This window comes from Erwinia sp. L03-1 (genome assembly GCF_058686115.1).
Genome location: NZ_CM178762.1, coordinates 1,783,421 through 1,897,079, shown reverse-complemented (window position 1 = coordinate 1,897,079; position 113,659 = coordinate 1,783,421). Strand labels below are relative to the sequence as shown.

At 51.8% G+C, this 113,659-nt stretch carries 119 protein-coding genes, 1 tRNA gene and 7 pseudogenes (1 of these 127 only partly in view); 84 read left to right on the top strand and 43 right to left on the bottom strand.

All coding sequences use genetic code 11. The annotated features are described in order from the left end of the window. Positions 1–23: 23 nt before the first annotated feature. The 9 genes from tcyN to AC4PCC_RS08770 form a co-directional block, all read right to left on the bottom strand. Positions 24–776, bottom strand: a complete 753-nt coding sequence (gene tcyN / locus AC4PCC_RS08810; RefSeq protein WP_492127117.1) for an L-cystine ABC transporter ATP-binding protein TcyN — start codon at positions 774–776, stop codon at positions 24–26. Next, the gene (gene tcyL, locus AC4PCC_RS08805; protein ID WP_067700965.1) at positions 773–1,441 is read right to left on the bottom strand and encodes a cystine ABC transporter permease; all 669 of its coding nucleotides are present in this window, start codon (positions 1,439–1,441) and stop codon (positions 773–775) included. Before tcyL ends, tcyN begins: the two co-directional genes overlap by 4 nt. Continuing rightward, the gene (gene tcyJ, locus AC4PCC_RS08800) at positions 1,441–2,244 is read right to left on the bottom strand and encodes a cystine ABC transporter substrate-binding protein (RefSeq protein ID WP_492127116.1); all 804 of its coding nucleotides are present in this window, start codon (positions 2,242–2,244) and stop codon (positions 1,441–1,443) included. Before tcyJ ends, tcyL begins: the two co-directional genes overlap by 1 nt. Positions 2,245–2,392: 148 nt before the next feature. Then, positions 2,393–3,379 (bottom strand): D-cysteine desulfhydrase, encoded by a 987-nt coding sequence (locus tag AC4PCC_RS08795; protein ID WP_492127115.1) that lies wholly within the window; start codon positions 3,377–3,379, stop codon positions 2,393–2,395. Between the two features lie 90 nt (positions 3,380–3,469). Then, entirely contained in the window at positions 3,470–3,973 is a 504-nt protein-coding gene (fliZ, locus tag AC4PCC_RS08790) for a flagella biosynthesis regulatory protein FliZ (RefSeq protein ID WP_416250342.1), read from the bottom strand. A gap of 42 nt (positions 3,974–4,015) precedes the next feature. Continuing rightward, entirely contained in the window at positions 4,016–4,738 is a 723-nt protein-coding gene (locus tag AC4PCC_RS08785; RefSeq protein ID WP_492127114.1) for an RNA polymerase sigma factor FliA, read from the bottom strand. Positions 4,739–4,882: 144 nt separating this feature from the next. After that, positions 4,883–5,851: an HNH endonuclease signature motif containing protein gene (locus AC4PCC_RS08780; protein WP_345827903.1), complete on the bottom strand. Its 969-nt coding sequence runs from the start codon at positions 5,849–5,851 to the stop codon at positions 4,883–4,885. Between the two features lie 168 nt (positions 5,852–6,019). Further along, positions 6,020–9,547 carry a glycosyltransferase gene (locus AC4PCC_RS08775; protein WP_492127113.1) on the bottom strand — a complete coding sequence of 1,176 codons (3,528 nt, stop codon included), beginning with the start codon at positions 9,545–9,547 and terminating at the stop codon, positions 6,020–6,022. Positions 9,548–9,754: 207 nt separating this feature from the next. Beyond that, on the bottom strand, positions 9,755–11,041 hold the full coding sequence (locus AC4PCC_RS08770) for a FliC/FljB family flagellin (RefSeq protein ID WP_492127112.1): 1,287 nt from the start codon (positions 11,039–11,041) through the stop codon (positions 9,755–9,757). Between the two features lie 280 nt (positions 11,042–11,321). Between AC4PCC_RS08770 and fliD the strand changes: the two genes are divergently transcribed. From fliD to AC4PCC_RS08735, 7 genes are all read left to right on the top strand, one after another. Next, positions 11,322–12,728: a flagellar filament capping protein FliD gene (gene fliD / locus AC4PCC_RS08765; protein ID WP_492127111.1), complete on the top strand. Its 1,407-nt coding sequence runs from the start codon at positions 11,322–11,324 to the stop codon at positions 12,726–12,728. Between the two features lie 16 nt (positions 12,729–12,744). Next, positions 12,745–13,155 (top strand): flagellar export chaperone FliS, encoded by a 411-nt coding sequence (gene fliS / locus AC4PCC_RS08760; protein ID WP_345827909.1) that lies wholly within the window; start codon positions 12,745–12,747, stop codon positions 13,153–13,155. Further along, entirely contained in the window at positions 13,156–13,518 is a 363-nt protein-coding gene (gene fliT / locus AC4PCC_RS08755) for a flagella biosynthesis regulatory protein FliT (RefSeq protein WP_492127110.1), read from the top strand. A gap of 139 nt (positions 13,519–13,657) precedes the next feature. Further along, positions 13,658–15,139: an alpha-amylase gene (amyA, locus tag AC4PCC_RS08750; RefSeq protein ID WP_492127109.1), complete on the top strand. Its 1,482-nt coding sequence runs from the start codon at positions 13,658–13,660 to the stop codon at positions 15,137–15,139. 789 nt (positions 15,140–15,928) lie between these two features. Beyond that, positions 15,929–16,183 carry a hypothetical protein gene (locus AC4PCC_RS08745; protein ID WP_492127108.1) on the top strand — a complete coding sequence of 85 codons (255 nt, stop codon included), beginning with the start codon at positions 15,929–15,931 and terminating at the stop codon, positions 16,181–16,183. 248 nt (positions 16,184–16,431) lie between these two features. Beyond that, the gene (locus tag AC4PCC_RS08740) at positions 16,432–16,599 is read left to right on the top strand and encodes a hypothetical protein (RefSeq protein WP_492127107.1); all 168 of its coding nucleotides are present in this window, start codon (positions 16,432–16,434) and stop codon (positions 16,597–16,599) included. Positions 16,600–17,012: 413 nt separating this feature from the next. Further along, positions 17,013–17,291: a hypothetical protein gene (locus AC4PCC_RS08735; protein WP_492127106.1), complete on the top strand. Its 279-nt coding sequence runs from the start codon at positions 17,013–17,015 to the stop codon at positions 17,289–17,291. Here the strand turns inward: AC4PCC_RS08735 and yedD are convergent. Next, a complete protein-coding gene (gene yedD, locus AC4PCC_RS08730; protein WP_492127105.1) occupies positions 17,279–17,761 on the bottom strand; it encodes a lipoprotein YedD in 483 nt (160 codons plus the stop codon). The genes AC4PCC_RS08735 and yedD overlap by 13 nt on opposite strands. Positions 17,762–17,970: 209 nt before the next feature. Here yedD and AC4PCC_RS08725 point away from each other — a divergent pair, with 209 nt between their 5' ends. Together AC4PCC_RS08725 and AC4PCC_RS08720 are read left to right on the top strand one after the other, a co-directional pair. Further along, positions 17,971–18,294 carry a DUF6388 family protein gene (locus AC4PCC_RS08725; protein WP_492127476.1) on the top strand — a complete coding sequence of 108 codons (324 nt, stop codon included), beginning with the start codon at positions 17,971–17,973 and terminating at the stop codon, positions 18,292–18,294. A 615-nt stretch (positions 18,295–18,909) separates the two neighbouring features. Further along, positions 18,910–20,163: a GGDEF domain-containing protein gene (locus tag AC4PCC_RS08720; protein WP_492127104.1), complete on the top strand. Its 1,254-nt coding sequence runs from the start codon at positions 18,910–18,912 to the stop codon at positions 20,161–20,163. Positions 20,164–20,203: 40 nt separating this feature from the next. Here AC4PCC_RS08720 and AC4PCC_RS08715 read toward each other — a convergent pair whose 3' ends face one another. From AC4PCC_RS08715 to AC4PCC_RS08690, 6 genes are all read right to left on the bottom strand, one after another. Continuing rightward, on the bottom strand, positions 20,204–20,470 hold the full coding sequence (locus AC4PCC_RS08715) for a hypothetical protein (protein WP_067700889.1): 267 nt from the start codon (positions 20,468–20,470) through the stop codon (positions 20,204–20,206). A 137-nt stretch (positions 20,471–20,607) separates the two neighbouring features. Then, positions 20,608–22,356 (bottom strand): putative phage tail protein, encoded by a 1,749-nt coding sequence (locus AC4PCC_RS08710; protein WP_492127103.1) that lies wholly within the window; start codon positions 22,354–22,356, stop codon positions 20,608–20,610. A 279-nt stretch (positions 22,357–22,635) separates the two neighbouring features. Then, on the bottom strand, positions 22,636–22,932 hold the full coding sequence (locus AC4PCC_RS08705) for a hypothetical protein (protein ID WP_492127102.1): 297 nt from the start codon (positions 22,930–22,932) through the stop codon (positions 22,636–22,638). Beyond that, positions 22,929–23,276, bottom strand: a complete 348-nt coding sequence (locus AC4PCC_RS08700; protein WP_492127101.1) for a DUF7940 domain-containing protein — start codon at positions 23,274–23,276, stop codon at positions 22,929–22,931. The genes AC4PCC_RS08705 and AC4PCC_RS08700 overlap by 4 nt, the downstream gene beginning before the upstream one ends. Then, on the bottom strand, positions 23,273–23,740 hold the full coding sequence (locus AC4PCC_RS08695; protein WP_492127100.1) for a lysozyme: 468 nt from the start codon (positions 23,738–23,740) through the stop codon (positions 23,273–23,275). The genes AC4PCC_RS08700 and AC4PCC_RS08695 overlap by 4 nt, the downstream gene beginning before the upstream one ends. Positions 23,741–24,062: 322 nt before the next feature. Then, positions 24,063–24,434, bottom strand: coding sequence for an antiterminator Q family protein (locus tag AC4PCC_RS08690; RefSeq protein ID WP_492127099.1), 372 nt, complete (start codon positions 24,432–24,434; stop codon positions 24,063–24,065). A gap of 369 nt (positions 24,435–24,803) precedes the next feature. Here AC4PCC_RS08690 and AC4PCC_RS08685 point away from each other — a divergent pair, with 369 nt between their 5' ends. Both AC4PCC_RS08685 and AC4PCC_RS08680 read left to right on the top strand, forming a co-directional pair. Then, on the top strand, positions 24,804–25,361 hold the full coding sequence (locus tag AC4PCC_RS08685; protein ID WP_345827921.1) for a helix-turn-helix domain-containing protein: 558 nt from the start codon (positions 24,804–24,806) through the stop codon (positions 25,359–25,361). A 395-nt stretch (positions 25,362–25,756) separates the two neighbouring features. Then, positions 25,757–25,951, top strand: a complete 195-nt coding sequence (locus AC4PCC_RS08680) for a hypothetical protein (RefSeq protein ID WP_492127098.1) — start codon at positions 25,757–25,759, stop codon at positions 25,949–25,951. Between the two features lie 284 nt (positions 25,952–26,235). Here AC4PCC_RS08680 and ymcF read toward each other — a convergent pair whose 3' ends face one another. Continuing rightward, a complete protein-coding gene (gene ymcF, locus AC4PCC_RS08675) occupies positions 26,236–26,397 on the bottom strand; it encodes a cold shock small protein YmcF (protein WP_492127097.1) in 162 nt (53 codons plus the stop codon). A 300-nt stretch (positions 26,398–26,697) separates the two neighbouring features. On the opposite strand from ymcF, the gene AC4PCC_RS08670 reads away from it, so the two are divergent. Next, entirely contained in the window at positions 26,698–26,952 is a 255-nt protein-coding gene (locus tag AC4PCC_RS08670) for a biofilm/acid-resistance regulator YmgB/AriR (protein WP_492127096.1), read from the top strand. Positions 26,953–27,012: 60 nt separating this feature from the next. Here the strand turns inward: AC4PCC_RS08670 and AC4PCC_RS08665 are convergent, their stop codons facing one another. From AC4PCC_RS08665 to AC4PCC_RS08655, 3 genes are all read right to left on the bottom strand, one after another. Further along, positions 27,013–27,978 (bottom strand): chemotaxis protein, encoded by a 966-nt coding sequence (locus tag AC4PCC_RS08665; protein WP_492127095.1) that lies wholly within the window; start codon positions 27,976–27,978, stop codon positions 27,013–27,015. A gap of 229 nt (positions 27,979–28,207) precedes the next feature. Further along, positions 28,208–28,396 carry a hypothetical protein gene (locus tag AC4PCC_RS08660; RefSeq protein ID WP_369815684.1) on the bottom strand — a complete coding sequence of 63 codons (189 nt, stop codon included), beginning with the start codon at positions 28,394–28,396 and terminating at the stop codon, positions 28,208–28,210. Positions 28,397–28,452: 56 nt separating this feature from the next. Then, complete coding sequence (locus tag AC4PCC_RS08655) at positions 28,453–28,593, bottom strand: YnfU family zinc-binding protein (protein ID WP_492127475.1); 141 nt, start codon at positions 28,591–28,593, stop codon at positions 28,453–28,455. 209 nt (positions 28,594–28,802) lie between these two features. On the opposite strand from AC4PCC_RS08655, the gene AC4PCC_RS08650 reads away from it, so the two are divergent. Next, a complete protein-coding gene (locus tag AC4PCC_RS08650; protein ID WP_492127094.1) occupies positions 28,803–29,105 on the top strand; it encodes a hypothetical protein in 303 nt (100 codons plus the stop codon). Positions 29,106–29,129: 24 nt separating this feature from the next. Here AC4PCC_RS08650 and fliE read toward each other — a convergent pair whose 3' ends face one another. Further along, a complete protein-coding gene (fliE, locus tag AC4PCC_RS08645) occupies positions 29,130–29,441 on the bottom strand; it encodes a flagellar hook-basal body complex protein FliE (protein WP_067700860.1) in 312 nt (103 codons plus the stop codon). A gap of 239 nt (positions 29,442–29,680) precedes the next feature. Here fliE and fliF point away from each other — a divergent pair, with 239 nt between their 5' ends. From fliF to AC4PCC_RS08570, 15 genes are all read left to right on the top strand, one after another. Continuing rightward, entirely contained in the window at positions 29,681–31,402 is a 1,722-nt protein-coding gene (fliF, locus tag AC4PCC_RS08640) for a flagellar basal-body MS-ring/collar protein FliF (RefSeq protein WP_492127093.1), read from the top strand. Further along, positions 31,399–32,391: a flagellar motor switch protein FliG gene (gene fliG, locus AC4PCC_RS08635; RefSeq protein WP_492127092.1), complete on the top strand. Its 993-nt coding sequence runs from the start codon at positions 31,399–31,401 to the stop codon at positions 32,389–32,391. The genes fliF and fliG overlap by 4 nt, the downstream gene beginning before the upstream one ends. Then, positions 32,384–33,076 carry a flagellar assembly protein FliH gene (fliH, locus tag AC4PCC_RS08630; RefSeq protein ID WP_067700851.1) on the top strand — a complete coding sequence of 231 codons (693 nt, stop codon included), beginning with the start codon at positions 32,384–32,386 and terminating at the stop codon, positions 33,074–33,076. The genes fliG and fliH overlap by 8 nt, the downstream gene beginning before the upstream one ends. Further along, positions 33,076–34,437, top strand: a complete 1,362-nt coding sequence (gene fliI / locus AC4PCC_RS08625) for a flagellar protein export ATPase FliI (protein WP_067700848.1) — start codon at positions 33,076–33,078, stop codon at positions 34,435–34,437. The genes fliH and fliI overlap by 1 nt, the downstream gene beginning before the upstream one ends. Before the next feature lie 39 nt (positions 34,438–34,476). Beyond that, positions 34,477–34,923, top strand: coding sequence for a flagellar export protein FliJ (gene fliJ, locus AC4PCC_RS08620; protein ID WP_416250366.1), 447 nt, complete (start codon positions 34,477–34,479; stop codon positions 34,921–34,923). Further along, the gene (locus AC4PCC_RS08615) at positions 34,920–36,224 is read left to right on the top strand and encodes a flagellar hook-length control protein FliK (RefSeq protein ID WP_492127091.1); all 1,305 of its coding nucleotides are present in this window, start codon (positions 34,920–34,922) and stop codon (positions 36,222–36,224) included. The genes fliJ and AC4PCC_RS08615 overlap by 4 nt, the downstream gene beginning before the upstream one ends. A gap of 150 nt (positions 36,225–36,374) precedes the next feature. Continuing rightward, positions 36,375–36,854 (top strand): flagellar basal body-associated protein FliL, encoded by a 480-nt coding sequence (fliL, locus tag AC4PCC_RS08610; protein WP_492127090.1) that lies wholly within the window; start codon positions 36,375–36,377, stop codon positions 36,852–36,854. A gap of 4 nt (positions 36,855–36,858) precedes the next feature. Continuing rightward, positions 36,859–37,866: a flagellar motor switch protein FliM gene (gene fliM, locus AC4PCC_RS08605; RefSeq protein ID WP_416250369.1), complete on the top strand. Its 1,008-nt coding sequence runs from the start codon at positions 36,859–36,861 to the stop codon at positions 37,864–37,866. Continuing rightward, a complete protein-coding gene (gene fliN, locus AC4PCC_RS08600; RefSeq protein WP_492127089.1) occupies positions 37,859–38,266 on the top strand; it encodes a flagellar motor switch protein FliN in 408 nt (135 codons plus the stop codon). The genes fliM and fliN overlap by 8 nt, the downstream gene beginning before the upstream one ends. A 216-nt stretch (positions 38,267–38,482) precedes the next feature. Beyond that, positions 38,483–38,887: a flagellar biosynthetic protein FliO gene (gene fliO, locus AC4PCC_RS08595; RefSeq protein ID WP_492127474.1), complete on the top strand. Its 405-nt coding sequence runs from the start codon at positions 38,483–38,485 to the stop codon at positions 38,885–38,887. Next, positions 38,884–39,618, top strand: a complete 735-nt coding sequence (gene fliP / locus AC4PCC_RS08590) for a flagellar type III secretion system pore protein FliP (protein ID WP_345827932.1) — start codon at positions 38,884–38,886, stop codon at positions 39,616–39,618. The genes fliO and fliP overlap by 4 nt, the downstream gene beginning before the upstream one ends. Positions 39,619–39,701: 83 nt before the next feature. After that, entirely contained in the window at positions 39,702–39,971 is a 270-nt protein-coding gene (gene fliQ, locus AC4PCC_RS08585) for a flagellar biosynthesis protein FliQ (protein WP_492127088.1), read from the top strand. Then, positions 39,971–40,762, top strand: coding sequence for a flagellar biosynthetic protein FliR (fliR, locus tag AC4PCC_RS08580; protein ID WP_492127087.1), 792 nt, complete (start codon positions 39,971–39,973; stop codon positions 40,760–40,762). Before fliQ ends, fliR begins: the two co-directional genes overlap by 1 nt. Positions 40,763–41,409: 647 nt before the next feature. Further along, complete coding sequence (gene rcsA / locus AC4PCC_RS08575; protein WP_492127086.1) at positions 41,410–42,045, top strand: transcriptional regulator RcsA; 636 nt, start codon at positions 41,410–41,412, stop codon at positions 42,043–42,045. A 166-nt stretch (positions 42,046–42,211) separates the two neighbouring features. Beyond that, the gene (locus AC4PCC_RS08570) at positions 42,212–43,915 is read left to right on the top strand and encodes a methyl-accepting chemotaxis protein (RefSeq protein ID WP_492127085.1); all 1,704 of its coding nucleotides are present in this window, start codon (positions 42,212–42,214) and stop codon (positions 43,913–43,915) included. A gap of 210 nt (positions 43,916–44,125) precedes the next feature. Here AC4PCC_RS08570 and AC4PCC_RS08565 read toward each other — a convergent pair whose 3' ends face one another. The 3 genes from AC4PCC_RS08565 to AC4PCC_RS08555 form a co-directional block, all read right to left on the bottom strand. Further along, positions 44,126–45,328, bottom strand: coding sequence for a polysaccharide deacetylase family protein (locus AC4PCC_RS08565; RefSeq protein WP_492127084.1), 1,203 nt, complete (start codon positions 45,326–45,328; stop codon positions 44,126–44,128). Between the two features lie 362 nt (positions 45,329–45,690). Further along, positions 45,691–45,891 carry a protein DsrB gene (dsrB, locus tag AC4PCC_RS08560; protein WP_492127083.1) on the bottom strand — a complete coding sequence of 67 codons (201 nt, stop codon included), beginning with the start codon at positions 45,889–45,891 and terminating at the stop codon, positions 45,691–45,693. Between the two features lie 72 nt (positions 45,892–45,963). Then, positions 45,964–46,122, bottom strand: a complete 159-nt coding sequence (locus AC4PCC_RS08555; RefSeq protein ID WP_073980930.1) for a YqaE/Pmp3 family membrane protein — start codon at positions 46,120–46,122, stop codon at positions 45,964–45,966. Between the two features lie 702 nt (positions 46,123–46,824). On the opposite strand from AC4PCC_RS08555, the gene AC4PCC_RS08550 reads away from it, so the two are divergent. Both AC4PCC_RS08550 and AC4PCC_RS08545 read left to right on the top strand, forming a co-directional pair. After that, on the top strand, positions 46,825–47,631 hold the full coding sequence (locus AC4PCC_RS08550; protein ID WP_492127082.1) for a mannosyl-3-phosphoglycerate phosphatase-related protein: 807 nt from the start codon (positions 46,825–46,827) through the stop codon (positions 47,629–47,631). 34 nt (positions 47,632–47,665) lie between these two features. After that, positions 47,666–48,886 carry a glycosyltransferase family protein gene (locus AC4PCC_RS08545; RefSeq protein WP_492127081.1) on the top strand — a complete coding sequence of 407 codons (1,221 nt, stop codon included), beginning with the start codon at positions 47,666–47,668 and terminating at the stop codon, positions 48,884–48,886. A gap of 154 nt (positions 48,887–49,040) precedes the next feature. On the opposite strand, the gene AC4PCC_RS08540 is transcribed toward AC4PCC_RS08545, so the two are convergent. The 4 genes from AC4PCC_RS08540 to AC4PCC_RS08525 all read right to left on the bottom strand — a co-directional run bounded on the left by AC4PCC_RS08540 (position 49,041) and on the right by AC4PCC_RS08525 (position 51,486). Beyond that, complete coding sequence (locus tag AC4PCC_RS08540) at positions 49,041–49,172, bottom strand: hypothetical protein (protein WP_255362060.1); 132 nt, start codon at positions 49,170–49,172, stop codon at positions 49,041–49,043. A gap of 44 nt (positions 49,173–49,216) precedes the next feature. Beyond that, positions 49,217–50,119: a DUF808 family protein gene (locus tag AC4PCC_RS08535; RefSeq protein ID WP_492127080.1), complete on the bottom strand. Its 903-nt coding sequence runs from the start codon at positions 50,117–50,119 to the stop codon at positions 49,217–49,219. A gap of 11 nt (positions 50,120–50,130) precedes the next feature. Beyond that, positions 50,131–50,406, bottom strand: a complete 276-nt coding sequence (locus AC4PCC_RS08530) for a hypothetical protein (RefSeq protein WP_067700810.1) — start codon at positions 50,404–50,406, stop codon at positions 50,131–50,133. A gap of 489 nt (positions 50,407–50,895) precedes the next feature. After that, positions 50,896–51,486, bottom strand: a complete 591-nt coding sequence (locus AC4PCC_RS08525) for a helix-turn-helix domain-containing protein (protein WP_492127079.1) — start codon at positions 51,484–51,486, stop codon at positions 50,896–50,898. A gap of 127 nt (positions 51,487–51,613) precedes the next feature. Between AC4PCC_RS08525 and AC4PCC_RS08520 the strand changes: the two genes are divergently transcribed. The 39 genes and pseudogenes from AC4PCC_RS08520 to AC4PCC_RS08330 form a co-directional block, all read left to right on the top strand. Continuing rightward, the gene (locus AC4PCC_RS08520; RefSeq protein WP_492127078.1) at positions 51,614–51,880 is read left to right on the top strand and encodes a helix-turn-helix domain-containing protein; all 267 of its coding nucleotides are present in this window, start codon (positions 51,614–51,616) and stop codon (positions 51,878–51,880) included. Between the two features lie 9 nt (positions 51,881–51,889). Continuing rightward, positions 51,890–53,914, top strand: a complete 2,025-nt coding sequence (locus AC4PCC_RS08515) for a Mu transposase C-terminal domain-containing protein (RefSeq protein WP_492127077.1) — start codon at positions 51,890–51,892, stop codon at positions 53,912–53,914. A gap of 9 nt (positions 53,915–53,923) precedes the next feature. Continuing rightward, entirely contained in the window at positions 53,924–54,829 is a 906-nt protein-coding gene (locus AC4PCC_RS08510) for an AAA family ATPase (RefSeq protein WP_492127076.1), read from the top strand. A 10-nt stretch (positions 54,830–54,839) separates the two neighbouring features. Then, a complete protein-coding gene (locus AC4PCC_RS08505) occupies positions 54,840–55,097 on the top strand; it encodes a hypothetical protein (RefSeq protein ID WP_492127075.1) in 258 nt (85 codons plus the stop codon). Positions 55,098–55,109: 12 nt separating this feature from the next. Continuing rightward, positions 55,110–55,304 carry a hypothetical protein gene (locus tag AC4PCC_RS08500; protein WP_492127074.1) on the top strand — a complete coding sequence of 65 codons (195 nt, stop codon included), beginning with the start codon at positions 55,110–55,112 and terminating at the stop codon, positions 55,302–55,304. Next, the gene (locus AC4PCC_RS08495; RefSeq protein ID WP_492127073.1) at positions 55,294–55,938 is read left to right on the top strand and encodes a DUF3164 family protein; all 645 of its coding nucleotides are present in this window, start codon (positions 55,294–55,296) and stop codon (positions 55,936–55,938) included. Before AC4PCC_RS08500 ends, AC4PCC_RS08495 begins: the two co-directional genes overlap by 11 nt. Continuing rightward, positions 55,935–56,150: an ANR family transcriptional regulator gene (locus tag AC4PCC_RS08490; protein WP_492127072.1), complete on the top strand. Its 216-nt coding sequence runs from the start codon at positions 55,935–55,937 to the stop codon at positions 56,148–56,150. The genes AC4PCC_RS08495 and AC4PCC_RS08490 overlap by 4 nt, the downstream gene beginning before the upstream one ends. 427 nt (positions 56,151–56,577) lie before the next feature. Beyond that, complete coding sequence (locus AC4PCC_RS08485; RefSeq protein ID WP_492127071.1) at positions 56,578–56,841, top strand: hypothetical protein; 264 nt, start codon at positions 56,578–56,580, stop codon at positions 56,839–56,841. After that, positions 56,834–57,058, top strand: a complete 225-nt coding sequence (locus AC4PCC_RS08480; protein WP_492127070.1) for a hypothetical protein — start codon at positions 56,834–56,836, stop codon at positions 57,056–57,058. The genes AC4PCC_RS08485 and AC4PCC_RS08480 overlap by 8 nt, the downstream gene beginning before the upstream one ends. Further along, positions 57,039–57,488: a gp16 family protein gene (locus AC4PCC_RS08475; protein WP_492127069.1), complete on the top strand. Its 450-nt coding sequence runs from the start codon at positions 57,039–57,041 to the stop codon at positions 57,486–57,488. The genes AC4PCC_RS08480 and AC4PCC_RS08475 overlap by 20 nt, the downstream gene beginning before the upstream one ends. Then, the gene (locus tag AC4PCC_RS08470; RefSeq protein WP_492127068.1) at positions 57,466–57,903 is read left to right on the top strand and encodes a Mor transcription activator family protein; all 438 of its coding nucleotides are present in this window, start codon (positions 57,466–57,468) and stop codon (positions 57,901–57,903) included. The genes AC4PCC_RS08475 and AC4PCC_RS08470 overlap by 23 nt, the downstream gene beginning before the upstream one ends. 86 nt (positions 57,904–57,989) lie before the next feature. Continuing rightward, positions 57,990–58,505, top strand: coding sequence for an N-acetylmuramoyl-L-alanine amidase (locus AC4PCC_RS08465; RefSeq protein ID WP_492127067.1), 516 nt, complete (start codon positions 57,990–57,992; stop codon positions 58,503–58,505). Continuing rightward, the gene (locus tag AC4PCC_RS08460; protein WP_492127066.1) at positions 58,502–58,759 is read left to right on the top strand and encodes a DUF2644 domain-containing protein; all 258 of its coding nucleotides are present in this window, start codon (positions 58,502–58,504) and stop codon (positions 58,757–58,759) included. Before AC4PCC_RS08465 ends, AC4PCC_RS08460 begins: the two co-directional genes overlap by 4 nt. Continuing rightward, complete coding sequence (locus tag AC4PCC_RS08455) at positions 58,734–59,354, top strand: hypothetical protein (RefSeq protein WP_492127065.1); 621 nt, start codon at positions 58,734–58,736, stop codon at positions 59,352–59,354. Before AC4PCC_RS08460 ends, AC4PCC_RS08455 begins: the two co-directional genes overlap by 26 nt. Further along, complete coding sequence (locus AC4PCC_RS08450; RefSeq protein ID WP_492127064.1) at positions 59,351–59,590, top strand: hypothetical protein; 240 nt, start codon at positions 59,351–59,353, stop codon at positions 59,588–59,590. Before AC4PCC_RS08455 ends, AC4PCC_RS08450 begins: the two co-directional genes overlap by 4 nt. Next, positions 59,587–59,712, top strand: a complete 126-nt coding sequence (locus tag AC4PCC_RS08445) for a hypothetical protein (protein ID WP_492127063.1) — start codon at positions 59,587–59,589, stop codon at positions 59,710–59,712. Before AC4PCC_RS08450 ends, AC4PCC_RS08445 begins: the two co-directional genes overlap by 4 nt. Beyond that, positions 59,712–60,215 (top strand): DUF1804 family protein, encoded by a 504-nt coding sequence (locus AC4PCC_RS08440; RefSeq protein WP_492127062.1) that lies wholly within the window; start codon positions 59,712–59,714, stop codon positions 60,213–60,215. Before AC4PCC_RS08445 ends, AC4PCC_RS08440 begins: the two co-directional genes overlap by 1 nt. Then, the gene (locus AC4PCC_RS08435) at positions 60,205–60,408 is read left to right on the top strand and encodes a hypothetical protein (protein ID WP_492127061.1); all 204 of its coding nucleotides are present in this window, start codon (positions 60,205–60,207) and stop codon (positions 60,406–60,408) included. The genes AC4PCC_RS08440 and AC4PCC_RS08435 overlap by 11 nt, the downstream gene beginning before the upstream one ends. A gap of 79 nt (positions 60,409–60,487) precedes the next feature. Continuing rightward, positions 60,488–62,275: a hypothetical protein gene (locus tag AC4PCC_RS08430; RefSeq protein ID WP_492127060.1), complete on the top strand. Its 1,788-nt coding sequence runs from the start codon at positions 60,488–60,490 to the stop codon at positions 62,273–62,275. A gap of 1 nt (position 62,276) precedes the next feature. Next, complete coding sequence (locus tag AC4PCC_RS08425; protein WP_492127059.1) at positions 62,277–63,737, top strand: phage portal protein family protein; 1,461 nt, start codon at positions 62,277–62,279, stop codon at positions 63,735–63,737. After that, positions 63,738–64,970: a phage head morphogenesis protein gene (locus AC4PCC_RS08420; protein ID WP_492127058.1), complete on the top strand. Its 1,233-nt coding sequence runs from the start codon at positions 63,738–63,740 to the stop codon at positions 64,968–64,970. Positions 64,971–64,972: 2 nt separating this feature from the next. Next, entirely contained in the window at positions 64,973–65,557 is a 585-nt protein-coding gene (locus AC4PCC_RS08415; protein WP_492127473.1) for a phage virion morphogenesis protein, read from the top strand. A 305-nt stretch (positions 65,558–65,862) separates the two neighbouring features. After that, entirely contained in the window at positions 65,863–66,900 is a 1,038-nt protein-coding gene (locus AC4PCC_RS08410) for a phage protease (RefSeq protein ID WP_492127057.1), read from the top strand. Next, on the top strand, positions 66,901–67,809 hold the full coding sequence (locus tag AC4PCC_RS08405) for a Mu-like prophage major head subunit gpT family protein (RefSeq protein WP_492127056.1): 909 nt from the start codon (positions 66,901–66,903) through the stop codon (positions 67,807–67,809). 33 nt (positions 67,810–67,842) lie between these two features. Beyond that, positions 67,843–68,241: a hypothetical protein gene (locus AC4PCC_RS08400; protein ID WP_492127055.1), complete on the top strand. Its 399-nt coding sequence runs from the start codon at positions 67,843–67,845 to the stop codon at positions 68,239–68,241. 2 nt (positions 68,242–68,243) lie between these two features. Beyond that, positions 68,244–68,675, top strand: a complete 432-nt coding sequence (locus AC4PCC_RS08395; protein WP_492127054.1) for a gp436 family protein — start codon at positions 68,244–68,246, stop codon at positions 68,673–68,675. Then, on the top strand, positions 68,669–69,142 hold the full coding sequence (locus AC4PCC_RS08390) for a phage tail terminator protein (RefSeq protein ID WP_492127053.1): 474 nt from the start codon (positions 68,669–68,671) through the stop codon (positions 69,140–69,142). Before AC4PCC_RS08395 ends, AC4PCC_RS08390 begins: the two co-directional genes overlap by 7 nt. Next, complete coding sequence (locus tag AC4PCC_RS08385) at positions 69,142–69,321, top strand: DUF7210 family protein (RefSeq protein WP_492127052.1); 180 nt, start codon at positions 69,142–69,144, stop codon at positions 69,319–69,321. The genes AC4PCC_RS08390 and AC4PCC_RS08385 overlap by 1 nt, the downstream gene beginning before the upstream one ends. Then, positions 69,318–70,070 (top strand): phage tail tube protein, encoded by a 753-nt coding sequence (locus tag AC4PCC_RS08380; RefSeq protein WP_492127051.1) that lies wholly within the window; start codon positions 69,318–69,320, stop codon positions 70,068–70,070. Before AC4PCC_RS08385 ends, AC4PCC_RS08380 begins: the two co-directional genes overlap by 4 nt. Further along, the gene (locus tag AC4PCC_RS08375; RefSeq protein WP_492127050.1) at positions 70,067–70,486 is read left to right on the top strand and encodes a DUF6631 family protein; all 420 of its coding nucleotides are present in this window, start codon (positions 70,067–70,069) and stop codon (positions 70,484–70,486) included. The genes AC4PCC_RS08380 and AC4PCC_RS08375 overlap by 4 nt, the downstream gene beginning before the upstream one ends. A gap of 321 nt (positions 70,487–70,807) precedes the next feature. After that, on the top strand, positions 70,808–74,461 hold the full coding sequence (locus AC4PCC_RS08370) for a tape measure protein (RefSeq protein ID WP_492127049.1): 3,654 nt from the start codon (positions 70,808–70,810) through the stop codon (positions 74,459–74,461). After that, the gene (locus tag AC4PCC_RS08365; protein ID WP_492127048.1) at positions 74,462–75,415 is read left to right on the top strand and encodes a hypothetical protein; all 954 of its coding nucleotides are present in this window, start codon (positions 74,462–74,464) and stop codon (positions 75,413–75,415) included. 2 nt (positions 75,416–75,417) lie between these two features. Beyond that, the gene (locus AC4PCC_RS08360) at positions 75,418–76,371 is read left to right on the top strand and encodes a hypothetical protein (protein WP_492127047.1); all 954 of its coding nucleotides are present in this window, start codon (positions 75,418–75,420) and stop codon (positions 76,369–76,371) included. Positions 76,372–76,722: 351 nt separating this feature from the next. Continuing rightward, positions 76,723–78,030, top strand: coding sequence for a hypothetical protein (locus AC4PCC_RS08355; protein ID WP_492127046.1), 1,308 nt, complete (start codon positions 76,723–76,725; stop codon positions 78,028–78,030). Further along, positions 78,017–78,829 (top strand): phage/gene transfer agent baseplate hub protein, encoded by an 813-nt coding sequence (locus AC4PCC_RS08350; protein WP_492127045.1) that lies wholly within the window; start codon positions 78,017–78,019, stop codon positions 78,827–78,829. Before AC4PCC_RS08355 ends, AC4PCC_RS08350 begins: the two co-directional genes overlap by 14 nt. Positions 78,830–78,837: 8 nt before the next feature. Beyond that, entirely contained in the window at positions 78,838–79,071 is a 234-nt protein-coding gene (locus AC4PCC_RS08345) for a hypothetical protein (RefSeq protein ID WP_492127044.1), read from the top strand. Further along, complete coding sequence (locus tag AC4PCC_RS08340; RefSeq protein ID WP_492127043.1) at positions 79,052–79,273, top strand: hypothetical protein; 222 nt, start codon at positions 79,052–79,054, stop codon at positions 79,271–79,273. Before AC4PCC_RS08345 ends, AC4PCC_RS08340 begins: the two co-directional genes overlap by 20 nt. After that, positions 79,263–81,509 (top strand): hypothetical protein, encoded by a 2,247-nt coding sequence (locus AC4PCC_RS08335; protein ID WP_492127042.1) that lies wholly within the window; start codon positions 79,263–79,265, stop codon positions 81,507–81,509. The genes AC4PCC_RS08340 and AC4PCC_RS08335 overlap by 11 nt, the downstream gene beginning before the upstream one ends. A 452-nt stretch (positions 81,510–81,961) precedes the next feature. Beyond that, a pseudogene (locus tag AC4PCC_RS08330) lies at positions 81,962–82,333 on the top strand (EamA family transporter); the annotation flags it as partial. Positions 82,334–82,398: 65 nt separating this feature from the next. Here the strand turns inward: AC4PCC_RS08330 and AC4PCC_RS08325 are convergent. After that, on the bottom strand, positions 82,399–82,866 hold the full coding sequence (locus AC4PCC_RS08325; RefSeq protein WP_492127041.1) for a very short patch repair endonuclease: 468 nt from the start codon (positions 82,864–82,866) through the stop codon (positions 82,399–82,401). 39 nt (positions 82,867–82,905) lie between these two features. Then, positions 82,906–84,327 (bottom strand): DNA cytosine methyltransferase, encoded by a 1,422-nt coding sequence (locus AC4PCC_RS08320; RefSeq protein WP_492127040.1) that lies wholly within the window; start codon positions 84,325–84,327, stop codon positions 82,906–82,908. Between the two features lie 276 nt (positions 84,328–84,603). Here AC4PCC_RS08320 and AC4PCC_RS08315 point away from each other — a divergent pair, with 276 nt between their 5' ends. Beyond that, complete coding sequence (locus AC4PCC_RS08315; protein ID WP_492127039.1) at positions 84,604–85,260, top strand: epoxyqueuosine reductase QueH; 657 nt, start codon at positions 84,604–84,606, stop codon at positions 85,258–85,260. Positions 85,261–85,355: 95 nt separating this feature from the next. Here AC4PCC_RS08315 and AC4PCC_RS08310 read toward each other — a convergent pair whose 3' ends face one another. Beyond that, entirely contained in the window at positions 85,356–86,063 is a 708-nt protein-coding gene (locus AC4PCC_RS08310) for a phosphohydrolase (protein WP_492127038.1), read from the bottom strand. A gap of 600 nt (positions 86,064–86,663) precedes the next feature. Here AC4PCC_RS08310 and AC4PCC_RS08305 point away from each other — a divergent pair. The 5 genes and pseudogenes from AC4PCC_RS08305 to AC4PCC_RS08285 all read left to right on the top strand — a co-directional run bounded on the left by AC4PCC_RS08305 (position 86,664) and on the right by AC4PCC_RS08285 (position 89,875). After that, a complete protein-coding gene (locus AC4PCC_RS08305; RefSeq protein ID WP_492127037.1) occupies positions 86,664–87,329 on the top strand; it encodes a hypothetical protein in 666 nt (221 codons plus the stop codon). Positions 87,330–87,352: 23 nt separating this feature from the next. Continuing rightward, complete coding sequence (gene mtfA, locus AC4PCC_RS08300; RefSeq protein WP_492127036.1) at positions 87,353–88,141, top strand: DgsA anti-repressor MtfA; 789 nt, start codon at positions 87,353–87,355, stop codon at positions 88,139–88,141. Positions 88,142–88,242: 101 nt separating this feature from the next. Further along, a tRNA-Asn gene (locus tag AC4PCC_RS08295) sits at positions 88,243–88,318 on the top strand. A 179-nt stretch (positions 88,319–88,497) separates the two neighbouring features. Next, positions 88,498–88,929 (top strand): annotated as a pseudogene (locus tag AC4PCC_RS08290) (tyrosine-type recombinase/integrase); the annotation flags it as partial. Positions 88,930–88,972: 43 nt separating this feature from the next. Further along, positions 88,973–89,875 carry a hypothetical protein gene (locus tag AC4PCC_RS08285; protein WP_492127035.1) on the top strand — a complete coding sequence of 301 codons (903 nt, stop codon included), beginning with the start codon at positions 88,973–88,975 and terminating at the stop codon, positions 89,873–89,875. A gap of 85 nt (positions 89,876–89,960) precedes the next feature. On the opposite strand, the gene AC4PCC_RS08280 is transcribed toward AC4PCC_RS08285, so the two are convergent. Together AC4PCC_RS08280 and AC4PCC_RS08275 are read right to left on the bottom strand one after the other, a co-directional pair. Next, the gene (locus tag AC4PCC_RS08280) at positions 89,961–90,236 is read right to left on the bottom strand and encodes a hypothetical protein (protein WP_492127034.1); all 276 of its coding nucleotides are present in this window, start codon (positions 90,234–90,236) and stop codon (positions 89,961–89,963) included. Between the two features lie 10 nt (positions 90,237–90,246). Continuing rightward, complete coding sequence (locus tag AC4PCC_RS08275) at positions 90,247–90,777, bottom strand: membrane lipoprotein lipid attachment site-containing protein (protein WP_492127033.1); 531 nt, start codon at positions 90,775–90,777, stop codon at positions 90,247–90,249. A 483-nt stretch (positions 90,778–91,260) separates the two neighbouring features. On the opposite strand from AC4PCC_RS08275, the gene tssD reads away from it, so the two are divergent. From tssD to AC4PCC_RS08260, 3 genes are read left to right on the top strand one after another with little or no spacing between them, the layout of a single operon-like run. After that, a complete protein-coding gene (gene tssD / locus AC4PCC_RS08270; RefSeq protein ID WP_492127032.1) occupies positions 91,261–91,749 on the top strand; it encodes a type VI secretion system tube protein TssD in 489 nt (162 codons plus the stop codon). Then, positions 91,749–92,111: a tlde1 domain-containing protein gene (locus AC4PCC_RS08265; RefSeq protein ID WP_454889677.1), complete on the top strand. Its 363-nt coding sequence runs from the start codon at positions 91,749–91,751 to the stop codon at positions 92,109–92,111. Before tssD ends, AC4PCC_RS08265 begins: the two co-directional genes overlap by 1 nt. Further along, entirely contained in the window at positions 92,108–92,686 is a 579-nt protein-coding gene (locus AC4PCC_RS08260) for a hypothetical protein (protein ID WP_492127031.1), read from the top strand. Before AC4PCC_RS08265 ends, AC4PCC_RS08260 begins: the two co-directional genes overlap by 4 nt. A gap of 193 nt (positions 92,687–92,879) precedes the next feature. Here AC4PCC_RS08260 and AC4PCC_RS08255 read toward each other — a convergent pair. The 3 genes and pseudogenes from AC4PCC_RS08255 to AC4PCC_RS08245 all read right to left on the bottom strand — a co-directional run. Continuing rightward, positions 92,880–93,773: pseudogene (locus AC4PCC_RS08255) on the bottom strand (IS3 family transposase); the annotation flags it as partial. Positions 93,774–93,785: 12 nt separating this feature from the next. Then, positions 93,786–93,935: pseudogene (locus AC4PCC_RS08250) on the bottom strand (IS30-like element IS30H family transposase); the annotation flags it as partial. A gap of 55 nt (positions 93,936–93,990) precedes the next feature. Then, positions 93,991–94,914 carry an IS5 family transposase gene (locus AC4PCC_RS08245; protein WP_492127030.1) on the bottom strand — a complete coding sequence of 308 codons (924 nt, stop codon included), beginning with the start codon at positions 94,912–94,914 and terminating at the stop codon, positions 93,991–93,993. A gap of 61 nt (positions 94,915–94,975) precedes the next feature. Between AC4PCC_RS08245 and AC4PCC_RS08240 the strand changes: the two are divergent. Next, positions 94,976–96,634 (top strand): annotated as a pseudogene (locus AC4PCC_RS08240) (type IV secretory system conjugative DNA transfer family protein); the annotation flags it as partial. Positions 96,635–96,643: 9 nt separating this feature from the next. Beyond that, positions 96,644–97,389: pseudogene (mobC, locus tag AC4PCC_RS08235) on the top strand (MobC family replication-relaxation protein). A 200-nt stretch (positions 97,390–97,589) separates the two neighbouring features. Here mobC and AC4PCC_RS08230 read toward each other — a convergent pair. The 7 genes and pseudogenes from AC4PCC_RS08230 to AC4PCC_RS08200 all read right to left on the bottom strand — a co-directional run bounded on the left by AC4PCC_RS08230 (position 97,590) and on the right by AC4PCC_RS08200 (position 106,949). Then, positions 97,590–98,537: an ArdC family protein gene (locus AC4PCC_RS08230; protein ID WP_492127029.1), complete on the bottom strand. Its 948-nt coding sequence runs from the start codon at positions 98,535–98,537 to the stop codon at positions 97,590–97,592. Positions 98,538–99,097: 560 nt separating this feature from the next. Beyond that, a pseudogene (locus AC4PCC_RS08225) lies at positions 99,098–99,445 on the bottom strand (transposase); the annotation flags it as partial. Positions 99,446–99,584: 139 nt separating this feature from the next. After that, complete coding sequence (locus AC4PCC_RS08220) at positions 99,585–100,643, bottom strand: HNH endonuclease (RefSeq protein ID WP_492127028.1); 1,059 nt, start codon at positions 100,641–100,643, stop codon at positions 99,585–99,587. A gap of 5 nt (positions 100,644–100,648) precedes the next feature. Then, complete coding sequence (locus AC4PCC_RS08215) at positions 100,649–102,433, bottom strand: restriction system-associated AAA family ATPase (protein WP_492127027.1); 1,785 nt, start codon at positions 102,431–102,433, stop codon at positions 100,649–100,651. Next, entirely contained in the window at positions 102,430–104,001 is a 1,572-nt protein-coding gene (locus AC4PCC_RS08210; protein WP_492127026.1) for a restriction endonuclease subunit S, read from the bottom strand. The genes AC4PCC_RS08215 and AC4PCC_RS08210 overlap by 4 nt, the downstream gene beginning before the upstream one ends. Next, the gene (locus AC4PCC_RS08205) at positions 103,998–105,671 is read right to left on the bottom strand and encodes a type I restriction-modification system subunit M (protein ID WP_492127025.1); all 1,674 of its coding nucleotides are present in this window, start codon (positions 105,669–105,671) and stop codon (positions 103,998–104,000) included. The genes AC4PCC_RS08210 and AC4PCC_RS08205 overlap by 4 nt, the downstream gene beginning before the upstream one ends. Before the next feature lie 1,101 nt (positions 105,672–106,772). Next, on the bottom strand, positions 106,773–106,949 hold the full coding sequence (locus tag AC4PCC_RS08200; RefSeq protein WP_492127024.1) for a hypothetical protein: 177 nt from the start codon (positions 106,947–106,949) through the stop codon (positions 106,773–106,775). A gap of 563 nt (positions 106,950–107,512) precedes the next feature. On the opposite strand from AC4PCC_RS08200, the gene AC4PCC_RS08195 reads away from it, so the two are divergent. The 4 genes from AC4PCC_RS08195 to AC4PCC_RS08180 all read left to right on the top strand — a co-directional run. After that, a complete protein-coding gene (locus AC4PCC_RS08195) occupies positions 107,513–107,950 on the top strand; it encodes a DcrB-related protein (RefSeq protein WP_492127023.1) in 438 nt (145 codons plus the stop codon). A 17-nt stretch (positions 107,951–107,967) separates the two neighbouring features. Then, positions 107,968–112,221, top strand: coding sequence for an RHS repeat-associated core domain-containing protein (locus tag AC4PCC_RS08190; RefSeq protein WP_492127022.1), 4,254 nt, complete (start codon positions 107,968–107,970; stop codon positions 112,219–112,221). 24 nt (positions 112,222–112,245) lie between these two features. Continuing rightward, the gene (locus AC4PCC_RS08185) at positions 112,246–112,581 is read left to right on the top strand and encodes a DUF7716 domain-containing protein (protein WP_492127021.1); all 336 of its coding nucleotides are present in this window, start codon (positions 112,246–112,248) and stop codon (positions 112,579–112,581) included. A 955-nt stretch (positions 112,582–113,536) separates the two neighbouring features. After that, a protein-coding gene (locus AC4PCC_RS08180; protein WP_345827968.1) for an NAD-dependent epimerase/dehydratase family protein crosses the window boundary here: on the top strand, positions 113,537–113,659 show its 5' portion. The gene runs 630 nt beyond the window's last position; the window shows 123 of its 753 coding nt (coding positions 1–123); its start codon is at positions 113,537–113,539; its stop codon lies beyond the right edge, outside the window.

The window sequence follows — 113,659 nt, the reverse complement described above, 5'->3', positions numbered from 1 at the left end:
GCCTGATTCAGAATGCCGCCCCTTCAGGCATTAAGGAACTTTTCAAGGAACTGGCGGGTACGCGGCTGCTGCGGCGCAGTGAACAGATCGCGAGCCGGGCCCTGCTCGACAATTCGCCCCTGATCCATAAAGATTGCCCGGTCCGCCACGTCGCGGGCAAAGCTCATCTCGTGCGTGACGATAACCATCGTGCGCTTTTCCTGTGCCAGCGCACGAATGGTACTGAGCACCTCCCCTACCAGCTCAGGGTCGAGCGCGGAGGTCGGCTCATCGAACAGTATCACTTCCGGCTGCATCGCCAGCGCACGTGCAATCGCCACGCGCTGCTGCTGACCGCCAGACAGGCTACGCGGATAGCTCTTCTCTTTTCCCTGCAGCCCCACTTTCTCCAACAGCTGGCGGGCGCGTGCTATCGCCTGGGCTTTGGCCTCACGCTTAACGATGACCGGCCCTTCAATAATATTCTCCAGTACCGAACGGTGGGGAAACAGATTGAAGCTCTGGAAAACAAAGCCGACCTGCTGACGCAGGCTGCGGATCTGCTCTTTCTGGCGGTGCATTCCCAGGGACGAGTCGATCTGAATATTGCCGACCTTGATGGTGCCGCTATCCGGCTCCTCAAGCAGGTTAATGCTGCGCAGCAGCGTCGTTTTGCCCGATCCGCTCGGACCAATAATCGCAACGACTTCGCCCGATTTAACCTCAAGATCGATGCCGTGTAGCACGGTCTGACCATTAAACTGTTTAACCAGCTTGCTGACTTCAATGGCGCTCATTTTGACTCCCGATCCTGACGATTAACGTGGTCTTCCAGCTTACTCTGTAACAGCGAGAGCAGCGTTGCCATCACCCAGTAGATCAGCGAGGCCGCCAGGTACATCGTGAACACTTCCAGCGTGCGTGAGGTAATCAGCTGCGCCTGACGGAACAGCTCAGGAACCTGAATGGTCGCGGCCAGCGAGGTATCTTTGACCAGGCTGATAAAGCTGTTACCCAGCGGCGGCAGTGCAGTTCGGGCTGCCTGAGGGAGGATGACCCGGCGCATGGTCTGCCAGCGGGTCATGCCAATACTGGCGGCGGCTTCCCACTGCCCGCGCTCAATTGCAGCAATCGCCCCCCGCAGGGATTCTGACGCGTAGGCGGCGGTGTTCAGCGACAGGCCAATCATCGCCGAGGGAATGGGATCCAGCTCAATGCCAAACTGCGGCAGGCCGTAGTAGATCAGAAACAGCTGAGCGATAAGCGGCGTACCGCGAAAAATCGACACGTAAAAACGCGACAACCATGACAGCGGCCAGAAATGCGACAGGCGCATCATCGCCAGCACAAAACCCAGCACCAGCCCAAAGAACATGCCACCGATGCTGAGCTGAAGGGTGAATACCGCCCCCTTCAATAAAAAAGGTGCTGAATCCAGCACCAGTTGAATACTTTCCTGCATTATTTAGTTACGTCCACGCCAAACCATTTATCAGAGAGTTTACCCATCGTGCCGTCCTTCTGCATGTCCGCAATGGCTTTATTGATGGCGTCACGCAGATCGGTGTTGCCTTTGCGCAGTGCCACACCCGATTCCTGACGGGAGAAAGCCGGACCCGCTGCGGCCAGGGTGTTACCGGTTTTCTTCACCAGATCCAGCGCGGCAAGGCGATCAACCAGGATAGCGTCAATACGGCCGACCCGCAGATCCTGATATTTAGTCGGGTCATCATCATAGGTGCGAACATCCACGCCCTTCACGTTCTGACGCAACCACTGCTCATAGTTTGAACCCAGGCCCACGCCGACCTTTTTGCCGCTCAGATCTTCAGGACGTTTGATGCTGTCCGCGTTGGCTTTTTTGGTCAGCGCCTGAATACCAGAAATGGTATAGGGGGTGGAAAAGTCATACTTCTTCTCACGATCGGGTGAGAGCGTCACCTGATTGATTACCACGTCAATGCGTTTAGAGTCGAGCGCGGCAAGCATCCCATCCCATTTGGTCGGCTTCAGGCTGGCCTTCACGCCCAGATGCTGCGCCAGGGCAGTAGCAAAATCGACTTCGAAGCCCGCCAGCTTGCCATTTTCATCCTGGAAGCTGAACGGGGGATACGTCCCTTCCAGGCCCACCAGCAGGGATCCACGCTCCTTCACTTTGGCCAGCAGATTTTCCTGTGCCGCATAGCTGGCCGTAGAGAAGCCCGCCACCAGCGCCACAGACATTACACCCATCACCACCCGGCGACGCACCAGAGAAAAATTCATAGTCACTCCACGCTATTATTTGTTCAGGGAAGCCGCCCGGCTACCCGCTTTTTGTCAATCTCGCTGCCTGCAACCCGGGCTAACTGGCAAAATTTACCCAGCCCGGCGCGTTTATACCAGATGGCAGCGATAAATTACCCGATACAGCTTAGACCATATGGTGATAAGCAAATAACGCAGGCGCACCGCCGGTATGAATAAAGGCGATGGGGCCTTCACGCGTGAAGCGCTGCTGGCTGATACCATCAATCAGACCGGCCATCGCTTTACCGGTATAAACCGGGTCAAGGAAGATGCCCTCAAGCCGTGCCAGCAGCCTGATGGCCTCCAGCCCTTCTTCGTTTGGCATACCGTACTGCGGCGCGAAATAGTCATCCCACAGGGTAACAGGCGCTGAGGAGGTCAGCGCCAGCGAAGCGGAGAGCTGCTGACGGATGGCCTCAACTTTTGGCCGCTGCTCCGCTGCCCGGCGTGAGACGGTGACCCCAATCAGTTCGGTTTCCGGCAGCAGCAGCTCCAGCCCCACCGCCAGCCCCGCATGGGTACCTGCGCTACCGGAAGCCACCACCACTGCGGCAAAATCAACCACGCCTTCCGACTGGTGTGCCAGCTCCTGTGCGCATTCAACGTAGCCCAGCGCACCCAGCGCGTTTGAGCCGCCCACCGGCACCACATAGGGACGAAAGCCCTGTGCCTCCAGCCGGGTGGCCTGCTCCGCAAGCTGGGCATCCGGGTCATATAGCGCATCGACCATGATTACCTCGGTCGCCAGCAGCTCCAGCAGCAGACGGTTGCCGTTGCTCAGGTAATTCTCTGACGCGGTATTGATCGGGTTTTCCAGCAGCGCGACGCATTTCAGCCCCAGCTTAGCGGCAACGGCGGCCGTCTGTCGGACGTGGTTAGACTGGATGGCCCCGGCGGTCAGCAGAACATCTGCGCCCTGACGCAGCGCGTCAGCGGCCAGATACTCCAGCTTTCTCAGCTTATTTCCGCCCAGCGCGACAGGCGTGACGTCGTCACGTTTAATGAAGATATCGCGGCCCAGGTGGTCGGAGAGACGGGGAAGATACTCAAGCGGCGTGGGCGCACCCAGCAGCTCTAATTTGGGAAAGGAAGATAAAAGATGTAAGGACAACGCAGCCTCCGTGGAAAGCGCAAACGGTTATCCTTACAGTTTTACAGAAGAGAGCCAAAAGGTAACGTAAAAGAGGCGTTCAGCGCGGACCTAATTTCGCTGCCAGCCTAAAAATTGGTCATATTTGCGCAGGGCGATGCGGTAATTATTGTTCCCGGCGTCAGGAAGGTCATTTTCCAGGCATTCGTGCCAGCTGTTCCCGCTGAGTTTTTCAGCGGGGAAATTGCGCGCCGACAGCATATCGTCAAGGCGACGCAGGCGCACAACGTATTCACGGATCGTGCTATGACTCATCTCGGTCTGCTCAAACAGATATTGTTTAAACGCCATGATGTCGAAATAATTTGGATGCGTATTGCAAAAGATATCACTGCAAAAGCGGCACAGCGCCGTCAGTTCATTTTGCAGTTTCAGCCACACCTGATCGTCGATCAGCTGATCCATCCGGGCTATAGCCTCCTTGTTTATTATCTGACCGCGAAACACCAGCGCCATACGGTCCAGCACCTTGCCACAGTGCGAACAGTTACTCTGGCTGTGTTTGTAGTCTTTCAAATAACGGCTCAGCGGCCTCATTTTTGTACTGGATCTCATTTTGAGTCCCCGGTTGGTGTTGAGAGTGCAAAGCTGACTCCGTCAGCGCGCTCCCGCTAACCGGGCGCGCAGGCGTTTTATCGCCTGACTGTGCAGCTGACTGACCCGGGACTCCCCGACCTCAAGCACTGCGCCAATCTCTTTCAGATTCAGCTCTTCCTGGTAGTAAAGCGTCAGCACCATTTTTTCGCGGTCGGGCAACGCCTCGATCGCTTCAATGACGCGTTCGCGAAGGTTCCCTTCCAGCAGCTGGTGAAGCGGATTAGCCTCTTCATGGCCTTCCGTCACCAGCTCGGCGCTGTCACCGTGTTCTTCCCGAAATTCGTCGTAGGAAAACAGCTGGCTGTTATTGGTATCCAGCAGGATCTGCCGGTAATCCTCTAACGACACGTCCAGCTGTGCCGCAACTTCCTGCTCGGTTGCCGAGCGGCCAAGTGACTGTTCAACGCGATGCATGGCGCCCGCAACGTCACGTGCGTTACGTCGCACGCTGCGCGGTGCCCAGTCGCGGCTGCGCAGTTCGTCAAGCATGGCCCCACGGATGCGCTGTACGGCGTAGGTGGTGAAGGCCGTTCCCTGTAGCACGTCGTAGCGCTCCACGGCGTTAAGCAGCCCTATTCCTCCTGCCTGTAGCAGGTCATCCAGTTCAACGCTGGCAGGTAATCTGACCTGCAGACGCAGCGCTTCGTGACGTACCAGCGGTACGTAACGCTGCCACAGCGAGTTTTTGTCCATCACCCCATCGGCGGTATAGAGATCGTTCACTCTGACTACCCTGCGTTAGTTAAGTTATCGGCACGATTATCTGTTTCTGTAGGGAAGATTGATTGGTGGAATAGCGCTAATAAAGGCGGTTTATTTCAATTTTGTTTAAGAAAGCGGCGCGTTGCGCAACCGCCATTCAGGAAGTCAGGCAGGCAGACGAAGTTTGTCGCGCGTGGCCTCGGGTACCAGGTGCCACAGTGCGCACACTCTGCCGTCAATGTCATGGTAGGCGGTACTCAGGTCGGTTTCGCCCATGGCGGCGCGGCGTAGATGAACGATGCCGCTCGCGGCGTCTATGGTTAGCAGACGACTGGTAAAAAGCCGCTGGAGATCGCTGCGCAAATAGAGGCCATTATCGACGCCATTGTCCTGAAGCAGTCCGTCTTCGTTATCGCGCATGATGATATGGCACGGCTCGACCCAGGGGTAGCTGGCGCTGCTGAGCAGCCGCGTGCCGGTTATCACGCAGGCGCCGTAGCGTGCCTGTACGGCGGCGCTAAACTCGGCCTGGCTGGCGCGCTGCCATACTTTCATACGCACCTTTCTGCCTACCTGCGTACCGGCGATCACCCCTGCGGGTGGGCCGATCAGTACGCTGGTCAGTACCGCAATAAACTGAATGCGCCGGGAGACGCTAAAGCAGGGATGCGCCTGGGTGTCATACAGCTGCCAGTATTCATCCTCCCCCTCCTGGCGCATCATCGAGAGCTTGTATCCCCGGCTGCCAATCAGGTTCTGGGCGGCCGCCGAAGCGGGATCGACCATGGCATAGACGCGGCTTTCCCCCATCACCTTCCAGCAGTGGGCCTGTTTCGCCTGTTCGGTGCGTCGAAAATAGAAAAAGGGCAGCTGCTGTTTGAGGTAGTACTCCAGCCGTCGCAGGTAATTTTTGCGTTCGTTATCGTTAGAGATAAACAGCAAATCTTCCAGCGGGCTGTTGGTTTCATCATTGGCAAAGACGGCGCGGATGACTAAGTTGCGGTAGCTGGTTGACGGGCTGAGCAGCGCCCGCGCCGTCAGCTCCTTCTCGTCGGGAAACCTGATCGCATAGCGTCGGGCGATCTCCTCGAAGCTCAGCAGATCCCCGGGGATCAGATCGACGTTGAAGCGCATAGGTCACTCCAGAGAATAGGCTTCACCATGCCTTTTCAACATGTCTGAAGCGTAAAAGGGGATATCAATGCTCTGTTATCGGCAGCGGCGGGCGTTTCTGTAGGGTTCAGGTGCAGGGGGAGCAAACGGAAGAAAAAAGGGGCGACAGTGCCGCCCCCTCTGACGCTATCAGTTCCCCTGCCAGGCCTGGGACCAGAGCCTGACGTTGTCCCCGGTCAGCATCCAGTCACGCCGGACGAGGGTTTGCAGCTGCTCACCCATCCGCGCGCTGGCCTGTTCATCGTCCAGGTGCATCCGAATCGCATCCCGCCAGTCAATAAAGCGATTGCGTACGCGGGTGACCGGGAGGTCATGGCCACGGTAGCACTCGACGTCGCTGCAAATCACCGGAATGCCGCAGGCACCATATTCCAGCAGGCGAAGGTTACTTTTACAGCTGTTAAACAGGTTATCTTCCACCGGCGCCAGCGCCAGATCCAGATTTAGCGAGGCCAGCTTCGCCGGATAGAGGCTAAGGTCAACCCCATGATGGAACTCATAAATCCACGGGCGCAGCTTCGGTGGGCACATGCCGAAGAACACCCACTCCACCTCACCGGCAAACTCTTTCACCACGTCAACGATCATCTCCAGATCGCCGGTATGGCTCGCCCCACCGGCCCAGCCGATACGCGGCTTGCGCCCCTGATGACGCAGGCTTTGCAGCCCACCCCAGCGGTTAACCGGCAGGCGGTTTAACACCACCTGAATATCGCTGTGCATATCGCTCAGCGCCTCGGCAAGCGGCGGTGTGGAAACGATAAAGCGGTCAAAATAGGTGAGGCTTTTACGCAGCTGCGCGGCGATTTCCTGCTTAAAGTGGCTGCGCTGATAATGCTTCATCGGCACGTTAAGGATGTAGTCATCCAGCTCGAACACCTTGAAGACGTCGGTCAGCTTACGGGTACGCTCTATCCACTGGTGGAAAGCAGGCGCGTAGCGGCGCTGAATGATCAGGCTGTCCGGCTTGATCCTGCCCATTTCACTGATGCTCAGCAGGGTATAACTGGCTTTACCCTCGGCATAGCCTTCTCTCTGCATCGCTTCAAACGGCGTGGTGATGCGGTAATAGCCACAGCCGGACATATCGGCATTATGCGCCATAAAGACCGGCAGCTTTTCCCGCTGAACCGGATTCCAGCTGAGCGAACTGTCGCTGTTCACATCGAAATGGCGGCTTTTCAGCGACAGGTTAGCGTTAAAGGCCGGATCGTTGGCGATAATCGGCATCCAGCCGCTGAAGAGTTTGTCCTCTTCCTGCTGTTTCAGCTTGCCTGAAGTATGCACCGTTTCACCCGGGAACGGATTCTGACGGGCGGCAGGACGCAGGATGCGCGCATAAGGCGTCCAGACGGTCATATAGCCCTGGCTGCGCGCCCGCAGGCAGAAATCGACGTCATCATACAGCAGATGCGTATCGTCAAAGCCGCCGAGCGCGATAAAGACCTCTTTGCGCACCAGCATAAAGTCGCCGGACACCGCACTGTAGTTTTGGTCGAGATGCAGACGTCCCAGGTAGCTTGGATGGGTATCATCCTGACCGCGAAAGGCCTCGCCCGCCGCGCCATTGACGCCGAGAATATACCCGGCGTGGCGGATCTTGTTTTGCGAGGTCAGCTGTTTACCGCCCACCACCGCCACTTCCGGGCGCTGTCCATGGTTAAGCAGGTTATCCAGCCACTCGCCGTCGGTGACCGCCAGTTCGCTGTGCATCAACAGCAGATAGTCACCCTGTGCGCTTTGCGCCGCCAGATTCACCATCGCGGCGCGCTGATAGCGCTGGGCGTAGTTCACCACCCGTATCCGGTGTGGATCCACCTCGCCGATGCGCGTCAGCCACGCATCCCGCTCCGGACTGCTCTGGTTGTCTGCCACGATCAGCACTTCATAATTCAGATAGCGGGTTTTCTCCAGCAGCGTGGTGACGCAGCTAATCAGGGACGGCAGGTGCCAGTTGGCCAGAATAACGATGGATACCTTCGGCTGTGTGCCATGCTGGTAGCGCAGCCGATAGTTGTAGTAGCTGTCCAGCGCGATCTGCGCGTCAGGATAGCCGCGATTATGCAGATGGCGCTCAACGATCGCCGCATCTTCGGTTATCACGCGATTTTTTAGCCGTGCGGTCAGCAGCGGTTCGGCCAGATGCCCCACCACGTTCAGGCCCTGCGACTCAATCAGTTTGATAATCAGATCGAATTCTGCGGAGGCGGGATAGCTGAGGTCAAACCCTTCTGCCGCTACCAGCAGTTCGCGCCGGAACAGCCAGTGCTGCGCCATAATTTTCGGCGAACTGAGCAGCAGGTCGAGCGTGAAGTCCGGGCGAAAAGCCATGCCGGTTGGCAGATCGTCAATATAGAAAAACTCGTCGGCGTAGAGCGCCAGCACGCTGTCCGCCTCCGGCAGGCTGGTGGAGAGCGCAATCAGGCCTGACGGGTGAAACTCGCTGCCCGCGTCAATAAAGAGGAACCAGCCGCACTGATGTTCTTCTATCAGGGCATTAATGGTGGCCAGCCGGGTCTCTGCCGTCGCCGGGTAGCTAAGCACCCCGGCGATATTGTCATCCATAGCTCCCACCAGCATCGGCGTAAGCTGAAGAGTCGCGCTGTTCTGATGCGCCAGCGAGTTCAGCGTCTGCGGCAAATGCTGACGATTTTCGTCGGTAACGGTGATCACCACCGCCACGCGGACAGGTTCAGGATGTTCCCCCGCACGAGCGGTGAGAAGCGCCTGCTGAAAAGGCTTAAGCCTGCGCTCGCTCAGCCAGCCGCCTAACGCATTCAGATTAAGGTTTTGATATTGCAGGCCGCTGAGATTGATGCGAATAAAGGCCTCAGGCTGCGACATCGGTGCCACCCGCACCATATTGATCGCGCCGGTGTCGGCAACGTACCAGGGCTCAAAGCGCAGGGTGTCGAACACGATTTCGCGGTTTTTTTGCACGATAGGCCAGCCTTCATGCTGCTGCGGCTGCGAATAGATGTCAGAAACGCGAATGGAGCAGAGCGGGGCCGGGAAGTAGGCCAGCGTTCCTTTCACCAGCAGGCGGCAAAAAATCAGCAGTCCTTCGACGTGCTCGAGTTTCTCCTCCCCCACCTGAAACAGCGGCGTATCCTCCGGCATCATCGCCAGAATATCTTCACGGCGCACCAGGGCGGCAGTCAGCTCGCCAATCAGGCTAAAGTGCAGGGTCGTCTGATAACGTAAAAAATCCTGGCCATTAAGCAGGCTGTTCTCGCTGAGAAATGCCGCAGTGGCAATCAGATCGGGGAGTTCTTCATACTCCGGCCCAATGCGCCTGCGCTTAGAGGCCGCGACCTGGCAGTCGGGAAACTGCTCCATCGCCGACACCAGCGTACTAACGCAGTCGGTTGCCAGCAGTTCGGCATCGGTCAGAAATTTTAAATAGTCGCCCTTCGCCTCTTTGATCGCCGCCTCGTAAATGCCGGGGTGATTTTTATCGTAAATCAGGTGGCGGATCGGATGAGCCGGCTGGTCGAGCCAGGGCTGCAACAGCGCGGGGATGAATTTATCGCCGCTGCTGTCGGCAATCAAAATTTCGCAGTGCGGATAATCCTGATTAAGGGCGCTTTTGAGCGCCTCTTCAAACCAGGTAGGGATCTGGGCACTGAGTATAATACTGACTAAAGGCTGGGTCATGAGTGGCAATTCTCCCGAGGTCCCCGGCTGCCCGGACCACTCGGGGCGCAGGGGAAAATAATTTATCCCATCATAGTCAGCTGATGAGAAATCAATCGCTCAAGAAGGCGGGCAAAGTGGGGCTATTCCCGGATATCAGCCCCCTCTTTTTCAGGCAAAAAAAAGCCCCGCAGTTGCGGGGCCTTATCAGAGATTTTTATAGAGCGATTAGCCCTGCAGCAGAGACAGAACCTGCTGTGGAACCTGGTTAGCTTTTGCCAACACAGAGTTACCTGCCTGCTGAATGATCTGCGCTTTAGACATGTTAGAAACTTCTGTTGCGTAGTCAGCATCCTGAATACGAGACTGTGCTTCTGACAGGTTAGTGGTGGTGTTGTTCAGGTTAGTGATGGCAGAACCCAGACGGTTCTGTACCGCACCCAGGCTTGAACGGAATTTATCCACTGACGCGATGGCTTTGTCCAGCATTGCCAGAGGGTCGCTTGTCGCTGAACCAGAGTAAACCTTGGTGTTACCGGTTGAAGAGATATCGCCCACGTCGCTGGTGGTCGCGGTGGTAGCCGTGTCGCCGCCGTTAACGATGTCAGCCGAATCAACGCTATAGTCTTTGCCCTGCACGCTAACGAAACCAACCGCATTGCCGCTGGCGTCTGCGCCAACTTTAATTGACTTACCGGTCATCACGCCGCTGGTTACGCCGTTGGTGGTGTCGGTGTAGTTAACGGTGGTGGTGTTCAGTTTAACCGCGCCGCCTGAACCTACAGATACGGAGTAGTTGTCGCTACCGGAAGAAACCACGTAGTTGTTGGTCGCTTTACCCGATGCATCCAGCACGCTGTGCAGAGACAGGCCGCTTGCTGCAACGCCCAGGCCAGAAGCTACTGAGCTCAGGTCAACGGTAGAAACCGCACCAGAAGAAGCGTTGCCAACGGTAGTGATGTCGTCACTCAGGCTCAGAGCATTTTTGCTTACGGAGAAGCCTTTCAGGCCCAGAGTAGATGAGTCGATTTTCTGCAGGTCAATAGAGATGGTTTCGCCATCGTTTGAGCCAACCTGGATTTTCATGGTACCGTCTTTCGCCAGTACGTTCACGCCGTTGAATGAAGTCTGACCGGATACGCGGTCGATTTCGTCCAGACGTGATTTGATTTCGTCCTGGATTGAAGACAGGTCGGAATCGGAGTTGGTGCCGTTCTGAGACTGTACGGTCAGTTCACGAACGCGCTGTAAGTTGTTGTTTATTTCTGACAGTGCGCCTTCAGTGGTCTGCGCGGCAGAGATACCGTCGTTAGCATTACGTGATGCCTGAGTCAGGCCGTTAATGTTAGAGGTGAAACGGTTAGCAATTGCCTGGCCAGCGGCGTCATCTTTCGCGCTGTTGATACGCAGACCAGAAGACAGACGCTCAATAGAAGTAGACAGAGCAGACTGGTTCTTGTTGATGTTGTTCTGGGTGATCAGCGAGAGGCTGTTAGTATTGATTACTTGTGCCATGATAAAGTTTCCTGTTAAATCATTTCGGGTTAAGTTGGTTGGGCTGTTTGCCCCCCGGCTTCATCGCCGTCAAGGTTGTTATCGTCTGCCCTCCCCTAACCTTTAGAATTTTTTTTATCCCAGGCAGATTATTTTTCCAGACCTGTCTACTCTCCGAAATACCCTTCTCTATTAGCGCTATTCGCTTTATTAACCCGATGCAAATAGTCGTAAACTTTACCCATAGCTGGCCGATAACTACGCTATTCACTCTCCGTGTTGACGACATAAAGGAATTATTATGGCTACCATCTCTACACTGGGTATCGGTTCCGGCCTTGATTTGAGCACCATTCTGAGTAGTCTGCAAACCGCTGAAAAGGCCTCACTGACGCCGATTTCAACGCAGCAGTCATCCTATACGGCAAAGCTGAGCGCCTACGGTACGCTGAAGAGTTCACTGACCTCTTTTCAGACTGCGAATACCGCACTGAACAGCGCCGCCCTGTTTGCTTCCACCAAGGCGACCAGCACCTCCAGCGCATTTAGCGCCACCACCACGACAGGTGCGGTAGCCGGTAAATATACCGTTAGCGTATCTCAGCTGGCCACGGCGCAGACGCTGACCTCGGCGGTGCAGAGTAGCAACACCACCGCGCTGGGCACCTCGGACAGCACCATTACCATCCAGCAGGCGAACGGCAATAAAGCCGTTGCGGTCTCCGTTAGCGCAGCGAACTCTTCGCTGACCGGCATTCGCGATGCAATCAATAAAGCGGATGCAGGCGTTACCGCCAGCATTATTAAAGTGGGCGATGGCAGCTATCGCCTGTCGATGACCTCGAACGCAACCGGCACCGATAATGCTGCGACGATAAGCGTAAGCGGCGACAGTACGCTACAGGGGATCCTCAACTACGACGGTACCTCCAGCAGCAATATGACCCAGAGCGTTGCGGCGCAAAATGCCAAACTGACGGTAAACAACGTTGCGATTGAAAACAGCAGTAACACCATCAGCGATGCGCTGGAAGGGATTACCCTCAACCTGACCGACACCACCAGCGGTAATCAGACGCTGACGGTGACTCAGGATACCACCAGCGCCTCCAGCGCTATCAGCGACTGGGTTAACGCCTATAACAGCCTGCAGGATAGCTTTGCCAGCCTGACCAAATATACCGCCGTCACGACGCAGGCCACCTCTCAGGACAGCAGCAATGGCGCCCTGCTGGGCGACAGTACCCTGCGCACTATCCAGTCGCAGTTGAAAAGCATGCTGACTAACGCCGCCAGCTCATCAACCTATAAAACGCTGGCGCAGATTGGCGTGACGACCGACCCGACCAGCGGTGATCTGAAGCTGGACAGCACCGCCCTGACCGCCGCGCTCACGAAAGATCCGGATGGTGTAAAGCAGATGATCGTCGGCGATGGTAAAACCACCGGCATCACGACCACTATCGCGACCAATCTCACCAGCTGGTTATCAACCACCGGTATCTTGCAGACGGCAACGGATGGCGTGAGTAAGACGCTGAACAATCTGACCACCCAGTACAATGCTGAAAGCACCCGCATTGATGATACGATTGCGCGCTATAAAACACAGTTTACCGCGCTGGACGTAATGATGAGCAAGCTAAACAGCACCAGCTCATACCTGACTTCTCAGTTCACTACCAGCAGTTCTTCAAGCAGTTCTTAAGACGTAAGGAGTCGTAATGTATAGCGCAAGCGGTACCAAAGCCTATGCAAAAATTGGTGTGGAAAGCGCGGTAATGAGCGCCAGCTCTGACCAGCTGATCACCCTGCTGTTCGACGGGGCGCTGAGCGCCCTGGTTCGCGCACGGTTATTTTTGCAGGATGGCAACATTGTTAAAAAGGGAGAGTCCCTGTCCAAAGCCATTAACATCATTGATAACGGCTTAAAAGTGGGGCTGGATGAAAGCAGTACGGACGAGCTGACGCAGAATCTGATTGGTCTGTATCGTTATATGGTACACCGTCTGCTGCGGGCGAATCTTGATAATGATGTGAGTGTGATTGAAGAAGTTGAAGCGCTGCTGCGCAATATCGCCGATGCCTGGAAAGAAGTTTCAGGTTCACCTGCTCTGGTTCAGGACGCCGTCTAAATGAATATCGCCCCGCATATGTTCGGAATTTATCAGCAGTTGTTAATGATCAGCCAGTCTATGCTGCGTCTGGCCTCAGAAGGTCGGTGGGATGAGCTGATCGATACGGAAGTCAATTACGTCAGCACCGTTGAAAAACTGGCGGAAACAACCCGCGACGTGGCCATTCCGGCGCAAACGCTGGATCAGCTGCGTCCCGTATTGCGTCATATTCTGGACAACGAAGCCGAAGTGAAACGTATGCTTCAGCATCGGATGGGCGAACTCGCCGATCTGATTGGGCAAAACACCCGTCAGAAGTCGGTTAATTCAGCGTACGGAAAACTGTCTGGAGTCGTGCTTTTCCCGCATCAATCCACCTGAAATAATAATATTTGCCTATGACTTTTCCCCACACTCGCCAGCGGGTCAGCGTGCAGCAGAATATTACGCCGTGACCCGCGCTTTTTCCGCAGCCTGCTCCATACTTCAGACTCATCGCTGTTGAAACTGGAGCAAGGACATGCGCAATCCCACGCTGTTGCAATTCTTTCACTGGTATTACCCCACAGGCAGTAAGCTCTGGCCAGAGGCCGCCGACCGGGCGCCGTGGCTGGCTGAAATTGGCATTACCGACGTCTGGCTGCCGCCCGCATCAAAAGGCGAGTCCGGTGGCTTTTCGGTAGGCTATGACACCTACGATCTTTTCGACCTGGGTGAATTTGAGCAAAAGGGTTCCCGCGCCACGAAATATGGCGATAAAGATCAGCTTATTGCAGCGGTCACTGCGCTTCGTGACCATCAGGTTGGCGTGATTATGGACATCGTGCTGAACCATAAGATGGGCGCGGATGAAAAGGAGCAGGTGCAGGTTAACCGGGTGAATCCGGATAATCGGGATGAGATCGACAGTGAGGTTATCGGGGCTGAGGCGTGGACGCGTTTCACCTTCCCGCCGCGCGCGGGGCAGTATTCAAAGTTTGTCTGGGATTATAAGTGCTTTAGCGGCGTCGACCACATTGAGAACCCCGATGAGAACGGCGTGTTTAAAATCGTTAACGACTATACCGGTGAAGGCTGGAACAGCCAGGTTGATGATGAGCTGGGTAATTTTGATTATCTGATGGGGGCGAATATCGATTTCCGCAACCGGGCGGTGACCGAGGAGTTGAAATACTGGGCGCGCTGGATGATGGAGACGCTGCCGTGCAGCGGGTTTCGCCTCGACGCGGTAAAACATATTCCGGCCTGGTTTTACAGGGAGTGGATCGATCATATTCAGGAGGTGGCGGATCGGCCGATGTTTATCGTGGCCGAGTACTGGTCGCATGAGGTGGATAAGCTCCAGCACTATATACACCAGGTCGAAGGCAAGACCATGCTGTTTGATGCCCCGCTGCAGATGAAGTTTCACAACGCCTCACGCGAGGGTGCCGGTTTCGATCTCAGCCAGATTTTCAGCGATACGCTGGTCGCCCACGATCCGTGGCACGCGGTGACGATTGTCGCTAACCATGATACCCAGCCGCTTCAGTCACTGGAAGCGCCAGTCGAGCCCTGGTTCAAGCCTCTGGCCTATGCGCTGATTTTGCTGCGCGAAGAGGGTGTGCCTGCGGTTTTCTATCCCGATCTTTTTGGTGCGCAGTATGAAGATGAAGGGTCCGACGGTGAGATTTACAAGATTGAGATGCCGGTTATCCCTGAGCTGGAAGCGCTGATTCGTGCCCGTCAGCTTTACGCGCACGGTGTGCAGACCGAGTGGTTCGATCACCCTAACTGCGTGGCCTTTGCCCGCAGCGGCACGGAGGATCATCCCGGCTGCGTGGTGGTGATGTCCAACGGTGATGAGGGGGAGAAGACGCTGTCACTGGGTGAGGGCTTTGCGGGCACGCACTGGTACGATTTTCTGGGGCACCGCGAGGAGGGGGTCACCGCGGATGAGGGGGGAAGCGCAGTTTTCCGCTGTAATGCGGGTAGTCTGAGCGTCTGGGTGATTCAGGAGTAAGTTCCGAGTGGGGCCCGGTGCTGCACAGTCCTGGGGTGTCGCCTGGGGGTGGGGCCCGGCGCTACAAAAGCTGGAGGTGTCGCCTACGGGTGGGGCCCGGCGCTACGAAAGCTGGAGGTGTCGCCTACGGGTGGGGCCCGGCGCTACAAAAGCTGGAGGTGTCGCCTACGGGTGGGGCCCGGCGCTACAAAAGCTGGAGGTGTCGCCTGGAGGTGTCGCCTACGGGTGGGGCCCGGCGCTACAAAAGCTGGAGGTGTCGCCTACGGGTGGGGCCCGGTGCCTGGCGGTCCTCGCGCCGCGCGTGGCGCGGTCCCTTCGCTCCGCTCGTCGACCTTTCGGACCGGGCATGACGGGACATCCCTGTCCCGGCATGCCCTTGTGCCAGCATCCCTGCTGGCCCATCCGGGTCTTCCTTACTGCACTCAGCGCTGCGGAATGCCTGTCACCGGGCCCCACCCGTCTGCTCCTTTTGCATTGTGCTGACTGCGGGTAACAACGGTTCCGGGGTTTCAGGAAACTCTTTATCCGATTTTATTGCGGAAAAAAACCGCAAATAAGAAAACCTTTTCGCTAAAGAGTCGCTACCGTCGCCTGCTGGTCCATCCGGGTCTTCCTCCCTGCCCTCAGCGCTGCGGATTGCCTGTCACCGGGCCCCACCCGCCTGCTTATTGTATTGTGCTGACTGCGGGTAAAAGCAACTCAAAAGCCTGAGAGGTGGACAATCCCTGCGGTTGACGGGCAATCCGCAGCGCTGCGGCGAAGACGGAAGGCCAGGCGAGGGCAGCAGGGATGCTGCTCTCAGGGAGCGGCGGGCAGGGACGCCCGCTCGCGACCGGGCCGTCCGGCCTGGAGCCGGAGCCAAAGGCACCACGCGGAGCGTGGCGTGAGGACGCCCGGCAAACGCTGGGATTATCCACCGGGACAGCAGGCGTTGCAGCCAGCCAGCCAACCAGCCAACCAGCAGTGCCGGAAACCCTGACACCGGTAACCCCACACCCGATCCTTTTGCATTGTGCTGGCTGCGGCTATAAGCAGTTCCGGTGAGTACAGGAAATTTTTCGCCGGGTTTAATGCGAAATGAATTATGCAATTCAGGAAAGCAAGTGTCATTGAAAGGGGCCACAAATCCGCGTGCGAACAGGGCTTAACCTGAAGTCGTTCTGGTAATGACGGAACGACAAATGGGTTTTACCTGAAGCAACGCAGAAGCCTGAGAGGTGGACAATCCCTGCGGTTGACGGGCAATCCGCAGCGCTGCGGCGAAGACGGAAGGCCAGGCGAGGGCAGCAGGGATGCTGCTCTCAGGGAGCGGCGGGCAGGGACGCCCGCTCGCGACCGGGCCGTCCGGCCTGGAGTCGGAGCCAAAGGCACCACGCAACGCGTGGCGTGAGGACGCCCGGCAAACGCTGGGATTATCCACCGGGAGAGCAGGCGTTGCAGCTAACCAGCTAACCCGCTAACCCGCTAACCAGCCAACCAGCCAACCAGCCAGCCAACCAGCCAACCAGCCAACCAGCCAATCAGCCAATCAGCCAATCAGCAGAGTGCCGGAAATCCTGACATCCGTAACCCCACACCCGATCCTTTTGCATTGTGCTGGCTGCGGATATACGCAGTTCCGGTGAGTACAGGAAATTTTTCGCCGGGTTTAATGCGAAATGAATTATGCAATTCAGGAAAGCAAGTGTCATTGAAAGGGGCCACAAATCCGCGTGCGAACAGGGCTTAACCTGAAGTCGTTCTGGTAATGACGGAACGACAAATGGGTTTTACCTGAAGCAACGCAGAAGCCTGAGAGGTGGACAATCCCTGCGGTTGACGGGCAATCCGCAGCGCTGCGGCGAAAACGGAGGGCCAGGCGAGGGCAGCAGGGATGCTGCTCTCAGGGAGCGGCGGGCAGGGACGCCCGCTCGCGACCGGGCCGTCCGGCCTGGAGTCGGAGCCAAAGGCACCACGCGGAGCGTGGCGTGAGGACGCCCGGCAAACGCTGGGATTGTCCACCGGGAGAGCTGGCATTGCAGCTAACCCGCTAACCCGCAGAGTGCCGGAAACCCTGACACCGGCATCGCAGATATGGCAGCCCAAACAACTGATCGGCAAATGCCAGAATTGTCCGCCGGAATGCCCCTCGCCCGCCCGTCAGGACTTCTGATTTCTCAGCATAGGCTTATGGTGCGCCTTACCGCTGCTGGAAACAGTCGCTTTCGGCTTCGGTGTTGGGGCATCATTCACATGTGCCAGCGCATTCTGACACTCTGCCGTCGGCTGCTGCACTTTTTGCAGCACCAGCTTGTCATAGTGGAGCGTCATCCCTTCCCGCTCCAGCGGCATCACGCGGGCTTCATTATTCACGTTAACCCAACGATCATCGAGGCGAGTCACCTTGCCGGGTTTGGCAATGACCCGCTGCCACTGACGGCAGTCAAGCGTATCGCCCGCGGCGGTCACGATCAGGCTTGCCACCGCCTCTTTACTAACCAGACCTTTTTGCGGCCCCATCGTCTGCCAGTTCCCCACCAGATCGGCAGGCGGAGGCGTTTTAACCACATTATGGTAATTAGGTATCTGTGCGCAGCCTGACAGCGCGACGGCTGCTGCGGTCATTATAATCCAATTTTTCATTTTCAGTTCCTGACTCCTCGACCAGGCGCTACGTTATAATTTCTGATTAACCACCGCAAGCAGCTTCATACCGTTGCCCCCTTCAGCCATAGCAATATTCGCTTCAAACGCCCATTCACGCATGCAGCAGCAACATCTGCACCCACTGGCATTTCACCAAACCGCGCCCCGGTGTAAACTGACGTGCATTATTACGTGCAGGACAAATGATGAAAACAATTGAAGAGTATTACACCACTGCCAGAAGCCTGTTTCTTGAGGCCTACCCTGAAATAAAGCAGGGAATCGACAACCTCCAGGAAGAGGATGCGCAGGCGCTGGGCATGTCGCTGGAACAGTTACAGTCGATGCAAACCGACCGCGCCTGGGCCGCCTTTACCCGCGAGAAAAAACTTGATGGTATGCTCTTTGCCATCCAGCTGGCAGAGCCGGATAAAGACGTGGCGGCTGCCGCTATCGAAACCTATCTGCGCCAGCATGCGGAAGCGCTGGGGATGAGCTGGGAAGAATTTTGTATTAAGAACGAACTTTAAGCGCTCGGGGCCTGCTCCCGCGGCCCCTTCAACATCTTTATGTGCTATCCCTCCTAAACAGTGCCATCCTTTTTTTAAATTTAACCCGGAAAAATGCTTTTTTGCTGCGTAAGCACCTGCTAAGAATGCTCCCAAAGCAGATGTCACAGCAGATTATCGTTCGATAACGGCAACTGTTTGCGCTATATATGCTTACAGCCTGTGACCTGGAGATAATAAACTTTTTAGGATAATTAATAATCGCATGGGGACGTAATAAAACCTCCACCAGAATATTCATCCGTATAAGTATAATTAATGCGAAAGGTCCGGTGTTATTGCGTTAGAGAACCGGGTCGCGTATGTTAACCGGGCAGAGTTTTACCGTAAGAAATGCGGCGTTAAGCCTGTTGTGAGGTCTGCACAGGCTCTGTAACCCTGTCATAGTGCGACCTCCCGCAGTGCCAGGGCCTGTAAGAACTTTGAGCCAGAACAATGCCAATAATTAAATATAAACTCGATTCAGCCATATTCTTATTTTTTTTCTCCTTCTGTTTAGCCACGCTGGGTATAAATTGCCGCACCGTTCAGGCGCTTTCTCTATTCTGGCCGTGTAACGCCCTTCTTTTGGGTATAATGGTACGCTTTCCAAAGATTGAAACGTCACTCAGCTTACCTGCTATTTATAGCGGCATGGTACTGGCCGATCTGTTTTCCGGCACACCCTTAGCCATGTCGCTGACTTTAAATATCGCCAACCTCGCCTTTATCACCGTGGGTAAGGCGGTGCTGCTGGCGGATTTATTGCAGCATCCCCGACCACGACGGCTGCAGGCGTTGATGAGGGTATTTCCCGCTTCCATTCTCGGGGCGGGCGTCTGTGCGGCAGTGGGGTCGTTAGCCAGCCAGCACTATTTTCATGACGATCTGCTCAAAGGCTGGATTTCCTGGTTTTGTGAACAGGTATCAACCTCTATCCTGCTGCTGCCGCTGGCCATTACCCTGCCCCGCCGCGGAGAGCTTAGCGCTCTGTTATGTGAGATAAAGCAAAGTACTCTGTTGCCGCTGTTGTCCCTGGTTATCACTACCGTCACGGGGATTTATGTCGGCGGCGGCGGCAGCCTGATGTTCCCCCTGCCCGCGCTGATGTGGTGCGCCATTAGCTACCCGATCTTCTTTACCTGTGTGCTAACGGGGGTGACCGGTATTGCTGAAATCATCCTGGTGGCAGGCCATATACTGAATATTCAGGGTGCAGACGACTTTTTCCTTATCGACAGCCTGGCTTCGGCGCGACTTGGCGTCGCGGCGATGACCATTAGCCCACTGATTGTTGCTCTCAGCACCACCACGCAGAAAAAGCTGGTTGCGCGTATGACTAAACGTGCTGACTACGATTTCCTCACCGGCGCACTGACGCGCAGCGGGCTGTCGTCACGGCTGAATGCCCTGGCCGCAGGAAAAAATAAGCAGGGTCATTTTTATGGCGCGGCGTTCATTATGGACATTGATCGCTTCAAAAGTATTAACGATACCTGGGGCCATGCGGCAGGAGATCACGTGCTGGTTAAAACGGTTGAGTGTATCCGTCAGTCGCTACCGCCGACGGCTATTGTCAGCCGCATGGGCGGTGAGGAATTTTTGATACTGATTGAAGGCGTTTCACCACCGCGAGCCAGTATCCTGGCCGACCGACTGCGCCGCAGTATTGAGCAACATACCATTATTTACGACGGGCAAATCCTCAACATTACGGTGAGCATTGGTGTGAGTGCGCTGGACATTATCGACTCTGACAGCCTCGAGGCGTCAATCAGAACGGCCGATGAACAGCTCTATATTGCTAAAAGTAGCGGCCGCAATCGCGTGAGTCCGGAGTTTACCCTCTAAAATGATACAACCCGCCGTGGCGGGTTGTGATCGAACCCATTCAGGCTTCGTTATCGATGCGGTTAGCTTCGATTTCAATGTCCTGAATGGTGCTATCCAGCTCATCAAGTAACGTACCCTGCTTCGTCAGCAGTTCGTTCACTCTTGCAGCAAACTCCGGGTGCTTAAATTCGCCCTGATCAAAGGCCAGCCAGTGGGTTGACAGCGTTTCCGTATTGGTTTGTGCATAGTGGCGCATCTCTTTCAGCTGCGAGGTCACGTCACGTAAATGTTCGGTCGGTGATTTGCGTTCCTGATTATCGCTCATGCATTTATCCTTATCTGGTTAAAAAAGTGTTCATAAATTCTGACTCTTATGACAGTGAGAAGTTCATTAACACTTTTTTAACCAAACCTTGCGGCAAAAAAAGGCCGCCAGCGCGGGCGGCCTGAAGAGAAAAATACTCAGAAGTAGGCAATTTTGCGATCCGTGCCATTAATGTTAACCGTGACATAGCCTGCCGCCGTGGTGGTGGCTGGAGCCGTTGCGCTAAGGGTAGCCAGCGTGAGCACGCCCTTCTCATTAGCCCCGACGCCCGCCAGACCGTTATGCATGCTCATACGGGCATTCGGCGACGTAGTCCCGATGGTACTGGTGTCCGTGACCTGCGTTAAATCAGGCGCGAACAGGTTACACTCCCCTGATTCAAAACGGGTAGGCCCGGTTGAGGTCAGGTTAAATACCATGTCACCACTGGCGGCTTTCAGCTTCACCCAGATTTCGGCATAGGTCAGGCCGATTCGGTTAAGCTTCACGTCCAGTACCGCCGGCGAACCTTTATGCTGGATATCGGCATAAATCGCCGTTGAGCAGCGGGAGATACTCAGCCAGGTGTAGCCGGACGATACCGAGGTTACCGGACTGGTGGCCGTTGCAACCAGCACATCATTCGTCACCTTACTGATCATCTCGATAAGCCACTGCTGGTTATCCTTCGGCAGGTTAACTTTACCCAGCTTGTACCAGTTATCGGTGGCGGTGGTGTTAGTGACTTTAAAGCCGCTGTACCAGCCTGCCTTCATCGAACCGGTCATTATCGTGCCGAAGTGCTCGTCGCGACGCCAGCCGTATTCATAGCCTGACAGCCAGCGGGTGGAGTCGGTATTGGTCGTGATGTTACCGCCAGACTGGAGGTTAAGCTGCTTAAGCTGCAGACGGGTGTTGTTCATATTCAGCGCATTGTCACAGGACTCGATGCTCAGCGCATCCACAATCCAGTTACCGTCGCTGAGATTGCCGGGAAAGCGCGAATGCTCAATCCAGACGTTATGAAGCAAACCCTGGGTAACTCGCGGCATATACAACGTCGCATCGCCGTAGCCGGTCTGGAAATTGGCGTTGGTCAGTTCGATAGCCGTTGAGTGATCCCAGGCACCTGCCGCCGTATCTGACCAGGTCACATCAAATACCCTTCCGTAAGTGTTAAGGGTATAAATCTGGTCAAACTTGGTATCCAGCGTATCCAGCAGCTTGATCACCGTACCGCCGTTATTCTGCGCGCGAAAGCGTGAGATAATGACTGACTGACCGGCCACAATGGTATTTTGAAAGAACGGCTGCTGGTTACTGCACATTGCTGCCGTAATCGCCACTTTATTGGTGGTCGTATCCGCTGACGCCTGCCCATCCCAGGAGATCCCTTCAATCGCGACGCGCCTGGCCTGCACTTTGAAAACGGGCGACGTGGATTTATTGGAAATGATGGTCGTCCTGGGCAATCCGCCGTGTGGATTATCATCACCGGTCACATAGAAAAAGGCCATCGCCGTTGCAGAATAGTCGATGGGGTTGATCAGGAACTTGCCTGACGGGAACCGAACACCCAGGTCTTTCGCTACGCTGTTGTAATTTTGCGCCCAGTTCATCATCAACTTAAATGGGCCGCTGTCATCCGTTACGCCATCACCCTTCCCGCCGAAATGATAGATATTCATATCCTCCGGGTTGTTGATAATGCGTTTCCAGTAAAAGCCACTGCCGACGGCATAGGTACCTGAATCATCCGCCTGGGGACAGGTGCCGGTAAACCCGACAAAATCACCGCCGCCGCGATAGGATGAGTCTTTATCCGTATAGCGGCGTAACACGGCAAGATCGCCTGATTTTGCTGGCGCAGTCGTACGCAGTTCGGCAAATGAATTGACTTCGATCATAATAACCTCCGGGGCGATTGGCCATTGCGAATCGCCTTCATTGATATGTTTATTTAGAGAATGAACATGGGGATAATTAATTACGCCAGACGTTATATTTTGCTACTACTTCCCTGTCGCAGTCATTTATTTTACTTTTTGACTTTGCATAATTTCGCCCAGATATCATTATGCAAATTAATTTCTTTTACCGTCCGAATATCCATGACCTGCCAGTCATTTCCATAGGTCCGTAAGGGAGAAAAATAGGTACAAGAAGAGTCGATAATAACCTGTGGACTAGCTGTCACCGTTGCTGGACGACTCGTGCAGCTTGCGACGAGCATCATCATCAGCGAGAGCATTATTAGCTGCCTGTACATCTTTCACCTCCTCTATTGTTTTTGCCTGTTTATTGGCGACCACTGCCACGCGATCGGCTTCTACTTTTGCGGCGGCAACATCAGCCCGCCCTTTCTCCTGCACTTTGCCAATCTTTTTTCCACCAAACCAGCTGACAATAAGCGCAACGATAACCACGCCGGCCCCGGTCAAAAGATGGCTACCGCTGTTAAACAGCGCGAGGAAACTGCTCATGATTTATCTCCTGTCATTACATTTTTCATTACCAGCAGGGGCTTTTGACGAATAAATTGTGATACCACCGCCATTGCCACCATAAAAGAGGCAATAAAGCCCAGATAGTGCTGCGGAAGAATGGACTTCACGTCCTCCGGCAGGCCGTTCCAGGCGCTGATCGCCGAGTCTGGAAAGGATTGCACCCAGGCACCCGCAACCGATCCAATAGAGGCCAGCCAGACCGACCAGGTTTTAAAAAGCAGTTTGGCATGCAGCACAAATTCGACCTTGCCATGTTTCACCACCCAGTGAAGTAAGGCTACAACGATGATGACCGCCGCTAAAAATACGAGAAATTTCATATAACCCCCTGATATGCATCATAGGCTCCGCTGCGCATGACCTGTGCGAGCCGTTTCGCGCGGGCGGGCGTTTGCCTGGCCCACAGGCTGGCCAGCATGCCATCTGCTGCTGCATCAAAATTTCCATTCGAAATTAACACCAGCGTGTTTTTAAAGGCGCTCAATCCATCCACCCCCAGCTGGTAGGCCATGCAATAAAGCACATCTGCCCGGGCAGGATTACACTGCCGCAATGCAACAGTCAGTGAGGGCCTGGCATTCATGTCGCTTATTTTGTCATCCAGTAGTTTCTGCATCCAGATATCTCCCACGCTGTGAGGTACGCTAAACTGATAGTGCGCCAGTGGTGCATCCTTTGGCCCAATAACAATACCGCTTGCCACCGTTGGATAACCTTCCGTATCAATATAGGGCTTTTCCTTATAGCCTTCCTCATAAGCCAGAATTTGTACTATTTTACTCATCTTTCATCTCCCAAATTAAATAACCGCTGCTGCGGCATTGTTATATGGACAGCTTCCTGATAAAGGAAAATCGCATTAAAATAGCAGGGCTTTATTATAATAGCGGCGCGGAAAAGAGTTTAGCGCACTGGATAACACCCCCGAAAAAAACGCCCTGGTTAATAAGCTCTCCTGCCCTTGTTACCTTCGGGATGGAAAAGAATAAAAATTAAAAAATGCGTTATAACAGAATGAAGGCTTTCCTTTTCGCAGAACGGTATCCCTGAATCAAAATGCCTTTTTAATACCTTAGAATGTAAAATGCGTACGCATAAAAATTTCTTTAATTTATTTTTTCACACTCAAGAACGACATCCATGGCACTCAGTGCGCCTTCAACGAACCCTTCGGCTGTCTGGACATTTTTTCGGATGGTGCCATCAGCACAGTGACGTCTTCGGGCAATTGATCGGAGTGAAATACGGTAGAGATAGTGCGCAACCAGCAGCATATGTTCATCTGAATGGTTTATCATAAGGCGGCTGATACAGCTGTCGAGAATCATCCCATCCCGGTCGCCACAGCGTGGTCGACCCGATGGTACTGAGGTAATCAATCCCCGGAAGCCAGCGGCAACGTGAGGATAACTCACGCCGCTGCTTTCGGTGGCCGCCCAGCCTCCCCACATCTCGAGTAACCGTTTTATGTTTCGCATCGTTACCTCCTGCAAAATGGGTTTGGCACTGTTTGCAAACAATTATCCTGTACTCCGCGGCCGCAAATGCTAATTTAGATTGGACCTGATTTGCCTTTTCTGACGCGCAGGAGCGTGAGGGTTGAAAATTACCTTTTTAAGGTATGCCAGCGATTAGGCTGGGCGGCCTGATTGTTAAAGAGCAGCGTACTGGAGAGCCGGCTTCCGGCCTCCCCTTTTAAACCGTTTAAGTATCAACTGAGGTAAGTTATAGCATAGAGTATTAAAACACGCAATAGCAAAGCGTGTTTGACGAAAAATACGCATCGCTATAAATTCTGGTATATGAAACCGAATACACTTGCCTACCGGCTTAACATGGCTATGACCATGATGGGAATTACACAGGGTGCGTTAGCTAAAGCATCGGGCGTATCACAACCTACAATCTGGCGGCTGACCAAAGGCGAGGCTGAGGGCTCCCGCAAACTGGTCGATATTGCTCGCGCGCTGGATATTAACGTCGAATGGCTGGCGAGCGGCGAGGGGGAGATGCGCGGTGCCAATGGCCTGACCGCAATTGATAAAGTGAAAAGTGGCACTACCGTGGCGGTATGGGGACCCGAGGGAAAGACGTCAGAGGCCGTCTCCACTCCCAATGGTGCGAAGGCGAAGAAGACCTGGCGCGCCTATATTCTTGACCGAAATAGCGGCTGTGCAGAGGCAACCGCAGGCAGTATCGTCATCGTGGACACCGACGTACCACCTGAATCTGGAGACCTGGTCATGGCCCAGGTCAATTCACGCGTCTCCGTTTACCGTTATCTTGAAGGCCCCTCTAATGGTTTTTTAACCGTTGATGACCCCAGACTACCCGCTGTTGAGCTATCTGAAGGATCCGCACTGATTGGCGTCGCAATCTTTCTCATCCGTGATTTAAGGCGGTAAGTACTGATATCCTGCCCCTGCAGGATAGTTTCCTTATACCGGCCCCCGGCCACTCTATGCAGCACAGATATCATCAATTTAACCTCACAAATACCTGCCCACTGTGACTCATAAGCGACAGAGGGGCTTTGGCGTAATGATTCATTTGAATAGATTAGTAAAGCTTTTACTAATTTCGCTATAAAAAAGCAAAAAAAGCGCCATTAAAGTTTTAAATCTAATAAAATCATACGCTTAATGCAATAACTAAAATTATTAGTACGATAACTATTGATATTAATAATAACAATAGCTATTGTTTTTAGCAGGAATACTTTACTACCGCTAAACGGTTCTTCCGCAAAGCGCTTTGGAGTCTCCTGTGTCCTTATCACTACCTGTCTTCTGGGGGATTTATGACCATCATTATCTGGAAAACAACCCAAACCGCGGGAACATCTCTGAGCCGTTATAAATCCCGTCGCGCAGCCAAACTGGCCCTGCTGAGAGAGGAAGAGCGGCTGGCGAGAAAGGTTGCCTGTCTCCTTTCCGGTTGCAGCCAGCGCGTGCAGAGTGCAGTGCGGGAGTCGTCACGCGGTAAAATCCTGTAATATTAACTGGGTTTATATACAGTATTTATTTTATGGGATGCGATCAAGGGTTATTAGTAGAAAGAAGGGCAGGTCGCTGTGGCATGAGACAATTTAATCGCAGTACAGAGAGGCTTAAAGATGAACGCATTCAGAACCGGCATAAGTGACCTGCATCCGTTTCGGGCGCGTTAGGAAAAGACGGGAGAAGATGGGAGGTTCAGCGATCCGCTTAATCTCTGACATAAACAGAGGATCGCTGTAAAGCTACTGCACATTCAGGTCGGCGTCGTTACGCCTCAGGGCTAGCCTGCGTAAACCCGATAGCTGACGGACATTGAGGATTTGCAAAAAATACAGTTGGCGCCGTGGGGATTTTTTGGCGAAACGTTGTGGGTAGAAAAGCGGAACTGGCATCCCTGGCATGTGGGACACTTGAATTTTATATTTGGAATAAGAACCTTCATTATCTGTTTTAAGAGACGCTACTGTCGCACTATGGCGCTGAAAAGTCAGTAACTTCCTGCGTGATAGCACGAATTGATCAGCGTGGAATTGTACAAGTTTGGCTATTGCATATAAGTTTACTGCCGCGGGATCCCATCCAGCCCACCCATGCCGCATCGTATGGCGTCTGATGGACAGGAGAGGTTCCTTTGTTGCAGCGTTTATGTTGTACAACTTTAAAAGAAACCATCCGGCCCGTCAGTCACGTGCGTCCAAACGAGCCGCGTTAACTGGCATCTGCCATTTTTGGAGATTCACACTTGCAGCAAAATTCATCTACCGGGCCAGCGCTGGCGCATATTTTCCAGTCTGCTGGCGGTTTGTTAAGCAGTGAATCTGAGGTTATCGGCACGATTATTGCCGAACTTTCAGCCAGTCATGGCTTTGTCTCTAACAAAGCCATCATCCTTAAGCTGTTGGAAAAACTGGAGCAGGAAACCGATATCATCCAGCTCGATATCTATCGTCACGCGCTGGAATATATTGTCCAGCAAACGCCTGACGATTTAGTATGATCGACAGAAACCGGGTCAGCGCAGTGTGGCCCGGTTATCTGCCTCCTGGCGCAATCCGCTTCAGACAGCCGCTTCCTCCAGCACTTTGTGAATCACTGCCGAGAGCTGATTAATTTCAAACTTGGCCACGTAGCCATTTGCCCCCACCTTATGCACGTGGTCTTCGTTGGCGTTCCCCGAAAGCGATGAGTGGATCACGACCGGAATAGCCTTCAGATTCTGATCGGTTTTAATATTGCGCGTCAGGGTAAACCCATCCATTTCAGGCATTTCCAGATCGGTCAGCACCAGCCCGATTTTATCGCTAATCGGCAGCCCCTCTTCCGCCGCCTGGCGTGCCATGATCTTTATCTGATCCCAGGCTTCCTTGCCGGTGATATACATTAGCGCCGGGATCCCCATCGCTTTCAGCCCCTGTTCCAGCATCAGCCGGGCGACCTTCGAGTCTTCGGCCACAATCGCGACCGCACCGGGCTTCATTTTGAAATTGGTCAGGCTGATATCACCCTCTTTCACTTCCCGCACGGAAGGGATGATGTCATGAAGGATCTGCTCCACGTCCAGTACCAGCGCCATCGCTTTTTCATGCTGGGTGCCATCCAGCATCGCGATACTGGTGATATTCCGGCTGGCTACGCCCGATTCGGCGGTGTGAACCTGACTCCAGTTCAGTCGGACGATATCCTCAACGGACTCAACGGCAAAAGCCTGAGTACTCCGGGCATATTCGGTGACCAGCAGCAGATTAAGCCCGGTGGCGGGCGTACAGCCAGCCACCGCGGGCAGATCGATAACGGGAATAAGCTGCCCACGGATGTTTGCCATGCCCAGCAGCGGGGACTTCATGCCGGCAGCTTTGGTAATGGTCGGCATAGGTACGATTTCACGTAGCTTAAACACATTGATGCCATACAGTTCGGACTTGTTCTCCAGCGTGTCGGAACCCAGCCGGAACAGCAGCAGCTCGAACTTGTTGGATAATGCGAGATTGGCGCGCTCATCAATGTCTTTCTGAAAATTATCCACGTGAAACCCTCAATATTATTTTCATTGGCGTACGTCAGTGGCGAGTTCAATGTATTGCCGGTAAGGCACAGGGTGTCGTATGGTTACGCGTCCCGGCTATCCGCTGGGTTGAAATCACTCATAAGAGTTATCGGCAGGTACAGGAAAAAATAGAGGCCATTATTACGCATCGGACGAAGATTTACCGGGTCGCGACGGTTTAATGGCCTGAAAAGCGGAGAAAGAAGGTTTAGCTTTGCTTGTAAGGATCCTTTTTATGATCCTCACTGTCGTCCCGCGTACGAGGAACTTCGCCATGCTCGTTGGGGTTATCTTTGGCCGGGTGATCATCTTCCTCATAGGCATTACCTGCATTCGGCGCCACTTCCGGCAGACCTTTATGCACGTCCCCTTCATCTTTGCGATTTTTGTCAGACATCATGCTCTCCATCTGTTTGATAAAATGTAAGTGTAGTGGAGATTACGCACAGTGGCTTAGTGGTGGGCGATAAACAGCGATTTGCAGTGTGGGCAAAGAAGCGTCTGGTCTTTGGAGACTTTAGATAATGAATGTTTGGATTTTTTTCCACAGACAGGACAGGTGGTGTCCGAGTTGATTTTGCCTATTTGCGCCATTACGCGGTTAAAGTAAGACATGGTGATCGACCTTTTCGGTGAATGATGCTAATCATACCACAACCGGCTAAAATGTGCTCAAAAACCCTTCGCTTTATGGGCATTAACCAGTCGGCTCTGTGATCGCCATTGCAAAATCGTGATGTGGCCTAAGGCACGGTCTTTCGCTGGTTATACTCACTGAAACAATGTGATGGAAAAGGTGATTTATGCTGTGGTTAGAGTCCGGGCTTTACCTGAGAGTAAAAGAGATGGAAAACGGTCCGCGACCGTTGCCGCTACAGAGTGGTTTCTCAACTGATATGGCCTATCGGGCACTGGGTTGCTTTAACCCTTCCGAGACGTCAGACGCCTACTATATCCTTTCCAATGACCGCGATGAGATCTGGTTTATCTGTAATCGCCATCTGCGTACGGTTTGCCTGTCTGGCGAACTTAACCTGTTCCGTATGCCTCTTTCCAGCGCCGGAGTCAGCTCTCCCGACGCTGCAGTAAGGCCGGGATCGCACTAATTCTGTATGCGCAAAAGCAGCTCACTACACCTGCATATTCATGATGTCGGTGTAGGCGCTGACCAGTTTGTTACGCACCTGAATCCCCATCTGCATGGAAACCGACGATTTCTGTAGATCGACCATCACATCATTCAGATTGATCCCCGGCTTACCCATTTCGAAATCCTGCGCCTGGGTGCGCGCGTCATTCTGCGTATCGCTGATCTTGTTAAGGGCAGCCTTAAGCTCACCGGCGAAATCCGCATGGCTGGATGCGTCGGTACTCTTGCCACTGGCCTGAATTGCTGCGGTTTGCAGCTGCTGCATTACGCTTTCAATACCCTGAATTGCCATCTCGTGCCCCGGTAAATGTTCAACGGTGATTTTGCTGTGTGAAAACTTACCACAGTGTCAATAAGACAAAGCCCCTAAATAAGCGCATAAAACGCAGCTTATCCAGCCATCGAATTTCGCGTAAGAGAAAATAATGACAGCTATTAAAGGTAGAAAAATTTTTGCCAGCGCATCCGGGAGTCAGTTTTGTTACGACACTACACGATACAGTCCGTTCAACTGTCACGCAGGAACGAGTCATGAATGCCACTGTTACGCAGGATCAATCTGAGAAAAAGGGGCTGAGTGACCTTTTCGCTCGCCTGCGGGCTAATCCTCGTATCCCTCTGGCCATTGCGGCTGCGGCGGCTATCGCCATTGTTATCGCCATGGTGCTGTGGGCCAAACAGCCTGATTACCGCGTGCTGTTCAATAACCTGAGCGACGAAGATGGCGGCGCCATCATTACGCAACTGACTCAGATGAACGTCCCCTATCAGTTCGATGATAAGGGCGGCGCACTGATGGTTCCTGCCGATAAAGTTTATGAGCTGCGCCTGCGCCTGGCCGAACAGGGTCTGCCGAAGGGCGGTGCCGTCGGCTTTGAGCTGCTGGATAAAGAGAAATTCGGCATCAGCCAGTTCAGCGAGCAGGTGAACTATCAGCGTGCGCTGGAGGGTGAGCTTTCCCGCACCATCGAAACGCTGGGTCCGGTGAAAAATGTGCGCGTTCATTTGGCGATGCCAAAACCTTCTCTGTTTGTGCGAGAGCAGAAATCTCCTACTGCCTCCGTAACCCTGATGCTTCAGCCGGGCCGGGCGCTGGACCAGGGGCAGATTAACGCCATTACCCATATGGTCTCCAGCAGCGTTGCTGGCCTGCCGCCGGGTAACGTGACCGTGGTTGACCAGGCTGGTCATCTGCTGAGCCAGTCTGATAATGCCGGACGCGATCTGAACGATGCGCAGCTTAAGTATGCCACCGACGTGGAAAACCGCTTCCAGCAGCGTATCGAAGCGATCCTGAACCCGATTGTGGGCAACGGCAACGTCCACGCTCAGGTCACCGCGCAGATCGACTTCAATTCGCGTGAGCAGACCGACGAGCAGTTTAAGCCCAACAGCGATGCTAAAAATCAGGCGGTTCGCTCAAGGCAGTCAAGCGACAGCGAACAGATTGGCGGCCAGTATCCTGGCGGCGTACCGGGCGCACTCTCCAACCAGCCTGCACCGGCCAATACGGCCCCCATTACCACGCCGAATAACAGTGCGAACGGTCAAAATGCGGCCAATGCCGCTAATAACGGCGCGGCAAAACAGGGTACATCAGCCAGCACGGCCAGCAGCACGCCGTCAAATACCCGTCGTGACGACACCACCAACTACGAAGTCGACCGCACGATTCTTCACACCAAAATGAACGTGGGTGAAGTGCAGCGTCTTTCTGTTGCGGTGGTCGTGAACTACCGGGCCGATGCGGCAGGCAAGCCGATTGCACTGACCGACGCGCAGCTGAAACAGATAGAAAACCTGACGCGTGAAGCGATGGGCTATTCGGACAAGCGTGGTGACAGCCTGAACGTGGTGAACTCACCGTTTACCGAAAGCGCAGAAACCGGTGGCGACCTGCCGTTCTGGCAGCAGCAGTCCTTTATTGACCAGATGATGGAAGCCGGACGCTGGTTGCTGGTACTGATTGTCGCCTGGATCCTCTACCGCAAACTGGTTCGTCCACAGCTGCGCCGCCGGGCCGAGCAGGATAAAGCCGCAGCCGAAGCCGTGGCCTTTAAGAACCAGAAACGTGATGAAGGTGAAGACGAAGCCGTCTCCGTCAAGCTGTCTAAAGATGAAATGGATCAGGAACGTAAATCTCAGCACCGCGTGAGTGCTGAGGTCATGAGCCAGCGAATTCGCGAAATGTCAGAAAACGATCCTCGCGTAGTGGCTCTGGTCATTCGCCAGTGGATGAAGGACGAACTATGAGTCTCACCGGTACCGAAAAAAGCGCCATCATGATGATGACGATTGGCGAAGACCGCGCGGCAGAGGTGTTTAAACACCTCGATACCCGCGAGGTACAGCATCTGAGTATGGCGATTTCCAATATGCGCCAGGTTTCACACAAGCAGCTTACCGAAGTCCTGCGCGAGTTTGAGAGCGACGCGGAGCAGTTTGCCGCGCTGAGCCTGAACTCCAATGATTATCTGCGCTCGGTGCTGGTTAAGGCGCTGGGTGAAGAGCGTGCGTCAAGCCTGCTGGAAGATATCCTCGAAACGCGGGATACCACCAGCGGCATGGATACGCTCAACTTTATGGAGCCGCAGGCCGCAGCCGATCTGATCCGCGACGAACACCCGCAGATCATCGCCACTATTCTGGTGCATCTGAAGCGCGGACAGGCAGCCGATATCGTTGCTCAGTTTGACGAACGTCTGCGTCACGATGTCATGCTGCGTATTGCCACCTTTGGCGGCGTACAGCCTGCCGCGCTGGCCGAGCTTACCGAAGTGCTTAACGGCCTGCTGGATGGTCAGAACCTCAAGCGGGCGAAGATGGGCGGCGTAAGAACCGCAGCGGAAATCATCAACCTGATGAAAACTCAGCAGGAAGAAGCGGTTATCGAAGCGGTTCGCGAATTCGACGGCGAGCTGGCGCAAAAAATCATCGACGAGATGTTCCTGTTCGAAAATCTGGTGGAAGTGGACGACCGCAGCATCCAGCGCCTGTTGCAGGAGGTGGAATCCGAGTCTCTGCTGGTGGCACTGAAAGGCTCCGAACAGCCGCTGCGCGAGAAGTTCCTGCGCAATATGTCCCAGCGTGCAGCCGATATCCTGCGCGACGACCTGTCCAACCGCGGCCCAATGCGCATGTCGGCGGTGGAGAACGAGCAGAAAGCGATTCTGCTTATCGTTCGACGTCTGGCCGAAAGCGGCGAGATGGTGATTGGCGGCGGCGAGGAACAGTATGTCTGATAACGCGTCCCTCGCCTGGCAGCGCTGGCAGCCCAATGACCTGGCAGATCTGAACAAACCGGTGGTCGCCCCCCTGCCCGAACCGGCTCCGCAGACGGAAGACCCGCAGGACCAGCAGCAGTTTGCACTGGAGCAGCTGCAGACGCAGGTGCGCAGTGAGGCACAGGGCGTCGGCTATGCCGAAGGGCATCAGAAAGGCTTTAATGAAGGCCAGAAAACGGGCTATGACGCCGGTTTCCAGCAGGGTCTGGCGGAAGCCCAGCAGCAGCAGGCACCTCTTCAGGCGCGGATGCAGCAGCTGGTCTCCGAATTTCACCACACGCTCGAAGCGCTGGACAGCGTGATCGCAGCAAGGCTGATGCAGCTGGCGCTGGAAGCCGCACGACAGGTTATTGGTCAGGCACCGCACGTTGACGGTACCGCCCTGCTGCGTCAGATCCAGAGCATGATCCAGCAGGAGCCGCTGTTTAGCGGCAAGCCAACCCTGCGCGTGCATCCCGATGATTTGCAGCGCGTCGAGCAGACGCTCGGGGCCACGCTCAGCCTGCACGGCTGGCGGCTGATGGCCGATACCAGCATTCATCCCGGCGGCTGCAAGCTCAGCGCCGACGATGGCGATCTTGATGCCAGCATTGCTACCCGCTGGCATGAACTGTGCCGCCTTGCCGCGCCGGGAGAGCTCTGATGTCGACCCGTCTTTCACGCTGGCTGGGTGCCCTTGACGCTTTTGAAGAGCGTCTGACTAAACTCCCCGAAGTTCGTCGCTATGGGCGTCTGGTGCGCGCCACCGGTCTGGTGCTGGAAGCGACCGGCCTACAGCTACCGCTGGGCGCAACCTGCGTGATTGAACGCACCGACGGACAGCACGTCGCGGAAGTCGAGAGCGAAGTGGTTGGCTTTAACGGCCAGCGACTGTTTCTGATGCCGCTGGAAGAGGTTGAGGGTATTTTGCCTGGCGCACGGGTTTATGCCCGCGTGGCCGGAGATTCCCAGCACAGCGGCAAACAGCTGATGCTCGGCCCGGAGCTGTTAGGCCGCGTGCTGGACGGCAGTGGGCGACCGCTGGACGGCCTGCCCGCCCCGGAAACGGGCTACCGCGCCCCGCTGATCACGCCCCCTTTTAACCCGCTCCAGCGGACGCCGATAACCGAGGTGCTGGATACCGGCGTACGCGCGATTAACGCCCTGCTCACCGTCGGACGCGGCCAGCGTATGGGACTGTTTGCGGGTTCCGGCGTGGGTAAAAGCGTGCTGCTGGGCATGATGGCGCGCTATACCAAAGCGGATGTGATCGTAGTTGGTCTGATTGGCGAACGCGGTCGCGAAGTAAAAGACTTTATCGAGAATATTCTGGGTACCGAAGGTCGCGCCCGCTCGGTGGTGATCGCCGCACCGGCCGACGTTTCCCCCCTGCTGCGCATGCAGGGAGCCTCCTATGCCACCCGCATCGCTGAAGATTTCCGCGATCGCGGCAAGCATGTGCTGCTGATTATGGACTCCCTGACCCGTTACGCCATGGCCCAGCGTGAAATCGCCCTGGCTATCGGTGAGCCGCCTGCGACTAAAGGCTATCCGCCTTCGGTGTTTGCCAAGCTGCCCGCACTGGTTGAACGTGCCGGTAACGGCATCGACGGTGGCGGCTCCATCACCGCGTTTTATACCGTCCTGACCGAGGGTGACGATCAGCAGGATCCGATTGCCGATTCGGCGCGCGCCATTCTCGACGGACACATTGTCCTGTCGCGCCGTCTGGCCGAAGCGGGCCACTATCCGGCCATTGATATTGAAGCCTCGATCAGCCGCGTGATGGCTCACCTGATTGATGAGACGCACTATGCCCGCGTGCGCCAGTTTAAACAGCTGCTCTCCAGCTACCAGCGCAACCGCGATCTGGTCAGCGTGGGCGCCTATGCCGCTGGCAGCGATCCGACGCTGGATAAAGCCATCAAGCTCTATCCGGAACTTGAGCTGTTCCTGCAACAGGGCATGTTTGAACGCAGCACTTTTGACGACGCCTGCCTGCATCTGCAGGCCATTTTTGGCTAACGGGCATCCGCGCATCGGTCGGTGCCTGACGGGGGAAGTATGGCAAAACAAGCATCACCCATAGAGACGCTCTGCTCGCTGGCACAGAAGGAGTTGGAAAAAGCCGCCATCCAGCTGGGTGATATGCGTCGCGCGCAGAAGCAGGCCGACGAACAGCTGACGATGCTGATGGATTACCAGGATGAGTACCGTCGCTCGCTGAATAACACCCTGTCAGAAGGCATCACCAGCCTGCGCTGGCGCAACTATCACCAGTTTATTGAAACGCTTGAAAAGGCCATTGACCAGCATCGCCAGCAGCTCAATCACTGGAACAGCCGCGTGGAAAACGCCCTGCGTTTCTGGCGTGACAAACAGCAGCGGCTGCATGCCTATGAAACGCTGCATGCGCGCGCGCTGGCGACAGAATTATTACAAGAAAACCGTCTCGATCAGAAACGGATGGATGAATTTGCCCAGCGGGCATCATTGAGGAAAGGCGAATGATTACGTTGCCAGTTGTAACGTCCGGGACCAAAGTCAGCAGCGCCGCCACGGCCTCCGGCACGCAGGCGACCGATACCGACAGCGACTTCACGGCCGCCGGTAGTGATGTAAAAGAGAGTGGCCAGGCGAAAGGCACGCAGGGTTTCCTGGCCGTGCTGGGCAGCAAACTGCAATCGCTGGTTAAACAGAACGCTACTTCAGCTCAGACGACGGCTGCCACGGATGCCACCGACTCAACCACGCCGGCAAAGGCGAAGCTTAATGCCCTGCTGGCTGCACTGGATAAGCCCGAAACGCTGAACGCGCTGCTCCAGCCGCAAACCGCTAAAACCGGGGCCACCAGCACGGACACGGATAAAGAAGAGACGCAAAACCCGGCAACCGCACTTAATGCCAGCGATATGCAAACGCTACAGGCGCTGTTTGCCATGCTGCCGCCTGCCGTTAACCCCCCCGCCACAGCGGCAGCGGCAGCGGCAGCGGCAGCGGCCAAAGGTAGCGAGGCGCTGTCGGCTGATGCCAGCGGTAAAGGTACGCAGGCCACGCTCGGCTCCCTGCTGGCAGCCAGCGGCACGACTACCGGCGACGCCGATAAGGGCGTGGATAAATCAGGTAAAACCGTCGCTGCATCCACGGCGAGCGCAGCCACAGCCACCCAGAACAGTCCCGCCGATACCAGCCTCAATGCCGCTTTCCAGCAGGTTCTGAGCCACGCCGGTAAGGAAGGGGAAAAAGATAATTCAAGTTCTGCCAGCGGCACGACGATAAACAGTAATGCCATCGCCGCGCTCTCTTCCGCCGCCACCCCAACGACCACGTCGCTGGTGACGGCACCGTCCACGCCTGCGCTGAATGCGCAGCTGGGCAGCCAGGAGTGGCAGCAGGCTCTGGGGCAGCAAATCATTATGTTCAGCCGTAACGGGCAGCAAACCGCCGAGCTGCATCTGCATCCGCAGGATCTGGGCAGTATTCAAATAAGCCTGAAGCTGGATAACGACCAGGCACAGTTGAATATGGTGTCCGGACATAGCCAGGTTCGCGCGGCGCTGGAAGCGGCCATGCCGCAGTTGCGTACCGCGCTGGCAGAAAGCGGCATCAGCCTCGGGCAAAGCAATGTGAGCAGCGATGCGTTCCAGCAGAGCCAAAGTTCCGGCAGCCAGCAACAGCAGCAGAGAAATAATAGCGGCGGCAGCACCTTTAGCCTGTCGGGTGACGGCGATGGTGAGGTGACGCCGATTGCCGTTCCTGCCGCGCTACAGGCGCGTGCAGCCGGTTCCAGCGCGGTCGATATCTTCGCCTGATGGGAACAAACGCATAAGCTAGAGGCAAAACCCGCGTCTTATCACCCTATTGTTTAACGCAAGACGCGGGATAATCTGCTCATAACACCATGGGGCAGCGAACAGAGCGTTACCGCAACCCGACAATAATCACAGGAAGTTATAGCTCTTATGACTGATAAAAAAGCCAAAAGCGGAAAACGTAAGCTGCTGATACCGATCATTGTGGTCGCAGTGCTGCTTGCTTGCAGCGCGGCGGGCTATACGGTCTGGCGCATGATGAAGTCCCCCGCTGACGCGACTCAGGCCGCCAAACCCGAGCCGCCACCCGCGCCGGTCTTTTTTGCCATGGACACCTTTACGGTTAACCTGATTAACCCGGATAACGATCCCGATCGCGTACTGTACATCGGCTTTACCCTGCGCCTGCCCGATGAAGAGACGCGCCGTCGTATGAATGATTATCTGCCGGAAGTCCGCAGCCGTTTGCTGATGCTGCTTTCTAACCAGAGTGCCACCGCGCTAAGCAGTGAACAGGGCAAACAGGCACTGGTCTCGCAGATTAAAACCGTACTGGCGCCTCCGCTGGTACCCGGACAACCTCAGCAGGTGGTGAATGATGTCTTATTTACCGCCTTTATCCTGAGGTAGAGGTATGGCCGACAGCATTCTTTCACAGGCAGAAATTGACGCACTCCTCAACGGTGACAGCGATAGTGCGGCAGTCGAGAACGTCAGCAGCGTAGGCGAAGGTGATATTCGCCCCTACGATCCGAATACCCAGCGTCGCATGGTGCGTGAACGCCTCCAGGCACTGGAGATTATTAATGAGCGATTCGCACGTTCTTATCGTATGGCGCTGTTTAACCTGCTCAGGCGCAGTCCGGACATTACCGTTGGTGCGATAAAAATTCAGCCCTACCATGAGTTTGCGCGCAACCTGCCGGTACCAACGAACCTGAACCTGATCCACCTTAAGCCGCTGCGCGGCACGGCCCTGGTGGTCTTTTCGCCAAGCCTGGTGTTTATCGCCGTGGATAACCTGTTTGGCGGCGACGGTCGCTTTCCGACCAAGGTTGAAGGTCGTGAGTTTACCGCCACCGAACAGCGGGTTATCCGCCGCATGCTGAAGCTGGCGCTGGAAGGCTACAGCGACGCCTGGAAACCGATTTACCCGCTGGACGTCGAGTACGTGCGCTCAGAAATGCAGGTGAAGTTTACCAACATCACCACTTCACCTAACGACATCGTTATCACCACGCCATTCCAGGTAGAAATTGGCAATCTGGTGGGTGAGTTCACCATCTGTATTCCGTTCAGCATGCTTGAACCGCTGCGCGAGACGCTGGTCAATCCGCCGCTGGAAAACTCGCGGCAGGAAGATCACAACTGGCGGGAAACGCTGGTGAAGCAGGTGCAGCACTCTGAGCTGGAGCTGGTGGCCAGCTTTGCCGACGTTTCGATGCGCATTTCGCGCCTGCTGGCCCTGAAGCCCGGCGATGTCTTACCGATTGATAAACCGGACCGCATTATCGCCCATGTGGATGGCGTGCCGGTGCTGACCAGCCAGTACGGGACCCTTAACGGGCAGTACGCACTGCGCGTGGAACATCTGATTAACCCGATTTTGAATTCGATGAACGAGGAACAGCCCGATGAGTGACACGAATAAGCCGTCCGAAGAGGACATCTCTGCGGACGACCTGTGGGCTGACGCCATGAACGAGCAGGCCACCACCGCCGCTGCCACCACCGAAGGGGTATTTAAATCGCTGGAAGGCAATGACGTGGCCGGGTCCCTGCAGGATATCGAGCTGATTATGGATATCCCCGTCAAGCTGACCGTCGAACTGGGCCGCACCAAAATGACCATTAAAGAGCTGCTGCGCCTGACGCAGGGCTCCGTCGTGGCACTGGAGGGGCTGGCCGGTGAGCCGCTGGATATTCTGATCAACGGCTACCTGATTGCGCAGGGTGAAGTGGTGGTGGTAGCCGATAAGTATGGCGTTCGCATCACTGACATCATTACCCCTAACGAACGCATGCGTCGTCTGAGTCGCTAAATGAACCAGCCTACCCGCCAGGATTCGACACCGGCTGCCGATCAGCAATCTGACCAGGCGCTGCCTCCATCAGCCAGTCAACAGACTGGCCAGGAACAGCATCCGTCAGCCAGTCAACAGACTGGCCAGGAACAGCATCCGTCAGCCGATCAAAAACAGCTCCCATCAACGATCCAGCAGAACGGTCAGGTGGTCTCTCCGGCGGTGAGTCAGGAACTGCGGCCTACAGCCGGTCAGGTTCAGCATCAGCCGGTGGGCCAGCCTGCGTTATCAACCGGCTCAGTGCTGACGCAGGTTAGCAGCGTACTGGCGGGCATTATCCTGTTGATTCTGGCCTGTGCCTGGCTGGCTAAGCGTCTTGGTTTTGTACAAAAAGGGCAGGTTCGCGGGCTGAACGATCTGACCATCAGCGCAAGCTGCAAGATGGGTCAGCGCGAACGCGTGGTGATTGTTGATGTGGAAGATGCCCGTCTGGTGCTGGGCGTGACGGCGCAGCAGATCACCCATTTACATACTCTACCGCCGAAACCGCCGCAGGAACATCCGGCACCGTCGGCCGTGACGGCAGATTTTCGTCAGGTTTTACAGACGCTGATCAAACGCCCCGGAAAGCCACAATGAAACGTTCTTTTATCCTGCCCGCTCTGCTTTTGCTGCTGGCACCCGAGGTCCATGCCCAGCTGCCAGGTCTGATGAGCCATCCGCTGGCTAACGGTGGCCAGAGCTGGTCACTGCCGGTTCAGACGCTGGTCTTTATTACCTCACTGACCTTTCTGCCCGCTATTTTGCTGATGATGACCAGCTTTACGCGCATCATTATCGTTTTTGGCCTGCTGCGAAATGCCCTGGGCACGCCGTCAGCGCCGCCAAACCAGGTACTGCTCGGCCTCGCACTGTTTCTCACCTTCTTTATTATGGGACCGGTGTTCGACAAGATTTATCAGGATGCTTACCTGCCGTTCAGCCAGGATAAAATCAGCATGGAGGTAGCGATAGATAAAGGTGCGCAGCCCCTGAGAGAATTTATGCTGCGTCAGACGCGCGAAGCCGATCTGGCGCTTTTCGCCAGGCTGGCTAATACGCCACCGCTACAGGGGCCTGAATCCGTGCCGATGCGCATTCTGCTGCCTGCCTATGTTACCAGTGAGCTAAAGACCGCGTTTCAGATTGGCTTCACCGTCTTTATTCCCTTTTTGATTATCGACCTGGTGGTCGCCAGCGTACTGATGGCGCTGGGGATGATGATGGTTCCTCCGGCCACCATCTCGCTGCCGTTTAAACTGATGCTTTTCGTGCTGGTCGACGGCTGGCAGCTGCTGGTGAGTTCCCTGGCACAGAGTTTCTATACCTGATTCAACGCTGAACGCGCAGCCTCTGGTGCTGAGTAACGTCAGGCAGTTTATTCCGGTAAGTTTTCTTTTAATGTGGAGTCGCGATGACACCTGAATCGGTAATGGTTATTGGTCACGATGCGATGCAGGTTGCGCTGGCGCTGGCCGCCCCGCTGCTGCTGGCCGCGCTGGCCAGCGGGCTGATTATCAGCCTGCTACAGGCGGCGACGCAGATAAATGAGCAAACGCTGTCATTTATTCCCAAAATCCTGTCCGTGGTCGCCACCATGGTTGTCGCCGGTCCGTGGATGTTGAACCTGGTGCTGGACTATATGCGCACCCTGTTTACCAACCTGCCGAATATGATCGGCTAATGATAACTTTTGACAGCAGCCAGCTGATGATATGGATGGGCCAGTTGTTTTGGCCATTAGCCAGGGTAATGGCTCTCATCATGACGGCACCGCTGCTGAGTGAAAAATCGATCGGTAAAAAGGTCAAAATCGGTCTGGGCCTGATGATCACCTGGACCCTGATCCCCTCTTTACCCCCCACTACGGTGACCCTGTTTTCAGCGGGCGGGTTCTGGCTGCTGATCCAGCAAATCCTGATCGGCATCGCCATTGGCTTTACCATGCAGTTCGCCTTTGCTGCCGTCAGAACGGCGGGAGAAGTCATAGGGCTGCAAATGGGCCTGTCTTTCGCGACCTTTTTCGACCCGGCCAGCAGATTGAACATGCCGGTGCTGGCACGCTTTCTCGATCTTCTGGTTATGCTGCTGTTCTTAACCTTTAACGGTCATCTTTGGCTGATATCCATGCTGGCAGACAGTTTTCACACTCTGCCCATCGGCGGCGAGCCGGTTAACGGCAATGCTTTCCTGGCGCTGACCAAAGCGGCCAGTCTAATTTTCCTTAACGGTCTACGATTAGCGCTACCGCTGATAACTCTCCTCCTCACACTAAATTTGGCCCTGGGTTTGTTAAACCGTGTTTCACCACAGCTATCGGTTTTTGCTATTGGCTTCCCGGTCACCTTATCCTTGGGTCTGGTGTTCCTGAGCCTGATGATGCCCCTGCTGGCCCCGTTCTGCGAGCATCTGTTCAGTGAAGTGTTTGATTTACTCTCCAGCATATTAAGTGAAATACCACAAGCCCGACCTTAACTATCACTTCTATAACAGGGTTTCATAGTTAAGCCAGGAAGATGTGTTATTGCGCTTTTCAGACTTTCTTTATCAGAATTTACTTAAGGAAATTCTGATAAATCCCCCTCAACAATGAAAATTATTCTTATTAAAACGCATTTAGCGTATTTTAATTAACGAAACGGGTGGATCGGAACCTAAGCGACAGCAAAGGTTCGACAAACAACCGTCTGTTTTTACTGGAAATTTTATTTTATGCAGTTTTTCTTGTATCAAACTGCGTTTTACGGCATTGTCAACGCGCTTTTCAGCGGCACTCATTCGCAGGCTGAATGTTTTTTAGGATTAATCCTATCAGTATTTCTTGCGTTCTGCGCGATAGTGACCAGCGTCTCAGGAATCGGACGGAATGCTGTACAACAACAAATTATCCATCAGTTACTTTGAAAAACTGCGTTTTTCACCGTGCTGCCAGGATTTTTGTCGTCTGTTCCGAAGACTCAGGTAACAAAAAAGCCCGATCCGACGCCTCAACGCAGGCAGGGATACAGGCTGAATGAGTGATAATAACAAGATCGTAATTTGAATAATTTACTCTCGAAACTACACAAACGCGTAATTCATCGTTGATTTAAACGGATAACAATTTGGTGAGGGTTGCAATAATGCCAACAATTATAATGGATTCATGCAGCTATACACGGCTCGGGCTAACGGACTACATGTCAGCGAAAGGTGTAAAAAAGAAAAATATATCCACTGTAAGTGACATTGACCAGCTGCTGGATAAATGCGAACAGAGTCAGCCTGGCGTGGTATTTATTAATGAAGACTGTTTCATTCATGAGGCAGATGCCAGCCAGCGCATAAGAAATATTATTCTTCAGAATCCTGATACGTTATTTTTCATTTTCATGGCTATTTCGAATATTCATTTTGAAGAGTATCTTTACGTGCGTAAAAATCTGATTATCACTTCGAAATCAGTTAAGCCTGCAACGCTGGATACATTATTGCATTCTTATTTTCAAAAACGCGTCAACGTTTCACCTCGCTACTCATCCGCTTTCGAGGTTCACCCCTTGACGCTGAGTCAGACCGAGTCGAATATGCTTAAGATGTGGATGTCTGGCCACGATACGATTCAAATATCGGATAAAATGCAAATTAAGGCCAAAACCGTTTCCTCTCATAAGGGAAATATTAAACGTAAAATCAAAACGCACAATAAACAGGTTATTTACCACGTTGTCCGTCTGACGGATAATGTTACCAGCGGTATCTATGTCAATGTGAGATAATCCCGCCAGGAAACTGCCGACGAAAGTCGGCAGTTTCTTTTGTACTATCGCCTCATTTTGTTAACTGCGTCTCATTTTCTGCCTTAAGCCTTTTCATTCCGCTGCCGATGATTTGTAGACAGACCGAAGCTCCGCTTCGCTTACTACAAACTAAGAGCCAAAGGATATGAAACCAATTAACCTCAGTGTTGAATCAAACCGGGTCAGTTTCTGGCAGCACATTCGTCTCGTCCCCCTCTTTTCTGCCATTCTTGGCGGAATTTTGCTGTTATTTGCCCTCTGTATTGCCCTCGCCAGCTATTTTTTGATCCAGAGTAATCATTCGTTACAAGACGTGACCGAAGAGATTCAGGTTCGCATGGCCATCTCCAACAGCTCAAGCCACCTGCGCACCGCGCGTCTTAATATTATTCACGCTGCCGCTGCGGCGAGAATTGGCGAGATGGACACCTTTAATGCTTCTCTGGGTCAGAGTGAAAACCGCATCCGGCTGGCGTCGGAAAGTTTCAGGACCTATCTGCAACGACGGGTCAAGACGCCAGACGATCAGGCGTTGGACGCGGAGCTTACCCATCGCTTTGATACTTATCTTAATCAGGGCCTGCTGCCCATGGTGAAAAGTGCCAAAGACGGCAGCTTTGAAGGGGTTATCGCCCAGGAAACAGATAACACCCGTAAAATGGATGACGCCTATAACGAGATATTGCTGAAGGCAATAAAGATTCGCACGCAGCGGTCAGAGCATATTAACCAGATTGCTCAGGCGCAGACGCACCTGAGCTTTATTATGATGGCCTGTGCCTTTGGCGCGGCGCTGCTGCTAACGCTGGCAACCTTTGTATTCCTGCGTCGTATTGTTATTACACCACTTCGACAGGCCGTAGATCGTATTGAACGCATCTCCCATGGCGATTTGACCGTGCCATTGCAGCAGTGGGGAAACAGCGAAATTGGCACGCTCAGCAGCAATCTGCAAACCATGCAGCAGGCTTTGGTCAAAACGGTAGGCAGCGTCAGGGAAGGTGCCATCGCGATTTATCAGGGTTCAGGCGAAATATCTGCCGGAAATACCGACCTCTCTTCCCGGACCGAACAGCAGGCTGCGGCCCTTGAAGAGACGGCGGCCAGTATGGAGCAGTTAACGGCCACCGTTAAGCAGAACGCCGATAACGCCCACCATGCCAGCCAGCTGGCAGCGGAAGCCTCCAATCAGGCACGCGAAGGAGGAGATATCGTTTCCGGCGTAATAGGGACGATGAACAGTATTTCCGGCAGCTCGAAGAAGATCGCAGAGATCACCACCGTCATTAACAGCATCGCCTTTCAGACCAATATTCTGGCGCTCAATGCGGCCGTTGAAGCGGCCAGAGCCGGTGAGCAGGGTCGCGGCTTCGCCGTGGTGGCCAGTGAGGTCCGCAGCCTTGCCCAGCGCAGCGCGAGTGCGGCGAAGGAGATTGAAGCGTTAATTGCAGAGTCGGTCGGACTGATTGATAAAGGATCTACTCAGGTGGGCCAGGCGGGTGAGACGATGACCGGCATCGTCGGCGCGGTCCGCCGGGTAACGGATATCATGGCCGAGATAGCGGCAGCCTCCGACGAGCAAAGTCGGGGTATTCAGCAGGTGAGCCTGGCGGTCACGGAGATGGATAACGTGACGCAGCAGAACGCTTCCCTGGTAGAGGAAGCCTCTGCGGCGGCGGCGGCACTGGAGGAGCAGGCTGCGCGGCTGACGCAGGCCGTGGCGGCCTTCCATCTGAGCGACAGCGCGACGCACCAAAGCGTACCGCCCGTAATGAAAGCTGACCGGCCGTTGCTACCGACCCCTGCCCGTCCGGCGCTGGCAGAAGCGGGCAACTGGGAGAGATTTTAGCCTGTTGAAAAAGCGGCGGTAACTGATATCCGTGCCGCCGCCCACTTCCCGCTGAGAGTGACTGACTGTCGGGGGTTGGTAAGGTTTAAGATCTATACTGAAACACGATCGATGTGAAAATTGATGCCAGGCCACTGGCCGGGACGCTGCGATTTAACTGACTGACAACATCGGTATCCGGTTTCTGTCCGCGGCTATAACAGCGGCTCCCTATGAGACTAATTGAGATATCGTTAACACATTGACCGTACCTTTATCCTGTTCTTTCCTGACGAACTCGCAAAGTTCTTCAAACCACTCTTTCTTCCAAAACAAGGTGTCAGATAAGTCATCGTCAGTTTCAGTGAACCTGTGATTCATAAAAACAATAGTATTTGCCGTGTCAATCGCATCCCTTATATATGAAATAGCTTTTTCCGGGGAGATATCTGGCACCAGGTCGCGAATTCTCACCTCAAGATCCCCTCGCCCAGCATTATTTTCAGTTCCTAATCTAACGGTACGCGCCCAAATGTAACCATTATCCTTTAATACTTTCAGCGTCGTTGAATTATAAATTCCATAAGGATAGGCAACGCAGTCAGGGGTTCTTAAAAAACCATTATCAATAAGGTAATTCTTGCACATCTCAAACTGTTGTTTTTGTTGATCTTCACTTAATAAGATAAGGGGAGTTTTATGCGATGCCGTATGATTTATTAAATCAATCCCGTAATCATACATTTCCTTAAGTTGTTCTAACGTAACATTAACTTCCCCTCCCACATTTTCTGAAATAACAGCAATATTTCCCTTTAGTCCATTCCTCTTCAAAACATCATAATACATAGTATATTGCGTATCCCAGCCATCGTCCGCAGTAAAGATAACATTCCCATTTTTTGATGAGATAAGTAACAATGAGTCAAAACTGCATTCATAATCTTTCATCAAAATATTAAATTGCTTACCAACCGAAATCTTTACTTTATTTATCTTCCCTATTTTTTGTGGTTGTGTTTCGCTCAGTGGAACAAAGTTTGCCAGTGACAGGGAAAGTGTATTCCACTCTTCATTGATTTCCCGAGTGGAGAAGCTGGCAAAAAATGTATTGCTATCTGTATCGGTTAAATATAGCGTTATAGTGGACACTGCAATAGAGTTTTTTACAAAAACGCTCAGTTCAATGCCTGTCATAGGCTCGGAAGAGATTTCAATATTCTGACTTTCTATAGAGCTGTCTATGATACCACTCAGTTTCAATGAACTTTTATTATGCGTATTTACCTTATCTTTCTCTTTAGAGGTGTAAGCTGGATTGCTTAATAATTCCCATTTTGCAATATCATAGAAATCTCCCAGGGAAACTTCATCGCGACTATTATAAATATCCACACAACTCATAATAACATCCTCATATAAATTTCCTTGCATTAATATATCCGCAAAAATATTATAGTGGGAATAGTTGATATCTATGCATTATTTTTGGTTAGTTTAGGATGATTTTTGATTTGATATAAAATGAGTATGAGATTAAGTAGCCTTTGCAGAATATCCCCTGCGTGTAAACGCTGACAGTCAGTACCCTTTCTACCCAGGCAGGTAATGTCAAATAATATGACGGCAGATGTGATTTAGCTGCTGCAGCGTGACGGGTGCCTCGGCAGTACCGCACTGCGGTACTGCAACAGACATACTGTGCCTGACGTCAACAACGATAACGATTTTAAACAATGCGCGCCATCCGCATCAGATCTGCGTAAGCGGCAGGACGATTTGATAACGCTGAAGATTCAACCCTGACTGTCGGGGTGTGGTTCAACAAAAATCCCGTCCTGATGGCCAATTTCATTAAAGAACCAGATGCCCATGGGGTAATCATCCAGTGACACCAGGTACATGGTTCCCTCACTGAAATCCTCCACGGCCAGCACCCTGCCCGGCCGCCGTGGCCCGCCGTCAGTTTTCACCGTCACCCGATCGTTAACATTCATTCGTTTCTCCCGTGGTTAATACCCGAAGTTTACCTTAAAAAAACCGCCTTACACAGTGCAGGAATTCCGCGCTTAGCGCCGGGCAATAATCCATACCGCATGGACGATACCGGGGATGTAACCACAAAGCGTCAGCAGAATATTCAGCCAGAAAGCCCCGCCGAATCCGACCTGCATAAACACGCCCAGCGGAGGAAGAAGAATAGCCACTACGATACGTAAAAAATCCATTTTACCTCCAAAGCGTTGAATGAAATTTATAATGCACTGATAATTATAGACCTTTACGACAAAGCCGCAAACTACCCGGCGGGTGCCGTGACCGGGCAGGACCCGGAGATTTTCGTTTTCTTAACGTTTCGCAGGCAGACTTTTGACAGGGCGGGCGCTTACACTGTATTCACTGCACCAACCCCAAAGGCGCAGTCAACCTAAAAAGTAACAAGGATTTTTGCCCGCGCAGCGCGGGCTTTTTTTCGCCTGGCGAAACCTGCCTGTTCTGTAAAATGCCTTATGGAGACGCCCTTACAAATAAGCATTTTTTCATTCCCGGGTAACAGGCAAAAAAATCCCGGCCAGTGGCCGGGAATGAAAATTCATGATAATGAAATTCGGTACAGAGAAATTCTCTGACCTGAAAATGATAACGAATATCACAACTAAGATAAATCTGAATAACCTACCCGTAACTGTACAGTGAGTACTTTCCTGTAAAGCTTTTTCCTTTCTCTGCCTTGCCACACCCGAGGTGATAAACACTTTCTTAATGAAGGGGTATTCACTCCCTGAGTCAATTTTTTAAGAGTATTCCTAACACCCAGGCCTTTTCTCCTGCGCGCTGTGATAAAGCCACCCTACCCAATTGCCAGTCGGCGCTATACTGTAATGATAATGCAGCATTTTTACATCAGACTGCTTGAGGAGGTAATGGCTATGCCCAGACTTTCAGACCCGCTGATGATAGTGACCGATTTGGATGGCTCACTGCTCGATCACCACACCTACAGCTGGGAGCCCGCTCAGGCCTGGCTGGACCGTCTTATTGGGGCTGCGATCCCGGTGGTGATTTGCTCCAGTAAAACGGCGGCGGAAATTGCGCCGCTGCAGCGCGCGTTAGGCATTACCGGCATGCCGTTTATCAGTGAAAATGGCGCGATTGTCGACGGTGGCAGCATGGGGAGCGTGCCGCCAGTGGCCCGGCAGGGTTTGGAGTACACTGCGCTATGCGCCAGGCTGGACCAGATCCGAAGCCGGTATAATGCTAAATTCATTGGCTTCGCCGATGTCACGCAAAAGGAGGTTGCGGACTGGACGGGGCTCAGCCCGCATGATGCTCTGCTGGCGAAACAGCGCCAGGGCTCAGAGAGTATTATCTGGCGCGACACGCCGGAAAAATTCACCCTGTTTCAACACTGGCTTGCCGATGAAGGGCTTGAACTGGTACAGGGAGGCCGGTTCTGGCATGTCATGAGTCAGGGAAGCGGAAAAGGCGCCGCGCTGGCGTGGTTACTTGAGCATCTCTCTCCGCCTTCCTCGTCGCGCTACCTTACCGTCGGGCTGGGAGATGGCCCTAACGACGCGCCAATGCTTGAGAACACCGATTACGCCGTCATTATCAAAGGCTACAGTAAAACACCCATCAGACTGTTGCGACGCGATAGCGAGAATATCTTTCACAGTACGCACTTCGGGCCACAAGGCTGGAGCGAAGGGCTGACACATTTTATCACCCGGGATTAAGGTTGCCTGCTCGCACCGTTTTAAGGGGAATGCAATGAGTGATTTTTTCCAGAATGGGGTAATAACTAATTTTCATAATCTGACCGCCAGGCCCGTTGAAGATCTCGAAAAGGATTTAGTCCGTTTTTCTGAGAAAAGAAAAATGGCGCTCATTCTGCCCTCGCTGTTTTCCGAGCTGGAAGGGCCGGCGCTGGGTCATATTGTTGATGAGCTGGCAAAGGTTCCCTACCTTGAGGAGATCGTGATTGGCCTCGACCAGGCCGATCGGGAGCAGTTTCTCCACGCGCGTGAATTCTTCTCTCGCCTGCCCCAGCGTCACCGTATTCTGTGGAATGATGGCCCCCGCCTGAAAGCGCTGGATGCCGAGCTGGATAAAGAAGGGCTGTCGCCCGCCCAGCCTGGCAAAGGCCGTAATGTCTGGTTCTGCACGGGCTATACGCTGGCTTCCGATCGCTCATCCTGCGTGGCACTGCATGATTGTGACATTGTCACCTATGAGCGCGGTATGCTGGCCCGCCTGCTCTACCCGCTCGCTAACCCCGCTTTTCAGTATGAATTTTGCAAAGGCTTCTATGCCCGGGTTGCTGATAACAAGCTTAACGGGCGGGTTGGCCGCCTGCTGGTTGGCCCGCTTTTGCGATCGCTGCAAAAAGTGTATGGCCATTCTGAATACCTGGACTACCTCACCAGCTTCCGCTATCCGCTTTCGGGTGAGTTTGCCATGCGAACCCACGTGCTGAATGGCATTAAAATCCCCGGGGACTGGGGGCTGGAAATCGGCGTGCTGTCCGAAATTTATCGTAACTACACCACCCGGCAGAGCTGCCAGGTCGAAATTGCCGATAACTATGACCACAAACATCAACCTCTGTCCGAGGAGAACGGCACCGGCGGACTGCGCAGAATGAGTAACGATATCGTCCAGTCCCTGCTGCGTAAGATGGCGACGATGGGGGTGAATCTGACCAGCGATTCGTTCCGCGTTCTGAAAGCGACCTACTACCGCAACGCACTGGATATGATGGAAATTTACCATCATGATGCCACGATGAATGGCCTGAAGTTCGACCAGCATGCGGAAGAAGCGGCCGTAGAGATGTTCACCCAGTCGATTCTGGAAGCAGGGCAGTCGTTTATCGAGCGGCCCAATGAGAAGCCGTTTATCCCCAGCTGGAGCCGGGTACAGTCTGCTTTCCCCGATATTTTGCATCGTATCTATCAGGCCGTTGAAGAGGACAACGCAGGCAAGGTGTAGGGTGCTGCGGCAAGCGCAAATAGCAAATAGCAAATAGCAAATAGCAAATAGCAAATAGCAAATAGCGAATGGCGAATGGCGAATGGCGAATGGCGAATGGCGAATATAGGCTGCAATCAATCGCTTTTTTTTGTCCCCTCAGGCGCCAGAACAATCAGATTTTGCAGCCTTCGCAGTCCGCTTCATCACTCAACTCTTCAGGTACTTCCGCGGCCTTTTTGCGGGCATTGGCTTCAGCCTGTTCCAGCTGCGCATCAATATCAAATTCAAAAATATCGTCTTTCATGGGTTCTCCGTAAACGGTAGCGGCTCAGCTGCTCTTTATACTGATTAACGGCGTACTCTGGCAATCAGATTTACCACCAGCAGCACAATCGACCCCACCACCATCCCGACAAGCAGGCTGGCCAGATTGGTTAGCAGAGTAGCGGTTAACCCACTAAAGCCGCTGGTGTAGCCTTCAATAAGCTGCGCCAGTGCGTGAACGCCATGCACGATAATCCCGCCCCCCACCAGAAACATTGCCAGCGTACCGACCACGGTGAGGATCTTCATCATCCACGGGGCCATTGCCAGCAGTGCACCGCCAATACCCTGGGCCAGCGATGAGGGTTTCTCTTTCAGCCACAGCCCCAAGTCATCTATTTTGACAATGCCGGCCACGATACCGTAAACGCCGATAGTCACCAGTATCGCAATACCAGACAGGATCAGGACCTGATTTAAGAGTGGCGCTTCTGAGACAATACCCAGCGTAATGGCAACAATTTCTGCGGAGAGGATAAAGTCGGTGCGCACGGCCCCTTTGATCTTTTTCTTCTCGAACTCAGCCGCATTTTGCTGAGTGAGATTTTGCAGCCGTTTCTCGCGGGCCTCGGGCGAGTGCTCTGATTTGTCTTTACTCAGGCTGTGGATGACTTTCTCCATCCCCTCATAGCTGAGGTAGGCCCCGCCAAGCATCAGCAGAGGGGTTATCGCCCAGGGTGCCCAGGTGCTGATAATCAGCGCCAGCGGCACCAGTATCAGCTTATTCAGAAACGATCCTTTTGCCACGCCCCAGACCACGGGAATTTCACGGTTAGCCTTAACGCCGCTCACCTGCTGCGCGTTAAGCGAGAGGTCGTCGCCCAAAACGCCAGCCGTTTTCTTTGCTGCGACTTTTCCCATTACGGAAATATCGTCCAGCAGCGTGGAAATATCATCCAATAGCGTCAGTAAGCTACTTCCTGCCAAAATACCCTTCCTTATTCATGTCCATCATGTTGACAGCAGGGACATACCTGCATCTCTACCACCGCCATATCGGCGATGCCGTCACACTCCCACTCGACCCGTACCGGTTGCCCGTCGGCTTCCTGATGATGCAGATATTTGCTGACCGGGCTTTCCGTCATACCGGTGACGTCTTCCGTCGCCACCAGCCTGTCGCCGACAAAAATACGCGCCGTGGCCTGCGTCCCGACCATGCGCTCGCCGTCGATTTTGTACAGCCGACGCACCGTAAGTTTGATACTGCCCATCATCCACCGTGAGAGAATGTTAAAGAGTGCGATCTAAGCAATTATGAACGAGAGATGCAAATTGTCTTCTCCGAATTGTGGGGTGGTGATCATTTCTGGACTCTCCGATTAAGGTCAATCATAGCCCGCACGCCTTCGTACATAAGGAATGACTACATTTCGACATTCTGGACTCAGAATAAACATAATGGAAAAAAAAGCGTTTTTTGCGTGATTTTTTGGACTTTTATTATAGCTCTTTGAGGGGATTGTGAAGGTTTTTAACGCGATTAGTGCTACTGGCCAGATAGTTTAGTTCAAAATATTAGATCATCCAGCCAGGTAAATTAGTGGTTTTATACCGCTCGGTTTTGAATTTGAAAAAAAATTTAAATATCAATAACTTAAAGTGGTACTGTTACGAATGGTAGAATTCTGAAAAGAAAGCCCGATAGTTCACCCTTGGGCGATTTAAGTCAAATTACGACCGATACTAGTACGCAATAATATCTAGCCTGTCATTTTATTACCATCTGCTAGATTTCCCCCTTCTGTGGTTTTACCAGCCGCACTATCCCCCTCTTTAAGCTGCCTATAAATACGCATTACTCGCTCGCGCTCTTTGTTGGACATGTTCGAAAATTCACCAATAGAGTTCTCAGGTAATACCGCTTTCAGGATTCCGTTAACGCCATGTTCTACTATGACCGCAGCTAAAGAAGCTCGCTGTTCCTCGCTGAGTGCTCCAAATACTCCTTTTAAATCAGTAGATGACTTACGTACTAAAGAAGAATGGCTATCGTCTTTTAGTTCGATTCCGCTAACTAACCAAACTAAAGAAACGTTGCATGCCTCCGCTACTAAAGCCACGCTATCAATTCCTGGAAAAGTGTTACCTTTCAGATACTTACGTATTGTTGCTTCAGAAAGACCTGCGCGCCTCGCAAGTTCACTATTACTGATACCATTCATAGCATGGCGCAGGCGTTCCCCGAACTGGATTATTCCGCTCGATATAAAAATCCGATCTCGGTCAATAACATCATGCGCGGATTTTTCTTCACAACCCATTGATTTTGAATTATTTTTTTCGTTTTTCATACGTTTGCACCACCGCGAACAATAATCCGATAAAAAACTTGACTTCGTACTATTAGCCGAGTACTTTTTATTGAGTGCGATAATCTTTTGAGATTATCAGTTTCGATAAACCAGTGAGGATCACACAATGCAAATGCATACACAAGATATTGCGAGTTTGTTCGTGGCTAAGGGTCAGGACTGGACTAGCAAGGCGATCATTGCTGCCTTGGATAATAAAGGCGTAAGCCTGCGTGAAATCGAAAAAAAACTGGGACTTAGTGATAACTCAATCCGAAATGTTTTCTACAGAAAAACCCCTAATTATCAGTTAGCTATAGCTAATGAGATCGGCATCAAACCTGAGGTAATATGGCCGAGTCGTTATAGTGACAATGCTCAAAAAACGGCTTAAGGAATAATCATGATTATCTGGCTGACTGCTAAGGAATGCGCATCACTACCAGACATGCCGCGTATGTCAAAAAATGTTCGCAACAGATTGGACAAAATTGCTGGAAAAAGTGAGCAATTAAAACGCCGTCGCTCAGGGACTAAAGCATTTGAATACCACATTGATTGTTTGCCTGAGTCGGCGCGTAAGGCAGCATGGGAACGCTATTATCAGCAGGCGCTTAACGCGGCACTACCGACCGTAATTGAACGGACGAACAGGGTCAAGCCCCGCAATAACCTTGCGGTTTTCCGCAGTTGCCCGGCGGTTCTGGATCGGCAAGTTGGCGCCCTGACTGATGATCAAAAAGCGATTGCCGATGCACGCGCCCTACTGTCTCAGGAGGCAATTAAATTACAAGCCGCTGGTATGACACGACTCAGCGCAGTTGAGTTTTTAGCGCTTAATTCTAAAGCAGGAACGCTGCCAGAGCGAGTGCAAGCAGCAGCCGATACTGCTAACGCCCGCAAAGGCAGCACACGACGCGGTGTAGGCAAATCCAGCCTTCAAGGGTGGCTAAGCCTGTACCTGAGTGCAGAGCGCCCACATGAACGTCTCGCGCTACTTGCGCCGGGGAAAATCAGACGCGTGGAGCCTGAGCAGATCGCCTGGCTCCCAGTATTTCTCACTCATTACCGCGACTGGCGACGCCCGTCAGTTGAGCGCGCGTATGAGTCTTTTACGACTGAATGGTGCCAACAGTACGCCGGTGAGCCAGTGCGGCTGGCTGCGCTACCGTCAATTGATGCCGTGCGCCGGGCATTAAAAAAACTGCCGAAACTAGAGCTGATGCGCGGCCGTGCTACAGGTGCAGAATATAAATCCCTGCTGCCTTTTATTCGCCGCGACTGGGCTGCACTACCTGTTAATGGGGCCTGGATAGGTGACGGCCACGGGTTGAAAATGAAGTGTATCCATCCAGACACCGGAAAACCGTTCCAGGCTGAAATAACATTAATAATTGAAGGTAATACAAGGCTGGTTACCGGCTGGAGCCTTGGCCTGTCAGAGAGTCAAGTCGCCGTAGGGGACGCTCTGCGCCACGCTATATCGCAATATGGCGTCCCATTAATCTATTACTCAGATAATGGAGGCGGCGAGGCTAACAGGACGTTTGACGCCGATATAACGGGAATATTCCCCCGCCTGGGCATCGAACACCAGACAGGCATCCCCGGCAATCCTCAGGCTCGTGGGATTATCGAGCGTATTAACCGTGAGATACCAACGCACGTCGCCAAATCTTTCGACACCTATATGGGTAAATCCGGTGACCGGGAAACGATACGCATTAACTACAAAAAGACGGAATCGGCATTTAACGCACTTGAGAACGGCCGATCGCTAACGTCGGAACAGAAAAAATATTACGGCCGCGTACCATCGTGGGAGCAATTGTGTGCCGCTATAGCTATCGAAGTGGAACGCCACAATAACCGCCCGCACAGCAGCTTGCCGCTGAGAGATAACGGCCTGCACTGGTCACCGCTGGCGTACCGCCAGTACCTGATTGAACGCGACAGCATTGTGATTGATTTTCTGACTGGCGCGGAACTGCACGAAATGTTTCGCCCTGAGGTCATACGGCAGGCGACACGCGGCGAGGTGCGTTTATTCAATAACCGCTATTTTAGTACTGAATTAGCCGCATTTGACGGTAAAAAGGTCCGTGTATGTTTTGATATTCATGACCCGAACGCGGTGATCATCCGCGCTATTGACGGTAGCTTTATATGCGATGCCCTGTGGGACGGTAATAAAGTCGATGCGTTCCCTAAACCACATATCGAAAGACTTAAAGAGCAGCGCGCCGCACGCCGTCGTGAGCCGCTTAAACGTAAATTGCAGGAAATAGACGACGAGTTACAGCCAGCGATTGAAATCAGGCCCGAGTCTGAGTTTATATTTTTTGCACCTGACGACGCTGGGCGGAAAAAAGAATATGTCTATATATTTCCTGAAGACGTTGAAATCAAAAACGGCACTCGCCGGTAAGGATTAAACATGACTATTGAAAAATTAAAAAATTTTATGTCGGAGAATGGCTACACACAGAACCAGATAGCTACCAAAGCTGGCTTAAGTTCTTCTGTAATATCGCAATATTTAAATGGAATTTATAACGGGAATATCATCAATATTGACAACGCTATTAATAACCTTTTGTTGCGTGAAGCAGAACGCGCAAAAAATCGTGAGGTTATAGCCTCTTTTGTCAAAACAGCATTGTCTGGTAGGTGCCTTACGCTGCTGCGTAACATGCACCTGGATTCTGATATTGGCGTCATATATGGATCGGCGGGCGTAGGAAAATCAATTACCCTTAGACAATACTCAAAAACGTATAACGATGTAATTCTAATTGAAGCTGATCCCGGCTATACAACAAAAGTTCTGTTACAGGAGTTGTGCGAACGACTTGGCGTTGGACGGCGCGGAAATATCCATGAACTCAGTGATAACTGTATTAAATCCCTGGCGGGCACAGGGTGGTTGATTATCGTCGACGAAGCAGAGCTCCTGCCCTATAAAGCTCTTGAAACCCTGCGGCGCATTCACGATCTTGCAGGCGTGGGCGTTGTTCTGGCTGGCATGCCTAAATTGCTGATTAACCTGAAAGGGTCGCGCGGTGAGTTTGAACAGTTATACAGCCGTGTCGGCATGGCACTAGATTTAGACAAATTTAAAGTACAATCGGAGCGTGACGATTTTAGCGCCATTCTGGAGAGTCTGATTCCGGGCTTTAAGGCGCTGGATCCGGAACTGGTTAATGCATTCTATAAAGGATCCAAAGGCAATTACAGACGATTGTTTAAGCTGGCACGTGGCGTGGTACGCGCAAGCCAGATTAACAATCAGGGCATAACCGCCCCACTTGTCAAAGAGTATTCATTGATGCTGATAAACTAAGGGAGGAAGTATGAATATTACGGAAAAATTGCACTCCGCAGAAATGGCATCCACTGCACTTAGTGCAATGGATCTGCCAGTAATCGGTGTGACTATCAATGCTCATAAAGTTATTATACGTGTAAAATATTGCCGCCAGTGCGATCGCTTAATAAGGGATGGTCGGGCGCATTACCTATGTTGGGGAACTCGCAGCACAGGCAATTATAAACAGGGTTATTTTTATATTAATAGAATCCGCGTTGTATGGTCTGAATTAACACATTAACAGGAGGGTATTATGTCAGTAATGTTATTACTCAAGTTTGAACATCTTAAAAATGGGGAAATGAAAATAACATATAAAATCTCGACCAGCTCCGATGGATATTGTCAGCATGAAAGAGAGTTCGCAGAAGTAACGGCACTTGTTACTATTGAATGTGCGCAAGAACTTAATAGAAAATCTAGTAAGGAGAAGTTAAATGTCCATTAAAAACAAGCAGTTTACCGAAAAAAAAGCATCAGATGGATACTGGGTGGATGCTAAAGGCATCATGACGCCTGAAGACCTGATCAAACCGATTGATATGGCTCGCGACGCGCTGGTCGGTGAATTAATTGGCCGCGCCCTTAAAGTTAATAAAGTGCTGGCTGATTTTAAATTAACCGGATTTGCAGATATTGCCGCTTTTGTTGATTTGTCAGCCAATGAATACGGTGTAAATCTCGGCGGTAAAAAAGGCAACGTCGTTTTACACAGTTTTGACGGTCGCTATAAAATTCAGCGCGCAATGCAGGATAAAATTGCTTTTGACGAGCGCGTGCAGGCGGCTAAAGCATTGATCGACGCCTGTCTGGTAGACTGGACAGAAGGTGCGCGCCCTGAAATCCATGCTCTGATTAACCGCGCGTTCTCCACTGATAGGCAGGGTGAAATAAACACTGGCGAGGTGCTCAAGCTGCGCAAGCTGGACATTACAGACGAGCGCTGGCAAAGGGCGATGGATGCCATCGGCGAAGCCGTTCAGGTCGTAGGCAGCCGTAGTTATATCCGAGTTTATGAGCGTATTGCTGATTCAGACCAGTACAGAGTTATTCCTCTTGATATTTCTGGAGTCTGCTTATGAATAATCCCGCTTTGTCATGTCGTGGTAACAGCTTTATGCGGTTTGCAAACGAAGCAGCGGAGCGTGAGCGGGCCAGTGATTACGGCCACGCCGCGCGCCTGTGGATGCAGGCTACAAAGTTTCCTGCCAGCAAAGAAAACCAGGAATGGGCGGCCTGTCGGGCTGAAACCTGTAACCATTTGATAATACAGCCCCGTCCTGCAATAGACTGAAATCGTAATAGTAAATAATGGCGCGATTATCCTTAAGGGTTCCCCGCGCCTTAACTAAAAATATGGAATATAGAGATATTACAGGAAAACACATATGTTGATTTTTATGTATGCGGTTTAGTCAAGATTGATTTTTTCTATGGTTATTAGACCTTTAGTTAGGTAACGGGATTATCTCTGCTGTGGCGTAGATATGACGGAGGACTGCTATGTATTTGGTTATAACTAGTTGTAATTATATTGATAATGGAAAGCAGCGAATCTATACATTTAATAATTGCGCATCTGCGCAGGAGTTCACTTACTACCCCGCAAAACTGCGTTTAAAATTTTATGACGCCCACGGACGCGCGATCCTTCGTGGTCAGGCACTAACAGACATGCGCGCCGCAATTGAGCGTCATAACAGAAAATGGAAAATTAATTCATGACAAAAAAACTGTTACCTCTTAATATGTCAGCTAATAAATTCAATGAGTTTTATCCTGTAGACAGTAAGTTTTATTATTATTCAATAATTGCTCGACCGTCAGACGAGCTGCAACACTGGGCTGATATCGCGGAGTTAACAAGCGAGCGTGACAGCTGTCTTACGGTCGAAACGTTAACTCAATTATCAAGCCTGATCCGTGGCTGTATATCAGATAGGAAGATGGTAAGAATTATTAAAAAGGGGGCCTGTCATGGCTAATAAAAATCCCTATGCAGAACATTTAAGCCTGGCACGGCTCCAGTTAAAACGTCTTGATAATGCCGCAATCAAATTTTCAAATATGTCCAGCGAATGGGCGGACTTGGATAATGGGATACTGACAGAAATGGATCAATTAGTCGAACGAGTCCTGAATGTTAAAAAATTACTTAATGAGCTGATGGAGGATTGCAGGCGTGGTCGCGAGTGGAATTAAGTATAAATTAATTCGCGTGCTGCATATCGGAAAATCGTGCCTGAATTGGGACGATGAAACCTACCGGGCCGTTTTGGTCCGGTTAACCGGCAAAACCAGTAGCACAAAATGCACCGTTCATGAACTGAAACAAGTCTTGGGACATATGCATAACAGTGGTTTTCCGCGCCAGAATCCGAAGCACGGCCGCCGCCCGCGTGTCGCCCTCGGTCGGGCTGACCTACTGGGAAAAATCGAAGCTGTGCTGACGGTATACGAGCGACCGTGGCAGTATGCAGAGGCAATGGCGCGACATATGTTTAAAGGCCGTCAGGCTATCGAATGGCTGACCGATGACGAGCTGTTTAAGCTGATGCAAGCTCTCATTATTGACCAAAAACGGCGACAGAAACGGGAGAAAGCAGGCAATGAACCAGGCAAAAAACCTTGAATCCGTCAGCGAATTGTTGCCGCCCGTAGTGCTGGAGTTAGTCGAATTAATCGGCTATCGTGACACGCAGGCGCTGATCGAGCACGTTGGCGGCGTATCGTTTCCGGTCGGTAAAAACGTTAACACAGTGACCGGCGCACGGCGCGCCGAGGTGCTGGCCACTGCAATTCCTGCGGCTGCTGTTAACAAAATAACAAAGCGCTTTGGTGGCGAAACGCTCTATATTCCGCGCTGTTCTGCCGCGTTGCGCGAACTGCGCAACCGTCGTTTTATTGTGGAATACAACGCTATGCTGGCAACGGGTGAATCAGGGCGCTTTGCCCTGATGACGTTATGTCCTCGCTATGGCCTGAGCGACAGGCACGGCCAGCGCCTGCTGGCTCGCCAGGAGTCAGACCAACTCCCCCTTTTCTGATTTCCGGGGTGACGACCCCGGTCAGCTGCCCGCAAGCATTCCCCTCTGTCAAACTGTCAGCACTGTTTTTTTAATGAGTGCTGATTATGTCCAATATCAATTTGATCGTTATTCACTGTGCTGCCAGTAAAAACGGGCGATCGCTGAAAAGTTCACGCGAAACGGCCGCTCAGGTTATTGATCGATGGCACAAAGATTCCGGTTTTCACCGCACAGCCACAAATGTTGCTGAATGCAATAAACACCTGAAGTACATCGGCTACCACTACGTAATCGACACCACGGGCAAAATCGAAACGGGACGCCGCTTAGGCGAAACCGGCGCGCATGTTCGCGGTCATAACACAGGTTCAATCGGGATCTGCCTTATTGGCACTGATGCATTCACCGCCGCTCAGTGGGGGTCACTACGCGTGCTGGTTGGCGAGCTGCGCACCCGCTTTCCGCTAGCTCGCATCTGTGGTCACCGCGACCTGTCACCAGACAAAAACGGAGACGGCGTGATCACGTCTGACGAATGGATTAAGACCTGTCCGGGATTCACCGTTTCCGAATGGCTTGCACAGGGCGAACAGCCGCTGAAGGGGCATATCGTCGAATGAGAATTACGCGCCTGACGGAGCTGGTCACTAACCCTGCAACAGGTCGTCTTTCTACATCAGACACAATAGTTATCGGCGCGTTTGTTGCGACAACATTTATCCTGGTATGGCGCGGACTGGTAGGCCAGTTTGATGAGTGGCTCTGGATCGGTTACTTAGGCGCGTGGGTTACGCAGTCACAGGCATCTAAATGGCAGGCGCTCAATAATAAGGATCGGAAGATGGATCATGATAAAAATTATAACGCTGATTAAAAACAACCTGCCTATGCTGCTAATTGCGCTGTCGTTGTCTGCGCTGGTTGCGTCTGTCACCTGGCTGGCTGCATGGAATACCGGCTGGCGCAGTGGGTCAGGCTTGCTGGCAAACGTACAACGGGACAACCGGGATCTGGTGATGCAGGTCACGAGCTACGAGCGTGCCGCGCGGGCTGTCGCAGAGCAAAACGCACAGCTACTGGCTGAGGCACTGGAACGTCAAACGCAGGAATACAAACGCGCAGATGCAGTTACAGCTGAGCTGAGAATAGTACAACGCCAGCTGGAAACGGCACGCAAACAGCAAAAACAGAGGATTAATGATGCAGTTAAAAACGATTCTGCCACCTTTAGCGGCATTGGTCCTGACAGCCTGCGCACCTACCGTGCCAGCCTTGGCTACACCACGGACAATCAGCACATGTCCAAAAATTCCGTTGCAGCTGCTGGAAATCCCGCAGAAGCCACCCGCACCGCAGACGGGTTACCACCTGCGGACCTTCTGAGTCACGCGGCGGATTATGGCGCATGGTGTCAGACTATTAACAAACAACTGGAGGCTATACGGACATGGCAGCAGGGGGGGCAATGAATGAAACCGTAGCATTTACGCTGAATTCTGCTTTCAGTATTGTCCTGGCGATTGCAATGGCGCTTGTTTCATTCTGGACAAGGAACATTAACGAAGAACAAAAAAAATTTAGGGATGAACTGAAGGACATTCGCGACAGCTATCAGCGCCGCGACGACGCGCACCGGGAGTTTGAGCAAATTATGGTCCTTCTCCAGCGTATCGAGCAAAAGTTAGATAAAAAGGCCGACAAATGAAACGCATCAAACAGGAGTGCCGATTATCGGCGTGCCTTAAGGCCGCGAAAACCGCAAGAGTTAGCGGCGCGCTGGTCGCTGCCGCAGTATCACTGATTAAGTACCTGGCGGCGGCTGGCTGATGGCATACCCTAAGGAGATGCGCGACAAGGTCCGCCGCGCATATGTATTCGACGGACTGTCATTAGATTTAGCAGCGATTAAATGCGGCGTTGCCAGCCCGACGGCGCAGCGCTGGAAAGCTGCCGCTAAACAAATGGGCGACGATTGGGACAAAGTCCGGGCGGCACACACGCTGGCAGGCGGTGGGCTGGACGAACTAGGACGATGCATGATTACGTCTTTGCTAGTCCAATTTCAAACCACTATGGATGAACTGCAAAACAGCGACGCGCTGGACCCATCAGAGCGTGTGAAGTTGTTGGTGAGTATGACTGATGCACTTAATAAAGCGGTCGCCAGCAGTAAGCGCCTGTTACCTGAAACCAATCAATTAGCGATCGCACTGGAGGTAATCCAGTTGTTGACGCGGTTTATCACAGAACGATTCCCGCAGCATCTACAGGCTTTTGCCGATGTGCTGGATCCGTTCGGCTCAGAACTGGAGGCTAAATATGGTGGCTAAATTAATCCCTGTCAGCGACTCGCACAGCGTGGCCGCTAATGAATTTTCAGAGGTTAAAATCGACTTTAACAACAACGTGATCGCCGTATTGCGAGACGGTCAGAAAATCCACGTTACCTGGGGCTACGGTAAAACGCCCTGGCAACTCCGTGATGAACTTGTCACACAAATTAACGCCGCACTGGGGGGCTGATGCAGATCGAACGGTTTAGCAGTGCAACGCTGTATTGCGGTGATGCACTCGAAATCCTGCCGACGCTTGGGGGCATGTAATGGCACAATTCACCGGGCGCGAATTCATCAAGGAACTTGCAGAAATTAAGCGCAGGTTACGTGCTGATATCAAATCGAGCGCGACGGGCCTCGACACGTCACCCGAGGCAATACGGGAACGCCGCCGCCGAGTGCTGAGCGGCGATTTTCAATTCTTTGCTTACACATATTTCCCGCACCATATACGCGGCGAACCGTCGCAATTTCAGGCTCACTTCTGTACCCGCTATCCGCAGTTGCTGTCACGCCCGGACGGCTGCACTGAGTGGTGGATTGCGCCGCGAGGCGAAGCTAAATCATCGCTCCTTACAAAAATCGGGCCGTTATGGTGTAGCGTGCAGGCGCTCCATCAACGTGACGACGTCCGCGCAGAACTGGCGCTGAACGACGAGCGTCCGACGTTTATTGACTACATCATCATGCTAGGAGCGGAAACGAAACTACCCTCAAAATTACTAGAGGTGGTTAAAACAGAACTCACGGTAAATGATGCGCTGGCGCTGGACTTTCCAGAAGCATGCGGTCGATCCGGCCAGTGGAAAATCGGTGAATTCACAACACGGACCGGCGTTAAACTGGAGGCGTTCGGGGCTGAACAGGCGATCCGCGGGACGTTCCACGGTGCGAGCCGTCCAAAGCTACTCTTGGGCGATGATTTGATAACGGATGCAGAAGCCAAAAGCCCCACTGAGCGTAAAAATCGCTGGGAATGGTTGTCAAAAGCTATCGACTACCTCGGCCCGCCCGACGGGTCCGTAAAATATATGGGCGTCGGGACCGTGCTCAATAAAGATGACCCGATAAGCCGTGCTAAAAAAACTGTCGGCCACGTCGTTAACCACTACCGTGCTATCGTCACCTATCCTGAAAATATGAATTTATGGGAACAGTGCCAGACACTTATGCTAAACGACGACAAAGCCGCGCAGGAACAGGCAAAAGAGTTGGCGCTGGACCTGCCCGACGATAAATTACCGTCGTATAAATTTTATATGGCGAACCGGGCAGCGATGAACGATGGCGCGGTGACGAGCTGGCCGTCCGTGCGCCCGCTGTTCTGGCTGATGCGCCAGCGCGCGAAAAACGCCCGCGCGTTCTCAACAGAAATGCAGGGTGACCCGCGCGCTGACGAGGATAAAACGTTTACTAATGTGCGGTTTTGGGTACACCGCGACGACACTTGGTTAATGTTTGGCGCATGCGATCCATCAATGGGTCGGGGCCAGGCCTCTGACCCCAGTTCGATCATGATCGGTGGCTGGCACCAGTTTAAAAAACAGTTAAACGTAGTTGAGGCCCGCAGTAAACGCCGACTACCGTCAAAACTGGAAGCCGATTTAATCAGTGTGCAGCGTGAATATAACTGTATTGCGATTGGGTTCGAAAATAACAACGCATATGAACATAGCCGACAGACATATATAACATCAGGGCTGGCTCAGGGCGTGGCGCTGCCGCTAATCGGCGTAACTGCGTCAGTTCCGCTGGAAATTCGTGTTGATTCGCTGGAGCCGTACATCAATGACGCGTTTGAACCGCGCATTTTATTTCACCACAGCCAGATAGCGCTACTCGACCAACTGGATACTTGGCCGGAGGCGCAGACGGGCCACCACTATGACAACCTTTCGGCGTTACATATTCTGTGGATGATTGCTGTTTCCCGTGGGGGCACGTTTGAGTGGCAGCACGTCCCCGGCTGGGGCCAGGGAACCGGCACCGGCACTGCGGATAATTTTGAAGATGACGATTATAACGACGGCAGCAGATTCGGGCTGAGGTGGTGAAATGGAAAACAGCATAATTATTGATTTAAACGGCAACCCGATTTTAAAACCAGCACTATCAGAGCCGCAGACGTCACACGTCAGGGGCTTGGCTAATACATTCGCGGAACACCCGTCACACAGGCTGACGCCAGCACGATTGCAAGCGATTTTGATTGAGGCAGAACAAGGGAACCTCATCCGCCAGTCCGATTTGTTTACGGATATGGAGGAACGCGACGCGCATTTGTTCGCAGAAATGCAGAAACGCAAACGTAAATTGTTAACGATCGATTATGAAGTCACGCCACCGCCGAACGCAACGCCTGACGAGCGCAGCGATGCGGGCTGGCTGTCTGAGTTCGTCACGGAGCTGGACGCGTGGGAAGATCTGCTGATGGATATGCTCGACGCCATCGGGCAGGGATTCAGTAATGTCGAAATCAGGTGGGAAATGTACGGCCGTGACTGGCACCCGGCCGAATTTATGCACCGTCCCGCGTCATGGTTCCAGCTCGACAAAAACGACCAGAATAAATTGCTGTTACGCACAGACAACGGGCAAGGCGCAGAATTGCGTCCGCTGAGCTGGATTCAGCACCGGCACAAATCCCGATCTGGCTACGTCTCCCGCGCGGGTTTAATGCGCACATTATGCTGGCCGTACATTTACCGAAATTTCGGCGCGCAGTCACTGGCTGAAATGCTGGAAATTTATGGCGTTCCGATCCGTATTGGTAAATACCCCGCAGGCATAGGCAAATCTGAACGCGACGCGTTAATGCGTGCCGTTACAGAGCTGGGCCGCTACGCGGGCGGCATCATTCCTGACTCAATGAAAATTGAACTGACTCAGGCTGCCAGCGGCTCTCATGCGCCCCATATGGCGCTAGCGGAGTGGGCCGAAAAATCAATGAGTAAAGCCATATTGGGCGGTACGCTTACCAGTCAGGCAGACGGGAAAACGTCGACAAACGCGCTGGGGGTTATTCATAACGACGTGCGCCGTGATCTGCTGATCTCCGATGCAAAACAGATTGCGGCGACCGTGCGTGCGGATCTGTTCCTACCGATGCTGCGTCTGAACCGGCGACCGAACGCTGATCCGCGCCGCGTGCCGCGACTAAAATTTATCATTCCGGAAGAAAATGCCGACGGCACGGCACCGGCTGCCGGAGCCGGATCGGACGCACTGTCACAGCTGCTGGTTACAGCCCTGACTCGCACGCAACACGACACGGCGCAGCGCGGGCTGGAGGATGGAATAACAGCTGTGCTAAACGGCGGACAGCCAGCCGACGGTCTAGCTGCCATCCTTGAGCCATTGTTTACAGCCACCGGCTATTCGGACGGCCAGCAGGCATTGCTGGGTGCGTTAGCTGAGGCATTCCCGGCAGCGGATCCAACTCTTCTGGCCCGAAGCCTTGGTGACAGCGCCGCGCTGGCACGCATCATCGGCATTGCTGCCGCACAGGGGCTGTAAATGCCGGTTACTGAAAGCGAAATCAGCGCCCTGTTTACAATGACCCCGGATGCCGCGCTGCGCTGGCTGTATAATAAGGGGCTTCGTATTCGCACTGACGCTGAAAACATGGACGCAGTCGACCATGCGCACGCGTTCGGATTAGCAAACCTCGCCCGCCTGGACATAGCTCAGGATATCGTTAGCGGGCTGCGCGACGCCCTGAAGAACGGCCAGACCTTGCGCCAGTTCCAGGATGATTTAACACCGCTGCTAAAAAAGAAAGGTTGGTGGGGAACGGACGAGAAAATCGACCTGTCAACGGGCGAAATTACGCGTAAACAGATGGGGAATCCCAGCCGCCTGAGCACCATTTTTCGCACAGAAACTCAGGGGGCATACAACGCGGGCCGCTATGAGTCGATGTTAGCGAACGCGGAAAAACGCCCGTACTGGCGTTATGTCGCTGTAATGGACCTGCGTACCCGCCCGGCACACGCAAAATTACATAACCTAGTATTTCATTATCTCGATCCTATCTGGAAATTCATATTCCCGCCGAACGGCTTTAACTGCCGCTGCCGCGTGGAGGCACTGACAGAGGCAGAAGTTATCGCGCTGGGGCTGGTGGTGTCGAAAACTGACAGCGAAATAACGCAGCAGGTTATGATCGACCTTAACGATAACGGCCAGCCGCTATTCACAACCGTTAACGGCGTCAGGTTCACCGCCCCTGACGGTAAAGCCGTGTCGTTTTTACCGGATGTGGGATTTGATCGGAACAGTGCGCGCGAGACATGGCGCGCTAATCTCGATAAATACGATACTGAGTTGGCGCGGCCGTATGTCTCCGCAGGTCTGGCGGGTCCAGAACTGGGTGAAATGCTAAAATCGGCGCGTGCCGGTGAACAGAACGGCGAACAACTGGCAGCAGCAGTACTAACACCGGCCGATGCGGCCGCGCTTGGCATGAAATCACGCACGGCTTGGATTACTGAGCACCGGCTGGTGCAGCAACTGCGGGACGCCAGTTTGCCACCCGCAGCGGAACTGCATCAGGTACAGCGCGTGATTGAGTCTGCAAGCATCACGACGCGCGACGGCGACGTTATGCGGTTCTACGCCCCGCGCGACGGTGGCAAATGGTATGCTGTCACACTGGATGCACAGCAGCGAATAAGCCGCTTCGTTATTGTTGCAGACAGCGCGCTGGCAGATGAACTAATCGGCGACATACTGAGGGATCTAAGGTGAGTATGATAAAAATCACTGTCGACAGCGCGGAGCTGACAAATGAACTTAACCGCCTGATCAATACGCTTGACAAGCCCCGCCAACTGATGCTTGAAATTGCCGAAACGCTGCACGCACAGTCAATGAGCCTGTTTCATAATGAGGGGTGGCCGAATGGTAGCTGGCCTGATCTGCGCCCGTCGACCCGCCGCAATCGCGCACGAGAGGGCCACTGGCCCGGAAAAAAATTACAGGTCAGTGGCCGTCTGGCTGCATCAATTCAGACCGCTGCCAGGAATAATTACGCACAGCTGGGTACAAACACGGCCTATGCTGCTATACAACAGCTTGGCGGCACGATCCACCGTACCGGCAGCGTACAACTGAGGACGAAAGCTAACGGTGGACTGATGCGCCAGAATGGGCATGCTAATCTCGCTGTATTTGCGAAACGCAGCCATAAACGCAAAACAGCCCGCGCGGTGGATTATCTGGTTAACATTCCCGCCCGCCCATTCCTGCCCGTTACTGCTGAAGGTAAGTTAATTCCACCTGCGTTTGACGCCGTTATGACCGTTATTCAGTCTGCACTGAAAAAAAAACCCTGAGACCACATTAAAGCGTATTTCCCCCCTGTGGCGCGTAAACGTCCGTTGTAATCACCTGCGCGTAATCTGAGGCGATTTAAACGGGTTTTAAACGGGGTTAGAGAGGGGTACTCTGTTCACATTTGTAATGCTGCCTCTTTCGGGGTGACGACCTGTGTCACATGCCCGGTTTATTGCACTGCCGTTAACATGACGGCATGAAAACATCAAAATCCCAACAACGACACGCTATAGCGTCCTGCGCATTTGAAATCAGCGCATCGAACGACCGCATTCAGCTGTTTCCTGCTGGAAAATTTAGGGCAGTGGATGGCCGCCCGACGGACGTCGCTGCCTGGTTTATTGATGCTGCAATTGCACAGCAGATGATTAAAGCGCTGTCTACACGTAAAAACCCCGTCGTGATTGATTACGAACATCAGACCCTGCGTACCGGCGAGAACGGCATGCCAGCACCGGCGGCGGGCTGGATGCATTGTGAAAAGTTGGTCTGGGAATCCGGTGGCCTCCATGCTGACTGTGTTGAGTGGACAACCCGCGCCCGCGAGCTGATTAAAAATCGTGAATATCGCTACATCTCCCCCGTTTTTACATATGACCGCAGCACTGGCGCTATACAGCAGCTTATCCACGCGGCACTAACTAACGATCCTGGCCTTGACGGCATGAGCGAAGTCACGCTGGCGGCCGCATCGCGGCTTGCGGCACTCACAACAACGGAGACACAAACCGTGAATGACGAATTATTAAAACTGCTGCGCAAGCTGCTGGGGCTGCCTGATGATGCCGACGAGGCCGCAATCTCTGCTGCGCTCGAAAAAATGGCAGCTGACCTAACCACGTTTATTGACGACAGTAACGGCGTTGGACTTAAAAATATACTGGCGTCAGTCAAAGAGAAGGATACGAAAATCGCCGCACTGACCGTTGCGATTGAGGCAGCGAAGAAAAAGCCCGACCAGATACCGACAAATGGCGTACCTGATCCCGCTAAATTTGTATCGGTGGAAGTGGTTACGCAGTTGACAAAAGACATGGCCGCGTTGTCAGCCCGAATTAACGGGAGCGAACTGGACACTATTGTCGCAGAAGCCGTGCAAAGCGGGAAACTGTTACCTGCGTTAGAGCCGTGGGCGCGCGAGCTGGGCGGGAAAGATCTGGCCGCGCTCAAAAGCTACGTAGCGGCAGCAGCGCCCATTGCTGCCCTCACCTCGACGCAGACGGGCGGCAAAGCGCCGACGGGGGAAGATGCGCACGGACTTACACATGTAGAACTGGAAGCAGCTGCCCTTTCAGGTATCACGCCAAAGGATTTTGCAGCAACTAAAAAAGCTATGGAGTAAATGATGATTATTACCCCCGACAGTATCCGTGCACTATTTATCTCGTTCAACAAACAGTTTCAGGATGGCTTGAAACTGGCTGACAGCGTTTACAGGGAGGTGGCAAGCGTGGTCCCGTCGACGTCAGCAGCTAACGCGTATGCGTGGCTAGGTCAGTTCCCGCAAATGAAGCGATGGATCGGCTCACGTGCCCTGCGCAATATGGCGGCACACGGTTATTCACTTAGTAACATTCTTTATGAATCAACGGTGTCAGTGCCACGCGTCGATATTGAAGACGATAACATTGGGGTTTACAGCCCGCTGTTCCAGATGCAGGGCCAGGAAGCAGAGCAGTATCCAAACCGCGAGGTGTTTGGCCTGCTGGCGAAAGGTGACAGTACGCTGTGTTATGACGGTCAGAATTTTTTTGATACTGACCATCCGGTTTACGCAAATGTCGACGGAACCGGCACGGCAACGGCAATTAGCAACATTTTTACCGGTTCTGGCCCGGCATGGTATCTGATGGACACGACAAAGCCACTGAAACCACTGATATTCCAGCAGCGCCTTAAACCTCAGATTACTAATAAACAGAGTGATGCAACGTCTGACAGGGTCTTTATGGATGACATTTATATTTACGGTATCCGCGCCCGTTCTGCGGCTGGTTTTGGTTTCTGGCAACTCTGTGTGAAATCAACAAAACCTCTTACGGCAGAGACTTATACAGAAGCTTATCAAGCCATGCGAAATATGAAAGCGGACGGCGGCGACACACTCAACATACGTCCTGCGCTGCTGGTCGTGCCGTCAAACCTGCTGGGGGCTGCTAATACGGTCGTCGGCGCTAAAACGCTTTCTGGCGGCGCTGATAACCCAAATTACGGTTTATCGAAAGTTCTCGATTGCGCGTGGCTGAATTAATCCCGCATTAAACACATTTTGAGGCATTTAAAAATGGCTAAAGCTAATGAAAAAAATACGAATGCAGCGGCGCTGGCGGCTGAAACGTTCCAACAGTCGCAAGTCGCAGACGGCGAACAGCTGGTTACGTCAGTTGGTCCCGTTCCGTCAGTGGGAAACAGCAATAGCCTACCAGAAGTAACAGGGAATGAGCTGCTAATAGAGAACGCTATAGCCCGGCTGGACGCCATACCAGAATCTGAACGCGCCGCAGCCGTCAAACCCGTTGAGCGCTGGACCGTGCAGGCGGTGGCCGTGCCGAACAATCGACGCATGCGCGGTGGTCGCGTTTTCAATGAGTCGCCAGTCATAGTATATCGCGATGAATTCAGTGATGAGCAGTGGCGCGACATTATATGCGATAAGCACCTCAAAGCGATTAAGGTCGATTAGCTATGTACTGCACTCAGGACGATTTAATCAACGCGTTCGGCGAGCAGGAGATCCTACAGCTATCTGACCGCTCCCGCCCCCCGCTTAAGGAAATTGATCCTGATGTGGTGGCGAATGCGGTCAGCGATGCAGCGGCCGAAATTAACATGTATCTGGAGGGGCGCGGGCTGCTACCGCTGAAAACGATCCCTGATACGCTGCGGCGCATCAGCTGTGACGTGTCACGCTATTACCTGTATCAGAATCCGCGTGACGATGCGCCGGTGACGCTACGTTACCGACAGCGCGTGAAACAACTGGAGGGCATCGCCGCAGGCAGGCTATCGCTGGGGCTGGATGCTGCCGGGAGCGTATCGGTCCCGGACGAAACCATCCAGTTTACGACGGGCGAAAACATATTTCGCCCGACGGGTGAGGGAGGCGGGTTGTGGTGACAGTCACGGACGATTATCTGTTTTGCGAACGGTTGCTGATAGAGCAACTACGCGAAAAAATACCGGAATTGGTGACAGTTGGTAGCGCGGCGGGACTGGAACAGCTGGCAGCTGGCAGTATTCCCGTCCCCTCAGCCTGGGTGTTCTATCTCGGCGACCAGGTCAGCGGCACGATAGCATCGACGGGCGGCGTACAGGCACGGCAGCAATTTATTACCCAGTTATGGGCTGTAGTGGTTGCCGTGTATTTTGCCGACGGCCCCGGCCGTGGATCTGATATTGCCGCACAGGCAGGCCCGTTGATGTCAAAAGTGCTTGATGCGTTCCGGGGCTGGCAGCCAGCAGCAGATTTGCCCCGCATCCGGCGCAGCGCGCAGCAGCTACCAGTCCAGTATGAGGACGGACACGGATTTTACCCGCTGGTTTATCAGATTCATATACCGGCTTCGTTAGGAGGCTATCAGTAATGGCAGGCAAAACGCAGCAACTGAATAAAGTTACGTTGACAAAATCGCACACGCACGCAGGTATTAAATATAGCGCTGGTGACGTGATCGAGGTGGATAACGTGACAGCGGCATGGCTGGATGAAAACAGCATAACCAGTGGCACCACGACATCGGCGAAAAAAGAGGAATCGGAATGACACAGGAAACCTATTATTACGGACAGGGCAAAGTTCTGTTAGCTGAACGTGACCCAATCACTGGTAAACCGGGCATCTACCGCTGGATCGGTGATTGCGATTCGTTGTCCGTCTCGCTCGAAGTAGAATCTTTCGACCACAAGGAAAGTTACAGCGGTCAGCGGTCTTCAGTCCGACGCCTATATACTGGCAAAGGCGGGACAGTATCCAGTAATTGGTACTCACGCTGCCCTGAAAATCTCGCGTTAGTGCTCTTTGGTCAGGCCGAAAACGTCGCAGCGGGGACAGTTACCGGCGAAGGGCTGCCAGAGGGCATTATTGCTGGTGATCTTATCGCACTGGAGCACCAAAGCGTTACAAATCTGGTGATCGGGGATCTGGTCGAAAATAAGGACTACAGGCTCGCAGCTGACGTTGGATCGATTGAGTTTCTGACAACGCCGAAGGATGGCGAACTGATTGCTAAATACAGTCACGGCGCATCAGTTAATACGTCGATGTTTACGGAGAACGCAAAACAGCTGGCGCTGCGCTACGAAGGGATCAACCTCGCGGAGGGCGGCGCGCGAGTAATCGTTGAGCTGTACAAAATCCAGCTCGATCCTGTGTCAACAATGGAGCTGATCAATACAGATACATCGCTCAGTGGACTTGAAACCAGCGCAGCCATGCTGATGGACACGCTGCGCCCTGAGGATGTGATAATCGGGCGCTACGGGCGGATCATAAACGTGGGTGAGACAGCATGATGGAGCATGACGATCTCGATGTGATGATACCTGATCGGCCGCTGACCGTGGCCGGGGTTACGCTAACGGTGCATGAATACACGTTTATGGAGCAGCTGCAACACCGGGATGAATTGCGGCCCGTTATTGATGCCGTGGCCGGATTATTTGCAGGCCTGGATGACGCTGGAAGCGTTGAACTGGAGCGGCTTACTGATGCGCTGGCAGCAGTATATGACCCTGTTATCACCTGCGTGGCAATTTCATGTAAACGGCCCCGCGAGTGGGTGGCCGGACTTGCTGGGACTGACGTGGATAATCTCCTTTATACCTGGTGGGGAGTAAACGCGGTTTTTTTTACGAGGCAGGCCACACTGCCGCAAATGCAAAAACTGGCGCGCAGTTTGTCGGATGGTCAGACGTTTTTGCAACCCTGACGGCCCACGGCCACGCGTTTACTGAGCTAAAAAACTATACGGCACGCCAGCTGGTTCTGTTTTATGAAGCGGCACAGCGCCGGGAGATTAGTGGCAGGTTGGCGCATACGGTGGACAGTGCAAACGCGGCGGCCGGGGGTAAATCACTAGTGGCCTATACAGGAAAATTCAGGGACGCGTTAAAACGCCCGCACAAACAGAAACGCGTCAGCAACAATCAGCGCAGGTAGCAGCACAAACCTCGGCGGCTTTAACAGGACGTGCAGTCCAAACCACATTTTTATTTAACTCTCACCTTTTTATCGTAATCAGGCAGAAAAAATGGCCGGTAACAGCAACATAGAGCTGAAACTAAGCATTCTGGCAGATTTAAATTCAGCCAAACAGTCTCTGATTCAGCTGGAAAATAAACTCAAAGCCACCACTGCGGGAGGTAAGCAACTGGCAAACGCTGGTGATGCTGCCGCTGCCGGTCTCGACCATGTCGCCCGCAGTGCCAAAACTGCGAACACCGCGTTTTCACGCACCAGCTCTCATATAGAGTCAGTCAGCGTGCAACTGACACGGTTAAAGACGATAGCCGGAGCGGCTACCGGTCTGATCCTGGGTGCGGGGTTGTTTAATTCCTTTGGCACCGCTGCTGACGAATACACGAATTTAAACGCGCGTATAAAACTCGTATCTGATTCAGCTACACAGGCGAAAACCACATTCGCCAGTGTCAGCGCAATGGCAACGCAGTCCGGGCAGCGTATCGCTGCGACGGCAGAGCTGTACACGCGTCTGGCTCGTTCGCTGAAAGGGGCCGCATCGCAAACGGAATTATTGCGAGTGACTGATACCATCAGCAAGGCTGCGGTAGTGTCCGGAGCCACGGCGCAGGAGGCCAGCGCAGCAATTATTCAGCTGTCACAGGGGCTGGCATCAGGCACGTTGCGTGGTGAAGAGTTTAACTCAGTATCTGAGCAGATGCCCCGCATTATGGAGATGCTACAAAAATCACTGGGCAAAACGCGTGGCGAACTGCGTGCTATGGCTGCCGACGGCCAGTTGACTACGGAGGTGGTTTTCCGCGCGCTAAAGGACGGCGCAGGCGAAATTGATGCCGAGTTTACACAGATGCCGCTGACTATTGAACGCGCCGTGACTGAAATGGCGAATGCATGGTCCGGCTTTATCGGTGGCACAGACAGCGCACTGGGGGCGTCGCGCGCGCTGGCCGGGGTGATTTCCGGCCTCGCGGGCAATCTCGACACGTTGATGACGGTTATTACAGGCGTGGCTGTGCTGACGGCAGGCCGTAAAGTGGCTGCGCTCGTTGCAGCGATTCAGGCCGTGCGCGGGCTGAAAGCGGAGACGGTGCAGTTAGCCGCCGCTGAGCTGGCGCAGAGCCGCGCCGCCGTCGCGGCCGCACAGGCGGAAATATCCCGCGCCACCGCCGCCGGAGCTATGGCCCCAGGCCGACGCCTGGCCGCTGAAAACGCACTGACGGCGGCACTGGTGCGACAGACCGCCGCTGAAACCGCGCTGACGACGGCAACACGGGCGCGCGGGCTGGCTGCCGGGCTGGGGTCAGGTCTGCTAAGCCTCGCGGGCGGCCCTGTCGGGCTGGCAATCACAGGTGTAACGCTTGCCGTTACCGGCCTGACCGCTGCTTATGCGGCGTCACAGCAGCGCGAGCGCGAAATGGAGCAACAGCACCGGCAGACGGTCCAGACGCTTGATGACCAGCGGGCTAAAACACTCGCGCTGGTAGATGCGCAGGGCCAGCTACGCGACAGCGCTGGCACTTCCGACGTGCTGTCGCAGCAGCGCAGCAATGCTGACACCCTGAGTGCTGACAGTGCAACACTGGCAGCACTGGAGCAACGCGCAGACAGCTTGCGCGCAAAACTGACCGCGATTACCGTCTCGCCGGATCTGGGCGGGTTCGGGCTGATTAACAGCGGCCCGCTCGAAAAAGCGTTGAAGACGGTTGAAAAACAGATTGACGAGTTAAAACCCAAATTCGAAGCATTAACAGCCGCTCAAGACGCGTTAACGTCAACGCTGGACGGCCGACTGGTGCGTGCCCTGAATAACGTTGACAGCAGTGGGAAAACTCTAAACAAAACGATTGACGAGCTGGCGGCAGTCGGTCCATTACAATGGATAGATGAGGTTACGAGCCGCATTGCTACGAATGAAAAGGCAGTTACTGAGCTGACCGGCGAAGCTGGAAAACTTGAGAAAAAACTAAAAAAAGAGCTGACCGACGCCACTTATACGGCGGCTGAACAGCTGGAACAGCTGAGGGACAGGATTGTGGCCGCAGCCACGGCAGCAGGCCAGGCACCGGCTAATGTTGATAAGCTACGCGCAAGCCTGAACGACATTATTAGCCTGCAATTACAGGTAGATAAGGCAAAGAACGACAAAAAGCGGGCAATTGCCGCCGCCAGCGCTGCGAAAACCACGGCCAGTTATGTTAAAGGTCTCGAAAAACAGGCTGCTCTGACGGGTAAAACACAATCACAGGTCAGAGCCTACGAACTGGCAGAAAAGGGACTGACGGGCGCACTTAAGGACCGCGCAGCAGCCGCGATGGCGGTTATCACCGCTGCTGAGCGTCAGAAACAGCTCGATGCGAGGGCCACAAAAAACAGCAGTTTACAGGCGCAGTATTTACGCTCCACGGGTGACGATTCAGGCGGCGCGCTGGTCGAAATGCGTCAGCAAATGGTAGACATGCGGCGAGAGTTTGAGAAAACCGGCAACGCAGAGGGGATAACATGGATTGATAAATTAATTCCCGTGCAGGAAACCAAAATCCGCATTGACGCGCTTAAAAAGCAGATCAACGACTTGCTGACTTACCGCATCCAGCGCGAGACGAGTATTCAGGCACAGATCCATTCAGGTTTAAGCACTGAAATGCAGGGGCGGCGCGAGCTGGTCAGTCTCAATAAAGAGATAGCGGATAAGTTAAAAAGCTACCTGCCGCAGATGAAAGAGCTTGCGACAATTCCTGGCGAAGCGAGCGAGAACGCGCGCGCCCTGATTGCGCAGTTAGAATCTGAGTTAATGCGCCTTAAAAAGGCGGGCGACGGGCTGGGAGCGGCGTTCGGTTCTGGGCTGCAAAACGGCATTGAAAGCAGTTTAAACGCGCTGGCAGGGGGCACCAGCAACCTTGCTGACGCCATTTTAAACCTCGCACAGTCGGTGGTGTCGGCAATGTCGCAGTTTGCCTCACAAAAAATTGCAGAAATGACGATGTCCAGTCTGGCTAGCGCCTGGACGTCGGTCACGGGCGGGGCGGAAGATATGGCAAATGAAACCGCAGCGGCAACAACAGGCGCGACGACATATGCCGCTGCTATCACTGCGGCCAGCACAACCGGTGCGACCTCAATGGGGGCGTCCCTCTCTGCTGGGTCGGCGGGGATTACAACCGCGATGACCGCAGGGACCACCGCGATGACGGCCTCATTAGGGGCAGCATTTGCCGCAGGTGCAACCGCGCTGGCATCGGCTATCACAGCGGCCAGTGCGGGAAATTCGGCCACATCGGGCATAATGGCGGCCGTAACAGCTGCAACCGGCGGACATATTCGCGGACCGGGCACCGGCACCTCTGACAGCGTCCCCGCCCGCCTGTCTGATGGGGAGTTTGTTATACGGGCCGCAACCGTCAGGCGCTATGGTGTGGGCTTTATGCATGCACTCAATGCCGGACGCCTTAGTGCGTTCGCAAGCGGCGGGCTGGTATCTGCGCCTGCTGTCATTAACAACAGTGTAAACATCAGCGCCGCTGCCGTGCCCGCAAAAACGCAACAGGTCGCACCAGCGCAACAGTCCGTTATTCAGCAGACACTCGTACTGGATGCCGCCGACGCGTTTACCAAAGGGGCGCAAAGCAACGCAGGTCAGCGCGCGGTATTAACCGTTATCAGAGCAAACAGACAGACACTGAAACAGGAACTGGGGATAAATTAAATGGCATTTGAAACCGGCACGGCAACGAGCGAAACGGACCTGTTAGTGCGACTCGATGAATTTCTGACGGGTAATGCAGAGCTGGTTGCAGCAGGCGAAAATTGGACGCGGATTTACAGCGGCAGAACCGCTGCCACGTCAGCGAAACTGGCCCGTCAGGGATTCGTCTGGAGCGCGCCGGGCACAACAGGCGGGGATTCGATATTCGTCGGCGCGTCAACGCAGAACGTTATCAGTAGTGACACATACAACCTGTATTTTTGCGGTGGGACATTTTTTAACGCGGAGCTGGTCACTGACGTGGCCGTTTCTGATGGATTCACGGCGGTCAGCCCTGCTGTGGGATTATTTGCCGCACAGCGCGGGTTTTCATACTGGTTTTTTGCAAGCGGCAGACGGTTTATTGTTATTACGACGATTGACGGCGTTTACAGCTCGGCATACTGCGGTTTTATTCTGCCGATCGTGACCCCTGCCGAATATCCGTACCCGCTGCTAATTGCGGGCACGATCCCCGATGAGGTATTGCGCTATTCAACGGCTACGGAAAGCAGCTCAGCTATCAGCGACGCGCGCGACCGCAACTGCTGGCTGCTAACACCGGTGCAGACATGGGAGGATTTTTACGGGCAATCGGTAAAAAATACTGATGTCAACCGTACCACGCGCTATATGACACCAGCCGGTACGGTACGGCGCTCACCCAATTATAATATTCTGGCAAAGACCGGGCCGGGTGACGCCGTGGGCTATCCGCTGCATCGGGTATTTTTATGCACGACGAAAACCGGTGAAAATACATTATGGGGCGCACTCGACGGCGTTCACTGGCTGCCCGGCATCGGGTGCGCGCCGGAGGATGTTATCACCACGCCGGAAAACCAGACGTTTATTGTTTACCGCAACGCATATCGAACCGGTAATTCACATTTTTTTGCAGTCAGAAGGGATTGATTATGTATCAGACGGGGAGTGCTGAGAATTTAACAGAGCTGATGGGGAAATTTGGAGAATTTGCGCAATTGTGCGGCTGGGTTATTGATAATCATAATACCGCCACGCTGCCCGCACTGTTTTTGCATAATAACAGCGGCTACTGGTCGTTTGGTCTGGGTGCGAGTAAAACCACGTATTACGTACTGGGTAACACCGGATTTTCACCATCTCGTGCATATAATGAGCAACCCGGTAGCAGTATGATAAATCATATCAGTGCTCAGATCTATTACGGTGCCGGTGTCAGTGAAATTACCGGTACGTTTCTGACCTATGATTTTTTTGGTACAGCTGATTATATTCATGCCGTAATTCAGGTTGCTGACGGTAAATTTCGTCATTTTGGTATTGGCACGCTGAATAAGGAATTTGATTTTACTGGCGGGCAGTATGCATACGGGACAACGGTTAGTAATGACTCCACGTCCATGATCGGGAACTATTTCAGCCTGCCGTTTGCTGATTTTATTTCGACATACTGGTCGCGCGCCTCTTACACGTCAGCGGTCAGGGTTGATACGGCTGATGCGTCACCCGGCTGGCGGCTTTTTCGCGACGACCTCGCCGGGCTGTCAGCGGTCGGGCTGGGTGCGGGTTTCTCTGAAAGCAACAGCGCAAAACATCCTGATGCGTTACAGGTAGTATGTTCGTTTAGTCAGTTTGGTAATGTTATCTCGCCCGTTAATAACGCCATATTTATTAAAGACGACGCCGGAATATGGCGGCGTACCGGCACAGTTCCGGATTTTTTTGTCTGCCGCGCCCGCGGTATTTTGCCCCGCATCCGCATGAAAATTAATGACGCTGACTTTATGTTAATTCCTGTCGTGCAGTTTCAGGCAACAACCGATGCCGCTCCGGCTGGGCAGAATAACAGTTATGATTATTTTTACGCGTACAGGGTAAACGAATAAATGGCGGTCGGATATATTTTACCCGGCCCTCTGTCACTGCGCGTCGGCCGAGATTTTAATATCACAACCCGTCAGGGTGCGCCGGTTATATCACCTCTGTTGCCGCGTTACGGAACGCGGACGGACGGCAGTCCGAATAAAAACAATAAACAACATAATGGCTATTTAACTCTTTCGTATATTGATGATTTTTATAAGCGCATTATTGTTATTCCGGCTGAAATCAATCTGGGCACGTTTAGTACTGAGCAGGTGGTCAGCGTCACAGTTTGGAATGCATTTTTTAACCCGGTGATATGCCTGCGTGTCACAGTTACGGGTGATGACAATATCACACTGCGCGGCGCGGTCATGCCGCTGACGTTCCGGCAGCTGGGGACGGCGGTCTGGCAGATAACTATCCCGGCCGCCGGGGCCGCGTCGCTCGACTGCGTGATTATATGGGAATTCAGCGGCCTGAACCCGGTGACATTCCGCCTGACCGGGGAACGCAGCAACAGCTGGTCGCTGTCGCCGGAATGGGCGGACGGCATTACAGAGACGCTGGAGTGGAAAACGGACGTGCTGACGTCCCGGAGCGGCGCAGAACAGCGTATTGCGCGCCGCCTTGCCCCGCGCCGCACGTTTGAATTTACCGTGACAGCCAGTGGCACGGAGCGTCAGCGACTGGAGCAGCAGATATGGCAGAACGGCGGCAACGCGTGGCTGATACCGGTCTGGACCGATGCAACGCGGCTCGCTGAAGACGTCGCCGCCGGTGCTACGTCACTGATGCTGAACACCGCCGGGCGTGATTTTGACGCGTCCGGGCGGGTCACGGTCAGCGATGGCCGCAGCAGCGAGGGCGTACAGGTCGACAGCGTTCAGCCGCAACAGCTGGTACTCACCCGCCCGCTCGGGTCGGGCTGGCCCGCAGGCAGCCAGGTTACGCCGCAGCGGAACTCCGTCCTGACAGACCCGCCTGTTATTAGCCGCCTGTCAGACGGTGTGGTGCGGGCGCAGATGCGTTTTCGCGTGACCGACGGCCAGCCCGTCGTCGTCGGGCACGGGATGACGGAATATCGCGGGCACCCTGTATTAGGCGTTAACTCATGCTGGAGCGAGGATTTAACGGCGGAATATGTGCGTTTAATGCATGAAGTTGATAACGGCAGCGGTCGCCCGTCCGTCACTGACGTTGCTGGTCGCCCGTTCTGCGTGCAGTCGCATCGTTTTGTGCTGTACGGGCAGAGTGAGCAGGCCGCGCTGCGCCAGCTGCTGGGCTGGCTGAGGGGACGCCAGCGGCCGCTGTGGGTCGGCTCACAGTCCAGTGATTTTTACCCCGTCGCCGGTGCGGGTGGCGCGTCGGTTGACGTGCAGGGGAACGGATTCAGCGCTAACGGACCTGCGGCGGGCCGTCAGGACATACGTATTGAGCTGACCGGGGATCGCGTGTACTGCTGTCGTATTATCGCAGCAGCTGAGCTGAACGGCGACACGGAACGGCTGGCACTCGACAGCGAACTGCCGCCGTGTGAACGCGCGGAAATAATGAAAATCTCGTTCATGACGCTGTGTCGTCTGAACAGTGACGCCGTGGCGTGGGAGCATAAAACCGATGCCGACGGCGTGGCAATCGTTGACGTTAATTTTACGGAGGTACGCGATGAGCTGGAGTAATGAGGAATATTCAGCGGCGAACGGCCAGCCCGTTGCGTTATATGAGTTCATTCGTGGCGGCATACAGTATTTTCGCTACACGAATGCCGATCGCGATATTACGCACAACGGGGTATTGTGGCGCGCGGACGCAATCAGCGACAGCGGGTTGTCGCAGAATACCGGGGAAAATATTGAAATTACCGTGCCGCCGGAAAATGCCGTTATTAATTTGTACCGTGGCGTGCCGCCAACACAGCCCGTAGCCGCCAGAATATCGCGTTTTCATTACACTGACGACGCGCGGGAATTAAAAACGGTCTGGGTCGGAACGATAAAAGAAGTGCGGCGGCAGGACAGCGGCGCGGTGAAAATTATCAGCGCCAGCGTGGCGAGTTCGTTTTCACGTAACGGGCTGCGGCTGACGTGGGGACGTGGCTGCCCGCACGCGTTATATGACCATCTGTGCAAAGTCAATCCGGCCGCATTCGGCGTTGGGGTGACGATAAGCGCCCTCGACGGTGCTGAAATCACGGTAAACCTGCCAGCAGGCTTGCCGGAGGGTTATTTCAGCGGCGGTTATATTCAGTATATGACGGACGGCATTACTGAGTATCGCGGGGCACGTGTGCATACTGAAAATACAATCGGGTTGTTCGGAGGCACAGCAGGCCTGTCGGTCGGGATGGATATCACGATTTATCCGGGATGCGACCAGACAACTGACACCTGCAAAAATAAATTTGATAATGAATATAACCACGGAGGCGTCCCGCATTTGCCGGGTAAATCGCCGTTCCAGATAATTAAATTATTTTAGGAGGCTGTATGTGGTTTGCCGTTGCAAAGTTTGTCGCTGTTATTGTCGCCAGCTATTTACTAAATTCAGTTCTGGCGCGGCGAAATAAAATCAGCTCGCCGGAGGCGGCAACGGAGGACGATTTTAATATGCCTCAGCCCGACGAGGGTACGCCGCAGTGCGTGTTTTTTGGCGACTGCTGGACAGCTGACTGGTATGTAATGTGTTATGGGAATTATCGCTATGAAGCCATTAAAAAATAATCTGTTTATCACGATGGCACATATTCGCGCCGCTGGCGGCTGCGCACCCGCACTGCGTTCATGGTTCCGGCTGTACGGGCTGGACTTTAACGCGTTTTTACGCGACGGCGGTATTGCAGCACAGACCGTGCTGGATACCGGCGATGCGTTCGCCTTGCGCGTCGTGGCGCTAGCTGAAACGGAGGAACAACGTGGGCAGTAAGGGCAAAAAAACGACTGTCGGCTATAAATATTTTATGGATATTCATGCCGGGCTGGGGCGTGGTCCGGTGAATGAAATTGTCAATATTACTGCCGACGAAAAAATAATACTCGCAGCGGAGCCAGGTCAGATAACGACGAGTAAATCAATTTATATCAACAAGCCGGATTTATTTGGCGGCACGGATACCAGCGGTGAGGGTGGTATTGACGGCCTGTTGGAAATCGCGATGGGTTATGCAGACCAGGTCCCCAGTTCGCTCGTAAGAGGGCTGTTGTCGGGGATTGTGCCGGGCTTCCGGGGTATGGTCACGACGTTTTTCAGTGGGCTGATTAGCGCGTATTCAGCCAGCCCGAAACCGTGGGTTTACCGCGTCAGGCGCAGCACGCGGGGCTGGGACGGCGACGTGGTCTGGTATCCGGAAAAAGCGGTCATTACGCTACGTAACGACGATTCAGAAATAGATGACGCCTCACTAAACGCGGCTCAACTTGAGAACCTGCGGCAAATCCATTCTATGAACGGAGCGCATATTCTTGTCGAGTGCGCAACCAACCGCGACTGGGGGCGCGGGTTAGCGCTGTCAGAGCTGGAGCTGGACACATATAAAACAGCAGCAGATACGCTATTTAACGAGGCGTTCGGACTATGTTTCCGCTATAACCGCCAGGAAAATCTTAATGCGTTCGTTCAACAGGTGCTCGATCATATCGGCGCGGTTCAGTATGCAGATTTGGGGACCGGTAAATTAAATTTAAAGTTGATTCGAAAAGACTATAACCCGGATGATTTACCATTATTTGATTACGACAGCGGGATATTAAGCGTTCAGGATGACGACGCCAGCGCGGCTGATGTGGCAGCGAATGAAATCGTTGCAACGTGGCATGACCCGCTGACGAATAACGACAAAGAGGTCCGGGCGCAGAATCTCGGCTCAATACAAAGCGTAGGGCTGATTAGCGAGAGCGTAAGCTATAAAGCTATCCCGACATACGAGCTGGCCGCACGGGTCGCGGAGCGTGATTTAGAAGCGGTTACAGCAGGCCTTAGCCGTTTTGTTCTGAAATTTGACCGGCGCGGCGGTACGCTAATCCCTGCCGCCTGTTTTCGCCTGTCACTTGATGACCGGGGTATCAATAATATGGTTATGCGCGTGGGGAAAATCAGTGAGAATGACGATGGGTCCCTGACAATAACAGCTATTCAGGACGTTTTCGGACTGCCATCAACGAACTACAGCAGCGTAAAGCAGAAACCAGCCTGGACCCCGCCCGATTCTGCTGCACGTCCGGTTACGGCGCAATGCGCTGTTGAACTGCCTTATGCCACGTTGGTGACGCTGATCGGAACAGCTGAACTAGCAACGCTGACGGACGATACCGGGTATTTGGGCGTAATCGCAGAAGCGCCGCAGACCAACGCCATTAATTACACGTTGCAGACGAACGCGGGCGGGGGTTGGACGGCGGGCCAAACGGGCGACTGGACGCCGTCAGCGCTACTGTTATCTGTCGTCGGGCGGTCAGATACTATGCTGAATATTCACGGCCCTGACGGTCTGGAGATTGGAAGCGCGGTGCTGATTGATGACGAGATAGTGCGGATCGATGCCGTCGATTCTGAAACAGGTATGATAACCATAGGCCGGGGGTGCGCTGACACGGTCCCGGCATTACACGCGGCTGGCAATAAGCTGTGGTTTTACGACGGACAAGCGGAGTCCAATGGCATCGAATACGTTGCCGGGGAGAAAGTCTATGTGCGGCTGCTGACGCGAACGGCGGCGGCATTGCTTACCCCCAATCTGGCGACTGTTTCGGCTGTAACGATGGCGTCACGGCAGGCGCGCCCCTATCCGCCAGGCGACGTGCGCGTAAACGAGCTTGCGAGGCTGGAGTTTGTTCACGGCACTCCATTTAAGTTGTCGTGGGTAGGACGCAACCGAGTTATACAGGCTGATAATTTGGTGAGTCACAGTGAACCCGGCGTTATGCATGAGGATGGTACAGAATACGTTATACGTCTCTATCACGGGGATGAACTGGTCAGAGTCGTTACACAGACTGAAAGTGTGTGGAGCTACCCAGAGCCGGTAGAACCCGTTAAAGACATGGGTGGAACAGAAGAACCTATAAAGCCGGTCTGGGAGGCGTTTAATAGTATAACCCTGCACGCTATGCGAGACGGGCTAGAGAGCATGCAGGGTTACACTCTTACGGCTGTTGACAGTTGACTGTTAAAGATGAGCCACCAATCGTGAATGCGCGCCAATGGCCAGGAGGCTAAGAAATCATCTGTTTATAATCGAAAAAATTATTTAAATTTGAGGGTAACTGATGCAGGGTGATCGATTTCGCCGATCAATAACAACTTATTGATCTGTACAAGCATTTATACACTGATTAAGAATAGGGACTTTATTGTTAGGAGCCTACACCAGGCTTAAGGGTTGCCACGGATGGCGACCCTTTTTTTATGCTATATTTTGGCACTTGCGGGATATTCTGGACTGTTCAAAATCGTGTTTTCCCAGGCTGAACTCAGTCCAGAACAGCGCGCGAATCAGTCCAAAATTGTCCGCCGATTTACAGAATCTGTTGAAGAGGAAAAAAAGCGGCAATTCATCTGGTTGAACGGAGAAATTAGCGTTAAGTTAACCTACCATTAACAATTATGAAGAAAATCATGCTACGCCGCTCCCCTACTCTTCTCCCGCTACTTATCGCCCTGTTCGCGCTTTACTTTATCTGGGGATCGACCTACTTCGTGATCCGCATCGGCGTACAGAGCTGGCCGCCGATGATGATGGCTGGCCTGCGCTTTCTGCTGGCAGGGGTGGTGCTGTCGCTTTATCTGTTACTGCGCGGTGAGAAACTCCCCTCATGGCGGGCAGCGGGGAACGCTGCGCTGGTGGGCATAATGCTGCTGGCGATTGGCAACGGGACCGTAACGGTCGCGGAGCATCAGAACGTGCCATCCGGCATTGCCGCCGTCATGGTGGCAACCGTTCCTCTGTTCGCCCTGTGCTTCAGCCGCCTTTTCGGCATCCAGACCCGCTGGAGTTCCCAGCCGCGCCCAAAGTCCGTCGCTGTGAATGACTCACCTGCCGCCTGGCGGCAGAGTTACATCTGATGGATGCCGAATGCGTCGATTTCCGCATTCCCGCTCCCGGCACAGATCCACTCTTCCAGCCGGGACTGTAGCGCGCCCTGCTCAAGTCGGGTTTTACCCCGCAGGGCGCACTCCCACACCACCATTACCTTCCAGCCTTCGTCGGTAAGCTGCTGAATATAGCGCCGGTCGCGCTCGACGTTCCCCCCTATCTTCGCCATCCAGAATTGGGTGCGCGTCGCCGGCACCTTAAAGAGATGGCAGTGATGGTGATGCCAGAAGCAGCCGTGTGCAAAGATAATGGCCTGATACTGGCTCAGCACAAAATCGGGACGGCCAGGCAGGGTTTTATCCTGAACGTCAAAGCTAAAACCCTGGTCTGCCAGCAGTTCGGCAAGCCGGTTTTCTATTGCCGTATCTCGCGTGCCGATTGCGCGCATATTTTTAGTGCGAATTTCCGCGGAGTGTACATCAGCCATCACAATCTCCTTATGCCCAGGCTAAGTATAGACGCAGACTTAAAGGCGATCCCGACGCTGCCCGACGGCCTGTGTTATCCACGGCAGCAAAAGCCTGGCGATGGCCGCAAAGGCCGGTACCACCACCGAGTTGCCAAACTGACGGTAGGCCTGAGTATCGGAAACCGGGATGCGGAAGCGATAGCCGTCAGGCTGTTCAAACCCCATCAGACGGGCGCACTCGCGCGGCGTCAGGCGGCGCGGGCGACGCTGCTGGTTTTCGGCATTATCAAAATCGCGTTCGCCCAGCGCCCTGTCCCAGCCACGGTCAATCAGGATCTCCGACCCGTCTTTGTAATAGCGCGCAGAGAGGGTGCGCACCACGCCGTTTTCCCGCTGCGGATCCACCAGGCCGTAGCCGAAACCATTCCCCTTCGCCTGGTGTTTTTTCGCATACTGATAAAGATACTTCCACAGCGTCGGCGTCAGAATGTATTTTGCCTCGACTGAGGGTTCGAGCAGCGCCCTTAACGGCGTCCTGCGCGCAGGATAGAGTGACGAAAGCGCGTCCAGGCTAAAGGCCGGCAGGTGAAGATCGCGGCGAAAGCCCACCAGTACGATACGTTCACGGTGCTGCGGCAGGAAATGCTGGCCGTCGACGATTTTAGGATCCTTCGCGCCGCTGATGTTCGCGTCAGCCACGTCATAGCCCAGCTCATCCAGGGTATCCATGATGATGCGGAAGGTTTTACCCTTATCGTGACTCTTAAGATTCTTAACGTTTTCCAGCACGAAAATGGCCGGTTTCTTGGCGGTAATAATGCGGGCAACGTCGAAAAATAACGTGCCCTGCGCCTCGCACTCAAATCCATGCGCGCGCCCCAGCGCATTTTTCTTGGAGACGCCCGCCAGCGAAAACGGCTGGCAGGGAAAACCGGCCAGCAGGACATCGTGATCGGGAACCTGCTGGTCAATATGCTGGTAAGCCTGCTGTTCGCTGACGCTGGCATCATTGCTAAGGGTCACATCGCGAATATCCTGATTGAAGGTATGTGACTCGGGGCAGCAGTACCAGTTGGCTTTATAGGTACGCACCGAGAATTTATTCCATTCACTGGTGAATACGCACTGCCCGCCCACCGCTTCAAAACCGCTGCGAATACCGCCAATACCGGCAAACAAGTCGATAAAGCGGAATGCGTAATCAGGGTGATGTGCCGGGGGCGAAGGCAGCATTTGCCGGAGTTGGCTGACTTCTGCTTCGGTAAGCGGTTTGGCCGCGCTGTTACCCTTCGCCCAGCGATTGAGCGCTTCGCGCGTCCACTCATGCTGACCCGGTTCACGCAGCGCCTGGGCAACGGTTTGCGGGTCGTAGATCTCCAGCACCCGCTGGAACAGCAAACGATCCTGCTCAAATTTCTTGCGATCCTGCTCGCTTACCTGCCCGGTCAGCAGCAACGCTGCACTATCAATCTCGTTCATAATGACTCAGTTAAGTGTTAAACGCGTGACAGTCTATCACTTAACTGTCCCGGAGCCAGGGGGAAGCATCCTTTAACTGTTCCAGGCTGCCTGAATCTGTATTCACCTTCCGACTGCTATCATCTGCTGTCTTAATCAGGGCTTAACACCCGGCCACAGGAGAGATTTTTGTTCGCAGGAACGCCTTTTTCCCATTCCCGGCACCTGCGACCGTGACATCTTCCTGCTGCGCCCCTACACTAGCGCTGTTTTGAGAAACTATTGGAGCCTGCCGCCATGAGCGAAATCTCACGTCCCCCTCTGACCCTCCCCAATGGAGCAAAAAAGCTGCTGCTGCACTCCTGCTGCGCGCCCTGCTCGGGCGAGGTGATGGAAGCCATTCAGGCAGCCGGGATTGAGTACACCATTTTCTTCTACAATCCGAACATTCACCCGCAGAAAGAGTATCTGCTGCGGAAAGAAGAAAATATCCGCTTTGCTGAACAGCACGGTATTCCTTTTGTGGATGCGGACTACGATACCGATAACTGGTTTGAGAGGGCCAAAGGTATGGAGTGGGAGCCGGAGCGCGGCGTACGCTGCACCATGTGCTTTGATATGCGCTTTGAACGCACCGCGCTTTATGCCCATGAGAACGGCTTTGATGCCATTTCCAGCTCGCTGGGGATCTCCCGCTGGAAAAATATGGAGCAGATCAACGGCTGTGGCGTACGCGCTGCTGCGCCCTACCCGGATATGGTTTACTGGGAGTATAACTGGCGCAAAAAGGGCGGCTCCGCCCGCATGATAGAGATCAGCAAACGCGAGCGCTTTTACCAGCAGGAGTACTGCGGCTGCGTCTACTCACTGCGTGATACCAATCTTCATCGTAAAAGCCAGGGCCGCCCCCTGATTAAACTGGGCGTACTTTATTACGGTGATGAAGAGCAGTAATCACCCGCTAAAATAACCCGGTCCTGCCTCTTCTCTCCTCCCTTACCCTTTATGGCAGGGAGGAGAGAAATAAAAAGCTTATCCGCAGACGCCTGTCATGTTTTCTGCTGCCCGCCGGGACTAAATTCCTGTAGCACATCCTCATCCAGTCCACAGAAATCGCCTTTCAGCTCCGCGCACAGTTTTGCCATATAGGTCACCAGAAAATGGGTGTTATATTCCGCCAGCCGACGGCCTTCCGGGGTTTGCATCTGCTTCGGCAATTTCAGTAGCTTCTTCTGAAAATGGTCCAGCGCCCACTCCGCATCATTTAGCGGCCTGTCACGTCCCAGCGGATCGGTGCTGTCAAACAGCGAGCGTCCCAGCGCACCGGAGACATAAAATACCCTTGCCAGCCCTATTGCGCCCAGCGATTCAAGCCGATCGGCATCCTGAACGATTTTTGCCTCCAGCGTTTCGGCCTCTATGCCCGCGCTAAAGCTGTGTGCATGAACGGCATGGGTCACCGCATCAATTTTTTGTGGGGGAAAGTCAGGAAAGACCTGCTGCAAAATACGTCGCGCCTCCACGGCAGCCTGAGCGGAAGCAAGGTGCCGTTCCGGGTGATTTTTAGGCAGGTTAACAATATCGTGAAAGTAACAGCCGGTGAGCACCACCAGCTCATCAGCTTCGCTTCCCTTCATTATACGCTGCGCCGTCTGCCACACGCGTCGCAGATGGGCTACATCGTGTGCCTTGTCGTCCTGAGGCCAGGTTTCATGCAGCCAGCTTTCAAAGCGGTTTTGCCAGAGTATCAGGGACACAGACTTCTCCTTATTATTTGAACTTTTTGAGATGCCATTGGACCAGGGCAGACGACTGCGTGGTATAGCGGTAAGCGGCGGCCAAAATGAGACCTGCATCATGTTTATAACGCTAAATTAAACCATTACACACTTTTTTCGTTGTTGCATTTATTATTGCTAAAAAAATTATTCGATTATTTTTCAGGCAGATGCTTAAACGGATATAATGTACGATGCAAAATAAGTTTCCCGCTACTTCAATAAAATGCTTTAGAATTCTCACCAGGCACTTGATATAGCATCCCGACGCACCATATCTCTTGCAGAGTGCTGATAACGCCCTTGGCGTCTGTAAGGGACTGTAAAGAAGCAACTGTTGACTGAATAATCCCGTGCAAAAACAAGGGATATTATCAGAAGAATTAGACTGAGCGTCTCAGGGGATTGTAAACGTTTACGTGCAGACCTGGTTAGACGTCAATTAAGAAGTATAATTAATGTATATTTTCGCTCATCACAAAAGCGTTAAGTGCCAGGTTAATGTTCAGATTTATCTGTATTGTATTTTTATTTTGGCTGTGATCAGCGTTTCAACCAGAAAGTTACAGGGGTAAAACCATGAAAGAACGCCCGATTTTGTTTAATGATCAACGGGTGCGAGCGCTGCTCTCTGACCAACAACGACAAACCCGACGCATTATGAAGTCACAGTTTTTGGGGCCGGGCCAGGATAACCATGAAGGCTGTTATGGTATTGACGTGCTCAGTAATCACCTGCAGGGAAACCGGGTGATGGGTATGGAAAACTTAAGTTATCATTGCCCTTACGGACAGCCAGGCGACAGGCTCTGGGTGAGGGAAACCTGGCGTGGCCCGCTTATTGATCAAAGCGAAATAGCCGAATACGAACGTGCGCCCGCGCAGTTTAAAAACCCGCGCTACTGTCAGTATCGTGCAGACACCAGCCAGTTTTCCAATGCAGAAGATGACGATGAGCATTTTGGCTGGCAGGCGGGCATTCATATGCCACGCTGGGCAAGCCGCATCAATCTGCTGATTACCGGAATTCGCGTGGAAAAAATTCAGGATATCAGCGACGACGACGTTATTGCTGAGGGCGTACAGACTGACTCTCATTTTCTGAATAATTTTTTCACCATGCACCATGAGGCCGTCTCTTCAAAAGATGCCTACCGTAAACAGTGGGCTTTGCAGTACGGCGGCACCAGCTGGGAGGTGAATCCCTGGGTTTGGGTCATTGATTTTACACGCGTACAAAATTAACCATAACGAACGGGTGTGGGTTGATGATCAAATGGCCGTGGAAAAAACCGGATGCTGCTATCGCCCCCCTGCCCTGGCAGGAGGCGTTAGCTATTCCCATTTTGCGCGGCTTCGATCGGTCCGAACAGCGGCGTCTGACCGCACTGGCAGCCAGGTTTTTGCAGCAAAAGCGTCTGGTGCCGCTGCAGGATGTAAACCTGGATGAGCTGCAATGTGCCCGGCTGGCGCTGCTTTTTAGCCTGCCGGTGTTAAACCTGGGTTATCACTGGCTCGACGGATTTAATGAAGTGCTGATGTATCCCGCGCCCTTCCGGGTCGACGATGAGTGGCAGGATGAGTTTGGTCTGGTACACCGGGAGCAGTCAGTCCATGCCGGTCAGAGCTGGTTACAGGGTCCGATCGTTTTAAACTGGATGGATGTGCAGGATTCCTTCGATCTTTCCGGGTTTAACCTGGTGATTCATGAAGTGGCTCACAAGCTCGATTCACGCGGAAGCGGTTATACCAACGGCGTTCCCGCTATCGCGTTAAGTGAAGTGGCAGCCTGGGAGCAGGATCTTAACGCGGCCATGAACGCGATACGGGACGAGATCGAGCTGGTGGGGGAAGCGGCGGCCAGTATGGATGCCCAGGCCGCCAGCGAGCCAGCGGAGTGCTTTGCGGTGCTGTCAGAATATTTTTTTAGCGCGCCGCATCTGCTGAATACTCAGTTCCCGTCACTCTATCGACGCTTTAGCGGGTTTTACCGCCAGGATCCCGCGGCGCGCTTCGGGCTCAACACGACGGTCCATACGGACAAAGTTGGCTATTAAGCCAGCGGGTTGCTTTAAACGCAGCCAGTTGAAAGCCCGAGTGTTTTTTGCTGTTGACAGCCCCGGGCACCCTCGCTAATATGCGCCCCATCGAAACCGATTCCTCTGTAGTTCAGTCGGTAGAACGGCGGACTGTTAATCCGTATGTCACTGGTTCGAGTCCAGTCAGAGGAGCCAAATTAAGGGAAGCAGACGTTCACTAACGTCTGCTTTCTGCATTTCTATCAGTTGGTTATCCCCTTCTTCAGGTTCACCCTCGTTCACTAAAAACCACTCGAAGCCATACCTTTTTGCTGGTAAAAATGTTGGTAATGGTAGTTCGATTGCGTTTTTACCAACAAGCGGGGGATGCCGTTATGCCACTTACTGATACTAAAGTAAAAAACGCCAAACCCCTTGATAAGGAATACAAGCTGACCGATGGCTTCGGTATGTTCCTTCGCGTTACCCCCAAGGGTTCCAAATACTGGCAAATGGCTTACCGCTTCGACGGGAAGCAAAAAATCTTCTCCATAGGTGTCTACCCTGCTGTTTCACTTGCTGACGCAAGACAACGCCGTGATGAAGCTAAAAGGCTTCTTGCTCAGGGCATTGACCCTAATGCAAAGAAACAGACCGAAGCCAAAGAACTTAAAGCAAAGCGTGATAACACCCGAACATTCAAAGCAGTGACCAAGGCGTGGTTTTCTACCAAAAAGAAATGGTCTGAAGATTACCAGAACACTGTCCTGACCCGTCTTGAAACCTACATTTTCCCGGATATTGGCGATAAAGACATTACTAACATCGCGGTGTATTAATCAACGGGGGGCAGGTCAATGAGGCTAAGGAATGAAAAACAAGCTATGGATTTACGGTCGTGATTTTTTTGGAACCACAGAAAAATTCATTTCAACCTATTCTGGGCCGTCCCCTAAGATTTTATTAGATTCGAACGTTTCTGGCAGATACTCTTTATATTCAAAAATAGTAAATTGTCTACCGGGTGATAAAATAACTGTTTTTGCCGAAATTGAACAGGCAGTAAACAACAATTCATCCATACAAGACTCAAAGTTCGAAATATTATCAAATGATAATGAAATCAACAACCTAAAATCAATCCTTTTGAACGAATACAAACGATTGTTCAATGAGCAGTTGATTATGAAACATTTCAATTACATTAATAGCATTCCCAGCCTGAAAAATAAAAGTAAGTTAGAAAAAGTAATTTGTCTAATCAATCATTATCAAGATCATAATAGTAAATCATCAATAAACTTTCACTTATTGTTATGCATGCTAAACATAAGTATAAATTGTGACCCCAAAGATCGCTTTAAAAAACTACTTCACTACCCACAAGAAAGGTATAGCGTTGAATTAGTTAAAAACATACTCTTCGACCTTTTTATCATAGAAGAAGTGAATAGATTTATTGATAAGGGGGACAACGTATTTTTTTGCACTAACGATGTTGGCGCTGCTTTCTATGCCAATTATATTAAAAAACTAACACTATGTATATCATTATATAATTTACATCAGGAACCAAGTAAAAATGAATTATATGGAATTGAAAAGGAAATCTATTTAACCCTTTCAAAAGACAATCAATTTTATGAAATTATCAGCCGAATCAGGGGTGCCATATATAAAGAATGGCGTGGAGATTATAAAACAAAATACACATTCCAACTAACACCTATTGCGGATGCTATCGATAAACATCTTAGACCTAGAAAAGCATGAGATAAAGAACATTGGGATTCCCACGCCTTAAAAAATTAAACCACGTTTTTTATCCTAAGACGTGGCCTATTTGTTATCGAAAAAATTACATCCTTCGCCTGAACACAACATTATCAGAGAATATTGCCTTACCAGCTATAAACCCAACAGCCGCAATGATTGGTAAGCTGATGGTAGCTCCAGCCATTCCTGTAGACATTCCTATCAGTATAGACAGGCCGAAGGTCAATAATATAATCACGAAAGCATACCAGCCGGGGTAGGTTCCATATAAACCAGTTGCCATGCAGCCAGTGCAGACATGGACGCCTCTCTGACTTTCTTTCAGGCAAAACGGACACTGGATAGTTTTGTTTTCCATGATAGACCCCTTAGATCGCTTTCCAGCCATTGCTGGTTTTAACAAGATTCATGGCACCATCAGCAGGTCCGTTCATTCCTTTCATGCCAGAGAACGCGCTTTTGTCCACCCATGATGGAACATCAGTTAATTTCCACGTATAGGTGACGCGAACAACTTTCTGATTACCATTACCCGGCTCGGTCCATTCCTTCACTTCATCAACAACACGGCGACCAATACAAACACCTTCTTTGGCATCCCAGATTTTGGCTTGTTTACCTTCATCTGTTATCCCAACCATATTGTTATCCCAGCCTCTAACAAAATCCATTAAGCCCTGTTCTACGAGGCCGTCGAGGATCACAGACCCTGTTCCAGTCCCTGTTTCATCAAATCGCGGTTTGGAGAGCTGGACAGGGAATGTGACATTGTTGTTTCTCAGTGAGAAACAGGTTTTCGATTGACCAATCTTCGCGTTGATCGCTTTCTCAAAGTCGCCTTTTTCACCACATCCCGCCAGAACCAACGCAGCGCCTGCCATAAGTAAGATTTTTTTCATCTTCATATCCCATCAATGTTAACAAACTGACTGTTCGTGGCAGGATTAAAAGGAAAAGAGATCCTACTCCGAAGCGGATCGCACCCGACCCACAAACAGTCTGTTTAACCAATTGATAGAATTAAATTATTTATGATGTTCGTCATATCGTTTAAATCGATCGATAAAAAACAAATAATAGTCAAAAACTATCAAAAAAACGAAATCGATCGATTTAAACAATTAAACAATCGATCAATCAACCAATTTTAATCGTTAAAATCTATCAATACAAATACATCGATCTTTTATACCAATTGATTGATGGTGATGGAGTGCGACGATTCACTGGATGATTTCTTGCTTCTTTACATGGCATTATCAATTGCTGACGGTATGTAATTGATCTTTATCAAAGAAAAGTTGAATAACATTTCTTTGATAAGAGCAATGAGGAACATAATTTTCCCCTTGAATGTTTAATGCTGAAAGGGAGTTTGTTGAATGGCTATTCCGGTTTACTTATGGCTTGAAGATGATGGCGGTGCGCCTATAAAGGGCAGTGTTGATGTGAACGGCAGGGAGGGAAGTATTGAGGTAAGTGAGCTGACGCACTCCGTAGAACAGCCTACCGATCCCCTAACGGGCAAGGCTACAGCAAAACGCTTACATAGTTCATATGCATTTATGAAAAGCGTTGATAACTCATCCGCCTATCTATACAAAGCGCTCTCTTCTGGTCAGACCCTTAAAAAGGCCGTGTTCAAATTCTATCGGATCAACTACAACGGCCAAGAAGAGGAATATTTCAGGACTACGTTGGAAAACGTGAAGGTAACGGAAATTGAGCCTTTTATGATGGACATTAAAAATCCTCAATGGGAAAGGCACGACCATCTTGAATATGTAGATTTGGCCTACGAGAAAATCACATGGCACTATCTGGACGGTAATATTATCCACTCCGATTCATGGAAAGGACGGGCTGCATAATGGCGTGGGAATACGATGTAGCAACACACACCTTCACTCGTAATGGTGAAAAATACACAGCCGATTATGCAGGTGCAACAGGTTATAAGAATGATAGCTCTCAGGAATGTGTCAGTGGTAAAGGTCCGCTTCCCAGAGGCACTTATACAATCGGATCCCCTCATAACTCAGCCCATACAGGTAAATACACGCTCAACCTTACCCCCAGTCTGAGTAACTCTATGTGCGGACGTTCTGCCTTCCGTATTCATGGTGCAAGCAAAAAGCATCCACTGGATTCATCAGAAGGTTGTATCATCGCCCCACTCAGCGTCAGAAAAAGCATTTGGGCTAGCGGTGACAGGGAGCTAAAGGTGAAATGAAATATCTCCTCCTTGCTCTTTCCGTAACATCTTCCGTTGCGATGGCTACACAAATGGAAGGTTTTGGTGCCAACTACTACCAAGACGATTCATCCATCCCTAACTACGACACGAGCAAAAGCTTAGTGCCGAATGTTATTATTGGAGATAATGTCTATATGATGGAATTTAGCAGCCTTATAGATATAGCAAAAACTACTGGCGTGACTGTTAATCAAGGCAACCAAGCATCATGGCTGTGCCTTGCTTCTAAAGGTGTCAACTACTGGTTTATCTCTGATAATGAGATGGGGCAAGGGGATCTAACATCAATTGCAATTGCCAAGGCAGAGCAACAAGGAAACTGCTCTCCTTACAAGGGTGATTTGAGCATTACGATTAAGGGAACTCCTTTGCTGGATGCTTCATTTGAAAACATCTCGTCAATCTTCCTGAACAAACCAAATGGCAATACAGTCCAGTATTGCACTAACACCAAAAACTATGGCGACTTTACTCAAATGAACTGCCTCCAGTATTTTTTTAAAAACAAAAGCATTAAAGGTGTGATTATTAATCAGACTACATCCAACTAAATACCAGCACAGATGGCCGTCCTAAGGATGGCCTCTTTCTTTATTAATTTCAGTTCAGGACATTAATAAATTTACTGTCACTTTACCTATCCCACTGAGTTCAGAAAACAACCTTCTGTAGCTGTTTATCATTTGTTCTCTGTCCAAATCACAGTCAACTTCTGACAGGACGTAATGAATCGCCACGGATAATCTAGACACTTCCGAGCCGTTGATAATACTGGTTTTCATATTCTGTCGGTGACATCTGATCGCTAGAACCATGCCGACGCTTACTGTTATAAAACATTTCGATGTAATCAAAAATATCGCTGCGGGCTTCTTCCCGCGTTCCGTAGATCTTTTTCTTTATCCGTTCGCGTTTCAGCAACTGGAAAAAGCTTTCTGCAACCGCATTATCATGGCAGTTACCGCGACGGCTCATGCTGCCCTCCAGGCCGTGTGATTTCAGGAACGACTGCCACTCATGGCTTGTGTACTGACTGCCCTGATCCGAATGAACCAGCACCTGTTTTTGGGGATTACGCCGCCATACAGCCATCAGCAGTGCGTTCAGGACAATGTCCTTTGTCATCCGGGATTGCATGGACCAGCCGATAATTTTGCGTGAGAACAGATCAACAACCACGGCAAGATATAGCCAGCCTTCGTGGGTCCTGATGTAGGTTATGTCCGTTACCCAACGCTCATCCGGAGCATCCGGATTGAACTGTCGCTGGAGCCTGTTGGGCGACACGATACTGGCCTCGCCTTTACGTGCCCGCGGGCTCCGGTATCCGACCTGAGCCTTTATCCCGACACGTTTCATCAGTCGCCAGACTCTGTTCACTCCGCACTGTTGCCCGCTGTCCCGCAGATCCAAATGGATTTTGCGATAACCATAGACGCATCCCGATTCCAGCCAGAACTGTTTAATCTGTCCTGTCAGTCTCAGGTCTGCCTGATGGCGTTATGAATGCGGCTGCTGAAGCCAGGCGTAAAAACCACTGGGATGAACATCCAGCACCCGACAGAGCAGGCGAACAGGCCAGCAACAGGTGTTGTCACGGATAAAGGCGTACCTCAGTCGGACAGCTTTGCGAAGTACGCCGCTGTAGATTCAATCTGTCAACGCAACACCCCTTTCAATTATCTCTTTCGGTGTTTTGAACTTCAGTGTCTTTCTCGGTCTGTTGTTTAGCTGAGCTGCAACCTGATCCAGCTCATGTTGAGTATATTGGGCAAGGCATGTCTTTTTGGGAAGGTACTGGGCTTTGTTGAATAAATCAGATTTAGATCGAACCTGTCTGTAGTGAGTTGGGTTTTCAGGCGATACGCACGCTTTCTGGCATTCCGGCCTTCGTCATTTTGTTCAACGCACGCACTATGGCCAGAGCCTCTGCTACCTGACCATCATAGTCACGCAACGTCAGTGAACCTCCGAACAGCTGCTTCACCCTGTACATCGCCGTTTCCGCTATAGAGCGACGGTTATAATCTGTGCTCCATTTCCACCGGGCATTGCTCCCGCTCAGACGCTGATTCGCAACGGCACGGTTGCGGTCTGCGTATTCACCGGGCCAGTAACCCGCTCTCTTTCGCAGAGGGATGAGGGCGCTGATTTTCTTACGACGTAGTTCATCGTGACATAACCGGGTGTCGTAAGCACCGTCCGCTGCGGCTGACCTGATTTTTCGATGAGTCTGCCGGATTAGAACCGGGAAGGCCTCTGCATCAGTCACGTTGTTCAGCGACAGGTCAGCACAGATGATTTCATGCGTTTTCGCGTCAGCGGCCAGATGTAGTTTTCGCCAGATACGCCGGCGTTCTTTGCCGTGTTTTTTGATTTTCCACTCACCTTCACCGAAGACTTTCAGTCCCGTGGAATCAATAACCAGATGCGCTATTTCACCCCGGGTTGGCGTTTTGAAACTGACATTAACTGACTTTGCCCGTTTACTGACGCTGCTGTAATCAGGACAGCGTAACGGAACGCCCATCAGGGAAAAAATGGAATCAATGAAGCCCTGAGCAGCCCGCAGGGTGAGCCGGAATACGCGCTTAATCACCAGGACGGTCGTAATGGCAAGGTCGGAATAGCGCTGAGGCCGCCCACGTGATGAAGGCGTTGCTGAGTCATACCATGCCCTGACAGCTTCATCATCCAGCCAGAAAGTTATGGAGCCTCGGTTGATAAGGGCTTTGTTATAAGAGCGCCAGTTGGTAATTCTGAACTTCTGCTTTGCCATGGGACTGCCGGTGTTGTCAGGATGATGCGTGATCTGATCCTGCGATTGAGCAAAAGTTCGATTTATTCAACAAAGCCTGGCCCCGGTCGTTATCAGCTTTTTTCAGTGGCTGTACAAGACCAGACTCACCAGCGATAATACGATACTGGCTTGGTCAGTACGGATTGCTTTCACTGTAACCGGGGTTATTTTTCATATTATTCTTCGCCGGGTATTCACACCGGAACTGGACAGAATAAAGAAACGCCTTGTTAAAAAAACCACCCTTGAACGTGAATTGCGCACTGATGTCCGCACCGTAAAATCCCTGCTGCCGGAAACACTGCATTATGATCCGCTGGATTATATCGACCTGAATAAAGGCATCTTTACTGGCATGGACAGGGAGAATGAACCAATATATCTCCCGTTAAAAGACTGGCAGAAACAACATGCAGATATTATCGGCACCACAGGGGCCGGAAAAGGGGTTGCCACCGGCATATTGCTTTACCAAAGTATTCTGGCCGGTGAAGGTGTGTTTGTTATGGACCCCAAAGACGATGAATGGGCACCGCATCTTTACCGCAAAGCCTGCGAGGATGCAGGCAAGCCTTTTGCCTTAATTGACCTGCGAAAACAGCAATACCAGTTAAACCTGATTGAAGATATTACGCCAGATGAACTGGAAGAACTGTTTGTTGCAGGGTTCAGTCTGGCGGAAAAAGGACAGGAATCGGACTTCTATCGTATAGATGACCGAAAAGCCGCGCGTATGGCCGCGCAATTTGTCAGTGATAACACATCGGCAACAATCCGTGATGTTTATAACGGTGACTACGTTCAGAGCATTGCCGAAAAAATCAAAGCCTTTTTCGGTAAGATTGAGGAACTGGCCTTACTCAATGCCATTAATTCACCGGAGGGTTTTTCACTCAAGAAAATATTTGATGAAGGTGGCTGCTGTTATGTTATCGGCTCCATGCGAAACAGCAAAATCATTACCGCCCAGCGCATGTTGCTGGTTCGCCTGTACCAGTTAGCAGAAAAGCGCGATCGAGTAACAGACGTACCCCGCCCCATTGCTATTTATCTTTCCGAACTGAAATACCATTTATCCAGGCCAGCGCTGGAAGGTTTAGGCGCGGCGCGGGATAAAGGCGTCCATATTATTATGGACCACCAGTCCATTGCCGATTTAAAAGACTGCCCGGCAGATTTGAAAGGCGAGGCGGTTGTCGGCGCTGTGGTAGAAAATGCAAAATTCAAACTGGTTTACCGGGTTATGGACCCGGATACAGCAGACTGGATAGCGAGAATGTCAGGCACTATTCTGGTGGATGACGAACTCCGTAAGGCTAAGACGGATAATATGCTGACGGAGACCATCGACAGTGAGCGTACAATCCGCCAGGCCGAACGTTTCTTTATTGACAGCAATATGATCCTCAACCTGCCCGATTTTGTCAGCTTTATCTTCACGACAAAAACGCCACCTTCTGCTTCACTGATTTCACCGATAAAGGTCAGAAAGCGTCAGCTAAAAACCTTTTCGGTTTCCCCTGATATTGCCGCCGCGGCAGCACCGGTGAAAATCGCGCTGGATTTTGGCGAGGATGATAAACCAGCCATGCCGGTTGTAATGACAACGCACCCGGCTCTTTTCTTCGACGAAATCGAAGTAAAACCGGTAAAGCCGAAACCTGATGATGAAGAACACCTGTCCCCGCTGAATTTTTAAGGAGCGGTTATGCTGATTTCGTCCTTTCACGAGCGCCAGACGCGTAATAGCGAAAAAATAAAACAACTGCTGAACTTCCTGAAAGAAGAAACTTATAGTGATTTTAAAACGCTGATGCAGTTATTTGTTTTCCGGGATCATAAGTCGCTTTATTCGCTACTGGCAAAAACGGAGCAAATGGGGTTAATCCAGAAGCATGTGCTTGAATCACGAACAATGAAGATTTCATTATGGGGGATCACCAGCGACGGGCTGGCGGTGGTGTTAACCCCGGATGATAAAATCTTTCCTGCTCGGTTTGAACCATCAAAAATCACCGGCTGGACGCTGGAGCACCATCTTGATAATCAGGCCGCCAGACTTATTCTGGAGAAGAAAGGCGCTTCGGGATGGATTAACGGCGACCGGGCCACCTTTCTCAGCCAGTATCAGGTAAAACATCGCCCGGACGGGTTACTGACCCTGCCTGACGGTAACGTTATTGCCATTGAAACCGAGCGCCGCCTGAAAACCAAAGTCCGCTACCAGTCGATTATTGCCAGCCATTTACTGGCGAGGACCCGGAAAGACTGGATTTATGTTTTTTATGTTGTGCCTGACCCACAGAAAAAACGGGCACTTGAGCTACTGTTTACAGCATCAGGCATGTCATCATCAACCACCAGCACGTCCCGCTGGAAGAACGCCACCGCCGTGTGTTTCGCATTTATACCCTTGATGAACTGAAACGCCTGTCATTAGACAGCTATACGTAAGCTTTTACACAGGCCATCATGGTGGCCTCACCGGCCTGGCGGCGATACCGCCAGGCCAGAAATTATTTATTCCTCTGCGAGGCGCAGACTGTCCGGTACTCGCTGTGCTGCGTGCTGCGTTCCGCCTCAGTCTGCGCCTTGCAGCGTTGCCGGTTAAAAACCATGTAACCGCATTCCCTTGCGGTTGTCCGGCTCCGGTCTCAGAGTTTATCCATCAGATAACGATGCGCTTTAGAGGCGGCGCTGGCCGCTTTGAAAATATAGCGCCTGTCGTTTTTCAGCGCTTTCAGCCAGGAAGCAATATAGCTTTCATGTTGTACTTCTCCCTCAATCCCAAGATCCGCCATCAGAAAGGCGCTTCCCAGCTCTGCCATTAATTCCTCCTCCGCGTAATCTGCACTGCCAAACTTCCCTTTCATTTCACGGTTCAGGCGTTTTTTGCCACCACTCCAGTGAACCAGCTCATGCAGGCCGGTAGCGTAGAAATTCGCCGCATCCGAAAACAGATGGCGCTCCGGTAGCCAGACTTCATCTTTTGATGGGCTGAAAAAGGCATGTTGTCCTTTCTCGATGATGTTTGCGCCGCTCTTCCTGAACAGGTTTTCAGCCTGGGGCAACGGGTCAAAGGTTGCTTCCGGGATGACCGTTTCAGTTATCAGGGGCAGGTCATCAATTTGCTGAACGTTAAACACGGTGAAAGTTTTCAGCATCGGGATATGGTCGATTTCTCCGGCATCGTTTTTCTTTTCTAGTGTGGTATAGAAAATAGCTGTTGTGCCACGTTCACGCGTGCGAACCTGTCCACCGGCTGCCTGTGCCTGTTTGTAGGTCATCCAGCGTGAATCGCTGAAACCCTGTTTTGATGCACTGCTCCACAGCAACATGATATTCATGCCACTGTAGGCTAAGCCGGTGGCGTAATTAGATGGCAATCCAGACATGCCGGATACACGCTGCCACGGGCAGGACCAGGGTTTAACACCGGCTTCCAGCGCTGCAATGATGTTGTCGGTAACGGTCTGATAAATATCCTTTCTGTTTTTAGACAATTTCGTTTTCGAGGAGCCTGACGGGTCCAGCGGGGATACGCTGGCCGCCGCTGCGGTGTCAGGGGCGCTTGTCCGGGTGGTATGCAGGGAAATTGTCATGGTTTTTCTCCGTCAGTATGTGATTTTCGTCTTCGTATCGCCTGACGGTTCGTTTTCCCGGCATCGTTCTGTCCTGCAAGGGCGCAGAATGCGTGCCATTTACCCTTGCGGGACGGGGTGTGCTGGGAAACGATTAACCGGAAGCCGATGCTGGAACGAAAAGCGCATAGGAGAAAAACTTGCTCCTGCATAGCTGGACGTAGCGTCCCTTATTCAGCAGTGGTGAAAAGCAGATTTGATAGTGTTGAGTCGGGGACTGGCACTGACAGGAACTTCATGTAGGTGTTAGCATGCTTTACTACCGGACGAGACGATCCTGCTAACCGGGGGCGGTTTGTTCTTAAAATGTCTCGTTCCGGCATCAATCACTACCGCGTCCCTGCCGTCTGCTTATTGAGCGCCGCGTACAGTTTATTCACGATCACCCACAGTGAGTGATTTATTGAAACAGGCCACAGCGCCGTAACCGCGGACATCATATGCCATAGAGGCGATCTGTTTTATTTTCAGTTCCCCTCTATCTGTATGCGTTTATGCAAACTGACATGCCCCCAGTATTATGTTGAAAGGGGCAGACCTGCCAGCCTGCAGGCGTGACGTTGCGACAGACCCATTGCCTCACACATGACCCCGCTTATGGTCTGTCGTCAGAACTTTCGGCTCAGAGCCACCTGCAACGCTTTTTTATCTAGCATGAATTCTGCAAGCAACTCATTGAGACGGGCGTTCTCTTCTTCAAATGACTTAAGGCGTTTCACTTCAGGCATTTCCATGTCATCAAACTCTTGCCAAGTTTAGAACGCAGCCTTAGAGATAGCGTTCTTACGGCAAAGCTCCCGGGCAAAAACTCCAGCTTCAACTTCGCGGAGGATACTGATGATCTGTTCGTCGGAAAAACGTTTCTTCATTATGATGTCCTCATGTGACTAATGAAAACATTACTAACATCGGTGGATGTTAATCAACGGCGAGCAGGTCAAAGCCACCGGTTGATGTCTTTTATAACAGTAGGTTATAAAAAATTGATAGCTCGATATGTATTGAGCCTCAAAAAACACCTATTCGATGGCAAGCTTTAAGAAAAGGTTCTTTAAGGAAATTACACTCAGCATAAGGCTTCTTTTTCGCTTGACGTGCTAATGTCCTCATGAATTCGGTAGGACTCAAGCCCTCCTCCTTCCACTCATCTAGTACCTGAGTAAGCCAGTATTTACCGTCATTTTCTGCACAAACTTTGGCTTTATAACGTTCTTCAATACCGTACAAGTCTTTCCATGTTTCTAGTTCCTCCTCCAGCGTATCGGGACCGAACTGTATAATAATATCAGCAGGCTCAAGCGCATCGATATTTGCATGCTGTAAAGTCATCTGTAATTGAATTAAATGAACCACTGAGGCAAATGGATTGAAGGCCTTACGTCGAAGAGCGCCGCTCTGAATAGGGTCTTTGGATAACTTATATGTGCTATTGCACTCATGACAGGCCGGAGCAAGATTATGGAAATTTATAGAATTAAATGGGTATAAAGCTTTGGGCAAATAGTGATCATAGGCCTCGCGCTTGCTATGGTTACCACCCTTTATATCTCCAATACCACAAAAAGGACATTTACCTGCCTTGTTCACAGTTGTAAAAGATTGATAGTGATCATGTATATCACCGATCTTGGCACGCAGTACAGCGAGATCAAGCAGTGACTGTGAGTATAAGCCCTTAAAAAAAACAGCAAGCTGTTCTGCTATATCTTTGTGGTGAATGGCAATATCGGAATAACGGACAACTTGTATTGAAGGGTCATTAGCACATATTTTTTCAAGATCATTATTCCCTTGATACCACTGTTTAAACTGATCGATTTGTACCTCAGTCAGTGATGAAAACAAGCCATAAATTCTCTCTACATGCTTATAAAAGAAAACAGCACCTTGTGTATCCGAGGAAAAAAAATCCTCCATCACTTCATACAATTCTGCATTAGTTTCAAACAGTTTAAGACAAAAAGGTCCTCTTACCCGCGCTTCGCACCATACCTCATAAAAAATAAAATCAATGAATGCCTGCATCTTTTCCATTTTGTGTGGCACATAGGTATATGAAAACAGCATCAGTGCTAAACCTCGTCATTCGTTGGATTGTCGCTATCAAAAATAGCCTTGAGGAGTAATACTTTTTCCACCGAGTCACCCAATTGTTCATCAATTTCTGTGATCAGAGTTTCCTTGTCTTCAATGCCTTCGTCAAAACGTCTGCGTAAATCATCCAGTACTGCTTGCGCATGGCCACCGATAGTTTCACGTTTCCCAAAGGTATTCATAGTAATTTTATTGATTGATGCACCAAGTGTGTTGTATTTAGGTATGCTTATTGTGACCCTACCGCTAGATTTATCCTTAGAAAACACCAGTACTTTTTCAGGTTTACTATCTGAAATAAGGAAAGGTGTATGAGTAGTGATCAACATTTCCTGCTCCACATTCTCAGTGTTACATAAACATTGGCGCATCCGGGTGATAAAACTGGCACGCCAATGTGGGTTGAAATGAGTCTCCGGTTCGTCCAGAAGAAACAGGCTGTTGGTTTCTCTAAACAGTAAACATAGACCTAGGCTATGAAGCAATTGGTGTTCACCGTCCGAGAGTTCCTTGAGCATCATTGGCTCTTCAACTCCTTGTTTAGTAAAACGCACAAACTTGAAGCGCATAATTCGTTCGTCGGACGCCAACGTTGGTACCGTTTCACTGACATAATGACTTGTTGAGCGATACAGATCAGTTTTGAGATTATCACTCACCTTATACAAATTGAGTGTCAGCAATACCTGGAACGCCTGGAATAGAGCCAGTGCCGAACCATTAAAATTTTCGCGAAAAGCCTGTCGAGTAGCATCATTAACCCAGTAGTCCAGAATTAGAGTGTCGTTAGACTCGTCCTCGTAATACAAGCTAGCGCAGCGTTTAAGCGCGCTGACTACTAAAGAGGATTTGTCATCCCCTTCCAGCAGCTGCATCAGGTTTAAGTGGTAACTTTGACCACTTTCTTCATCCATATTCACATGCAAAGCGGGGTTACTATTCAAAATGTCATCAAGTGATTGGTGCTGGTTTTTATCCTCGCTGGCAAAAGAGGTCAACTGTTCCGGCGCAAGAGGAATACTACGACGGATAATAATACGAAACTCCCGCAACGCCTCTATACCAACATCCTCACGGAAAGGTTGAAGCGTGGTTTCGTTTTGAAAAAGTAGATTACAAAGTAAAATAGCTTGGCTGAAACCACTGTCAAGATAAGCCAACCTCGACTCCGGATGGCCAGAGTAGCTCAGTTGTCGCGTCAAGGCATTCCAGTACTCGTCGAACTGTACAAAGCGCATTTTGAAAAACGGTAGACTGAGAATTTCATTCTCGCCAGACGAGTAGCCCAACACATATTGAGGCAATAGAATATCGGCATGGCTTCCCTTGAAAACTTCATAAGCGTTTGTGTCAAAGTCACTCTGATTTACCCAATCGAAACGCACAGACTCTCCGTTATTTTTCCTCACTGAGACTTTTGCCCATTCTTGTCCGCCAGAGATACGAAACTCTTCTGGTACTCGAATTAGATAATCCAGCTCAAACGCGACTGGTGATAAATCATGATCGGTACTTTGCAGTACCTCCGGCAAAAAACTTCGACGGACCCGCAAAATTTCCAACTGGAAGAAGATAGCTGCTAATGCTTCAAGCAGATTGGATTTACCACTGCCGTTACGACCAGCACATACGAAAGGCGCAAAGCCTTCATGTTGATCCAATTCTTCCTGTAAATCCCATTCGGTTCTAAAATAGTGTTCAAAACCGCAGGGCAGACTACGGAAGCCGGACGGATCAGAGATTTTTAGGCGTAGTAACTTCATACCAAAACTGCCTTAATTTCAATGCAATTGTCAGCGTCATTGAATACCTGCTTAAGTGCACCAATAGCCTGAGCTTTGAACACCCAAGCTTTGATATGCTCATAGTCACTTTCACCAAACTTAGAATCAACGTCCGGATATAATTCCGCCAGCCGTGCTTGTGCCGTCATCATGAACTCATGTACTGAAAACGATGAGTTGCCCAATTGCGCTGTATAGGCCTCTAGCCATTCCTCGATCAGTGACTTGCGAGCCTCTGCATTATCCAACGCGGATGGTAAGCTATTAGTTACGGGTAGATAATTACCCACTGCTATATGTTGTACGGCTTCACCGTGTTCAGCGGCTTCCTCTTCACCTGATACGGGGGGGAATATCTGTGTTGGAATAGGCACACGTGAAAGTTCTAATTCCCCTTTGAAAGCCTGTTGGCTAACAACATCATACAGGGACTCAAGATCAGCAAGACTTTGCTGATAGCGAAATTTAATAGCATGCGCTTTCTCTACAATAGTAGCGAATTTATTTTGTAACTTCAGTGGAGGCTTAAGAATTGGAATGGCCCTTAACTCTTGGGCATTAATGTTAGCCATACCAATAATATTACGACAAAGATTAAATAATTTGTTTTTTCCAAACTTTGAGTTCAGGTGCCCCCATACAAACCAAGGGTTAGTTTGTCGATCGAACCTAACACGAATGAGATAGCCAGCAATAACAACGGTTTCATCTCGATCGTAAACCGCCGTTTTACCAACCAATTCTTTTGAATTGGTCCGATTGAAAACGAGATCTCCTTTCTGTAGTGAATATTTATCTAGATCCTTATTATCTACATCGATATATTTAAGATTCTCAAAATCCCAATAACCATCCGGAGTAATGTTATTCATCCGTATGTATTTATATTTTCCACCTTGCGCTGATACACTTGTCCCGTATCTTACATCGACAGCTAACTCACCTATTGTTGTTAGTTCCCATCCTTTTGCATTTTTTACAGGATCACTAAACATCTCGACGAATACACTCTTTAGTAGGTCATCTAGGTATTGCAAAAGTTGTTTACGCTGTTCAATTAGCCCTTCTACCTTGTCCAATAAATTAGCTATACGAGCCTGATCATTGATGGGAGGAAAAGGGACTTCCAAACTAAGAAAATCAGACTTCGTCAGACTACGTCTACGTGCAACAACCCCTTGCATACGAGATGCATAAAGACGCCTTGCCTCGGATGAACGCAGATAACGCTCAAGGTAAGGAATATGGCATACCGATTCATCCTTGAGTTTCCAGATACCATAAGCTGGGCTAACGATTCCTACCGGATATTTTGTCTGGAATCCAAGAACTCCCTCGTCAATAGGAAACCCAACAACAAGTTCGTTCTTGTATACAATACGATATTTAGACGTGTCTGAACTGGCAATCCGCTTCTTGAATTTATCTGATTGGTCAACCAAACCATTTTTCATGGTTATTGATAGGACCGGAAGCTCTCGATTGCCTGCACGGTGGTGACCGGATTGAGTTAATATGTCACCAAGGGGGATTGTCATTCTATTCATACTATCATCCCCTTTAACTCCAGTAGCTCGTACAATATGCCACTTTGTACTTTATTCAGCACCTTCTTATCCACATTCCCCACTTCTGATTGAATTAGTCGTTCCAGAATAACTTCTGGCTGTTCGTACTTCACTTCTTCAAATATTTCTTCCTTATAGCGAGACAGCGAAAGGTCGTAATTCTCCGCTTCAATATCTATTCTTGGCACCATAAAACACTTAGCTGTACGATCTGTGTCAGACGCCTCATCACGGGAATGATATTTTTGAATGATGTCTTGCAGGTCGCCGTAGCCTTCAAGCTTATTTCGTTTGTCATCCAATGAGTAGCCATCGGAAGACATCTCATAAAACCAGACATAATCGGTAGCAGGTTTGGAAATTTTATCCCCCGGCCCGAAAACTTTGGCGAACAATAAAATGGCAGTACTTACTCCAGCGTAGGGTTTAAACACTCCACTGGGCAGAGTAATGACAGCCTTGAGATCACAGCGCTCAACTAAAGTTTGCCGTAGTTCTTTGAATGCCTTGCCCGAGCCAAACAATACCCCTTGAGGCACAATCACACAGGCGGAACCGCCCTTTTTCAGCAAACGATAGATGTTCTCAACAAACAAAAGTTCGGTTTTAGTGGTTGAGAGTTTCAAATTCTCATTAATATCCCCCCTGTCTATACTGCCAGTAAAAGGCGGGTTTGCTAGCACTATGTCATATTTGGTTTCTTCACTATAGCTCTTGCTTAGTGTGTCCTGATAATCAATATGCGGCTCATCAATTCCATGCATCATTAAGTTCATTAGGCCTAAACGCACCATAGTAGCGTCTATGTCATAACCATACAGATTCTCTTGCAAAAGGATCCGGGCCTTTTTGGTCAGAGCGGCAGTCACAGAAGTGCGAAAGAAGCCATCTTCATCATGAGTAGATCCTTTTGAATTATCTCTTTTTGGGTTTTGAGATAAAGACAACTGAGTAAGGATGTACTGGTAGGCACCTAACAGAAACCCCCCCGTACCGCAGGCAGGGTCGGCGATACGTTGTCCCAGTTGCGGCTGAACCAGATCTGCCATCAATTTAATAATGTGGCGTGGTGTGCGAAATTGTCCGTTCTTGCCTGCGGTGGCGATTTCCGACAGCAGGAATTCATATACATCTCCTTGAATGTCTTGGAAAGCTTGACCTTTTTCTTGTGAATCCCTTTTCATCATCTCGAAGATTTCGTCAATGGCCTTCACTGCCTCCACCAACAATGCTGACTTTGGGATAATGAATACTGCGTTTTTCATGTGATGAGTGAAGTTAGATTCAGCACCATTCAGATCTTTCAGAAAAGGAAAAACTTTGTCTCGCACATGTTGCAGCATTTCTTCGGGCTGCAATTTCTTGAACTCGCTCCAGCGAAGCGTGCGTTTATCTATAGGGTGTTGTTCCGCAACAGGGCGGTTTCTTTCCTCTGGTGGAATCCAAGTACCAGCAAACTTAGAAATGTGTTTCTCACTACTAGTTTCACCTTCGTCTTGCCTTTTATGATCGAGTTCATCTAGCCGTTTCATAAACAACAGGTAGGTAATCTGTTCAATGGCTGTGAGCGGATTGCTGATGCCGCTGCTCCAGAATTTATCCCAGAGGCGTTTGATCGCGCTTTGGAGGTCAGGGTTGTTTTGTAGCATGTGGCTGGGTTCTCGATTCAGTCTTAATTGAGGTGCTTAGTGGCTGGCAGTTTACTCTTTTTTCAGGACATTTTCCTTTCTTAAGGTGGCAACATACCAGCCCATTTTAGTTGCACTATGACATAACTATATGTTTTTTTAGTAAAAAAAGCTTAATTAGTAACAGTATCCATAATGTTCTTTCGGCTATGAGTCTCAGTAAACCACTAAATAATAAGCGTTATATTCTATCATAATGAGATAAATCAGACAAAAACCCATTACTAAAGTAATTTAAAAGTGTAAATGTCTGACAAGCTCTCGAAAAGAGGTTATCCAAAACCGTAGCGCTACCAGCACGCCCGCTAAAATACTCACTAAATTCAGTGCCAAAAAACATCGCCATTCACACAGGATATCCGACATGAAATGTATACTCCAACTCTGAACGATTTGTGTAAGAGCGGACGTTATCAACACTGCCCTGTGATGTCTGTGGGGCACTTCCTGTGTAGATTGATTTTTCCAGACAGTAAATTCAGAGTTTTTCTTATGCTTAACAAGTAAGCATCCCGCCACTCATTAGGCAGATAAAGTGCTATCCATCCTAGTTTCATACGCAGGGTTACCATCCGATCATAACGCCGCCTCTGCCTGTTCTACTTTACTGCAGTAATAAGCATCACATCTAAGCTTTGGTGCATACTCATTCGGTATTGGTGGTCATTATGGTGGTCTTGACAGGGAGAGTAACAAGCTTTAGCTTATTTATTAGCCAGTTATTGGCAAAGGCGATCCCAGTCAGAGGAGCCAAATTAGAGAAACCAGATGTCTACTGACGTCTGGTTTTTTGCTTTCTATCAGTTGGTTATCCCTTCTCTGGACTGCCCTCAGACCGTAACGGTGTTCACTGGAAGATTATCTGAAGCCAGAGTTGTACTCTTGCTGTTTGATGGGCTTAAAGCCCAATTCAGAGAAGATAATGAGGAATTAATCGACTGCCCCATCTACCCTGTTGCGTCGCTCAGTTGCTGCCTGCCAGCGTAAAAGTGGCAGATACTAGTAAAGCTGTATTCATTTTAAAAACTGTGTAGGATCAAAAAACTCACTGCACTGAGATTTTCATTCAGAACAGTTAGTGGTGTTGTTTTCCCTGGTGTCGGCAAAGTCATTAACGTGCAGTCGGACGAACCCAACTGATTTTATCTTTGGTTTAAATTTCAGAATCATCAATGGGCCAGGCATTAAAGCGAGCAAAGTAATCACCAACACTGGCGTGGATTTGGTGAGATAGGCCATGAAAAATTCCTGCAGGAATGCCAACTATCGTTTCAACGACTACCAGCCCCTTAATTGTCTGCTGACTGACGTAGCCTTCTATCCTTTCAGCACCCCTGCACACCGACACATGCTACTGCACTTCTGTACCGCAAAATGCACATTCTGACATGCTCTTTTCTTCGCCAGATTAACTCTAAGCCATTGATATGATTGATCTCAGCAAACCGGCTGTCATATCATTTTCACCGATCAAATTCACAACAAATGACAGTTGTTAGCTATCAATAATAATTCATCAATCGCTTTATACGATCAATTACAAATCAACTCCCGACTTTTAATTGTTAAATCCTATCAATATATAACCACTGATCGATTCCAGACATCAATAAGTTAATGAAATGTAAGATTAGTTGACTGATTTTGCACTTCGAAAGCAGGCATCTGCTAAATCAGTCTGTTTCTGAACCGGTACCTATCTCAGAACACGTACCTTCCGTAAGTAAATGAGACCTCTTTATAGCAAGCTGTCTGCCCCTGTGGCACACTTAACCCTTTCTAAAGCATACGGAACCTGCTTAATGTCTGAAAATCTTCCTATCTGCGTTTTTACCGAAGGCCGCATCTCCCTTCCTGACAGGTATCAGGACCGCACCGTTAATGTCTTCACCCTGCCCGGTGAGAACACGCCTGCCTTTAATATCTCCCGCGACTCGATGAATGATGACGAAACGCTGTCGGCTTATATTGGCCGGCAGTTAACCCTGATGCAGAAGCATCTGAAAGGCTGGAAGCAGACGGAACGGGTGTCTGTTGTTCTCGGCGATAACCTGTTGCAGGGTGAATGTGTGCATGCCAGCTACCTTCATGACGGTAAACGGGTCTTCCAGCAACAGGCGGTATTTAACACGTCTGAGAACCATATTCTGGTGTTCACTATGACCTGCACCGCGATACTGACGGACGGGGAAAATCAACAATTTCAGGCGCTGCTCTCCGGCTTTTGTTTTAACACCTGACAATAAGGAACGTTGTTATGTTTGAAGCGGCACGCGTGGGCGATGATATCGGCCATTCTCATGCGCTGGCAGGGATGATTGCCGGAACGATTGTCGGTGGGCTGATTGCGGCTGCCGGTGGTATTGCCGCCGGGGCAATGATGATTGCCGGTCTCGGTGCGTCCTGTCTCGGCATTGGCGTCCTTCTGGTCGGGGCCAGCCTGGCGGTGGGATACCTGACCGGTGAACTGGCGACGGCAGCACGGGACAGTATCGCGGATGCGGGCGCGGCCAGCATGCAGAAGGAAGGCGTTATCGCCACCGGCTCTCATAACGTGTTCATTAACGGCAGACCTGCCGCCATTGCGACCAACAGCATGGTGGAATGCGCTAAGGACGGTGGTTCACAGCAGATGGCCGAAGGCTCCTCACGCGTATTTATTAACGGCCTGCCTGCTGCCCGTACAGGTGACCAGACCACCTGTGGCGGCAAAGTGATGACCGGTTCAGGGAACGTGCGCATTGGCGGTGAGCCGCAGCCGACCCTGCCCATACAGTCTGAAGTCCCTGAAAAACTGTATAAAGCCTCTGACCTGACGTTGTTATTTGCCGGGCTTATCGGTGGCGCAGGGGGTGCCGCGAAGGCCGGGGCGCTGGCGAAGCTGTTCAGTAAAATTCCGGGTATCAACAAACTGGCCCGCATCGCCTGCCGCGCTGGCGTGCTGATGACCGGTGCCGCTGCCGTGGGTATCATCGCGCGTCCGGTGGATATTGTCAGTGGGCAGAAGTTTCTCGCGGGTGATGACGAGCTGGACTTTGTATTACCCTCCCGTCTGCCGGTGGTCTGGCAGCGTTACTGGCGCAGTGGCAATCCCGGCGACAGCGTGCTGGGCCGTGGCTGGTCACTTTTCTGGGAAACCCGCCTTGAGCGGTATCAGGACGGGCTGGTGTGGCGTGCGCCTTCGGGAGATTACATTTCCTTCCCGATGGTGCCAAAAGGAGAGCGAACCTTCTGTGAAACCGAGAAACGCTGGCTGGAACACCATCAGGACGATACATGGTCAGTGTATGATATCAGCGGCGAGCGCTGGCATTACTCATCCCTGCGGGACGATTCCCCTTCCCTGCCGCTACGCCTCACAGAACCCTGTGGTAACGATATTCTTTTTGACTGGAACGACGACCATACCCTGCATGCGCTCACCGACAGCGCCGGGCAGCGCGTGGTCTGCCGCTACACAACCGTCAGCGGACAGGTTCGCCTGACCGGGGCCTGGCTGGATGATGAAGTCTGCCTGGTCAGCTACGGCTTCGATGATAAGGCCAGGGTGATTAGCGTCACCGGACGAGGCGGTCAGGTACGCCGGCGTTTCAGCTGGTGTGACGGCCGGCATGGCATGGATTTACTGCGCAGCCATGAGGACGGCAACGGTCTGCTGAATGAATATCTCTGGCAGAACATTGACGGTCTGGCGCGCGTGGTGGCGTACCGCAACAGCGCGGGTGAGCAGCTTGATTTTCATTACAGTTTTATAAACGGCACCCGCCGCGCCACCCGCGAGGATGGCGTACAGGCAGACTGGCTGGTTGACGACGATAATAACGTCGCCCGTTTCACAGATTATGACGGTCGCCAGACCAGCTTTGTTTACCGCGACGGTGAGTTGTGCGATGTCATCCTTACTGACGGAGCCATGCGGCGCAGCCAGTGGGACCGTTATGGCCGCCTGACGTCAGAGACCGACCCGGCAGGCCGCACCACAGAGTATTACTGGTTTCGCAACACTGACCGCATCGCCCGCACGGTTTTCCCGGATTTAACCGCCACACAGGCGACATATGATTTAAACGGTCGCCTGCTGTCGGAAAGCAACGCACTGAATCACACCACCACATACCATTATCCTGACGACGAAGAAACGCTGCCGGACCGCATCACCGATGCCAGTGGCGGTGACGTGCTGCTGGAATGGAACCGCCAGGGGCTGCTGACACAGCGCACCGACTGCTCCGGCAGCGTCATCCGCTTGACGTATGACCGCTTCGGCCAGCTCCTGAGCAGTGAGGATGCGGAAGGTAACATCACCCGGAGGGAGTGGAACGACGCCGGTCAGCTTACTGCGATTATCCGTGCCGACGGCAGCAGGGAAACGCTGCTGTGGAACGAACACGGGCAGCTCACCGCCTGGCGTGACCCGCTGGAAAGCGAAGTGTCCTGGACGTATAACCGCCTGGGCCAGCCGCTCAGTCAGACCGGCCGCAACGGTATCATGCGCCGCTGGCACTATGATACAAGAGGCAATCTGCTGCGTCTGGAAAACGGCAACGGCGGTGAGTACCGCTTTACGTATGACCCGACAGGCCGACCGTTGAGCGAAGTCCGCCCTGACGACATCATCCGGCAGATGGAATGGAACGAACGGGGACTGCTTACCACTCTTATGGAAAGCGGCAGACCGGACAACGATGGCGGCATTCCCCGGCGTGTTCAGCAGTTCAGCTATGACAGCAGCGGACTGCTGACCACCCGAACAACCCGCGATGCCCGGTACCATTACCAGCGTGACAACAGCGGGCAGCTTACCGGCCTGACGCGCACACCGACCGCTGATGGCGTGGAAAAAGGAATTGAAGCGGATGATATTCAGTTTACCTTTAACGCGGCAGGAAACCTGCTCACTGAACAGGGGGTGAACGGTGAGCTGCATTCTGCGTATGACGTTCTGGGTAATCTTACCGCGCTGACCCTGCCCGGCGGGCAGCGGATAAGCTGGCTGCACTACGGCTCCGGTCACGTCAGTGCCCTCCGCTTTAATCAGCAGACGGTCAGCGAATTCACCCGCGACCGCCTGCACCGGGAAGTGTCCCGCACTCAGGGAACCCGTGAACAGACCCGCCAGTATGACAGACTGGGCAGACGTACCCTGCAACGCAGTATCGGCGGCTTAGCACCCGACCTGCCGGAACAGGCTATCTTCGAACGCGCCTTTAACTACACAGGGCGGGGAGAACTCTCTGACGTCAGTGACACGCTGCGTGGCAGCACGATTTATGGCTATGATGAGGAAGGTCGTCTTCTCAGGCATTACGAAGCCCGTCCGGGTCACAGCACCCGGACGTTCCGCTACGACGCTGCGGATAACCTGCTGCCGGATAATGACCTGTCTGCCCTGCCGCTGCCGGATAACCGTCTCACGCGCTGGCAGGATCTGTTTATGAAATACGACTGGTGGGGAAACCTGGTCAGCCGCCACAGCGGCCTGTATGAACAGCATTACGAATACGACGCGGAAAACCGACTGATAAAAGCAAAAGGCAGCGGACCGGAAGGTGGCTTCACGGCGCACTACCATTATGATGTGCTGGGCCGTCGCATCCGTAAAACCGTCACCACGCAGCGTGGCATCACTGAGACCCGCTTCCTGTGGCAGGGCTTCCGACTGTTACAGGAACAGCAGCATAACGGTCAGTATCAGACATACATATACGACCCCAAAGAGGCATACAGCCCGCTGGCGCGGGTTGATCATTTACGCGACGACAGTCATGGAGATATTCTCTGGTTCAGTACCGACCTTAACGGTGCACCGCTGGATGTCACTGATGAACAAGGCCAGCTCCGGTGGAGCGGACGTTACGGCAGTTTTGGCGAAGTTACCCGGCAGACGGAAGGTTTTCACCGACTTGCACGGCAAACTGCCCTGCACCATCAGCCGCTGCGCTATGCCGGGCAGTACGCTGACAGCGAAACGGGACTGCACTATAATCTGTTCCGGTATTACGATCCGCAGATTGGACGCTTTACGGTGCAGGATCCGATTGGGCTGGCAGGTGGCTGGAACCTTTATCAGTATGCGCCGAATCCGCTGGGCTGGATTGATCCCTGGGGATTAGCTAATAGGCCAAATAATGGTGAGTATCATATTTTTCATGATTATTCACTTGATCCGCAATATAGGTATTCTAGTGATGCAGTCCAATTTAACAGGGCCAATGTAGATTTTGTTCAGAAAATGGAAGCGGACCCGGCATTCCGAAAAGATATGCTTAACCGATATCCAAAACTGGATGACTGGCTCAAAAATGGAGATATGAGTAGAAGTCCTTCAGGATTAACATGGCATCATCATGAAGATATAAACAGACTGACTCTGGTTGATAGAGCAGATCATAGATTTAACCATGCTTTATATCATCCAACTGGTAAAGGTGGACGTGATATATGGGGAGGTGGAAAAGCTGGGCGACAAGGAAAGCTTGATGGCCATAGTGGTAGGAAAATTTGTAGCTAAGACTTAAATATAAAAGAGGATACTATGTCGATTAAAGGTAACTATGTAAAATTGGATGACATAATAAAAATAATGATTGAAACGCGTTGCGAGGATGATAATTTTTGTATTTATGGTTTAGATGGAAAGTTATTCGAAGACAAAGAATATTTGGTCTCCGGTTATCCGCAGGTAGATGAAAATGATAATGAAGTATATCCGCAGGACGCAGTTACCAAAGGTTTATCATATATCTATTCTGGAGAGCAGTTTGCTGATGTAATCTTATCGGTAATGGAACAAAAACCTTCTGCGAAAAACCAGGATTTTATTGATGCTCTAAACTATTATCTTGAAAATGATGATTTTCTAGACTTCTGATATTTACCCAGACAGCCTGCACATAGTTTTCTATGCTAGTGGGCTGTAATGTAAACTTTTAGCTCTTTTCCCAGCTCTATCACGAAGTATCTTGCCATTTAGGCAGGAATTAGTCATTCTATGTACAATCACTTGCAGCAAAATAGCAACGTCAGACGAAAAGAGTATTCAAATTCCTTTCGGTATAAAACTTTGCGAAAAAGGAAATATTAATCAAGTTACCTATCAACCTGGACACCCCCTTAATCCATAAGATAAAATAATTTAAATGACCTCAAGATATTACGATAATAGGAAATTGATTTGTGATTTTTCGTGTAATTACCACCCTGCTTTAATTATTTTAGGTGAAGGTAATTTCGCTAAAATATATTATATATATAGTTTTAAAAATTGGGTAGTGACGCTAATTTTGTGTTGATATATTCTTTGCCCTTTGAGTTGTAAGCATACCCGTTTTAGTTCGACGCACTTTTTTAGATTTCCCGTTTCTCAGCCATCGGACGCATTTCGTACGCCATCCCTTTCGGCATGAAATCCGCCATGCTTGCTTCAATGCATCCGCAATCCATTGTCAGCCGACAACGGTAAAAAGCAGAACGTGTGTGCTGGGGAGAGGCCGACACGTTTACTGAACGCTGGGTGTGCATACTTCCCGTCGGCCTGGGCATCACCAGGTGGTGTAGGTTTATTGATCAATAACTTTACGTCGTCTTAAGCTATCCGCATTTATAACGCTATTCTTCGTCACCTACCGTCAGGGTCTGCCGAGAGCGAACAGCGTACGTATGCCTTAAAATAATGTTGGGAAAGAACGCCTCACAGGCAAACCCTGCCCGCGAATTACGCGTTATAAAGCCCAGGCGACATACATTTTCAGGCCAATATGATATAGCTTTACTGCGTTTAGGTATCAACCCGACGATGCCGTTAATGAAATAAGGATCCCGACGTTATGACAGTGAAAAAAATACTTCTTACAGGTGCCAGCGGCCGCATTGGACGAACTTATTTTAAGGCGATGTGTAATACCTATGACTTCATCCTTACCGACCTGAACAGGCCGGATTATGAGATC

Coding starts and splice junctions, on each gene's coding strand:
- tcyN (WP_492127117.1), bottom strand. CDS start 776: ATGAGCGCCATTGAAGTCAGCAAGCTGGTTAAACAGTTTAATGGTCAG.
- tcyL (WP_067700965.1), bottom strand. CDS start 1,441: ATGCAGGAAAGTATTCAACTGGTGCTGGATTCAGCACCTTTTTTATTG.
- tcyJ (WP_492127116.1), bottom strand. CDS start 2,244: ATGAATTTTTCTCTGGTGCGTCGCCGGGTGGTGATGGGTGTAATGTCT.
- fliZ (WP_416250342.1), bottom strand. CDS start 3,973: ATGAGATCCAGTACAAAAATGAGGCCGCTGAGCCGTTATTTGAAAGAC.
- AC4PCC_RS08780 (WP_345827903.1), bottom strand. CDS start 5,851: ATGCGCTTCAACGTCGATCTGATCCCCGGGGATCTGCTGAGCTTCGAG.
- AC4PCC_RS08775 (WP_492127113.1), bottom strand. CDS start 9,547: ATGACCCAGCCTTTAGTCAGTATTATACTCAGTGCCCAGATCCCTACC.
- AC4PCC_RS08770 (WP_492127112.1), bottom strand. CDS start 11,041: ATGGCACAAGTAATCAATACTAACAGCCTCTCGCTGATCACCCAGAAC.
- fliD (WP_492127111.1), top strand. CDS start 11,322: ATGGCTACCATCTCTACACTGGGTATCGGTTCCGGCCTTGATTTGAGC.
- fliS (WP_345827909.1), top strand. CDS start 12,745: ATGTATAGCGCAAGCGGTACCAAAGCCTATGCAAAAATTGGTGTGGAA.
- fliT (WP_492127110.1), top strand. CDS start 13,156: ATGAATATCGCCCCGCATATGTTCGGAATTTATCAGCAGTTGTTAATG.
- amyA (WP_492127109.1), top strand. CDS start 13,658: ATGCGCAATCCCACGCTGTTGCAATTCTTTCACTGGTATTACCCCACA.
- AC4PCC_RS08745 (WP_492127108.1), top strand. CDS start 15,929: ATGCTGCTCTCAGGGAGCGGCGGGCAGGGACGCCCGCTCGCGACCGGG.
- AC4PCC_RS08740 (WP_492127107.1), top strand. CDS start 16,432: ATGCTGCTCTCAGGGAGCGGCGGGCAGGGACGCCCGCTCGCGACCGGG.
- AC4PCC_RS08735 (WP_492127106.1), top strand. CDS start 17,013: ATGCTGCTCTCAGGGAGCGGCGGGCAGGGACGCCCGCTCGCGACCGGG.
- yedD (WP_492127105.1), bottom strand. CDS start 17,761: ATGAAAAATTGGATTATAATGACCGCAGCAGCCGTCGCGCTGTCAGGC.
- AC4PCC_RS08725 (WP_492127476.1), top strand. CDS start 17,971: ATGAAAACAATTGAAGAGTATTACACCACTGCCAGAAGCCTGTTTCTT.
- AC4PCC_RS08720 (WP_492127104.1), top strand. CDS start 18,910: ATGGTACGCTTTCCAAAGATTGAAACGTCACTCAGCTTACCTGCTATT.
- AC4PCC_RS08715 (WP_067700889.1), bottom strand. CDS start 20,470: ATGAGCGATAATCAGGAACGCAAATCACCGACCGAACATTTACGTGAC.
- AC4PCC_RS08710 (WP_492127103.1), bottom strand. CDS start 22,356: ATGATCGAAGTCAATTCATTTGCCGAACTGCGTACGACTGCGCCAGCA.
- AC4PCC_RS08705 (WP_492127102.1), bottom strand. CDS start 22,932: ATGAGCAGTTTCCTCGCGCTGTTTAACAGCGGTAGCCATCTTTTGACC.
- AC4PCC_RS08700 (WP_492127101.1), bottom strand. CDS start 23,276: ATGAAATTTCTCGTATTTTTAGCGGCGGTCATCATCGTTGTAGCCTTA.
- AC4PCC_RS08695 (WP_492127100.1), bottom strand. CDS start 23,740: ATGAGTAAAATAGTACAAATTCTGGCTTATGAGGAAGGCTATAAGGAA.
- AC4PCC_RS08690 (WP_492127099.1), bottom strand. CDS start 24,434: ATGCGAAACATAAAACGGTTACTCGAGATGTGGGGAGGCTGGGCGGCC.
- AC4PCC_RS08685 (WP_345827921.1), top strand. CDS start 24,804: ATGATGGGAATTACACAGGGTGCGTTAGCTAAAGCATCGGGCGTATCA.
- AC4PCC_RS08680 (WP_492127098.1), top strand. CDS start 25,757: ATGACCATCATTATCTGGAAAACAACCCAAACCGCGGGAACATCTCTG.
- ymcF (WP_492127097.1), bottom strand. CDS start 26,397: ATGAAGGTTCTTATTCCAAATATAAAATTCAAGTGTCCCACATGCCAG.
- AC4PCC_RS08660 (WP_369815684.1), bottom strand. CDS start 28,396: ATGTCTGACAAAAATCGCAAAGATGAAGGGGACGTGCATAAAGGTCTG.
- AC4PCC_RS08655 (WP_492127475.1), bottom strand. CDS start 28,593: ATGGCGCAAATAGGCAAAATCAACTCGGACACCACCTGTCCTGTCTGT.
- AC4PCC_RS08650 (WP_492127094.1), top strand. CDS start 28,803: ATGCTGTGGTTAGAGTCCGGGCTTTACCTGAGAGTAAAAGAGATGGAA.
- fliE (WP_067700860.1), bottom strand. CDS start 29,441: ATGGCAATTCAGGGTATTGAAAGCGTAATGCAGCAGCTGCAAACCGCA.
- fliF (WP_492127093.1), top strand. CDS start 29,681: ATGAATGCCACTGTTACGCAGGATCAATCTGAGAAAAAGGGGCTGAGT.
- fliG (WP_492127092.1), top strand. CDS start 31,399: ATGAGTCTCACCGGTACCGAAAAAAGCGCCATCATGATGATGACGATT.
- fliH (WP_067700851.1), top strand. CDS start 32,384: ATGTCTGATAACGCGTCCCTCGCCTGGCAGCGCTGGCAGCCCAATGAC.
- fliI (WP_067700848.1), top strand. CDS start 33,076: ATGTCGACCCGTCTTTCACGCTGGCTGGGTGCCCTTGACGCTTTTGAA.
- fliJ (WP_416250366.1), top strand. CDS start 34,477: ATGGCAAAACAAGCATCACCCATAGAGACGCTCTGCTCGCTGGCACAG.
- AC4PCC_RS08615 (WP_492127091.1), top strand. CDS start 34,920: ATGATTACGTTGCCAGTTGTAACGTCCGGGACCAAAGTCAGCAGCGCC.
- fliL (WP_492127090.1), top strand. CDS start 36,375: ATGACTGATAAAAAAGCCAAAAGCGGAAAACGTAAGCTGCTGATACCG.
- fliM (WP_416250369.1), top strand. CDS start 36,859: ATGGCCGACAGCATTCTTTCACAGGCAGAAATTGACGCACTCCTCAAC.
- fliN (WP_492127089.1), top strand. CDS start 37,859: ATGAGTGACACGAATAAGCCGTCCGAAGAGGACATCTCTGCGGACGAC.
- fliP (WP_345827932.1), top strand. CDS start 38,884: ATGAAACGTTCTTTTATCCTGCCCGCTCTGCTTTTGCTGCTGGCACCC.
- fliQ (WP_492127088.1), top strand. CDS start 39,702: ATGACACCTGAATCGGTAATGGTTATTGGTCACGATGCGATGCAGGTT.
- fliR (WP_492127087.1), top strand. CDS start 39,971: ATGATAACTTTTGACAGCAGCCAGCTGATGATATGGATGGGCCAGTTG.
- rcsA (WP_492127086.1), top strand. CDS start 41,410: ATGCCAACAATTATAATGGATTCATGCAGCTATACACGGCTCGGGCTA.
- AC4PCC_RS08570 (WP_492127085.1), top strand. CDS start 42,212: ATGAAACCAATTAACCTCAGTGTTGAATCAAACCGGGTCAGTTTCTGG.
- AC4PCC_RS08565 (WP_492127084.1), bottom strand. CDS start 45,328: ATGCAAGGAAATTTATATGAGGATGTTATTATGAGTTGTGTGGATATT.
- dsrB (WP_492127083.1), bottom strand. CDS start 45,891: ATGAATGTTAACGATCGGGTGACGGTGAAAACTGACGGCGGGCCACGG.
- AC4PCC_RS08555 (WP_073980930.1), bottom strand. CDS start 46,122: ATGGATTTTTTACGTATCGTAGTGGCTATTCTTCTTCCTCCGCTGGGC.
- AC4PCC_RS08550 (WP_492127082.1), top strand. CDS start 46,825: ATGCCCAGACTTTCAGACCCGCTGATGATAGTGACCGATTTGGATGGC.
- AC4PCC_RS08545 (WP_492127081.1), top strand. CDS start 47,666: ATGAGTGATTTTTTCCAGAATGGGGTAATAACTAATTTTCATAATCTG.
- AC4PCC_RS08540 (WP_255362060.1), bottom strand. CDS start 49,172: ATGAAAGACGATATTTTTGAATTTGATATTGATGCGCAGCTGGAACAG.
- AC4PCC_RS08530 (WP_067700810.1), bottom strand. CDS start 50,406: ATGGGCAGTATCAAACTTACGGTGCGTCGGCTGTACAAAATCGACGGC.
- AC4PCC_RS08525 (WP_492127079.1), bottom strand. CDS start 51,486: ATGAAAAACGAAAAAAATAATTCAAAATCAATGGGTTGTGAAGAAAAA.
- AC4PCC_RS08520 (WP_492127078.1), top strand. CDS start 51,614: ATGCAAATGCATACACAAGATATTGCGAGTTTGTTCGTGGCTAAGGGT.
- AC4PCC_RS08515 (WP_492127077.1), top strand. CDS start 51,890: ATGATTATCTGGCTGACTGCTAAGGAATGCGCATCACTACCAGACATG.
- AC4PCC_RS08510 (WP_492127076.1), top strand. CDS start 53,924: ATGACTATTGAAAAATTAAAAAATTTTATGTCGGAGAATGGCTACACA.
- AC4PCC_RS08505 (WP_492127075.1), top strand. CDS start 54,840: ATGAATATTACGGAAAAATTGCACTCCGCAGAAATGGCATCCACTGCA.
- AC4PCC_RS08500 (WP_492127074.1), top strand. CDS start 55,110: ATGTCAGTAATGTTATTACTCAAGTTTGAACATCTTAAAAATGGGGAA.
- AC4PCC_RS08495 (WP_492127073.1), top strand. CDS start 55,294: ATGTCCATTAAAAACAAGCAGTTTACCGAAAAAAAAGCATCAGATGGA.
- AC4PCC_RS08490 (WP_492127072.1), top strand. CDS start 55,935: ATGAATAATCCCGCTTTGTCATGTCGTGGTAACAGCTTTATGCGGTTT.
- AC4PCC_RS08485 (WP_492127071.1), top strand. CDS start 56,578: ATGACAAAAAAACTGTTACCTCTTAATATGTCAGCTAATAAATTCAAT.
- AC4PCC_RS08480 (WP_492127070.1), top strand. CDS start 56,834: ATGGCTAATAAAAATCCCTATGCAGAACATTTAAGCCTGGCACGGCTC.
- AC4PCC_RS08470 (WP_492127068.1), top strand. CDS start 57,466: ATGAACCAGGCAAAAAACCTTGAATCCGTCAGCGAATTGTTGCCGCCC.
- AC4PCC_RS08465 (WP_492127067.1), top strand. CDS start 57,990: ATGTCCAATATCAATTTGATCGTTATTCACTGTGCTGCCAGTAAAAAC.
- AC4PCC_RS08460 (WP_492127066.1), top strand. CDS start 58,502: ATGAGAATTACGCGCCTGACGGAGCTGGTCACTAACCCTGCAACAGGT.
- AC4PCC_RS08455 (WP_492127065.1), top strand. CDS start 58,734: ATGATAAAAATTATAACGCTGATTAAAAACAACCTGCCTATGCTGCTA.
- AC4PCC_RS08450 (WP_492127064.1), top strand. CDS start 59,351: ATGAATGAAACCGTAGCATTTACGCTGAATTCTGCTTTCAGTATTGTC.
- AC4PCC_RS08445 (WP_492127063.1), top strand. CDS start 59,587: ATGAAACGCATCAAACAGGAGTGCCGATTATCGGCGTGCCTTAAGGCC.
- AC4PCC_RS08440 (WP_492127062.1), top strand. CDS start 59,712: ATGGCATACCCTAAGGAGATGCGCGACAAGGTCCGCCGCGCATATGTA.
- AC4PCC_RS08435 (WP_492127061.1), top strand. CDS start 60,205: ATGGTGGCTAAATTAATCCCTGTCAGCGACTCGCACAGCGTGGCCGCT.
- AC4PCC_RS08430 (WP_492127060.1), top strand. CDS start 60,488: ATGGCACAATTCACCGGGCGCGAATTCATCAAGGAACTTGCAGAAATT.
- AC4PCC_RS08425 (WP_492127059.1), top strand. CDS start 62,277: ATGGAAAACAGCATAATTATTGATTTAAACGGCAACCCGATTTTAAAA.
- AC4PCC_RS08420 (WP_492127058.1), top strand. CDS start 63,738: ATGCCGGTTACTGAAAGCGAAATCAGCGCCCTGTTTACAATGACCCCG.
- AC4PCC_RS08415 (WP_492127473.1), top strand. CDS start 64,973: ATGATAAAAATCACTGTCGACAGCGCGGAGCTGACAAATGAACTTAAC.
- AC4PCC_RS08405 (WP_492127056.1), top strand. CDS start 66,901: ATGATGATTATTACCCCCGACAGTATCCGTGCACTATTTATCTCGTTC.
- AC4PCC_RS08400 (WP_492127055.1), top strand. CDS start 67,843: ATGGCTAAAGCTAATGAAAAAAATACGAATGCAGCGGCGCTGGCGGCT.
- AC4PCC_RS08395 (WP_492127054.1), top strand. CDS start 68,244: ATGTACTGCACTCAGGACGATTTAATCAACGCGTTCGGCGAGCAGGAG.
- AC4PCC_RS08385 (WP_492127052.1), top strand. CDS start 69,142: ATGGCAGGCAAAACGCAGCAACTGAATAAAGTTACGTTGACAAAATCG.
- AC4PCC_RS08380 (WP_492127051.1), top strand. CDS start 69,318: ATGACACAGGAAACCTATTATTACGGACAGGGCAAAGTTCTGTTAGCT.
- AC4PCC_RS08375 (WP_492127050.1), top strand. CDS start 70,067: ATGATGGAGCATGACGATCTCGATGTGATGATACCTGATCGGCCGCTG.
- AC4PCC_RS08370 (WP_492127049.1), top strand. CDS start 70,808: ATGGCCGGTAACAGCAACATAGAGCTGAAACTAAGCATTCTGGCAGAT.
- AC4PCC_RS08365 (WP_492127048.1), top strand. CDS start 74,462: ATGGCATTTGAAACCGGCACGGCAACGAGCGAAACGGACCTGTTAGTG.
- AC4PCC_RS08360 (WP_492127047.1), top strand. CDS start 75,418: ATGTATCAGACGGGGAGTGCTGAGAATTTAACAGAGCTGATGGGGAAA.
- AC4PCC_RS08355 (WP_492127046.1), top strand. CDS start 76,723: ATGCCGCTGACGTTCCGGCAGCTGGGGACGGCGGTCTGGCAGATAACT.
- AC4PCC_RS08350 (WP_492127045.1), top strand. CDS start 78,017: ATGAGCTGGAGTAATGAGGAATATTCAGCGGCGAACGGCCAGCCCGTT.
- AC4PCC_RS08345 (WP_492127044.1), top strand. CDS start 78,838: ATGTGGTTTGCCGTTGCAAAGTTTGTCGCTGTTATTGTCGCCAGCTAT.
- AC4PCC_RS08340 (WP_492127043.1), top strand. CDS start 79,052: ATGAAGCCATTAAAAAATAATCTGTTTATCACGATGGCACATATTCGC.
- AC4PCC_RS08325 (WP_492127041.1), bottom strand. CDS start 82,866: ATGGCTGATGTACACTCCGCGGAAATTCGCACTAAAAATATGCGCGCA.
- AC4PCC_RS08320 (WP_492127040.1), bottom strand. CDS start 84,327: ATGAACGAGATTGATAGTGCAGCGTTGCTGCTGACCGGGCAGGTAAGC.
- AC4PCC_RS08315 (WP_492127039.1), top strand. CDS start 84,604: ATGAGCGAAATCTCACGTCCCCCTCTGACCCTCCCCAATGGAGCAAAA.
- AC4PCC_RS08305 (WP_492127037.1), top strand. CDS start 86,664: ATGAAAGAACGCCCGATTTTGTTTAATGATCAACGGGTGCGAGCGCTG.
- mtfA (WP_492127036.1), top strand. CDS start 87,353: ATGATCAAATGGCCGTGGAAAAAACCGGATGCTGCTATCGCCCCCCTG.
- AC4PCC_RS08285 (WP_492127035.1), top strand. CDS start 88,973: ATGAAAAACAAGCTATGGATTTACGGTCGTGATTTTTTTGGAACCACA.
- AC4PCC_RS08280 (WP_492127034.1), bottom strand. CDS start 90,236: ATGGAAAACAAAACTATCCAGTGTCCGTTTTGCCTGAAAGAAAGTCAG.
- AC4PCC_RS08275 (WP_492127033.1), bottom strand. CDS start 90,777: ATGAAAAAAATCTTACTTATGGCAGGCGCTGCGTTGGTTCTGGCGGGA.
- tssD (WP_492127032.1), top strand. CDS start 91,261: ATGGCTATTCCGGTTTACTTATGGCTTGAAGATGATGGCGGTGCGCCT.
- AC4PCC_RS08265 (WP_454889677.1), top strand. CDS start 91,749: ATGGCGTGGGAATACGATGTAGCAACACACACCTTCACTCGTAATGGT.
- AC4PCC_RS08260 (WP_492127031.1), top strand. CDS start 92,108: ATGAAATATCTCCTCCTTGCTCTTTCCGTAACATCTTCCGTTGCGATG.
- AC4PCC_RS08245 (WP_492127030.1), bottom strand. CDS start 94,914: ATGGCAAAGCAGAAGTTCAGAATTACCAACTGGCGCTCTTATAACAAA.
- AC4PCC_RS08230 (WP_492127029.1), bottom strand. CDS start 98,537: ATGACAATTTCCCTGCATACCACCCGGACAAGCGCCCCTGACACCGCA.
- AC4PCC_RS08220 (WP_492127028.1), bottom strand. CDS start 100,643: ATGCTGTTTTCATATACCTATGTGCCACACAAAATGGAAAAGATGCAG.
- AC4PCC_RS08215 (WP_492127027.1), bottom strand. CDS start 102,433: ATGAAGTTACTACGCCTAAAAATCTCTGATCCGTCCGGCTTCCGTAGT.
- AC4PCC_RS08210 (WP_492127026.1), bottom strand. CDS start 104,001: ATGAATAGAATGACAATCCCCCTTGGTGACATATTAACTCAATCCGGT.
- AC4PCC_RS08205 (WP_492127025.1), bottom strand. CDS start 105,671: ATGCTACAAAACAACCCTGACCTCCAAAGCGCGATCAAACGCCTCTGG.
- AC4PCC_RS08200 (WP_492127024.1), bottom strand. CDS start 106,949: ATGGCCTATCTCACCAAATCCACGCCAGTGTTGGTGATTACTTTGCTC.
- AC4PCC_RS08195 (WP_492127023.1), top strand. CDS start 107,513: ATGTCTGAAAATCTTCCTATCTGCGTTTTTACCGAAGGCCGCATCTCC.
- AC4PCC_RS08190 (WP_492127022.1), top strand. CDS start 107,968: ATGTTTGAAGCGGCACGCGTGGGCGATGATATCGGCCATTCTCATGCG.
- AC4PCC_RS08185 (WP_492127021.1), top strand. CDS start 112,246: ATGTCGATTAAAGGTAACTATGTAAAATTGGATGACATAATAAAAATA.